The organism is Bacillus sp. LJBS17 (assembly GCF_019334685.1).
Lineage (GTDB): Bacteria > Bacillota > Bacilli > Bacillales > Bacillaceae > Bacillus > Bacillus subtilis.
Genome location: NZ_CP079759.1, coordinates 1262223 through 1375098, shown reverse-complemented (window position 1 = coordinate 1375098; position 112876 = coordinate 1262223). Strand labels below are relative to the sequence as shown.

The 112876-nt window shown below is 45.1% G+C and carries 126 protein-coding genes, 2 pseudogenes and 3 riboswitches (1 of these 131 running past the window's edge); of the genes and pseudogenes, 35 read left to right on the top strand and 93 right to left on the bottom strand.

All coding sequences use genetic code 11. The annotated features are described in order from the left end of the window. Window positions 1-256, bottom strand: the beginning of a protein-coding gene (gene ykoG, locus KXZ66_RS07145) for a two-component system response regulator YkoG (protein WP_003232551.1). 431 nt of this gene lie to the left of the window's left edge; the window shows 256 of its 687 coding nt (coding positions 1-256); the start codon lies at window positions 254-256; its stop codon lies beyond the left edge, outside the window. A gap of 101 nt (window positions 257-357) precedes the next feature. Next, window positions 358-470: riboswitch (TPP riboswitch) on the top strand. Window positions 471-566: 96 nt separating this feature from the next. Here ykoG and thiU point away from each other — a divergent pair. From thiU to thiX, 4 genes are read left to right on the top strand one after another with little or no spacing between them, the layout of a single operon-like run. Next, entirely contained in the window at window positions 567-1169 is a 603-nt protein-coding gene (gene thiU / locus KXZ66_RS07140) for an HMP/thiamine ABC transporter substrate-binding protein ThiU (protein ID WP_151870268.1), read from the top strand. 1 nt (window position 1170) lies between these two features. Next, window positions 1171-1770 (top strand): ECF transporter S component, encoded by a 600-nt coding sequence (locus KXZ66_RS07135; protein ID WP_003232554.1) that lies wholly within the window; start codon window positions 1171-1173, stop codon window positions 1768-1770. Beyond that, complete coding sequence (locus KXZ66_RS07130) at window positions 1757-3400, top strand: ABC transporter ATP-binding protein (RefSeq protein ID WP_003245821.1); 1644 nt, start codon at window positions 1757-1759, stop codon at window positions 3398-3400. The genes KXZ66_RS07135 and KXZ66_RS07130 overlap by 14 nt, the downstream gene beginning before the upstream one ends. Next, on the top strand, window positions 3375-4139 hold the full coding sequence (gene thiX, locus KXZ66_RS07125) for an HMP/thiamine ABC transporter permease ThiX (RefSeq protein WP_219144858.1): 765 nt from the start codon (window positions 3375-3377) through the stop codon (window positions 4137-4139). The genes KXZ66_RS07130 and thiX overlap by 26 nt, the downstream gene beginning before the upstream one ends. A 30-nt stretch (window positions 4140-4169) precedes the next feature. On the opposite strand, the gene rsbRB is transcribed toward thiX, so the two are convergent. Beyond that, window positions 4170-5003, bottom strand: coding sequence for an RsbT co-antagonist RsbRB (rsbRB, locus tag KXZ66_RS07120; RefSeq protein ID WP_003232560.1), 834 nt, complete (start codon window positions 5001-5003; stop codon window positions 4170-4172). Window positions 5004-5225: 222 nt separating this feature from the next. Between rsbRB and isp the strand changes: the two genes are divergently transcribed. The 3 genes from isp (at window position 5226) to guaD (ending at window position 9532) form a co-directional block, all read left to right on the top strand. Beyond that, window positions 5226-6185 (top strand): serine protease Isp, encoded by a 960-nt coding sequence (gene isp, locus KXZ66_RS07115; protein WP_003232562.1) that lies wholly within the window; start codon window positions 5226-5228, stop codon window positions 6183-6185. A gap of 132 nt (window positions 6186-6317) precedes the next feature. Next, window positions 6318-6473, top strand: a riboswitch (SAM riboswitch). A gap of 127 nt (window positions 6474-6600) precedes the next feature. Beyond that, window positions 6601-8889, top strand: a complete 2289-nt coding sequence (metE, locus tag KXZ66_RS07110; RefSeq protein WP_003232565.1) for a 5-methyltetrahydropteroyltriglutamate--homocysteine S-methyltransferase — start codon at window positions 6601-6603, stop codon at window positions 8887-8889. Between the two features lie 172 nt (window positions 8890-9061). After that, window positions 9062-9532, top strand: a complete 471-nt coding sequence (guaD, locus tag KXZ66_RS07105; RefSeq protein WP_038829040.1) for a guanine deaminase — start codon at window positions 9062-9064, stop codon at window positions 9530-9532. A gap of 48 nt (window positions 9533-9580) precedes the next feature. Here guaD and KXZ66_RS07100 read toward each other — a convergent pair. Both KXZ66_RS07100 and KXZ66_RS07095 read right to left on the bottom strand, forming a co-directional pair. Further along, window positions 9581-9757 (bottom strand): annotated as a pseudogene (locus tag KXZ66_RS07100) (hypothetical protein). 26 nt (window positions 9758-9783) lie between these two features. After that, the gene (locus KXZ66_RS07095) at window positions 9784-10194 is read right to left on the bottom strand and encodes an organic hydroperoxide resistance protein OhrB (protein WP_003232570.1); all 411 of its coding nucleotides are present in this window, start codon (window positions 10192-10194) and stop codon (window positions 9784-9786) included. Between the two features lie 142 nt (window positions 10195-10336). Between KXZ66_RS07095 and ohrR the strand changes: the two genes are divergently transcribed. Further along, the gene (gene ohrR, locus KXZ66_RS07090) at window positions 10337-10780 is read left to right on the top strand and encodes an organic hydroperoxide resistance transcriptional regulator OhrR (protein ID WP_141949430.1); all 444 of its coding nucleotides are present in this window, start codon (window positions 10337-10339) and stop codon (window positions 10778-10780) included. 30 nt (window positions 10781-10810) lie between these two features. Here ohrR and KXZ66_RS07085 read toward each other — a convergent pair whose 3' ends face one another. From KXZ66_RS07085 to KXZ66_RS07045, 9 genes are all read right to left on the bottom strand, one after another. After that, complete coding sequence (locus KXZ66_RS07085) at window positions 10811-11236, bottom strand: organic hydroperoxide resistance protein (protein ID WP_003232574.1); 426 nt, start codon at window positions 11234-11236, stop codon at window positions 10811-10813. Between the two features lie 125 nt (window positions 11237-11361). Beyond that, the gene (gene proA / locus KXZ66_RS07080) at window positions 11362-12609 is read right to left on the bottom strand and encodes a glutamate-5-semialdehyde dehydrogenase (protein WP_014476586.1); all 1248 of its coding nucleotides are present in this window, start codon (window positions 12607-12609) and stop codon (window positions 11362-11364) included. Window positions 12610-12620: 11 nt separating this feature from the next. Beyond that, entirely contained in the window at window positions 12621-13718 is a 1098-nt protein-coding gene (proB, locus tag KXZ66_RS07075; protein ID WP_017695098.1) for a glutamate 5-kinase, read from the bottom strand. A gap of 350 nt (window positions 13719-14068) precedes the next feature. After that, the gene (gene purU, locus KXZ66_RS07070; protein WP_021479442.1) at window positions 14069-14971 is read right to left on the bottom strand and encodes a formyltetrahydrofolate deformylase; all 903 of its coding nucleotides are present in this window, start codon (window positions 14969-14971) and stop codon (window positions 14069-14071) included. A gap of 70 nt (window positions 14972-15041) precedes the next feature. Further along, entirely contained in the window at window positions 15042-15359 is a 318-nt protein-coding gene (gene ykkD / locus KXZ66_RS07065) for a multidrug efflux SMR transporter subunit YkkD (protein WP_015252242.1), read from the bottom strand. Then, the gene (gene ykkC, locus KXZ66_RS07060; protein WP_151870270.1) at window positions 15359-15697 is read right to left on the bottom strand and encodes a multidrug efflux SMR transporter subunit YkkC; all 339 of its coding nucleotides are present in this window, start codon (window positions 15695-15697) and stop codon (window positions 15359-15361) included. The genes ykkD and ykkC overlap by 1 nt, the downstream gene beginning before the upstream one ends. Window positions 15698-15774: 77 nt before the next feature. Continuing rightward, a riboswitch (guanidine-I (ykkC/yxkD leader) is annotated at window positions 15775-15886 on the bottom strand. Between the two features lie 32 nt (window positions 15887-15918). After that, on the bottom strand, window positions 15919-16437 hold the full coding sequence (locus KXZ66_RS07055; RefSeq protein WP_021479443.1) for a GNAT family N-acetyltransferase: 519 nt from the start codon (window positions 16435-16437) through the stop codon (window positions 15919-15921). Next, complete coding sequence (locus KXZ66_RS07050; RefSeq protein ID WP_049139777.1) at window positions 16427-16954, bottom strand: DinB family protein; 528 nt, start codon at window positions 16952-16954, stop codon at window positions 16427-16429. The genes KXZ66_RS07055 and KXZ66_RS07050 overlap by 11 nt, the downstream gene beginning before the upstream one ends. A gap of 91 nt (window positions 16955-17045) precedes the next feature. Then, window positions 17046-17777, bottom strand: a complete 732-nt coding sequence (locus KXZ66_RS07045; RefSeq protein ID WP_015715759.1) for a DUF421 domain-containing protein — start codon at window positions 17775-17777, stop codon at window positions 17046-17048. Window positions 17778-17925: 148 nt separating this feature from the next. Here KXZ66_RS07045 and KXZ66_RS07040 point away from each other — a divergent pair, with 148 nt between their 5' ends. Next, a complete protein-coding gene (locus tag KXZ66_RS07040; protein WP_032725555.1) occupies window positions 17926-18150 on the top strand; it encodes a hypothetical protein in 225 nt (74 codons plus the stop codon). Between the two features lie 76 nt (window positions 18151-18226). On the opposite strand, the gene hmpA is transcribed toward KXZ66_RS07040, so the two are convergent. Both hmpA and KXZ66_RS07030 read right to left on the bottom strand, forming a co-directional pair. Beyond that, window positions 18227-19426, bottom strand: coding sequence for an NO-inducible flavohemoprotein (gene hmpA, locus KXZ66_RS07035; protein WP_072175406.1), 1200 nt, complete (start codon window positions 19424-19426; stop codon window positions 18227-18229). A gap of 241 nt (window positions 19427-19667) precedes the next feature. Continuing rightward, window positions 19668-20186, bottom strand: a complete 519-nt coding sequence (locus tag KXZ66_RS07030; RefSeq protein WP_003232595.1) for an acyl-CoA thioesterase — start codon at window positions 20184-20186, stop codon at window positions 19668-19670. Window positions 20187-20345: 159 nt separating this feature from the next. Here KXZ66_RS07030 and KXZ66_RS07025 point away from each other — a divergent pair, with 159 nt between their 5' ends. Both KXZ66_RS07025 and pgl read left to right on the top strand, forming a co-directional pair. Beyond that, entirely contained in the window at window positions 20346-21206 is an 861-nt protein-coding gene (locus tag KXZ66_RS07025; RefSeq protein WP_032725552.1) for a dimethylarginine dimethylaminohydrolase family protein, read from the top strand. A gap of 89 nt (window positions 21207-21295) precedes the next feature. After that, window positions 21296-22345, top strand: coding sequence for a 6-phosphogluconolactonase (gene pgl / locus KXZ66_RS07020; RefSeq protein WP_070548863.1), 1050 nt, complete (start codon window positions 21296-21298; stop codon window positions 22343-22345). 43 nt (window positions 22346-22388) lie between these two features. Here the strand turns inward: pgl and KXZ66_RS07015 are convergent, their stop codons facing one another. From KXZ66_RS07015 to proG, 10 genes are all read right to left on the bottom strand, one after another. Further along, the gene (locus tag KXZ66_RS07015; RefSeq protein WP_003232600.1) at window positions 22389-23378 is read right to left on the bottom strand and encodes an ABC transporter ATP-binding protein; all 990 of its coding nucleotides are present in this window, start codon (window positions 23376-23378) and stop codon (window positions 22389-22391) included. Window positions 23379-23390: 12 nt separating this feature from the next. Further along, window positions 23391-24281 (bottom strand): gamma-D-glutamyl-L-lysine dipeptidyl-peptidase, encoded by an 891-nt coding sequence (gene eepC, locus KXZ66_RS07010; protein ID WP_128747082.1) that lies wholly within the window; start codon window positions 24279-24281, stop codon window positions 23391-23393. Next, window positions 24278-25378, bottom strand: a complete 1101-nt coding sequence (gene ykfB / locus KXZ66_RS07005; protein ID WP_038829053.1) for an L-Ala-D/L-Glu epimerase — start codon at window positions 25376-25378, stop codon at window positions 24278-24280. Before ykfB ends, eepC begins: the two co-directional genes overlap by 4 nt. Further along, complete coding sequence (locus tag KXZ66_RS07000; RefSeq protein ID WP_041850921.1) at window positions 25375-26334, bottom strand: S66 peptidase family protein; 960 nt, start codon at window positions 26332-26334, stop codon at window positions 25375-25377. Before KXZ66_RS07000 ends, ykfB begins: the two co-directional genes overlap by 4 nt. Window positions 26335-26421: 87 nt before the next feature. Beyond that, the gene (gene dppE / locus KXZ66_RS06995; RefSeq protein ID WP_076457954.1) at window positions 26422-28071 is read right to left on the bottom strand and encodes a dipeptide ABC transporter substrate-binding protein DppE; all 1650 of its coding nucleotides are present in this window, start codon (window positions 28069-28071) and stop codon (window positions 26422-26424) included. A 2-nt stretch (window positions 28072-28073) separates the two neighbouring features. Next, window positions 28074-29081 carry a dipeptide ABC transporter ATP-binding subunit DppD gene (gene dppD, locus KXZ66_RS06990; RefSeq protein WP_015715751.1) on the bottom strand — a complete coding sequence of 336 codons (1008 nt, stop codon included), beginning with the start codon at window positions 29079-29081 and terminating at the stop codon, window positions 28074-28076. A gap of 4 nt (window positions 29082-29085) precedes the next feature. After that, entirely contained in the window at window positions 29086-30048 is a 963-nt protein-coding gene (dppC, locus tag KXZ66_RS06985; RefSeq protein ID WP_128441570.1) for a dipeptide ABC transporter permease DppC, read from the bottom strand. Window positions 30049-30053: 5 nt separating this feature from the next. Continuing rightward, entirely contained in the window at window positions 30054-30980 is a 927-nt protein-coding gene (gene dppB, locus KXZ66_RS06980; RefSeq protein WP_003245446.1) for a dipeptide ABC transporter permease DppB, read from the bottom strand. Window positions 30981-30996: 16 nt separating this feature from the next. After that, the gene (dppA, locus tag KXZ66_RS06975; protein ID WP_014479576.1) at window positions 30997-31821 is read right to left on the bottom strand and encodes a D-aminopeptidase DppA; all 825 of its coding nucleotides are present in this window, start codon (window positions 31819-31821) and stop codon (window positions 30997-30999) included. Window positions 31822-31949: 128 nt separating this feature from the next. Then, the gene (gene proG, locus KXZ66_RS06970) at window positions 31950-32768 is read right to left on the bottom strand and encodes a pyrroline-5-carboxylate reductase ProG (RefSeq protein WP_015715750.1); all 819 of its coding nucleotides are present in this window, start codon (window positions 32766-32768) and stop codon (window positions 31950-31952) included. Between the two features lie 168 nt (window positions 32769-32936). Here proG and htrA point away from each other — a divergent pair, with 168 nt between their 5' ends. Beyond that, on the top strand, window positions 32937-34295 hold the full coding sequence (htrA, locus tag KXZ66_RS06965) for a serine protease HtrA (protein ID WP_015715749.1): 1359 nt from the start codon (window positions 32937-32939) through the stop codon (window positions 34293-34295). 157 nt (window positions 34296-34452) lie between these two features. Next, window positions 34453-34605 (top strand): hypothetical protein, encoded by a 153-nt coding sequence (locus KXZ66_RS06960; protein WP_015715748.1) that lies wholly within the window; start codon window positions 34453-34455, stop codon window positions 34603-34605. A gap of 207 nt (window positions 34606-34812) precedes the next feature. Here the strand turns inward: KXZ66_RS06960 and KXZ66_RS06955 are convergent, their stop codons facing one another. The 4 genes from KXZ66_RS06955 to KXZ66_RS06940 form a co-directional block, all read right to left on the bottom strand. Beyond that, window positions 34813-35784, bottom strand: a complete 972-nt coding sequence (locus KXZ66_RS06955) for a glycosyltransferase family 2 protein (protein WP_015715747.1) — start codon at window positions 35782-35784, stop codon at window positions 34813-34815. Window positions 35785-35795: 11 nt separating this feature from the next. Further along, a complete protein-coding gene (locus KXZ66_RS06950; protein WP_041850923.1) occupies window positions 35796-37964 on the bottom strand; it encodes a glycosyltransferase family 39 protein in 2169 nt (722 codons plus the stop codon). Window positions 37965-37971: 7 nt separating this feature from the next. Next, complete coding sequence (locus KXZ66_RS06945; RefSeq protein ID WP_120363335.1) at window positions 37972-38118, bottom strand: hypothetical protein; 147 nt, start codon at window positions 38116-38118, stop codon at window positions 37972-37974. 100 nt (window positions 38119-38218) lie between these two features. Beyond that, entirely contained in the window at window positions 38219-39169 is a 951-nt protein-coding gene (locus KXZ66_RS06940; protein WP_041344800.1) for a ring-cleaving dioxygenase, read from the bottom strand. A gap of 387 nt (window positions 39170-39556) precedes the next feature. Here KXZ66_RS06940 and steT point away from each other — a divergent pair, with 387 nt between their 5' ends. The 6 genes from steT (at window position 39557) to spoIISC (ending at window position 44029) form a co-directional block, all read left to right on the top strand. Then, window positions 39557-40873: a serine/threonine exchanger gene (steT, locus tag KXZ66_RS06935; protein WP_041850924.1), complete on the top strand. Its 1317-nt coding sequence runs from the start codon at window positions 39557-39559 to the stop codon at window positions 40871-40873. A gap of 275 nt (window positions 40874-41148) precedes the next feature. Further along, window positions 41149-41766: a DUF47 domain-containing protein gene (locus KXZ66_RS06930; protein WP_003218470.1), complete on the top strand. Its 618-nt coding sequence runs from the start codon at window positions 41149-41151 to the stop codon at window positions 41764-41766. Between the two features lie 12 nt (window positions 41767-41778). Continuing rightward, window positions 41779-42780 (top strand): inorganic phosphate transporter, encoded by a 1002-nt coding sequence (locus KXZ66_RS06925; RefSeq protein ID WP_003232642.1) that lies wholly within the window; start codon window positions 41779-41781, stop codon window positions 42778-42780. A 109-nt stretch (window positions 42781-42889) separates the two neighbouring features. Further along, window positions 42890-43636, top strand: coding sequence for a toxin-antitoxin-antitoxin system toxin SpoIISA (gene spoIISA, locus KXZ66_RS06920; RefSeq protein ID WP_003244695.1), 747 nt, complete (start codon window positions 42890-42892; stop codon window positions 43634-43636). Next, the gene (gene spoIISB / locus KXZ66_RS06915; protein WP_003232646.1) at window positions 43636-43806 is read left to right on the top strand and encodes a three component toxin-antitoxin-antitoxin system antitoxin SpoIISB; all 171 of its coding nucleotides are present in this window, start codon (window positions 43636-43638) and stop codon (window positions 43804-43806) included. Before spoIISA ends, spoIISB begins: the two co-directional genes overlap by 1 nt. A gap of 85 nt (window positions 43807-43891) precedes the next feature. Continuing rightward, a complete protein-coding gene (gene spoIISC / locus KXZ66_RS06910) occupies window positions 43892-44029 on the top strand; it encodes a three component toxin-antitoxin-antitoxin system antitoxin SpoIISC (protein WP_003232648.1) in 138 nt (45 codons plus the stop codon). A gap of 37 nt (window positions 44030-44066) precedes the next feature. Here spoIISC and KXZ66_RS06905 read toward each other — a convergent pair whose 3' ends face one another. The 36 genes from KXZ66_RS06905 to KXZ66_RS06730 form a co-directional block, all read right to left on the bottom strand. Then, window positions 44067-44960 carry an N-acetylmuramoyl-L-alanine amidase gene (locus tag KXZ66_RS06905; RefSeq protein WP_151870277.1) on the bottom strand — a complete coding sequence of 298 codons (894 nt, stop codon included), beginning with the start codon at window positions 44958-44960 and terminating at the stop codon, window positions 44067-44069. Between the two features lie 12 nt (window positions 44961-44972). Further along, window positions 44973-45236, bottom strand: coding sequence for a phage holin (locus tag KXZ66_RS06900; protein ID WP_003232653.1), 264 nt, complete (start codon window positions 45234-45236; stop codon window positions 44973-44975). 12 nt (window positions 45237-45248) lie between these two features. Next, window positions 45249-45518: a hemolysin XhlA family protein gene (locus KXZ66_RS06895; RefSeq protein ID WP_015252265.1), complete on the bottom strand. Its 270-nt coding sequence runs from the start codon at window positions 45516-45518 to the stop codon at window positions 45249-45251. A gap of 52 nt (window positions 45519-45570) precedes the next feature. After that, complete coding sequence (gene xepA, locus KXZ66_RS06890) at window positions 45571-46410, bottom strand: phage-like element PBSX protein XepA (protein ID WP_151870278.1); 840 nt, start codon at window positions 46408-46410, stop codon at window positions 45571-45573. Between the two features lie 46 nt (window positions 46411-46456). Continuing rightward, window positions 46457-46621, bottom strand: coding sequence for an XkdX family protein (locus KXZ66_RS06885; protein WP_014479563.1), 165 nt, complete (start codon window positions 46619-46621; stop codon window positions 46457-46459). Further along, on the bottom strand, window positions 46618-46947 hold the full coding sequence (locus tag KXZ66_RS06880; RefSeq protein ID WP_049139760.1) for an XkdW family protein: 330 nt from the start codon (window positions 46945-46947) through the stop codon (window positions 46618-46620). Before KXZ66_RS06880 ends, KXZ66_RS06885 begins: the two co-directional genes overlap by 4 nt. 13 nt (window positions 46948-46960) lie before the next feature. Next, window positions 46961-49042, bottom strand: coding sequence for a hypothetical protein (locus KXZ66_RS06875; protein ID WP_049139759.1), 2082 nt, complete (start codon window positions 49040-49042; stop codon window positions 46961-46963). Window positions 49043-49044: 2 nt separating this feature from the next. Then, the gene (locus KXZ66_RS06870; protein WP_003232665.1) at window positions 49045-49317 is read right to left on the bottom strand and encodes a hypothetical protein; all 273 of its coding nucleotides are present in this window, start codon (window positions 49315-49317) and stop codon (window positions 49045-49047) included. After that, entirely contained in the window at window positions 49314-49892 is a 579-nt protein-coding gene (locus tag KXZ66_RS06865; protein WP_015483131.1) for a YmfQ family protein, read from the bottom strand. Before KXZ66_RS06865 ends, KXZ66_RS06870 begins: the two co-directional genes overlap by 4 nt. After that, window positions 49876-50922, bottom strand: a complete 1047-nt coding sequence (locus tag KXZ66_RS06860; protein ID WP_041351213.1) for a baseplate J/gp47 family protein — start codon at window positions 50920-50922, stop codon at window positions 49876-49878. The genes KXZ66_RS06865 and KXZ66_RS06860 overlap by 17 nt, the downstream gene beginning before the upstream one ends. Further along, on the bottom strand, window positions 50915-51340 hold the full coding sequence (locus KXZ66_RS06855; RefSeq protein ID WP_014663657.1) for a DUF2634 domain-containing protein: 426 nt from the start codon (window positions 51338-51340) through the stop codon (window positions 50915-50917). The genes KXZ66_RS06860 and KXZ66_RS06855 overlap by 8 nt, the downstream gene beginning before the upstream one ends. A gap of 57 nt (window positions 51341-51397) precedes the next feature. After that, window positions 51398-51664 (bottom strand): DUF2577 family protein, encoded by a 267-nt coding sequence (locus tag KXZ66_RS06850; RefSeq protein ID WP_072174137.1) that lies wholly within the window; start codon window positions 51662-51664, stop codon window positions 51398-51400. After that, window positions 51664-52641 (bottom strand): phage-like element PBSX protein XkdQ, encoded by a 978-nt coding sequence (locus tag KXZ66_RS06845; RefSeq protein WP_003245730.1) that lies wholly within the window; start codon window positions 52639-52641, stop codon window positions 51664-51666. The genes KXZ66_RS06850 and KXZ66_RS06845 overlap by 1 nt, the downstream gene beginning before the upstream one ends. Window positions 52642-52656: 15 nt before the next feature. Then, a complete protein-coding gene (locus KXZ66_RS06840) occupies window positions 52657-53316 on the bottom strand; it encodes a LysM peptidoglycan-binding domain-containing protein (RefSeq protein WP_038828716.1) in 660 nt (219 codons plus the stop codon). Further along, window positions 53309-58474, bottom strand: coding sequence for a transglycosylase SLT domain-containing protein (locus KXZ66_RS06835; protein ID WP_219144857.1), 5166 nt, complete (start codon window positions 58472-58474; stop codon window positions 53309-53311). Before KXZ66_RS06835 ends, KXZ66_RS06840 begins: the two co-directional genes overlap by 8 nt. After that, complete coding sequence (locus tag KXZ66_RS06830) at window positions 58475-58615, bottom strand: hypothetical protein (RefSeq protein WP_014479557.1); 141 nt, start codon at window positions 58613-58615, stop codon at window positions 58475-58477. A 41-nt stretch (window positions 58616-58656) separates the two neighbouring features. Continuing rightward, window positions 58657-59103: a phage tail assembly chaperone gene (locus KXZ66_RS06825; protein WP_014479556.1), complete on the bottom strand. Its 447-nt coding sequence runs from the start codon at window positions 59101-59103 to the stop codon at window positions 58657-58659. A gap of 91 nt (window positions 59104-59194) precedes the next feature. Beyond that, entirely contained in the window at window positions 59195-59638 is a 444-nt protein-coding gene (locus KXZ66_RS06820) for a phage tail tube protein (protein ID WP_003232677.1), read from the bottom strand. Between the two features lies 1 nt (window position 59639). After that, entirely contained in the window at window positions 59640-61040 is a 1401-nt protein-coding gene (locus KXZ66_RS06815; RefSeq protein ID WP_032725521.1) for a phage tail sheath family protein, read from the bottom strand. Continuing rightward, on the bottom strand, window positions 61037-61255 hold the full coding sequence (locus KXZ66_RS06810) for a YqzN/YkzM domain-containing protein (RefSeq protein WP_032725520.1): 219 nt from the start codon (window positions 61253-61255) through the stop codon (window positions 61037-61039). Before KXZ66_RS06810 ends, KXZ66_RS06815 begins: the two co-directional genes overlap by 4 nt. Before the next feature lie 3 nt (window positions 61256-61258). Continuing rightward, complete coding sequence (locus tag KXZ66_RS06805) at window positions 61259-61699, bottom strand: phage-like element PBSX protein XkdJ (protein ID WP_003232680.1); 441 nt, start codon at window positions 61697-61699, stop codon at window positions 61259-61261. Between the two features lie 12 nt (window positions 61700-61711). Beyond that, window positions 61712-62197: an HK97 gp10 family phage protein gene (locus KXZ66_RS06800; RefSeq protein ID WP_151870279.1), complete on the bottom strand. Its 486-nt coding sequence runs from the start codon at window positions 62195-62197 to the stop codon at window positions 61712-61714. After that, window positions 62194-62550 carry a YqbH/XkdH family protein gene (locus KXZ66_RS06795; protein ID WP_032725516.1) on the bottom strand — a complete coding sequence of 119 codons (357 nt, stop codon included), beginning with the start codon at window positions 62548-62550 and terminating at the stop codon, window positions 62194-62196. The genes KXZ66_RS06800 and KXZ66_RS06795 overlap by 4 nt, the downstream gene beginning before the upstream one ends. After that, the gene (locus KXZ66_RS06790; RefSeq protein ID WP_021479474.1) at window positions 62547-62930 is read right to left on the bottom strand and encodes a protein YqbG; all 384 of its coding nucleotides are present in this window, start codon (window positions 62928-62930) and stop codon (window positions 62547-62549) included. Before KXZ66_RS06790 ends, KXZ66_RS06795 begins: the two co-directional genes overlap by 4 nt. A 21-nt stretch (window positions 62931-62951) precedes the next feature. Further along, complete coding sequence (locus tag KXZ66_RS06785; protein ID WP_003232690.1) at window positions 62952-63887, bottom strand: phage major capsid protein; 936 nt, start codon at window positions 63885-63887, stop codon at window positions 62952-62954. Between the two features lie 25 nt (window positions 63888-63912). Next, complete coding sequence (locus KXZ66_RS06780; RefSeq protein WP_003245836.1) at window positions 63913-64740, bottom strand: XkdF-like putative serine protease domain-containing protein; 828 nt, start codon at window positions 64738-64740, stop codon at window positions 63913-63915. A 19-nt stretch (window positions 64741-64759) separates the two neighbouring features. Beyond that, window positions 64760-66247 (bottom strand): phage portal protein, encoded by a 1488-nt coding sequence (locus KXZ66_RS06775; protein WP_032725514.1) that lies wholly within the window; start codon window positions 66245-66247, stop codon window positions 64760-64762. A gap of 3 nt (window positions 66248-66250) precedes the next feature. Continuing rightward, entirely contained in the window at window positions 66251-67552 is a 1302-nt protein-coding gene (locus tag KXZ66_RS06770) for a PBSX family phage terminase large subunit (RefSeq protein ID WP_038828719.1), read from the bottom strand. Then, window positions 67549-68346 (bottom strand): phage terminase small subunit, encoded by a 798-nt coding sequence (gene xtmA / locus KXZ66_RS06765; RefSeq protein ID WP_072174226.1) that lies wholly within the window; start codon window positions 68344-68346, stop codon window positions 67549-67551. Before xtmA ends, KXZ66_RS06770 begins: the two co-directional genes overlap by 4 nt. Before the next feature lie 117 nt (window positions 68347-68463). After that, window positions 68464-68973: a sigma-70 family RNA polymerase sigma factor gene (locus KXZ66_RS06760; protein WP_014479550.1), complete on the bottom strand. Its 510-nt coding sequence runs from the start codon at window positions 68971-68973 to the stop codon at window positions 68464-68466. A gap of 115 nt (window positions 68974-69088) precedes the next feature. Then, the gene (xtrA, locus tag KXZ66_RS06755) at window positions 69089-69295 is read right to left on the bottom strand and encodes a phage-like element PBSX protein XtrA (protein WP_021479478.1); all 207 of its coding nucleotides are present in this window, start codon (window positions 69293-69295) and stop codon (window positions 69089-69091) included. Beyond that, the gene (gene xkdD / locus KXZ66_RS06750) at window positions 69292-69642 is read right to left on the bottom strand and encodes a phage-like element PBSX protein XkdD (RefSeq protein WP_021479479.1); all 351 of its coding nucleotides are present in this window, start codon (window positions 69640-69642) and stop codon (window positions 69292-69294) included. The genes xtrA and xkdD overlap by 4 nt, the downstream gene beginning before the upstream one ends. 84 nt (window positions 69643-69726) lie before the next feature. Beyond that, on the bottom strand, window positions 69727-69894 hold the full coding sequence (locus KXZ66_RS06745; RefSeq protein WP_003245588.1) for a hypothetical protein: 168 nt from the start codon (window positions 69892-69894) through the stop codon (window positions 69727-69729). Continuing rightward, complete coding sequence (locus tag KXZ66_RS06740) at window positions 69894-70694, bottom strand: ATP-binding protein (RefSeq protein ID WP_015252287.1); 801 nt, start codon at window positions 70692-70694, stop codon at window positions 69894-69896. Before KXZ66_RS06740 ends, KXZ66_RS06745 begins: the two co-directional genes overlap by 1 nt. Next, entirely contained in the window at window positions 70594-71430 is an 837-nt protein-coding gene (locus KXZ66_RS06735) for a phage portal protein (protein ID WP_151870280.1), read from the bottom strand. Before KXZ66_RS06735 ends, KXZ66_RS06740 begins: the two co-directional genes overlap by 101 nt. Then, window positions 71417-71596 carry a hypothetical protein gene (locus KXZ66_RS06730; protein ID WP_003232712.1) on the bottom strand — a complete coding sequence of 60 codons (180 nt, stop codon included), beginning with the start codon at window positions 71594-71596 and terminating at the stop codon, window positions 71417-71419. The genes KXZ66_RS06735 and KXZ66_RS06730 overlap by 14 nt, the downstream gene beginning before the upstream one ends. Before the next feature lie 178 nt (window positions 71597-71774). Between KXZ66_RS06730 and xre the strand changes: the two genes are divergently transcribed. Together xre and KXZ66_RS06720 are read left to right on the top strand one after the other, a co-directional pair. Beyond that, on the top strand, window positions 71775-72116 hold the full coding sequence (gene xre / locus KXZ66_RS06725) for an HTH-type transcriptional regulator Xre (protein WP_003232719.1): 342 nt from the start codon (window positions 71775-71777) through the stop codon (window positions 72114-72116). Window positions 72117-72278: 162 nt separating this feature from the next. Further along, entirely contained in the window at window positions 72279-72875 is a 597-nt protein-coding gene (locus KXZ66_RS06720) for an ImmA/IrrE family metallo-endopeptidase (RefSeq protein WP_015715727.1), read from the top strand. A gap of 43 nt (window positions 72876-72918) precedes the next feature. Here KXZ66_RS06720 and KXZ66_RS06715 read toward each other — a convergent pair whose 3' ends face one another. Continuing rightward, the gene (locus KXZ66_RS06715; protein ID WP_003245071.1) at window positions 72919-73755 is read right to left on the bottom strand and encodes a manganese catalase; all 837 of its coding nucleotides are present in this window, start codon (window positions 73753-73755) and stop codon (window positions 72919-72921) included. 76 nt (window positions 73756-73831) lie between these two features. After that, window positions 73832-74434, bottom strand: coding sequence for a poly-gamma-glutamate hydrolase family protein (locus tag KXZ66_RS06710; RefSeq protein ID WP_038828723.1), 603 nt, complete (start codon window positions 74432-74434; stop codon window positions 73832-73834). 104 nt (window positions 74435-74538) lie between these two features. Here KXZ66_RS06710 and KXZ66_RS06705 point away from each other — a divergent pair, with 104 nt between their 5' ends. Further along, window positions 74539-74916, top strand: coding sequence for a PH domain-containing protein (locus KXZ66_RS06705; protein ID WP_014479546.1), 378 nt, complete (start codon window positions 74539-74541; stop codon window positions 74914-74916). A 39-nt stretch (window positions 74917-74955) separates the two neighbouring features. Here the strand turns inward: KXZ66_RS06705 and KXZ66_RS06700 are convergent, their stop codons facing one another. Continuing rightward, window positions 74956-75909 carry an N-acetylmuramoyl-L-alanine amidase gene (locus KXZ66_RS06700; protein ID WP_041850941.1) on the bottom strand — a complete coding sequence of 318 codons (954 nt, stop codon included), beginning with the start codon at window positions 75907-75909 and terminating at the stop codon, window positions 74956-74958. A gap of 120 nt (window positions 75910-76029) precedes the next feature. Here KXZ66_RS06700 and KXZ66_RS06695 point away from each other — a divergent pair, with 120 nt between their 5' ends. Next, entirely contained in the window at window positions 76030-76287 is a 258-nt protein-coding gene (locus tag KXZ66_RS06695; protein WP_003232731.1) for a YciI family protein, read from the top strand. Window positions 76288-76317: 30 nt separating this feature from the next. Here KXZ66_RS06695 and phrA read toward each other — a convergent pair whose 3' ends face one another. From phrA to yjoB, 3 genes are all read right to left on the bottom strand, one after another. Next, window positions 76318-76452: a phosphatase RapA inhibitor PhrA gene (phrA, locus tag KXZ66_RS06690; protein WP_003245487.1), complete on the bottom strand. Its 135-nt coding sequence runs from the start codon at window positions 76450-76452 to the stop codon at window positions 76318-76320. After that, window positions 76442-77578, bottom strand: a complete 1137-nt coding sequence (gene rapA, locus KXZ66_RS06685; RefSeq protein WP_015252291.1) for a response regulator aspartate phosphatase RapA — start codon at window positions 77576-77578, stop codon at window positions 76442-76444. Before rapA ends, phrA begins: the two co-directional genes overlap by 11 nt. Before the next feature lie 144 nt (window positions 77579-77722). Continuing rightward, window positions 77723-78994, bottom strand: coding sequence for an ATPase YjoB (gene yjoB / locus KXZ66_RS06680; RefSeq protein WP_003232739.1), 1272 nt, complete (start codon window positions 78992-78994; stop codon window positions 77723-77725). 148 nt (window positions 78995-79142) lie between these two features. On the opposite strand from yjoB, the gene KXZ66_RS06675 reads away from it, so the two are divergent. Together KXZ66_RS06675 and KXZ66_RS06670 are read left to right on the top strand one after the other, a co-directional pair. Beyond that, window positions 79143-79607 carry a DinB family protein gene (locus KXZ66_RS06675; RefSeq protein ID WP_014479541.1) on the top strand — a complete coding sequence of 155 codons (465 nt, stop codon included), beginning with the start codon at window positions 79143-79145 and terminating at the stop codon, window positions 79605-79607. A 225-nt stretch (window positions 79608-79832) separates the two neighbouring features. Then, on the top strand, window positions 79833-80597 hold the full coding sequence (locus KXZ66_RS06670) for a sulfite exporter TauE/SafE family protein (RefSeq protein ID WP_014476525.1): 765 nt from the start codon (window positions 79833-79835) through the stop codon (window positions 80595-80597). A gap of 38 nt (window positions 80598-80635) precedes the next feature. On the opposite strand, the gene KXZ66_RS06665 is transcribed toward KXZ66_RS06670, so the two are convergent. The 13 genes from KXZ66_RS06665 to KXZ66_RS06605 form a co-directional block, all read right to left on the bottom strand. Continuing rightward, the gene (locus KXZ66_RS06665; protein WP_049140756.1) at window positions 80636-82129 is read right to left on the bottom strand and encodes a UxaA family hydrolase; all 1494 of its coding nucleotides are present in this window, start codon (window positions 82127-82129) and stop codon (window positions 80636-80638) included. Beyond that, the gene (locus KXZ66_RS06660; protein WP_128740270.1) at window positions 82126-83568 is read right to left on the bottom strand and encodes a tagaturonate reductase; all 1443 of its coding nucleotides are present in this window, start codon (window positions 83566-83568) and stop codon (window positions 82126-82128) included. Before KXZ66_RS06660 ends, KXZ66_RS06665 begins: the two co-directional genes overlap by 4 nt. Window positions 83569-83643: 75 nt before the next feature. Then, window positions 83644-84645 carry a LacI family DNA-binding transcriptional regulator gene (locus KXZ66_RS06655; protein ID WP_128740269.1) on the bottom strand — a complete coding sequence of 334 codons (1002 nt, stop codon included), beginning with the start codon at window positions 84643-84645 and terminating at the stop codon, window positions 83644-83646. A gap of 87 nt (window positions 84646-84732) precedes the next feature. Beyond that, window positions 84733-86001, bottom strand: coding sequence for an MFS transporter (locus KXZ66_RS06650; protein WP_021479487.1), 1269 nt, complete (start codon window positions 85999-86001; stop codon window positions 84733-84735). Between the two features lie 47 nt (window positions 86002-86048). Continuing rightward, the gene (locus tag KXZ66_RS06645) at window positions 86049-86885 is read right to left on the bottom strand and encodes an SDR family oxidoreductase (protein ID WP_128740268.1); all 837 of its coding nucleotides are present in this window, start codon (window positions 86883-86885) and stop codon (window positions 86049-86051) included. Beyond that, window positions 86882-87961 (bottom strand): mannonate dehydratase, encoded by a 1080-nt coding sequence (uxuA, locus tag KXZ66_RS06640; RefSeq protein WP_128740267.1) that lies wholly within the window; start codon window positions 87959-87961, stop codon window positions 86882-86884. Before uxuA ends, KXZ66_RS06645 begins: the two co-directional genes overlap by 4 nt. 24 nt (window positions 87962-87985) lie before the next feature. Continuing rightward, entirely contained in the window at window positions 87986-89005 is a 1020-nt protein-coding gene (locus tag KXZ66_RS06635) for a zinc-binding alcohol dehydrogenase family protein (RefSeq protein WP_128740266.1), read from the bottom strand. 5 nt (window positions 89006-89010) lie between these two features. After that, window positions 89011-90024: an ureidoglycolate dehydrogenase gene (gene allD / locus KXZ66_RS06630; protein WP_151870281.1), complete on the bottom strand. Its 1014-nt coding sequence runs from the start codon at window positions 90022-90024 to the stop codon at window positions 89011-89013. Window positions 90025-90128: 104 nt separating this feature from the next. Next, window positions 90129-91508: an MFS transporter gene (locus tag KXZ66_RS06625; RefSeq protein ID WP_038828740.1), complete on the bottom strand. Its 1380-nt coding sequence runs from the start codon at window positions 91506-91508 to the stop codon at window positions 90129-90131. A gap of 67 nt (window positions 91509-91575) precedes the next feature. After that, window positions 91576-92997, bottom strand: coding sequence for a glucuronate isomerase (gene uxaC, locus KXZ66_RS06620; protein WP_038828741.1), 1422 nt, complete (start codon window positions 92995-92997; stop codon window positions 91576-91578). A gap of 196 nt (window positions 92998-93193) precedes the next feature. Continuing rightward, window positions 93194-94372, bottom strand: a complete 1179-nt coding sequence (locus KXZ66_RS06615) for an NAD(P)/FAD-dependent oxidoreductase (RefSeq protein ID WP_003232765.1) — start codon at window positions 94370-94372, stop codon at window positions 93194-93196. 39 nt (window positions 94373-94411) lie between these two features. After that, window positions 94412-94834, bottom strand: coding sequence for a helical membrane plugin domain-containing protein (locus tag KXZ66_RS06610; RefSeq protein ID WP_003220510.1), 423 nt, complete (start codon window positions 94832-94834; stop codon window positions 94412-94414). Between the two features lie 387 nt (window positions 94835-95221). After that, window positions 95222-95719, bottom strand: coding sequence for a cupin domain-containing protein (locus KXZ66_RS06605; RefSeq protein ID WP_033884358.1), 498 nt, complete (start codon window positions 95717-95719; stop codon window positions 95222-95224). Window positions 95720-95850: 131 nt separating this feature from the next. Here KXZ66_RS06605 and KXZ66_RS06600 point away from each other — a divergent pair, with 131 nt between their 5' ends. From KXZ66_RS06600 to fetB, 3 genes are all read left to right on the top strand, one after another. Then, a complete protein-coding gene (locus KXZ66_RS06600) occupies window positions 95851-96825 on the top strand; it encodes a DMT family transporter (RefSeq protein ID WP_020425117.1) in 975 nt (324 codons plus the stop codon). 119 nt (window positions 96826-96944) lie between these two features. Then, a complete protein-coding gene (locus tag KXZ66_RS06595) occupies window positions 96945-97697 on the top strand; it encodes an ABC transporter ATP-binding protein (RefSeq protein ID WP_003232774.1) in 753 nt (250 codons plus the stop codon). Beyond that, window positions 97697-98449 carry an ABC transporter permease gene (gene fetB, locus KXZ66_RS06590; RefSeq protein WP_101502016.1) on the top strand — a complete coding sequence of 251 codons (753 nt, stop codon included), beginning with the start codon at window positions 97697-97699 and terminating at the stop codon, window positions 98447-98449. Before KXZ66_RS06595 ends, fetB begins: the two co-directional genes overlap by 1 nt. A gap of 45 nt (window positions 98450-98494) precedes the next feature. On the opposite strand, the gene KXZ66_RS06585 is transcribed toward fetB, so the two are convergent. Next, a complete protein-coding gene (locus tag KXZ66_RS06585) occupies window positions 98495-99307 on the bottom strand; it encodes a uroporphyrinogen-III synthase (RefSeq protein WP_101502015.1) in 813 nt (270 codons plus the stop codon). A gap of 173 nt (window positions 99308-99480) precedes the next feature. Between KXZ66_RS06585 and KXZ66_RS06580 the strand changes: the two genes are divergently transcribed. Further along, the gene (locus KXZ66_RS06580) at window positions 99481-99669 is read left to right on the top strand and encodes a DUF8096 family protein (RefSeq protein ID WP_021479499.1); all 189 of its coding nucleotides are present in this window, start codon (window positions 99481-99483) and stop codon (window positions 99667-99669) included. A gap of 40 nt (window positions 99670-99709) precedes the next feature. Here the strand turns inward: KXZ66_RS06580 and KXZ66_RS06575 are convergent, their stop codons facing one another. Both KXZ66_RS06575 and yjiB read right to left on the bottom strand, forming a co-directional pair. Further along, window positions 99710-100888, bottom strand: coding sequence for a glycosyltransferase (locus KXZ66_RS06575; protein WP_128740265.1), 1179 nt, complete (start codon window positions 100886-100888; stop codon window positions 99710-99712). Window positions 100889-100910: 22 nt separating this feature from the next. Next, on the bottom strand, window positions 100911-102101 hold the full coding sequence (gene yjiB, locus KXZ66_RS06570) for a monooxygenase YjiB (protein ID WP_103803751.1): 1191 nt from the start codon (window positions 102099-102101) through the stop codon (window positions 100911-100913). Window positions 102102-102489: 388 nt separating this feature from the next. On the opposite strand from yjiB, the gene KXZ66_RS06565 reads away from it, so the two are divergent. Continuing rightward, window positions 102490-102768, top strand: coding sequence for a hypothetical protein (locus tag KXZ66_RS06565; protein WP_042974212.1), 279 nt, complete (start codon window positions 102490-102492; stop codon window positions 102766-102768). Window positions 102769-102798: 30 nt separating this feature from the next. Here the strand turns inward: KXZ66_RS06565 and KXZ66_RS06560 are convergent, their stop codons facing one another. The 4 genes from KXZ66_RS06560 to fdhF all read right to left on the bottom strand — a co-directional run bounded on the left by KXZ66_RS06560 (window position 102799) and on the right by fdhF (window position 107851). Next, on the bottom strand, window positions 102799-103425 hold the full coding sequence (locus KXZ66_RS06560) for an NUDIX hydrolase (RefSeq protein WP_101502013.1): 627 nt from the start codon (window positions 103423-103425) through the stop codon (window positions 102799-102801). A gap of 74 nt (window positions 103426-103499) precedes the next feature. Further along, window positions 103500-104144 carry a DUF4352 domain-containing protein gene (locus tag KXZ66_RS06555; protein WP_021479503.1) on the bottom strand — a complete coding sequence of 215 codons (645 nt, stop codon included), beginning with the start codon at window positions 104142-104144 and terminating at the stop codon, window positions 103500-103502. A gap of 196 nt (window positions 104145-104340) precedes the next feature. Beyond that, window positions 104341-104901 (bottom strand): helical membrane plugin domain-containing protein, encoded by a 561-nt coding sequence (locus KXZ66_RS06550; RefSeq protein ID WP_003232799.1) that lies wholly within the window; start codon window positions 104899-104901, stop codon window positions 104341-104343. After that, window positions 104894-107851 (bottom strand): formate dehydrogenase subunit alpha, encoded by a 2958-nt coding sequence (gene fdhF / locus KXZ66_RS06545; RefSeq protein ID WP_041850953.1) that lies wholly within the window; start codon window positions 107849-107851, stop codon window positions 104894-104896. The genes KXZ66_RS06550 and fdhF overlap by 8 nt, the downstream gene beginning before the upstream one ends. A 145-nt stretch (window positions 107852-107996) precedes the next feature. Between fdhF and KXZ66_RS06540 the strand changes: the two genes are divergently transcribed. Continuing rightward, on the top strand, window positions 107997-108572 hold the full coding sequence (locus tag KXZ66_RS06540) for a YjgB family protein (RefSeq protein WP_014476503.1): 576 nt from the start codon (window positions 107997-107999) through the stop codon (window positions 108570-108572). 100 nt (window positions 108573-108672) lie between these two features. Next, a complete protein-coding gene (locus KXZ66_RS06535; protein ID WP_064671264.1) occupies window positions 108673-109071 on the top strand; it encodes a ribosomal maturation YjgA family protein in 399 nt (132 codons plus the stop codon). 9 nt (window positions 109072-109080) lie between these two features. Here the strand turns inward: KXZ66_RS06535 and KXZ66_RS06530 are convergent. Next, window positions 109081-109980 (bottom strand): annotated as a pseudogene (locus KXZ66_RS06530) (DUF2268 domain-containing protein). Window positions 109981-110106: 126 nt separating this feature from the next. On the opposite strand from KXZ66_RS06530, the gene KXZ66_RS06525 reads away from it, so the two are divergent. After that, complete coding sequence (locus KXZ66_RS06525; protein ID WP_014476499.1) at window positions 110107-110274, top strand: YjfB family protein; 168 nt, start codon at window positions 110107-110109, stop codon at window positions 110272-110274. A gap of 124 nt (window positions 110275-110398) precedes the next feature. After that, window positions 110399-110872 carry a YjfA family protein gene (locus KXZ66_RS06520; RefSeq protein WP_042974194.1) on the top strand — a complete coding sequence of 158 codons (474 nt, stop codon included), beginning with the start codon at window positions 110399-110401 and terminating at the stop codon, window positions 110870-110872. A gap of 39 nt (window positions 110873-110911) precedes the next feature. Here KXZ66_RS06520 and pdaC read toward each other — a convergent pair whose 3' ends face one another. Beyond that, window positions 110912-112315, bottom strand: coding sequence for a peptidoglycan-N-acetylmuramic acid deacetylase PdaC (gene pdaC, locus KXZ66_RS06515; RefSeq protein WP_128740263.1), 1404 nt, complete (start codon window positions 112313-112315; stop codon window positions 110912-110914). A gap of 254 nt (window positions 112316-112569) precedes the next feature. On the opposite strand from pdaC, the gene cotT reads away from it, so the two are divergent. Then, window positions 112570-112803 carry a spore coat protein CotT gene (gene cotT, locus KXZ66_RS06510; RefSeq protein WP_014479515.1) on the top strand — a complete coding sequence of 78 codons (234 nt, stop codon included), beginning with the start codon at window positions 112570-112572 and terminating at the stop codon, window positions 112801-112803. The last annotated feature ends 73 nt before the right edge of the window (window positions 112804-112876 follow it).

Sequence of the window (112876 nt, the reverse complement as noted above, 5' to 3'; positions counted from 1 at the left end):
TGTCTCGCGCCGTTAATAATATGACCGGTGTCTGCGAATCCGTTTTTCTCAAGCGGCGCAGCACTTCCAGTCCGCTAAGCCCCGGAAGCATGACATCAAGAAGCACCAAGGAATACCCGCCTTCCGCTGCCGCATCAAGACCTTCTGTGCCATTGTGTTTGATCGTGACGCTGTATCCTTCATATTCCAATTCAAGCTGAAGAACCCTGGCGATTTTTTCTTCATCTTCCACAATTAATATGTGTCCTTTTTCCAAATTTGACCATCCTCTCCCGTCCCTATATGAAAAAAATGATTTCGTTGTTTACAAAATGATTCTTATCATCTATTATGATGTCAAAATAAAAAATTGTATACGGAAAGCACTAGGGGTGCTGTTTTGGCTGAGATAAAGCGCGGAAGAAACGCGCTTTGATCCCTTATGACCCGATCTGGATAATACCAGCGTGGGGAAGTGCAGGTTGACCGAATGGTGTATTTTTTTGTGCGCTTAATCGATCTATGACTGCATATTCCCTTAGGATATGCAGTTTTTTATTTTACCAAAAAAACAGGAGGTCGGAGAAATGGAGCATATTTGCGGTACAAGCAAAATCGCCGGTTTTCGCTTCTCTTTATATCCGATGACGGATGATTTTATCAGTGTGATCAAGTCTGCGCTGAAAAAAACAGATACATCCAATGTATGGACGAAAACCGACCATATCAGCACGGTGTTACGCGGATCGATTGATCATGTATTCGATGCTGCAAAAGCCATTTACCTTCATGCAGCAAACAGCGAACAACACATCGTCATGAACGGCACGTTTTCCATTGGATGCCCGGGTGACACACAGGGGGATACATATCTTTCCAAAGGTGATAAGCGTGTCAATGAAGATGCTGTCCGAGGCTTGAAGGCGGAAGCGCCGTGCCAATTTGCCCTTTATCCAATGAATGAGCCGGATTATATGGGATTGATTATGGAGGCTGTCGACATTGCAAAAGCCCAAGGCACTTTCGTACAGGGTGTCCATTACGCGAGCGAGCTTGACGGGGATGCGCATGACGTATTCAGCACATTGGAGGCCGTTTTCCGCATGGCTGAGCAGCAAACAAACCACATCACCATGACTGTGAATCTTTCGGCTAACAGTCCATCAAGAAAAAACAGAAAGCAGGGATAACATGAAAAGCTGGAAAGTAAAAGAAATTGTCATCATGTCCGTTATCAGTATCGTATTTGCCGTTGTTTATTTATTATTTACACATTTCGGAAACGTGCTTGCAGGTATGTTTGGGCCAATCGCCTATGAACCAATTTACGGCATTTGGTTTATCGTTTCTGTGATCGCCGCGTACATGATTCGAAAACCGGGTGCGGCGCTCGTTTCTGAAATCATTGCCGCTCTCGTTGAGTGCCTGCTGGGAAATCCGTCTGGCCCGATGGTCATCGTCATTGGCATTGTTCAAGGGCTCGGGGCTGAGGCTGTATTTCTTGCAACACGCTGGAAAGCATACTCTCTCCCTGTCCTTATGCTGGCCGGTATGGGGTCTTCAGTAGCCAGCTTTATCTATGATCTCTTTGTTTCTGGCTATGCAGCCTATTCACCAGGTTATCTGCTCATTATGCTTGTGATCCGCCTCATTTCCGGCGCGCTTTTGGCGGGGCTTCTCGGAAAAGCTGTCAGCGACTCTCTCGCTTATACAGGTGTGTTAAACGGAATGGCACTCGGAAAGGAACTGAAAAAGAAACGGAAGCGGGCGTCAGAACATGCAAGCCTTTGATGAGCTTCTGACGGTTGAGCAGCTCAGCTTCTCTTATGAAGAAGACGAGAAACCGGTTTTTCAAGACATTTCGTTTGAGCTTCAAAAAGGAGAATGTGTTTTATTATTAGGACCGAGCGGATGCGGTAAAAGCTCGCTCGCCCTTTGTTTAAACGGTCTATATCCGGAGGCTTGCGACGGCATTCAGTCCGGACATGTATTTCTATTTCAAAAGCCGGTCACAGATGCTGAAACCTCCGAAACGATTACTCAGCATGCCGGGGTCGTTTTTCAGGATCCTGATCAGCAGTTCTGCATGCTGACGGTGGAGGACGAAATAGCGTTCGGGCTGGAAAATCTGCAAATTCCAAAAGAAGAAATGACAGAGAAAATCAACGCCGTATTAGAAAAATTACGCATTACCCATTTAAAAGAAAAAATGATCTCAACCCTTTCAGGAGGACAAAAGCAGAAAGTGGCTCTCGCCTGTATTTTGGCGATGGAGCCTGAGCTTATTATTTTAGATGAGCCGACCTCTCTTTTAGACCCTTTCTCAGCTCGGGAGTTCGTTCATCTGATGAAGGATCTTCAGCGGGAAAAAGGTTTCAGCCTCCTCGTCATTGAGCACCAGCTTGATGAATGGGCGCCTTGGATTGAGAGAACGATCGTACTCGACAAATCAGGCAAAAAGGCACTGGATGGCCTGACGAAAAATCTATTTCAGCATGAAGCGGAGACACTAAAGAAATTGGGCATCGCCATTCCAAAGGTCTGTCATCTGCAGGAAAAGCTGAGTATGCCGTTTACTTTATCAAAAGAGATGCTGTTCAAAGAGCCTATTCCTGCCGGGCATGTCAAAAAGAAGAAAGCCCCTTCTGGGGAGAGTGTGCTTGAAGTCAGCAGCCTTTCGTTCGCGAGAGGACAGCAGGCGATTTTCAAAGACATCAGCTTTTCGTTGCGCGAAGGCTCTTTAACGGCGCTTGTCGGTCCGAACGGAACTGGAAAATCGACGCTCCTATCAGTTCTGGCCAGTCTCATGAAACCGCAAAGCGGCAAAATCCTTCTCTATGATCAGCCGCTGCAGAAATATAAAGAAAAAGAATTGCGTAAACGGATGGGATTTGTTTTTCAAAACCCTGAGCATCAATTCGTCACCGATACGGTGTATGACGAGCTTCTGTTCGGCCAGAAAGCAAATGCTGAAACTGAGAAAAAAGCGCAACACCTGCTGCAGCGTTTTGGTCTTGCGCATTTGGCTGATCATCATCCGTTTGCGATCAGCCAAGGGCAAAAACGGCGACTGAGCGTAGCTACTATGCTCATGCATGACGTAAAGGTTTTATTATTAGACGAACCAACCTTTGGCCAGGATGCCCGCACGGCGGCTGAATGCATGGAAATGATTCAACGTATCAAGGCAGAGGGAACTGCTGTCCTTATGATTACACACGATATGGAGCTAGTCTCTTCGTATGCTGACAGCGTGCTTGTGCTTCACGATACAGGCCTGGCCTTTGACGGATCTCCAGCGCAGTTGTTTTCTCAAGAAACAGGGCTTGTTCAAAAAGCAAAGCTCACCCTTCCCCTTCTATATGAATGGATGGCATTTCAAGAGGAGGTGCGTGATGAAGCAACCGTTACATCTCATTAATCCGACTGTGAAAGCGGCGGCGGTTTTTTGTTGTGTCGTCATGCTGTCGTTTATTTACAACCCTTACACTCCGGCATGTTTTTATATCATCATCGTTGCGGGCGTTTTACTGGCGGCCGGAATCCCATTGAAAAAATGGTTGTTGTTTACGATTCCGTTTTTGATTTTAGCATTCGGATGCGTGTGGACAGCCGCAGTTTTTGGAAAAGTGCCGACAACATCGGATAATTTTTTGTTTCAAGCAGGCCCTATCTCAATTAACAGCGATAATGTGTCTGTCGGCATCTCTCTCGGGTTTCGTATTTTATGCTTTTCCGCCTTATCGATGATGTTTGTTTTTACAACCGATCCGATTTTATTTATGCTGAGCCTTGTCCAGCAGTGCAGGCTCTCACCTAAGCTCGCGTACGGTGTCATTGCAGGCTTTCGCTTTCTTCCGCTGTTAAAGGATGAGGTCCAGCTGATTCAGCAGGCTCATAAAATCAGAGGAGGAGCGGCGGAGAGCGGCATCATGAATAAAATCGGTGCGTTAAAACGATATACCATACCGCTATTGGCAAGCGCCATCAGAAAAGCGGAACGGACAGCGCTTGCGATGGAATCGAAAGGATTTACAGGAAGCAGAAACCGGACATACTACAGGACATTGAGCGTGAACCGGCGCGACTGGGTGTTCTTTTGCCTCGTCCTCTTATTATTCGCGGGATCCTTTCTCGTATCTTTATGTTTCGCATCATAAAAAATCCGCTATCACAGATAGCGGATTTTTTTATTGATGATAGTTTAATGCTTGGGCAAGGTTGGTTTTAATAGTAATATTCGAAAAGTCAATCCCCAGCTGTACAGCAGTTTGCGCAATTTCAGGCCTGATTCCTGACAGGGTTGACCGGACACCGATCAGATTAAGCGCCTCAATCAATTTAAAGATCTGGTGCGCCACCATCGTATCCACCACAACAACACCTGACAGATCGATTAACAGATGCTCCACACGTCTTTTCGCACAAGCTTGAAGCGTGTTTTCCAGAATAAACTTCGCCCGTTCGGTATCAATGTCACCGACAAGCGGCAGCAGAGCTGTTGATTTGCTCAGGGTAATGACAGGTGAGCTTAATTCCAATATCATTTCTCTTTGGGCGTTTAATTGCTGCTTGGCATTCATTTCAGCGTGATCAACGAATGTATATATGGTGAAATCAAATACTTTTACAATCAAATCAGCCCATTTTTGCTTCTCTCCCGGTTCAAACGCTGATTCATTTTCTTCTGCGAACTTCTCAAAATACTTCGTATATAATCTCCTGTTTCTCATAAACTCCCGAATGACATACTGAACCGGTGTGTCGAGATGTTTTTGATCGTTGGTCAGCTCAATGACCCACTCTTGAAACTCTTCGAGAAATTGTTTTTCCGGTAAAACATACATGTAATTCAGATGCCGGTAAAATTCTCTGTCCTGCTCTTTCAATTCTTCCGTTACTGTTGCATTATGTAGGGCGTAAAGCGAATTCGGATCACTTTCCTCCATCGTTTCAATCCATTCCTCGGCCATTTGTTCCACATGCTCTGAAAAAAATGCATATAATTTTTCATTCAGTTTCATGACACTGCTCCTTTCCCCAACACTATTATAACTTGACTTACAGTTGAATCCCAGTCATACACGCCGAAGCCATCCAATATTTTGAAAATTACTAATTCTTTGGTGTGTATCCTATTTTTTCAAAATGCTTCAAATGGCTCTGTCCGAGCGCTTGTTTTTTTCATATAATATGAGGCAACACCCTTGAATCCACTTGAAAGCATAAAAAAGGAGGGCTTTTTTATGAATGGTGAAATCCGCTTGATCCCGTATGTGACGAATGAGCAGATCATGGATGTAAACGAGCTTCCTGAGGGCATTAAAGTGATTAAGGCGCCAGAAATGTGGGCAAAAGGGGTAAAAGGCAAAAATATTAAAGTTGCTGTATTAGACACGGGCTGCGACACAAGCCACCCTGATTTAAAAAATCAAATCATCGGCGGAAAGAACTTCACGGATGACGACGGCGGCAAGGAAGATGCGATTTCCGACTACAACGGACACGGCACACACGTCGCCGGAACAATTGCAGCTAATGATTCAAACGGAGGCATTGCCGGAGTCGCGCCTGAGGCAAGCCTATTGATTGTGAAGGTTCTTGGCGGCGAGAACGGCAGCGGACAATACGAATGGATAATTAACGGCATCAACTACGCGGTGGAACAGAAAGTCGACATCATCTCAATGTCCCTTGGAGGGCCAAGCGATGTGCCAGAGCTAAAAGAAGCAGTGAAAAACGCAGTGAAAAACGGAGTGCTTGTCGTTTGTGCAGCGGGAAATGAAGGTGACGGCGACGAACGCACAGAAGAGCTTTCCTACCCCGCAGCTTATAATGAAGTGATTGCAGTTGGATCTGTTTCTGTAGCGCGAGAATTATCAGAATTTTCTAACGCAAATAAAGAGATTGACCTTGTGGCACCAGGAGAAAACATCTTATCCACCCTTCCCAACAAGAAGTACGGTAAGCTGACCGGCACTTCAATGGCTGCCCCTCATGTCAGCGGTGCGCTTGCTTTAATCAAAAGCTATGAAGAAGAATCATTTCAAAGAAAGCTTTCTGAATCTGAGGTTTTCGCACAGCTAATCCGCAGGACACTTCCTCTTGATATTGCAAAAACGCTGGCAGGAAATGGATTCCTGTATTTAACAGCTCCTGATGAGCTCGCAGAAAAAGCAGAGCAATCACATTTGTTGACCCTATAAGATTATTTTTCTTATATAATATACACCACATCATGTAAATAAAAATTTCAAATTCTATGTTGACAATGAATTTGAATTACTGTTAAGATTACCAACAAATGATTCAACTTTTCAAAAAATTAATAACATTTTCTCTTATCGAGAGTTGGGCGAGGGATTGGCCTTTTGACCCCAACAGCAACCGACCGTAATACCATTGTGAAATGGGGCGCACTGCTTTTCGCGCCGAGACTGATGTCTCATAAGGCACGGTGCTAATTCCATCAGATTGTGTCTGAGAGATGAGAGAGGCAGTGTTTTACGTAGAAAAGCCTCTTTCTCTCATGGGAAAGAGGCTTTTTGTTGTGAGAAAACCTCTTAGCAGCCTGTATCCGCGGGTTAAAGAGAGTGTTTTACATATAAAGGAGGAGAAACAATGACAACCATCAAAACATCGAATTTAGGATTTCCGAGAATCGGACTGAACCGGGAATGGAAAAAAGCACTTGAAGCGTATTGGAAAGGCAGTACTGATAAAGATACGTTTTTGAAGCAAATCGACGAACTATTTTTATCCGCAGTAAAAACACAAATTGACCAGCAGATTGATGTTGTGCCTGTTTCTGATTTCACACAGTATGACCATGTACTCGACACAGCAGTCAGCTTCAACTGGATCCCGAAACGTTTCAGACATTTGACTGACGCTACCGATACATACTTCGCTATCGCCCGCGGAATCAAAGACGCCGTATCTAGTGAAATGACAAAATGGTTTAATACAAATTACCATTACATCGTTCCGGAATATGACGAGAGCATTGAGTTCCGTCTGACAAGAAACAAACAACTCGAAGATTATCGCCGGATCAAACAGGAATACGGTGTGGAAACAAAGCCTGTGATTGTCGGCCCTTATACGTTCGTTACGCTTGCTAAAGGCTATGAACCGTCTGAAGCAAAAGCGATCCAAAAACGACTTGTGCCATTATATGTACAGCTTTTGAAAGAGCTTGAAGAAGAAGGCGTAAAATGGGTTCAAATCGATGAGCCGGCGCTCGTTACCGCCTCTAGTGAAGATGTCCGCGGTGCAAAAGAATTATTTGAAAGCATTACAAGTGAGCTTTCATCCTTGAATGTGCTTTTGCAGACGTATTTTGATTCTGTTGATGCTTATGAAGAGCTGATCTCTTACCCGGTTCAGGGAATTGGCCTTGATTTCGTTCACGACAAAGGCAGAAACCTGGAACAGCTTAAAACACATGGCTTTCCGACAGATAAAGTGCTGGCAGCCGGCGTTATCGACGGACGCAACATTTGGAAAGCGGACCTTGAAGAGCGTCTCGATGCCGTTCTTGATATTCTCAGCATTGCAAAAGTTGATGAACTGTGGATTCAGCCTTCCAGCAGCCTGCTGCATGTTCCAGTAGCGAAACACCCTGATGAGCATTTGGAAAAAGACCTATTGAACGGATTATCCTACGCAAAAGAAAAGCTGGCCGAGCTGACAGCTTTGAAAGAAGGCTTAGTATCAGGAAAAGCGGCGATCAGCGAAGAGATTCAGCAGGCTAAGGCTGATATCCAGGCGCTTAAACAGTTTGCAACAGGCGCCAATTCTGAACAAAAGAAAGAGCTTGAGCAATTAACTGATAAAGACTTCAAGCGCCCGATTCCGTTTGAAGAACGTTTAGCCCTGCAAAATGAATCTCTCGGCCTTCCGCTTTTGCCGACGACAACGATCGGCAGCTTCCCGCAGTCTGCTGAAGTGCGGAGCGCACGCCAAAAATGGCGGAAAGCTGAGTGGTCCGATGAACAGTATCAAAACTTTATCAATGCGGAAACAAAAAGATGGATTGATATTCAGGAAGAATTGGAGCTTGATGTCCTTGTTCACGGCGAATTTGAACGGACAGACATGGTCGAATACTTCGGTGAAAAGCTGGCCGGTTTCGCCTTCACTAAATATGCCTGGGTTCAATCATACGGCTCACGCTGTGTCCGCCCGCCAGTCATTTACGGAGATGTTGAATTTATTGAACCGATGACAGTGAAAGACACAGTCTACGCACAGTCATTGACTTCCAAGCATGTAAAAGGAATGCTGACGGGCCCGGTTACAATCTTAAACTGGTCTTTCCCTCGAAACGACATCTCGAGGAAAGAAATCGCCTTCCAAATCGGGCTTGCCCTTCGCAAAGAAGTTAAAGCGCTTGAAGACGCAGGCATTCAAATCATTCAAGTCGATGAACCAGCGCTGCGTGAAGGCCTTCCATTAAAAACCCGCGATTGGGATGAGTATTTGACTTGGGCGGCAGAAGCTTTCAGATTAACCACTTCTTCCGTGAAAAACGAGACACAAATTCATACACATATGTGCTACAGCAACTTCGAAGATATCGTTGATACAATCAATGATCTTGATGCCGATGTGATTACAATCGAACATAGCAGAAGCCACGGAGGATTTTTAGATTACTTAAAAAACCACCCGTATTTGAAAGGGCTTGGCCTTGGTGTATATGACATTCACAGCCCTCGTGTGCCGTCAACTGAAGAAATGTACAATATTATCGTTGATGCGCTTGCCGTCTGTCCGACTGACCGCTTCTGGGTAAATCCAGACTGCGGATTGAAAACAAGACAGCAGGAAGAAACGGTTGCAGCATTGAAAAACATGGTTGAAGCTGCAAAACAGGCAAGAGCACAGCAGACACAGCTAGTATAATTTGAAAAAACCATCTGCATTTGGCAGATGGTTTTTTTCTATAATACAGCCACAATAGTTTCTTATTTTAGCAAATCCCCCAATTACTTTGTTTATTTTGCACTTTTTTAAGAATGTTCTTTGCATTTTTTTCGGCTATACTAATAACACTCTATTGACAGGAGGGATTGGGATGAATCATGAAACGTTCTTAAAACGGGCTGTCACTCTCGCATGTGAAGGAGTGAATGCAGGAATCGGCGGGCCTTTTGGAGCCGTTATCGTGAAAGACGGAGCCATTATTGCAGAGGGACAGAACAACGTCACAACAAGCAATGATCCGACTGCCCACGCGGAAGTCACAGCTATTCGAAAAGCCTGTAAGGTGCTAGGAGCATACCAGCTTGATGACTGCATTTTGTATACGAGCTGTGAACCATGCCCAATGTGCTTGGGCGCCATCTACTGGGCCCGGCCTAAAGCCGTTTTCTATGCAGCTGAGCACACAGACGCTGCCGAAGCCGGGTTTGATGATTCATTCATTTATAAAGAAATTGATAAACCTGCTGAAGAAAGATCGATCCCCTTTTATCAAGTGACACTAACAGAGCATTTATCCCCGTTTCAAGCATGGCGGAACTTCGCCAATAAGAAAGAATATTAAAAGGATCAGGCATGCGCGGCCTGGTCCTTGTTATTTCTCCAAGTAGCGCTATGCCCTGTGCAAATACAAAACAGCAATCATGCGCGCCGGAATTCAGCTTGGCAGACACCGAGCCAGCCGCCCGCTTCACCTGTAACTTTTGGTTTAAAGGCATGCTTCAAACGCTTCTCTGAAGTTTTATCATAAATCTGTGCCCGCCCCGCATGCTCCGACACCAAAAAACATCCTGAGAACACTCAGGATGCCGGTCATTATTTTAATTCTAGTTTTACATCAACATTTCCTCTGGTTGCCTTTGAGTAAGGACAGAATTCATGAGCGGCGTTGACAAGCTCTTGTGCCTTTTCCCGATCTAAATCTTTCGTGTTCACAACAAGTGTGACACCGATTTTAAACCCGCCGTCGCTCTCATCCTTCATGAGGCTGACCTGCCCTTCAATCTCCGAATCAATTTCGATATTCTGCTCTTTGGCTACGTGTTCGAGCGCGCCGCCGAAGCATGCAGCATACCCTGCCGCAAAGAGCTGTTCCGGATTTGTGCCGGTTTGTCCTTCTTTTTTGGCATTTGGCATGACAATATCAAAATCAAGAACACCGTCATCTGATGTAATATGTCCTGCTCGTCCGCCTCGCGCGGTTACTTTTGCTGTAAATAGTGCCATATTTCCCAACCTCCTTATTTGTATCTAGTTGTTATATTTCCCTTTCTGATCTTTTTAAACATGCTATGTTTGCCGAGAATAGGAAAAGTGAGGTTTTTCAGATACAATAGAATCGAATGACAAAAAAGAGTTGGTGAACAAAATGGAAAATAAATTTGATCATATGAAATTGGAGAATCAGCTATGTTTTTTGCTATATGCAAGTTCGCGGGAAATGACAAAGCAATACAAGCCGCTGCTTGATAAGCTGAATATAACATACCCTCAATATTTGGCTTTGCTTTTGTTATGGGAACATGAAACGCTTACTGTCAAAAAAATAGGCGAACAGCTGTATTTAGATTCAGGAACGCTCACTCCGATGCTTAAACGAATGGAACAACAGGGTTTGATTACGAGAAAAAGATCTGAAGAGGATGAGCGGTCCGTGTTGATCAGCCTGACAGAGGACGGAGCGTTATTAAAAGAAAAAGCGGCTGACATTCCAGAGACAATTCTGGGGCTCTCAAAGCAGTCTGGGGAGGATCTCAAACAGTTAAAATCCGCTCTATATACATTGCTGGAAACACTTCATCAAAAAAATTGAGGATGCCTTGTACAGGCATCCTCTTTTTATTTATTCAGCAACTTCAAGTGTCACATCAATATTTCCGGAGGTTGCTTTTGAGTACGGGCAGACGCCGTGCGCTTTTTTCACAAGCGCCTCCAATTCTGATGCACTGACTCCTTCTCCTTTTACTTGCAGCGTCACACCCAGCTTATAGCCCTGGTCCGCTTCATCCTTTAACAGGCTAACATTTGCTGTAACCTCTGTCTCTACTTTTACCCGTTCTGTTCTTGCGACAAGCTGCAGGGCGCTGTCAAAGCAAGCTGCATAACCTGCTGCAAACAGCTGCTCTGGATTTGTCGCTTTTTCTAATTTCTTGGCTCTCGGTGTCCCCGGCATTGCGACATCAAGCTCAAGAACGCGGTCTGATGAAATGACCTTTCCTTCTCTTCCTCCTACCGCTGAAACAGTTGCGGTAAATAATGGCTGACTCATTTTTCATTCCCCCAATATATTTTATACAATTAAATTGTACACAATTAAATTTGAAATGTCAATTTTTCGCGTATAAAAAAGCTTATCTCGTAATGAGATAAGCTTTTTCATTGAACTTTGCCCCGCTATTCACGGATTTGCCCAGTTCCTTTAATGATGTATTTTGTAGAAGTCAGTGCAGGAAGCCCCATCGGTCCTCTTGCATGAAGCTTTTGCGTGCTGATGCCGATTTCGGCTCCGTAGCCGAATTCAAAGCCGTCGGTAAAGCGGGTTGACGCGTTATGATAGACCGCGGCAGCATCGACAGCCGTTTGAAAATATGCCGCGTTTTTGTCATTTTCAGTTAAAATCGCTTCTGAATGATTGGTGCCGTATTGTTGGATATGCTTCACAGCTTCTTGGACGTTTTCAACCGTCTTTACACTGAGGACAGGCGCTAAAAATTCGGTTTCCCAATCTTCTTTTGATGCTTGTTTGCTTGAAGGATGAAGTTCACACACCAATTCATCACCGCGAATTTCAACTCCCGCGTTTTCCAGCTGGTCCAGCAATTCTTTCCCGTGCTGTCTTGCCCAAGCCTTGTGAATCAGCAATGATTCAATCGCGTTGCATACGGAAGGGCGTTGCGTTTTGGCATTTACGACAACCTTTTCTGCCATTTGCGGTTTGGCTGTTTCGTCAATGAATATGTGGCAGTTTCCTGCTCCCGTTTCTAATACAGGAACTGTTGATTCTCTCACAACGAGATCAATCAGTTTCTTGCCTCCGCGCGGAATCAATACGTCTAAGCCATCATTTAACGTAAAGAGCTCTTTTGCTGTCTCTCTGCTTGTATCCTCAATCAGCTGCACAGCGTGAATCGGAAGCGCTGATTGCTCAAGTGCTCTGTGAATGACACTGACGAGCGCTTTGTTGCTGTGGATGGCTGAGGAGCTTCCCCGCAGCACAACCGCGTTCCCTGTCTTCAGGCAAAGGGTAGCCGCATCAACTGTGACGTTTGGCCTCGCCTCATAAATCATTCCTACGACACCGAGCGGCACACGGATTTTTTCAATAAACAGGCCGTTTTCTTTTTCAATCGTTTCAAGAGAGTCGCCGATTGGGTCCGCTAAGTCGATTAAGAGCTCCACCGCGTCCGCGATATCGCGTATCCGTTTCTCATCCAGTGTGAGACGGTCAATGATGTCCGGAGTTAAACCATTCTCTTTTCCGTTCTCAATGTCTTTTGCATTCTCCGCCAAGAGAAAATCAAGTTCTTTGCGGAGTCCGTTTGCAATGAGGCTGAGCGCCTCATCCTTCTCGGCTGTTGTTTTCATGATCATTTCGGCTGCTGCTTCTTTCGCCAGCTTCGCTTTTACAGAAACTTCACTCATTTTTCCGCCTCCTAGTCGTTTACATTGACCCAGTCATTCCTATGAATAACCTCAAACGTTTTCTCAAAATCAAGTTCGTCACTGCGTTTTCCTTTGGCTTCCATAATCTCCTCAGAGGAGTAATGGGTTTGGCCTTTGCCGATCACGCCGCCCGGTCCCCTGACTTCCACGACCGCCCCTTTCGGAAAGCTTCCGTTCACACCCACAACGCCAGCGGGCAAAAGGCTGCTTCCATTATGGATCATCGCCTCCTCGGCACCCGCATCAATGATAATTTCTCCCGATATCGGCGAGTGGAACTGAATCCACTGCCTTGTGTTGTTAACCGAAGATAGTTCTTTGTCTCCGATATAAGTGCCGTCTCCCCTGCCGTCCAAAATGTCCGCAAGTTTTTGCTCTCCGCTGCCAGTTCCAATGAATACTTTCACTCCCAGAGACAGCGCGGTTTGTGCGGCTAACAGCTTTGATTTCATTCCGCCGGTGCCGACCTTTGATCCAGCTGAACCTGCATATCCAAGCAATTCAGGCGTGATCTCCGGCAAATAATCAAATCGTTTCGCCTCAGGATTTTCATTTGGATTGGCATCATACAGTCCGTTAATGTCGGTGAGAATCATGAGCTGGTCCGCGTGAATCAATCCGCTGACTAACGCAGAAAGCATATCATTATCTCCGAATGTCAATTCTTCAACAGACGTAGAATCGTTCTCGTTGATAATCGGAATGACGCCGCGTTCCAATAATTCCATTATCGTAGCATACGCGTTTCGGTACCGTTCTCTTTTCGAAAAATCATTTCTCGTTAAAAGGATTTGTCCCGGAGTCAGTGAGTATTGTTTAAATTGATTCATATATTGCTGCATTAACAGTGTTTGTCCGACCGCGGCCGCCGCCTGTTTTCCTTTGATGGTAACGGGACGGGATGGATAACCGAGGCTGGAAAACCCCGCCGCTACGGCACCTGAGGTAATCAGAATCATTTCATGCCCCGCTTTTTTTAACACGGAAATCGCCTGAACATGCTCTCTGATTTTTGCCTCATCAATGCTTCCTTTGCTATTCGTGAGCGAACTGCTTCCTATTTTCACTACTATTCTTTGTTTTTTCATTTATTCTCCTCCGCGGCTCTTCTACAATAAAAAAACCCATTTCATCCTGATTCATAAGGACGAAATGGGTTTCCGTGGTACCACCTTGATTGAACGCGCTTGTGCACGCTCCGCTCTCCTGTAACGCCAGGTTATGCGCCTAGGTTTTCCCCCTAGGACTCCAAGGCAGGTTCGGCAGGTTTCATGCGGCAAAATGTTTCAGCGATTCATTTTGCTCTCTGTCACAGAAAGGTCTGCTTACTAATCCTCTTCAACGCTCAATGATTTTTTTATATTATGCAAAGAAAAAAGACACTTGTCAAGGTTTTTTGTCATCAAAAATAGCCCGCATTGCGCGGGCCTCTTGCAGTCTAGTTAAAGACGATTGTTTTATTTTCATGAACGATGACACGGTCTTCCAAATGCCATTTCACAGCACGGGCAAGCACGCTGCGTTCAATTGTTCTTCCGATGTTTTTCAGCGCTTCCGCATTATCGCGGTGGTCCACACGCTCAATATCCTGTTCAATGATCGGCCCTTCATCAAGATCGTTTGTCACATAATGAGATGTCGCACCGATCAGTTTCACGCCGCGCTCGTAGGCCCGTTTGTACGGATTCGCACCGATAAAAGCTGGCAGGAATGAATGGTGGATATTGATGATGCGATTCGGATGAGCCGAAACAAAATCAGGAGTTAGAATCTGCATATAGCGTGCGAGAACGATGACATCAACATCGTACTGCTCCAGCAGTTCAAGCTGCTTCTTTTCGACTTCCGCTCTGATGTCTTTGTTCGCTTTCATATAGTGGAATGGAATGTTCAGGCGCTCAACCAGCTCTCTCGCTTCCTCATGGTTACTGATGACAACAGCGATCTCCGCCATCAGGTTGCCGGTTTGCCATTCCCAAATCAGCTCATGCAGGCAGTGGAGCTCCTTTGAAACGAAAATGGCGACACGCTTCAGTTCGCTCGCCAAAGTTAAGCTCCATGTCATGTCGAATTTTTCCGCAACAGAGGCAAACGCTGCCTGAAGTGATGTTTTTTTCTCACGAATGCCTGCGCAGTCGAATTCGATTCTCAGGAAGAACCGGCCGCCTTCAGGGTCTGTCGTATATTGATTTGATTCTATAATATTGGCACCGTGTTCAAATAAAAACGCGGAAACTGCAGAGACGATACCCGGCTGATCGGGGCAGCTGACCAAGAGCCGCCCTTTATCCTCATTTCCGTCACGGTATTCGTCCAACCGCTGAGTCATATATGATTTCATGAATAATCCCTCTTATCTTTGTAAGTCTAAACTATTTATCCATTATACTGAAGATTTGATAAAAATCAATTTATGACAGAATTTTTAAACCAACTGCTGAGCATAAAATCAACGCGATAAAGAAGATCCGTTTGGCGTCTTTCTGCTCCTTGTAAAAGAGGATGCCGATAAGCGCCCCGCCGGCGGTGCCAATTCCTGTCCAGACCGCGTAAGCCGTTCCCATCGGAATGGTTTCCATTGCGTACGACAGCAAGGAAAATGAAGCGGCAAAACCAACAATGATCAACAGCACCCATTTCACGCTTTTTTCTTTCGCATATTGATTCATAAGGGCCACGCCGGCCATTTCTAAACAGCCCGCGCACAATAAACTGATCCAGTGCAGCATTATGCCTCGCCTCCTTTTTCCTCTGTCTCATCCTGTGTCACAAGCTTCAACCCGATTACACCGATTAAGAGCACGCCAATTAACAATAGCTTCGGCCATCCAACCGGTTCATGAAAGAGAACGATTTCACTAAGTACTGTTCCCGCTGTGCCGAGCCCGGTAAAGACGGCATACACGGTACCAACAGGCAGACTGTGAGTCGCCTTCATTAGAAGGTAAAAGCTGAATATGATGCCGATGGCAGTGCTGCTCCATGTTAAGGCTGAGTCAGCGTGCTTTAAGCCTATCACCCAAACAACCTCGAAAACAGCGGCAAGCACGACCAATCCCCATTTCATTTTGAGTCATTCCTTTCTATCTATTAGGATTCTCCGAAAACAAAAAAACCCCGGACAGTCGTCTCACATGAGATTGACTCTCCCGGGCTTTTTTCCCTCCGTGTGCATACGCGCTTCTATTTACGCGTATGTGTTTTCTCTCGGACCAGTCCATGTCAATTGACATGCGGAACCCTAGAAAACTTTACATGATATCATGATACTAAACTCAGCTCTATCTTTCAATTGTAAGATTTTCTTTCATATACCGCGATCGGTTTATTCCATTTTCTGATCGTTTTGCTGTAATGCATGCCGATTTTCTCCGCTACCCGTATGGACGCTTTGTTACCTGGATCAATCAAAGCCGTCATTTTGCCGAACTGCCGCTCGTTAAAGCCATAGTCCAGACAGGCCCGAGCCGCTTCTTGCGCATAGCCGTTCCCCCAGTGGCGGCGGGCAAACATATAGCCAATTTCCATTACGGTTTGATTTTCAATCTGCTGGGGAACGATGCCGCATTGCCCCAAAAACTCCCCTGTCCGCTTATCTTCGGCGATCCACAGACTAACGCCGTACCCTTTTTCATTTCGTTGGTTCCAATTGACCCACTCGCGGGTTTGCCTCTTATCTTTTAAACCGGAATAATATTTCATGACGTCAGGATCATTAAAAAGCAGCCCAAACAAAGTGGCTTGATCCCGATCTTCCATACAGCGCAAACGAATTCGATCAGTCACAAGCTTCGTTTTAGCGTTCATATTTCGCCACATCCTGCTTCCATTCTTTTTTGAGAGCTTCAATATGTGCCTGATGATAGCGGTTATGATCTGCCATATGCCAAATTCCCCATCGTATCGTCGCGGTGTCACCTTCAAAAGAAAGCGGCTGGTTCAAAGCATTTTCAGTTAAAGTGAAGCATACCGATTTCAACTCCTCAACTACATGCTGATGTCTTTTCAGGAGTTCATCTAAGTCTGGCTGATTCACCGGTTCAGGCAGCCGTCCGCTTTCATCTGTCATCGGGCCGTATGCCTGTTCAATATGGTCCGGTATCCGATTTTCCTTGATACGCCAGACCCATCTGATATCAACATTTGTGATATGGTGCAAAAGCTGAGCCGTGCTGTTTTTTGTTTGGCAGCGCCCCTTATAGTAAAGTTCACTGTGTGTCATATGGCTTACGATGGAAGCCAGACGGAGACTGTTTTCTTCCACTGCGGAATACAGCAAACTGACCGTTGGCGCCATGTCGTTTCTTATGGATAAGTCCTTCATGTTCAGTTCCCCTCCTAACTAGGTACATTTGACACCAAACAAAAATTCCCTTTAAAAAAGAAAAAAGCTCTCATTACAAGAGAGAGCCATCTTAATTGTTATTTCCCGGTTTATATAAGTAAGGATCATGCTGCGGTTCATTAGCGGTATTTAAATCAAGGGATATATCACCGCGTGCATTCATCGTGCCAAGGGTAATCGAAGACAGCAGTTTGGGGCTGTACCCTTTTTCCTCAAGCTTCTCAAACAGCCAGGATCGGTTTTTTTGGAGATATTTCAAATTATGATCAAGGATTTCGCCATCCAGTATGAGCGGAATCGGGATAAAATTCCGTTCAGCTTCCATATTCAAATCCCGCACCTGCACCGCTCTCGCTTCCTCTTTCGGGATGACGCTTACTTCTCCCGTTTCTTCAATGATAGCAAGATCAATGTCAGCCGGGTCGGCATAGCCCTTTTCCCTCAGCTTTCCAAGCAGCTCATTAACAGTCAGCCTTTCTTTACGAAGGCCGCGTTCATCAATATCCCCGTTTCGGATTAGGACAGTCGGGCTCACGACTAGGAGCCATCGCCATTTATTAGATAAAGAGAGCTTGCTCATGATAAGATAAAGCACCAAAAAAGCACCCGCATAATAAATTGACATCGGCAGCTTGGATGTAAGGATCGGCTCACTGATAATGGTTCCGATTGCGAAGGTCAAAAGCAGATCAAAATTGTTCATTTGTGACACAGCTTTTTTACCGGCAAGCCGAAACAAAATATATGCAATCGAAAATACGATAACTGGCTTCAGTAAAAATACCCATACCATCCATAACACCGATCTTTACCTCCATCCGCTGGTCATATTGAGCCTATTGTGCCCCGTGGCAGGCCCGCTATGCATCAGTGTCTAAATAGGCGAACGTGCACATCGCCTGAACATAACATAATAGAAAGTGACACCGATTGGAGGCGCAATACGCAATATGAAAAATCAGAAGTCGAATACCCATTGGCCCTTTGATCTGCCATTGGCTCCCCAACCCGCGGGCTACCAGCAGCAAACAATCGACAGGCTGGCCGGTTTGGAGCTAAGGATGGAGCAACTAATTAGAGCGATTGAGGTAAACAATGAATTGCTGAGAACAATGCAAGAACAGCAAAACCGTGTATGCACAAATGGCGGCGGGTCTGTGATTGTCCGGATGTAGAAACCGGCGCTTGTCTACCTTCTTATATCTCAATAAAAAACTCTTCTCTGAAAGGAGAAGAGTTTCATGTATGTGTTCAAACGGACTGCGCCAAACTTAATTGCGGGCCGAATAGCTCGTAATGGATAGATTCCGGCGCTGATCCGAGCTCTGATACAAGCTTATGCATTGCCGTAATAAACGACGGTGAACCGCAAATATAGTAATCCGCATCTGTGTTGGCAATCAGTTCTTTGAGGAATTGCTGATCAATCTGTCCTTCATGAAAATGCAGATCACCTGCACGGTCTTCCTCTGTCGGCTCGCGATACACAAATGCTGTTTTAACAGCAGAATGTTTTGCTGCTTCTTCTACTTCATGGCGCAATGCATGATATTCACTGTTTTTCGCCGCATGAATGAACAGAATTTGCCGTTCAGGCTGTTTGGAAAGAGATGTTTTAAGCATGCTGATCATTGGTGTAATGCCAACTCCGGCACTGATCAAAACGAGATCTTTTTGTGATGCATGATCTAAAACAAAGTCCCCTGCCGGTGCGCTGATCTCTATTGAATCTCCCTCCTGCAGCCCATCGTGTAAGTAAGAAGACACGACACCATCTTTCTTCACTGAAATTCGATAATAGTCTTTTCCCGGCATATCAGACAGGCTGTACTGGCGGATATGCGTATATTCAGAATCAGGAATCCGCACTTTGATGCTGATATATTGCCCTGCTTGGAATTCAGGTAACGGCTTGCCGTCTTCCGGTTTCAAATAGAAGGATGTAATTTCTTTGCTTTCCCGCTCTTTTTTTGCGATAACGAATGGCTTATACTCCTTCCAGCCGCCGGCTTGCTCTTCAGCCTGTTCATACATGTCTTTTTCAATTCCGATGAACGCGTCAGCAATGACTCCGTACGCTTTTTCCCATGCCTGCATAATGTCAGGAGTTGCAGCGTCTCCCAATACATCTTTAATCGCAATCAGCAAATATTTACCGACGATTGGGTAGTGCTCAGGCTTAATTCCGATACTGCGGTGCTTGTGGCCGATTTGTTTGACAACCGGAATGATGTTTCCTAATTGGTCAATGTTTGCCGCAGCTGCAATAACGGCATTTGCCAGAGCAGTTCGCTGTGTTTTTTTCTTTTGGTTTGTTTGATTAAAAATGTTCAAAAGCTCTGGATGGTCTTGAAACATCCGATCGTAAAAACGGCCAGTGATTGTTTCTCCATGCTGTTGCAATACGGGTACAGTGCTTTTAATAATTTCGATTGTTTTGTTATCTAACATTTTATAAACAATCCTTTCGAAAAGATGTATTCATAATATATCTTTAAAATACATGATCTTACGAATAAAAGATATATCTAAAATGAATCTTTAATAAAGTTGTCACAAAATTATCAATTTAACATGACATTTGTTGCTTTTTTATAGAATCCCCTAGCAAAAACGGACTAACCATTGCAATAATCACCATTGAAAAGTACAAAAAAAAAACCCAAAACAACTTATGTTTTGGGTTTAACGTTCACCAAGGCTTATCAGTTCCGAGCGCATTTGCAAGCGCCTGGCTGTGTTTCTTGCGGTTCTTACGTTCATTAGCACGCTGTACAGCTGTATTATGCAGCATGATTTCTTCTTCTGTTTCCGGTACAACCCTCGGTACAGGCACCGGCTTGCCATTTGAATCTAATGCGACAAATGTCAAAAAGGATGTGGCAGCGAGTTCCCGTTCGCCAGTCATCAAATGCTCCTTAATAACTTTCACAAATACTTCCATGGAAGATGTGCCGACCCATGTCACATATGACTCTAGGCAGACAGAATCCTTTTGCCCGATCGGCTTTAAAAAATCTACAGAATCCATTGAAGCTGTTACCGTTTCACGTCTGCAATGGCGCGCCGCTGAAATAGAGGCAATGTCGTCTATGTAGCTCATTAATTTTCCGCCAAACAGCGTATTATGGTTGTTCGTGTCAAGCGGGAACACCCTGCTGGTTTTCACAACCTTTGACTCTTTACAAAATCTTGTTTCCGGTGTTTCCATACCTTTCTCCCCTTTGATGTCTGATCTTTTAGCTAAATGCACTTATATTCTCCTATTAAACAATATTCTCTTCCATTTGTCTAAAATTTAAAATGGTTTAATGATTTTCATGATGAGGGAATAATAAATGTATTCTTCACACTTTAGGAGGAAAAACAAATGGACGTATCCATCCCGAAATCTCAGCACAAAACGGTATGCCGAACGGAATACGGTACACTTCAGAAAGTGATCTTATGCAAACCTGAGCACATGACCATAAAAGATGTTATAAACGAAACACAAAAACATTTTGAAGATGACAATATTCATGTAAAAACCGCAAACGACCAGCACAGCCGCTTAGTGGAAGCACTTAGGTCACACAACGTTGAGGTCATCCTTTTACCCGTTCGCGACGGGCTCCCAGAACAGGTTTTCACTAGGGATATAGGGTTTGTCATCGGAGAAAAAGCCTTTCTGTCAAGCATGACTGAACCGATTCGCCAAGGAGAAGAAGCCGTTATAAAAGATTTTTTTCACAGCCAAGGTATCTCTTATACCCGCATGCTTGATACGAGTATTGAAGGCGGAGACGTCATTATCGATGATGACATTGTCTATGTCGGAATCAGCCAGCGCACCGACATTTCAGCTATCGGCCAGCTGGAAGAGGCACTTCCTGAATATACGATCGTTCCAGTGAAGCTTCATGAAAAATTTTTGCATTTGGACTGCGTATTTAACATTGTATCTGAAAGCGAAGCGTTAATTTATCCACAGGCCATTGAGCCAGATGCAGCCGATATGCTAGCAAAACGTTATGATCTTATTGAGGTGCCCGAGGACGAACAATTTACGCTTGGCACCAACGTCCTTTCAATCGGAAAAAAAACGATCATCAGTCTCCCTGGCAACCGCCATGTCAATCAACAGCTATCGAAAAGAGGCTATCACATTATCGAAATTGACCTGTCAGAAATTATTAAATCAGGCGGCTCCTTCAGGTGCTGCACAATGCCGCTGATTCGAGGCGAATGAAGAATCTTCCCCTTTTTCATGTTTTGAACAGCTTATTTTATCAAGATACGTTAATATAGAGGTGACATCATTTTTAAGGGGGAAATCGCATGACAAAATACATAGGATATGTCGGGACGTATACAAAAGGCGGAAGCGAAGGAATTTATTCATTTGAGCTTGATACTGAGAAAAAAGCACTCAGCGAGCCAAAGCTGGCCGCTAAGCTGGGCAACCCGACATATGTGGCGCCGAATAAAAACAACACCATCCTTTATTCCATCGAAAAAGCAGACGGCCAAGGCGGAGTTGCTGCCTATCAAATAGATAAAAACAGCGGCGAGTTGACATTTCTGAATCATCAGTTAATTGATGGCCCTTCGCCATGTCACGTAAGCATTGATGATCAAAATCAATTCGTCCTGACTGCCAATTATCACAGCGGGAAGGTACACGTTTTTCCGGTTCAGGAAGACGGCAGCTTGCAATCACCTGTTTCAGAGGCCGCTCACACAGGAAAAGGGCCGCACGAAAGACAAGAAAAACCGCATACACACTACGCGGGGTTCACACCTGAACACAATTATGTGGTAGCGGTTGATTTAGGTATAGATAAGCTGTACACCTATAAGCTGAATGACGGCGTGTTGACTGAATCCGGAAGCCATTCCTTCGCTCCCGGTGCAGGACCTCGCCATATCGCTTTTCATCCGAAAGAAAAATACGCTTATGTCATGACAGAATTAAGCAATGAAGTGATTGCGCTTGAATACAACCCGACAGCCGGCGAATTTAGAGAAATCCAAGTCGTTTCTGCCATCCCTGATGATTTTACAGATAACAGCCAGGGAAGCGCAATTCATGTCACGCAGGATGGACGTTTTGTTTATGTCGCAAACCGCGGCCATGACAGTATCGCCGTATTTGAAGTGAATCAATATTCAGGAGAGCTGGCTTTCGTAGAAAGAGTGTCGACAGAAGGAAACTGGCCTCGTGACTTTGTACTTGACCCAACGGAAGGGTTCCTCGTTGCTTCAAATGAAGAAACAGGCAACCTTGTCTTGTTTGAAAGAGACAAAGAAACCGGCCGATTGACACTCCTCCCATCAACGGTTTCTGTCCCTTACCCGGTTTGTGTAAAGTTTTTACATCAAGTATAAAACAAATGGAGTGGCTCTAGTAAAAAGGAGCCACTCTTTTTATTTATCTCACTTTTTCCTTCGTTTCAGCATTTCGATACAAATGGCAAGCGACAAAACGGCCGGGTTCGATTTCTTGAAGCTGGGGACGAGATTCTCCACATTCAGGCATCGCCTCCGGACAGCGGGTACGAAACACGCAGCCGCTTGGCGGATTGACCGGGCTCGGCAGCTCTCCTTTTAAGAGAATACGCTCACGCTTGTCCTCCAATTCAGGATCTGGAATCGGAATCGAGGACAAAAGCGCCTTTGTATAGGGATGGAGCGGTTCACGATACAAGGTGCCGCTCTCTGTAATTTCCATCATGTGCCCTAAGTACATAACACCGATCCTGTCACTGATATGCTTCACCATCGAAAGATCATGGGCAATGAATAAAAACGTAAGCCCTTTCTCTTTTTGAAGCCGCTTCAGCAGGTTGACCACCTGCGCTTGAACAGAGACATCAAGTGCAGAAATCGGTTCGTCTGCCACGATAAATTCAGGATTCAGCGACAGTGCTCTCGCAATCCCGATTCTTTGCCTTTGCCCGCCGCTGAATTCATGCGGATAACGGCTGCCAAAATCGGGGTGAAGCCCAACTGCCTCAAGCAGCTCGTCCACGACGAGAAGCCGCGCTTTATGGGTATTGTAGAGATTGTGAATCTCCATCGGCTCCAAAATAATTTCTCGAACGGTCATGCGCGGGTTAAGTGAAGCATAAGGGTCCTGAAAAATCATCTGCAGTTTGCGGTTGAAGGCAAACTGCTCTTTTTCACTCAGTGCATGAAGATTTGTGCCGCGGTATGTCACGCTTCCTTCTGTCGGCTGATAAAGGCGCATCAGCACTCTCCCCAAGGTTGATTTCCCGCACCCTGATTCCCCGACTAGCCCGAACGTTTCTCCTTCACGAATCTGAAAGGTGACCCCGTCGACGGCTTTGACTGTCCGCTTTTTCCCTGCGTCAAAATGCATTTTCAGCTGGCTGACCTCTAACAAAGGCAGTGGCGTCATTTGTCTCCCTCCTTATTCTGAAAAACAGCGGCGCACCGCACAAAGTTCTTTTTCATAGATTGTCTCTTTTAATGTAATGATTTCGATTGATTTTCCTGTCTTTGGAGAATGAAGCATTTTCCCGCCGCCAACGGAGAGACCGACGTGATGAATCGCTCCTTTTCCTTCCTCATAAGCAAAAAACAGCAGGTCACCTGCTTTCATATCATCAAGCGGGACACCCTTCCCCGCCTTAGCCTGATCTCCCGCATCACGGGGGATGCTATATCCATTCGCCTTAAATATACTGTACATAAATCCGGAGCAATCAAACCCAAACCCGCTGATCCCTCCCCATAGGTAGGGAAGGCCAAGGAAAAACGCACCCGTTTGAATGATGTCTTCAGCAGTCCCTTTCTGTTTGCTGACAGGCACTGCATCACTTTGCTTCACAAACCTTTCTCCCAAAACAGTCGAAACCTTAAAATATCCGTTTTCTTTTGCAATAAAGGGGAGAACCGTCAAAAAGCTTAATTCGATCTCCTTTTCCCCATTGCTTCTGTACAAAAAGGCAGCAGGTTTGCTGATCATCACATCGTGTTGTGTATCGATGGGCATAGATTTTTCCAGCTGGTTCTTTTTCATCCAACCTGGGTATCCGCGCGGATCCTTTCGGGATGGCTGGCTAGGCACGATCACAGAAACCCATTCCCCCTGTTCCGCCGTCACAAGTACCTTTTCGCCAAAGAGAACCTGAGTTTGGATTACATTGTCTGTACATAATCCAAGCCGTTCATCATACGTCATGCGCTCCAGCCAGTCTCTGATCCTTACAGTCGGTTGAAGCATGAATTGATCAGACGGACGCGGTGAATCAGGCGCTGTCCAGATGTTGGCCACTGCTGATATGACAGTGTGCATCATTGCTCTTTTCCCCCTTTCAAAAGCGCAGTCCCGGTGATTCCGAGGCCCGGTTTGCCAGGCATCGAAATCGTGCTGCCGCTATATGTTATGCCGCCTTTGAATACATCTGTTTTCAGCATCAGCGGCGCGTCAAAATCAAAGCGTGTGATGTTTCTCTTGCTTGCCGCAAAATGCGCCGCGGCCGTAATGCCCAGCTTCGTTTCGATCATGCTGCCGACCATACACTCCACCCCGCAGGCCTCCGCCATGGCATTAATTTTCTCTGCTCCGCTGATGCCGCCCGCTTTCATCAATTTAATATTGATCAAGTCTGCGCTCCGGGTTTGCAGAACTTCGAACGCCTGGCGCGGTGTAAAAACACTTTCATCAGCCATAATCGGCGTATCTGTTGCATCTGTCACCTTTTTAAGCCCAGCGAGATCATCTTTATGGACAGGCTGCTCGACAAGCTCAATGCCTAGACCCGCATCCTCCATTTTCCGAATGGCAGTTACCGCTTCCTTCGGCGTCCACCCCTGATTAGCGTCTAAACGCAGTTTCACAGCTGATCCGACACGTTTTCTGATTTCCTGGATACGGGCAATATCTGTTGCAATATCATCTTTTCCGACCTTTATTTTCAGCGTTTGAAAGCCTTGTTTGAGATAATTCTCGGCATCAGCTGCCATCTCTTCAGGTGAGTTGACACTGACGGTATAATCTGTTTCCAGCGTATCTCGATATCCGCCAAGCATTTGATAAAGCGGCAGCCCGCACATCTGCGCCCAGCCGTCGTATAGCGCCATTTCTACAGCAGCCTTCGCGCTCATATTTCCTGTAAGAAGATGCTGGATGTCGTGCAGAATGGCCTCACAGCCGGACAGGCTTTTTCCAAGCAATGCCGGCTTCAACACATGGTGGATGGCACTTTCAATGCTATCCATGCTGTCTCCTGTAATCACTAACGTCGGGGGTGCTTCTCCCCATCCGACTGCACCGCTGTCATAAGTAATCCTTACTATGACTGATTCAGCCGTATACACAGTGCGAAGCGCGGTTTTAAACGGCTTTGTCAGCGGGACAGCGATTCGGCTTGTTTCGATTCGAATGATTTTCATGTCTTCAGCGCCCCTTCTGAAACGCCTGCCTCTATTACGACTGTTTTTTCTGCTGTATTCATAGCAGCTTTCGCACCGATCGGAACGGCAATACTTGGCGAGCAGTGGCCGATTTTAAATCCTCTCAGAGCAGGCCTGCCCGCAGAAATAATATAGTCTTCCAGCACCTGCTCAAGCGAGAGAGACTTCTCTCGCTTCATCGGGACACAATTGTGAAAATCACAAACTAGAATTCCCGCAGCGTCCGTCAGCTTCCCCGCCATTTTCAGCTGATTCAGCATCCGGTCGATTTGATAAGGCTCCTCGTCAATATCTTCAATAAACAGAAGCTTTCCTCTCGTATCAATTTCAAATGGCGTGCCCAGTGTAGACGTCAGCAAAGACAGATTTCCCCCGACAAGCTCGCCTTCCGCTTTTCCAGGAACAAGCGTGGTCAGCGGAGAAAGCTCTTCTGTATAGGTGAATTCCGTCTCCTGGAAGAGCTGCTTATATGACGCTTTTGTCAGCGGGTGAACGTCGTCAAGGCCAATATCCGAGCTGAGCATTGGGCCATGGAAGGTGACAAGACCTGTGTTTTGATGAATGGCAGTATGTAAAAACGTAATATCGCTGTATCCCCAAAAGATTTTAGGGTGTTTGCGGATCAAGCTGAAATCAATGCTCGCGGCGATACGTCCTGTCCCAAAACCCCCGCATGCGCACAACACTGCTTTTACCTCCTCGTCTCTGAACATCTCATGGAGATCCGCCAGCCGCTCATCATCCTGTCCCGCTAAATAGCCGTGCTGGTTTTTCAGCGCCTTGCCCAGCTTTACCTGAAGACCGAGCTCTTCTAAAAATAAAAGCGCGGTGTCAAGCTTTTTTGGATCCGGCGGACTTGCGGGCGCGATCACTCCGACTGTATCACCCTTTTTCAGCGCTTTCGGCTTGTAATTCAACGAAAACACTCCTTTCATTTGCTCTGCACCCTACGTATACGTGCAAGAAAGAGAAAAAATACCGCTCCTTCGCATAAAGAAGCAGTATTTCCTCAATCACCGCCATCAGTTTTTATCTGCCCATTTTAAATCGATATAGCCGACAGGGTGACGGACAATTCCTTTTACTTGTTCATTTTGCAGGTGAACCTGATTATAAAAATAAACCGGAATGATCGGCGCTTCATTGATGAGCAGCTCTTCAGCTTGATGCATAAGAGAGTACCGTGTTTTTTCATCGGCTTCATTTTTCGCCTGTTTGATCAGCTGATCGTATTCTTTATTGGCCCAGCCTGTGCGGTTCATCGAATTTCCCGTTTGAAAGGCTTCCAGAAAACTGATAGGGTCCGCGTAATCAGGCAAAAATGAGCTTTGAGAGAATTGGAATTTCAGCGCTTTTTGATCCTCTAAAAATACGTTCCATTCCATATTGGCCAGCTTTACATCGACTCCAAGGCTATTTTTCAATTTTTGCTGAATAGCTTCGGCAATCTTTTTATGCTCCGGCTTTGTGCTGTAAGTAAGCGTGATCGCAGGAAGCTTATTATAGTTTTCTTCCTTCATGCCCTTTTCGAGCAGCTGCTTCGCTTTGCTTTCGTTAGGCTTGATCAGGTCTCCGCCTGCTTCACGGAAATCTTTGCCGTCAGGCTGCGTAAACCCAGGCGATACAAAGGCGCGCGCCGGTTTTTCATTATTTTTCGTGACATACTTTACAATTTCCTCTTGATCCACAGCCATCGCAAAGGCTTTTCTGATGTTTTCATTTTGAAACGGCTCCATGTTGACATTAAATCGATAGAAATAGAGACCCGCCTGGTCAACAATATTGACGTTATCCTGATCAAGCAGCTGATCACTCAGCTCAGCAGGGACATAAGCGGTATCAAGTTCCCCTGATTGAAACATCTGGTAATCTGTATTTCTGTCACTGACCATCGCCCATTTCACCTTATCAAGTTTCACTGTATCTTTATCCCAATACGTGTCGCTTTTCTCCATTGTGATGCTGTCATCATGCTTCCATTCCGTCAGCTTAAACGGGCCGTTTCCGACAAATGTATCCGCCTCAGCAAACCACTTTGGATTGTCTTTATCGACCTTTTCATTTACCGGAAAATACGCAGGATTGGACACAACGCTCAGAAAATATTTTTGCGGTGCTTCCAGTGTAACTTCAAGGGTTCGATCATCCTTTGCCGTCACCTTCACATCATCTTTTTTCCCTTTCCCGCTGTTATATGCTTCGCCGCCTTCAATAAAATAACCTAGGAATGCCGATGAAGCGCCTTTTTTCGGATCAAGCATCCGCTTCCACGCGTATTCGAAGTCTCCGGCTGTTACAGGATCTCCGTTTGTCCATTTCGCATTTTCCCGAATCGTAAATGTGTAGGTTTTATTATCTTTCGAAACAGACCATTTCTCCGCCATTGCCGGCTCGGGCTCATGATCTTTGCCAAGACGCGTCAGCCCCTCCATGATGTTATTTAACGGCTGCCATGACACATTATTAAAGCCGATCGGCGGATCGAATGAAGTCGGTTCATTTTCATTATTTACATACAGCACCTTTTCTCCGCTGGTTTTTGCCTTATCATGACTGCCTTCTTTTCCGGCCTGTTCATTTGCTGTGCACCCCATCAGCGCAAACGAAAGTCCTAATGCAAGACCCATGCCCCATAGCTTTTTCACTCGTTTCATCCTCTTCCCCCTTTTCATGTTCAATCCTTCGCATCCCCTGACAGCACCGCATGCTCTGCTCGTTGATCCTGCAGCCAGCAGTTGACGGTGTGCGAGTCAGATCTGATCGTCTGGCCCGGGTACACCCTGTCACACACAACCATCCTGTTCGGACAGCGGGCGGCAAACGGGCAGCCCGGCGGAGGCGAAAATAAATCCGGCGGCGTTCCGTCGATTGGGATCAGCTCAGCGCCATCTAAATCCAGCCGCGGAACAGAAGCCAGCAGTCCTTTTGTATAAGGGTGCTGCGGCTGATAAAAAATATCTTTTCTCGTGCCGATTTCCGCGATTTTCCCCGCATACATGACTGCGACTCTGTCAGCTACCTGGGCAACGACCCCTAAATCATGTGTAATCAGAATGACAGACACATTCGTTTTTCTCTGAATCTCTTTAAACAGCTCTAAAATCTGTGCCTGAATGGTTACATCCAGGGCGGTGGTCGGTTCATCCGCAATTAAGATGTCAGGCTCGCAAATCAGCGCCATCGCAATGACAATCCGCTGTCTCATGCCGCCGCTGAATTGGTGGGGATATTGCTTTAGGCGCTCTTCGGGATCTGGAATACCAACCAATGACAGCATGGAAAGCACCTCTTTCCGTGCCGCTTTTTTGCTCATTTTTTTGTGGCGCAATAGCGCTTCCCCCAGCTGGTCGCCGACAGTCAGCGTAGGGTTTAACGCCGTCATCGGGTCTTGAAAAATCATAGAAATGTCGGCTCCCCTGATACCTCTCATTTCTTTGTCAGAGAGACGGCAAAGGTCTTTGTTTTTAAATAGAATGCTGCCGTCTGTCACCTTCGCCGAATAAGGCGGAAGCAGGCCCATGATGCTTTGGGAGGTAACGCTTTTGCCGCAGCCGGATTCGCCGACGATCGCAAAGGTTTCTCCTTGATACAAATCAAAGCTCACCCCTCTGACCGCCTGAACCGTCCCGCCGTAAGTCGTAAAAGACACGTGCAGATTTTGGACTGACAGAACTTTTTCCATACAGCTACCTCCTCAGCTTAGGGTCAAGCGCATCCTGCAATCCGTCCCCCAGCACATTAAACGCGTACATCGTCAGAGATATGAAAAAGGCCGGAAAAAACAGGCGCCACCAATGCCCAGATAAAATCGTAGGCAGGCCGTCATTCGCCATCACGCCCCAACTTGCAAACGGAGCCTGTATGCCGAGGCCGAGAAAGCTTAAAAATGATTCTGCGAATATGGCGGCAGGTACGGTTAATGTCATTTGTACGATGATCGCCCCCATAGTATTCGGCAGCAAATTCTTTCGGATGATGCGAAAGGTTTTCGCGCCAAAGGTTTTCGAGGCGAGTACATATTCATAATTTTTAATCTGAAGCACCTGGCCTCTTACAATTCTCGCCATGCCGACCCACCCGGTCACAGTCAGCGCCACAATAATAGTGCCCAGTCCCGGTCCCATGAGCACCATCAGCAAAATGACAACAAGCAGGTACGGCAGGCCGTACAGCACTTCGATAATCCGCATCATAATGCTGTCAATCCTGCCGCCTTTATAGCCGGCAACGCCTCCGTAAATGACACCGATCAAAAAATCAATCAGTGCTGCCATCACGCCGACAAACAACGAGATTCTCGCGCCATACCATGTTCGGGTAAACACATCCCGGCCGAGTTCATCGGTGCCGAACCAATGATCGGCTGAGGGCGGAAGATTTTGTTCTGTCAGCGATTGGCGTACGACACTATGGGGCGATAAAAAGGGCCCGATAACTGCCATGACAAAAAGAAATAAAAGAATAAAGAGTCCGGCCATCGCTAATTTATTTTTTTTCAGCCTCCTCCAGGCATCCTGCGTGTATGATAAACTCGGCCACTTGACCGAATCGGCTTCCCGATTTTTTTCCTGATTCGAGACAAACCACTCATCAGGCACCTGATTGTGCTGTTCTGGCTGGCGTTCATCCGTTTGTACAGGGAGATTCACACGCTTCACCCTTTCTTATGCAGTTTAATGCGCGGGTCTAAGAGACCGTAGGCCAAATCGACCAAAAACAGCATGATAATCAGAATGACGCTGTAAAAAACGGTCGTTCCCATAATCACGGGATAGTCCCGCTGATTAATGCTTTCAACAAAATATTTTCCCATTCCCGGAATGGCAAAGATTTTTTCAATGACAAAGCTTCCTGTTAAGATGCTGGCGACGAGTGTGCCCAGGACGGTAATGACGGGCATGAGTGCATTTCTGAGTGCGTGTTTTACGATAATTTTGAACGGAGAAAGCCCTTTTGCTTTTGCTGTGCGGATATAATCCTGTGTCAGAACTTCAACCATGCTCGAGCGTGTCAGCCTGGCAATGATCGCCATTGGCCCTACAGCAAGCGCTGCGGTCGGAAGCACCATATGAATCGGGCTCGTCCATGTCGCAGCGGGAAATAGTTTGAGATTGACAGCAAATTGCTGAATGAGCAATGTTGCCAGAATAAAATTCGGGATGGAGATGCCGAGTACTGCAAGACTCATCGCAGCGTAGTCCAAAAAGCCATTGCGGCGGAGTGCAGCGATTACGCCCAGCACCAGCCCAGAAATCACAGCAATGACAATCGCTGTCATCCCAAGCTCAAAGGAAACGGGAAATCCGCGTTCCAGCATATCATTTACACTGTCCGACGGTTTTTTAATTGAAGGTCCGAAATCGAATGTAATGATGGATTTTAAGTAGAAAATGTATTGGAAAATGAGAGGATCGTCTAAGTGATAGTAGGCTTCAAGATTTTTTTGAACGGCTTCATTTGTGCCTCTCTCCTCGTTAAAAGGAGATCCGGGAATGACCTTCATGAGAACAAAAGTCAGGGTGGTAATCACCAAAATCGTAGCTGCCATTGCCCAAAAACGCTTTATCATGTATCGCGCCAAAGCCTAAAACACCCCTTTAGCAGAATGATGTCCGCATCGCAAGCTCAGTCATGACAAGCATCGCCTGATAGGCTTCAAGCATGTCCTTCGCCTGAAATTGAACGGTTGTAGTTCCCGTCTTGATTTCCGTTCCCGGCATCAGATTCGCCCATTCTGCTTGGCCATAATTGGCGAATTCAATGCTCAGAACTGGCCTGTCAGGCGGGGTGAGCGGCTTGACTTTGTCCTTGTTTTGCAGGGCAAACGCGGTTTTTTCTGTCAACAGCCGTCCGGCTTTCGCAGGGGACAAGCACTTCACTGCGGATCTTGAAATGGTTTGTTTGACTGCGGCTGTCGTCACGTTCGGGATAAGCTCTTCCGCTTCCTTCGCCGCCCGGTCATCCCCGGCTACCATTAATACCGGGACATCATAATAACCGGCAACGTATGCATTTAATCCAAGCTCACCGACAGGCCGATCGTTTATGTAAAAATGACGGACGCCGAAAATCATGCTGTGTGACATGACACCGGGAGTCGAGGCTCTCGCATGATAACCGAGAAACAAAGCGCCTGTAAACGTATCATCCAGTCCCTCCACCATTGAAAATGGTTTGACGTCACCAGAAATCAAGTCTGCTTCAGGGTGAAGCTTTTCAACCATCAGATTATTCATCTTCGAATGGCTGTCATTGACCAGCACCTCGGTACACCCGCTGTTAAACGCTTCAGCAATACAGTAGTTTGCTTCTTCAGTCATGATAAGCCGTCCGCGTTCATAATTCCGCTTGCCGGAATCCACAAAGGTATCGTCCGGAAGACCCGAAATACCTTCCATATCTACTGACATGTACAATTTCATAACGCTCCTCCTTTTTTACTAAATTATGAATATTCTAACAAATTATATTAAAAAAAGAGGAAAAATGCAATATAACTGGGGAAAATCTCAACCACTCAGTGATAAAAAAAGAATCCTCTTTCAAGGATTCATATCTGTTTACCAACCTGTTCTGTAAGCAGTTCATATTTTTTCAGGGTTCTTTCAAACACCTCATCAAAAACGTCCGGCACAGAGGCGCGTATCACCTCAGCTCCCTCTCCCGTTATTCCGCCTTTGGTTGCGACACGTTCCAGCGTCTCCTCGAAAGACATATTTTTTTCGATCAGCATCTTGCCAGTTCCGTATAGCGAATGAATCAGAAAATCAAAGGCTTCTTCTTTGGACAGACTGCTGTTTCTGACGGCAGACAGTGCCAGTTCTTCGAAGATTGCAGCTATGAATCCCGGTGCCGAGCTCGTTAAATTGCTGGCCGCATCAACATTCGATTCTTTGATTTCTCGTACACGGCTGAAAACCGATAACAATTCATTCAGATGCTCTTTCTTCTCCGCAGCCAGTGCTTCACTGTGAACGACAAGTGAGATGCCAGCTTCTGCTTCGGACGTAATGGCAGGAATAACACGTGAGATACCCGCTTCTGTTTCTGCCTCCAAAAGACGCAGCGGCACACCGGCAGCTATGGATACGATGTGAGTATTTCTGTTCACATACGGGTGCAGACGGCGCATTGTTTCGATGACATGGAGCGGCGGGACGCATATCAAAATCAATTGGCACGTATTTGCCCAATTCTCCAACGGATCAGCCGATACGTTTGGATAATCTGACATGAGTGCCCGCAGCCGCTCCCCCTTCGTTCTCGTCTCAATAAATAGCTCATTCTCTTTTATTTGTTCATGTTTCAACAGCTGTCTGGCGATCATATCCGCCATGCTGCCATATCCAATCAATCCAATCTGTTCCATCGACTCAGTCCTTTCATATACAATATGAAGTGTACCGTTTTCCGCACTTTTTCACAATTTCCCATAATCTTTTCATTTTTATCCCACAGTTTTTGTTTATGATAAACTCAAGTCATAAACCTATCAATATAAATAGACATGTGAAAATAGAGAAACGGAGTGAACATGATGGATAACTATCGTGATGAAAACAGAACGAAAGGTAATGAGAATGAGGTCTTTTTAACGAAAGAGAACGATCAGAGCACCTCCTACTCGGCCCGCAATGTCATTCATGATCAGGAGAAGAAAAAACGAGGATTCGGATGGTTCAGACCGTTGCTTGGCGGAGTGATCGGCGGCAGTCTTGCCCTTGGCATTTACACGTTTACACCGCTTGGCGACCATGATTCTCAGGACACTGCAAAACAATCATCCAGCCAGCAGCAAACGCAATCTGTTACAGCAACAAGCACCTCCTCTGAATCTAAAAAAAGCTCATCAAGCTCAAGCAGCTCATCTGCATTCAAGAGCGAGGACTCTTCTAAAATCTCAGATATGGTAGAAGACCTTTCACCAGCGATTGTCGGCATTACAAATCTTCAGGCACAATCAAACAGCTCTTTGTTCGGCTCTAGTTCTTCTAATTCCAGCGAAGATACAGAAAGCGGTTCAGGGTCAGGTGTCATTTTCAAAAAAGAGAATGGCAAGGCTTATATCATTACAAATAACCATGTCGTAGAAGGGGCATCATCACTGAAGGTATCTTTATATGACGGCACTGAGGTTACTGCAAAGCTGGTAGGCAGTGACTCGTTAACTGATTTAGCCGTCCTCCAAATCAGTGATGACCACGTCACAAAAGTGGCAAACTTCGGTGATTCATCTGATCTCAGAACAGGCGAGACCGTTATTGCGATTGGGGATCCGCTTGGAAAAGATCTGTCCCGCACAGTAACACAAGGAATTGTTAGCGGCGTGGACAGAACGGTTTCAATGTCTACATCAGCCGGCGAAACGAGCATTAACGTCATTCAGACAGACGCAGCAATTAATCCAGGTAACAGCGGCGGTCCTTTGTTAAATACAGACGGCAAAATTGTCGGCATTAACAGTATGAAAATCAGTGAGGATGATGTTGAGGGTATCGGATTTGCCATTCCAAGCAATGACGTAAAACCGATTGCTGAAGAACTGCTTTCTAAAGGACAAATTGAACGTCCATATATCGGTGTCAGCATGCTTGATCTGGAACAAGTGCCGCAAAATTACCAAGAAGGCACACTCGGCCTGTTCGGCAGCCAGCTGAATAAAGGTGTTTACATCCGTGAGGTCGCTTCAGGCTCTCCTGCTGAAAAGGCCGGATTAAAAGCGGAGGATATTATCATCGGCCTAAAAGGTAAAGAAATTGATACAGGCAGTGAATTGCGCAATATCTTATATAAAGACGCAAAGATCGGTGATACCGTTGAAGTGAAAATTCTCCGAAACGGCAAAGAAATGACGAAAAAAATTAAACTGGATCAAAAAGAAGAGAAAACTTCGTAAGACATAATGCCTCAGGCCGCAAAAGCGGTCTGAGGCTTTTTATTAGATAAAAGACCTAATTGTTCTATGAAACTTTCTGACGAGATATCCGTATATCATACAGATTGACATCATTCTCATCAGATGCTAGAAACATCGTTTGCTAGGAGGCATGAACATGAAAACCGTGGGACTGAGTATGATCTGCGCAGGATTGGCTTTTCTTTTGCTGAGCTTTCTTCTATCTGAATCGACGTTGACGTGGGGAATTGTATTGGGTACCAGTATTCTATTAAACATAACTGGTACGGCTCTAATCATGCGTTTCTGAAAAGCCCCCCAATATAACAGCTGACTTGCAGCAAAGCCGATGACGAAATCTTTAAGTTTTGCTGTTTTTATTTCGGCATGACTGAACCGCAGTACAAGCTCACAATCTCTTCTTTACCCAATCTCCATATATCTATCTGCATCTTTTGCTTTAGATCGTGCGCAGTGCATAAAAACCCCCTGTCCGTAACGGACAGGGGGTTTAAGGTTATGACATATGCTGGTCTCTATAGAGTCTTTTATTTTCAATTCCATACGATTTTTGGACGATGTAAAGCGGCCTGTCTTTGGCTTCATCGTAGATTCTGCCGATATATTCGCCGATCACGCCCAAAATCAGAAGGACAATGCCGCTGAACAGGAGCTGGATCACAATAAGTGATGACCAGCCGGTAATCGTGCTGTCTGTGAATAGCTTCAGATACAGCACGATAAACATATACAGAAATCCAGCACCTGACATTAAAATCCCCGCATAGCTTGCCAGCTTCAGCGGTTTATGTGAAAATGTCGTGATGCCGTCCATTGACAGCTTCAGCATTTTCTTGAGCGGGTACTTTGTTTCTCCGGCGAGCCTTTCATCACGTACATACTCGACCGCTGTCTGTTTAAAGCCCACCCAGCTGACTAGCCCTCTGACAAATGGATTTTTTTCTTTTAATCTCTTCATTTCATCACAGACTTTTCTGTCCATGAGACGAAAATCCCCCGTATCAATCGGGATATCAATATCTGTCATACCGCTGAGAAGCCGGTAAAACATAGCCGCGGTTTGTTTTTTGAAAAAGGTTTCCCCTTTTCGTTTAGTCCGCACGGCGTACACGACCTCATAGCCTTCCTTCCACTTTTCAATCATATCTAAAATCAGTTCAGGAGGGTCCTGCAAATCGGCGTCAATGACGACGATTGCATTCCCCTGTGCATAATCCATACCCGCCGTAATGGCGATCTGATGTCCAAAATTCCTTGAAAAATCAATAATTTTCACTCTCGGATCGATCAGGCTGTGCTCTCTTAAAATCTCAATACTGCGGTCTTTGCTGCCATCGTTGACAAAAAGCAGCTCGTAGTTTTCCTTCGTTTGATCCATGACCTCTTTTAAGCGCTGATAGGTTTCATGAATGACAAGCTCTTCATTATACACAGGTACAACAATTGAATATTGAATATGTCTGCTCATGTTTTTGCCTCCTATTCATCAGCATGTAGTTCGTATAATGTTGCTGACTGATTCATTCCGCCAGGTCCGCCCATTTTTCCGTTTTTACCTGAAGCCTTGCTGCTTGATGTATCAGCTGAATCAGTATTTTCTGTTTTTTGATCAGAACTTGATTGCCATTTTTCTGATGCTACTTCTTTTCCATTTTTCTCAACCCATTCAACAATGTCATTGTTTCCGCCTCTTCCCATTCCAGAAGCCAAGAAGTATTTCACTTTTCCTTCTTTTACAAGCTTTTTGAATTGAGTCAGCGTGATCGCCGGGTCAGAACCGCTGAATCCGCCAATAGCCATGACAGCTTTTTTCGTTTTAATGATATATGGTGCCGCTGTGTTCGAATCGGTTGTGGCGAATAGGTATTCAGCTCCGGAGTTATTCTCCTCTAGATATTTGATCAGTTTTTCATTTACAGTCGCATCAGACATTCCCATGCCTTTTCCGCTCATTGATGCGAGCTGAGGGCCTGTTTCAGGCAGTGAGCTGTTGCCTCCGTACAGAAGTGGTGTACTTGCCCAATAAATCGGCATCACCAACAATGCGAGGAGAGCTGCAAGTGAAATATAATAACTGAACGGTTTTTGGCGCTGTTTAAACAGCAGCAAAGCAATCGCTGACAACACGCCGATAACACCTACACCGATGCTCCAGCCTGCACCGATTTGATCGTTGTAGTTTCTGAGAATAAACAATTCAAATCCAGTTGTCGCAATAATTGCTCCTGGCAAAAGCCATGCTTTCCAGCCTGTCTGATTGCGATACAGATGAACAAGGGCGACCCATCCCGCACCGACAAGAGCAGCAATCGGAGGCGCCAGCATAATGAGATAATAATGGTGGAAAAATTCTGCGACACTGAAGAATCCGGCAATCGGTACAAGCCACGCAACCCAGAACACCGTTTCCTTCTGCTCTATAGATAATCTTCTTCTTTCTCTCGCGCCTGCGATCAGTAAGCCTGCGATTCCAAATATCGCAAATGGCAGAAGCCAGCTGATTTGATCAGATAACTCTGTTTGGAAAAGCCGCAGTGGACCAGGTGTTCCCGTTCCAAACATCCCTGAACCTGATTGCATTTTCGAACCGGTTCCTGTACCGCCTTTCCCTCCGTCTCCGCCAGGTCCGCCTTGGCCGCCATCTCCGCCGCTTGGAGGGCCTCCTTGACCGCCGCTTGGCATTTCTCCTCCGCTTGGCATTTGGCCATTGGATGGAGGTGCCGTCATATTGCCATTTGAGGATTTACCATCATTTGATGAGCTGCTGCTTGATGACTGATTAGGCGGTGCTTGAGTGTTATCAGAAGAAGACATTTCTTTTGAAGCGTCTTTGTTTGGCGCACCCTGGACGCCGCCTGAATTTTGGCCTGTCAGCCGCTGGATTCCGTTATAGCCGAAAGCCAATTCCAAAACAGAGTTGGTTTGGCTGCTTCCGATATAAGGCCGCTTGCTTGCAGGGATATTGTCGACAATGAGCGGCCACGATAACGAAACGGCTGCTAATACGGCTAACGCACTTACCAGCGAAATGATTTTTTTCTTCACCGCGGCATTTGCCGCAATCAAATAGAACAATAGGAAGGCCGGTAAAATCATGTAAGCCTGCAGCATTTTTGTATTAAAACCTACTCCAACAACGAAAAATGCTGCTAACAGCCAGATCAGCTTTCCTTTTCTGATCGCTTTAAAGAGAAGCCATGTAGCAAGCAATAAGAAAAATACCAGTAATGCATCAACATTGTTTGTACGTGCTACAGCTACAGCAATCGGTGTACATGCCATGATGAAAGAGGCAATTCTTGCTGCTGTCTTACCGAATGTCGGTTTTATTAACAGATACATTAAAAGGACAGAACCTACACCAGCAAGTGCCTGAGGCAGGATGACGCTCCAGCCGTGCATACCGAATATAAGTGCGCTGATGGTTTGTATCTGGAACGTAATAGGCGGTTTATCAACCGTTATAAACCCCGCCGCGTCGAATGAGGCATAGAAAAAATTATGAAAGCTTTGCATCATACTTGTGACTGCAGCGGTGTAATAAGGATTCACCGTATCATCATTCCAGATGTTATAGATATTTAAGAATGCAGATGCGAGCAAAATGAGGATGAGGAAAATATCCAGCTCGCGTTTTTTCTTTTCCACGTGTTTTTCACTCCTTTTTGTCTAACTTGGGAATAGTGTAACAAGCAAATATGAATAAACTATTAATAAACAAAGACAATATTTTTGCCGAGGTCATTCCATACCAATCACCCATATTTGCAAAGGGTTTTAAGCCATTTCTCCCAATCAGCATCTGATATTTCCTCCCTAATAAGGCATGCTGTTTAGGTCAAAATTAATTATGGTAATAAAAAAAGCCCTCCGGCGGCGCCGGAAGGCAAATGAATCACAATTTATTGGATCGGTTTCAATTTCGCTTCAATTTCTGCTCTTCGATGCTCTAGATATGGCGGAAGAGCAATCGTTTGGCCAAGCTCGTCAAGATTTTCATCTACCATAAAGCCCGGTCCGTCCGTTGATAACTCGAACAAAATGCCGTTCGGTTCTCTGAAATACAGCGCCTTGAAATAGTAGCGCTCCACAATGCCGGAATTGCTAAAGCCTTCGCGGCTGATGATCCGGTGCCACCCGGCAAGTTCTTCTTCATCTCTTACCCGAAATGCGACATGGTGAACACTCCCTTTGCCTTGACGCTCGCGCGGAAGATCGTTTCTTTCTATTAAATGGATTTCCGTTGCAGCACCGCCTTCTCCTGATTCCAGAATAACGGCGGTTCCTTGCCCTTCGACTGGTTCACGGCTGATTTCTGTAAATCCAAGAATATTCGTCAATACGTGTAAGGTTGGTTCAGCATATGGCACAGTCAGTTCAATCGGCCCTAACCCGCGAAACGAAAATTCTTCCGGAATGCCGCTCTGTTTAACAGGCAGGCCATATCCTTTTCCTTCCTCATCAGCAGTCAGCACAAGTCGCTGCCCTTCATGATCTTGAAATGCCAATATGTCACGTCCAGCTCTTTTGGATATACCGCTGTGCGTTACTTGCTGCTCTTCAAAACGTTCTTTCCAGTAATGCAGGGCTTCTGTGCTTGGAACGCGCAATCCAATAGAAGAAATACTGTTTGTTCCCGCATGAAACGGTGCAATGCGGGGAATCTCGAAAAACGTCAGCTCAGTTCCCGGGTTTGCCACTTCATCTCCGTAGAACAGATGGTACATTGTCGGTTCATCCTGATTGACGGATTTTTTCACGAGCTTTAATCCTAATACTTTCTTATAGAAATCCAAGTTTTTTTGTGCGTCGGCCGTTAATGCCGATACGTGGTGAATGCCGTTAACTTTCATATGCTGTCCCTCCAGGTTATTTTATCTCGATTTCGAGATATCATATCATAATTGTATATTTATTGTTCTAATAACAAAGTATTTTATTCGCATGAGAAAGTCAACATATCAGCTTCACCGAAGGTTCGTTCATTTTCTGAATTCTCATCTCCCCTCTGTACCGGCTAAAATCCAAAACATAAAACACGAACTTTACAAATTAAAATCATGAAGTTTATTCGTTTATAGATCGTTAAAACAGGTGTTTCCACAGTTTTATCTGCTGTACACAAAGCAAATTTCGAAAATCAGAAAATTTATTTTATTTCACTTTTCTAAAATAGGGTTTACAATATGAAAAAATAGATTCTTCAACATGAAGCTTCAACATCATAGGAGGTTAAGGACATGCATACTGAAGACAACGGTTTGAAAAAAGAGATAGGCCTCTTGTTTGCCCTTACTCTTGTCATCGGAACCATTATCGGTTCTGGTGTTTTTATGAAGCCCGGCGCTGTGCTTGCTTATTCAGGTGATTCAAAAACGGCGCTTTTCGCCTGGCTGTTAGGCGGTATTTTAACACTGGCGGGCGGTTTGACAATCGCGGAAATCGGAACGCAGATTCCAAAAACCGGCGGGCTTTATACGTACCTTGAAGAAGTGTACGGCGAGTTTTGGGGATTTTTGTGCGGCTGGGTGCAGATTATCATTTACGGTCCGGCGATTATCGGCGCGCTGGGTTTATATTTTGGATCTTTAATGGCGAATCTTTTCGGCTGGGGATCTGGACTATCAAAAGTCATTGGAATCATAGCAGTTCTCTTTTTATGCGTCATTAATATTATTGGTACAAAATATGGCGGTTTTGTCCAAACGCTGACAACGATCGGAAAACTGATTCCGATTGCCTGCATCATCATCTTTGGCCTTTGGAAAGGCGATCAGCACATCTTCACAGCAGTAAACGAAAGCATTTCCGATATGAACTTCGGGGCGGCTATTTTAGCTACGTTGTTTGCTTATGACGGATGGATTCTCCTTGCCGCTCTCGGCGGAGAAATGAAAAATCCCGAAAAGCTGCTTCCACGCGCTATGACGGGCGGATTATTAATTGTAACGGCGATCTATATTTTCATTAATTTTGCATTGCTTCACATCCTGTCAGCGAACGAAATTGTCACGCTTGGTGAAAATGCGACAAGCACCGCTGCAACCATGCTGTTCGGTTCAATTGGCGGAAAGCTGATCAGTGTAGGGATTATCGTCAGCATCTTTGGGTGCTTAAATGGAAAGGTGCTTTCTTTCCCGCGTGTTTCATTTGCAATGGCGGAACGCAAACAGCTTCCATTTGCTGAAAAACTGTCACATGTACACCCGTCGTTCCGCACACCATGGATTGCGATTTCTTTTCAAATTGCTTTGGCTTTGATTATGATGCTGATCAGCAACCCTGATAAGCTCTCAGAAATCTCCATTTTCATGATCTACATTTTTTATGTGATGGCCTTTTTTGCAGTGTTTATTCTCCGTAAGCGAGCAAAGGGAGAAAAGCGCGCCTACAGTGTTCCGCTTTATCCATTTATGCCAATTCTGGCAATCGCGGGCTCCTTCTTTGTGTTAGGCAGCACACTCATTACAGATACAATGAGCTGCGGATTATCCATCCTCATCGGCCTTGCCGGACTGCCTGTCTATTACGGGATGAAAAAACGAAAAGCAAGCTGATAAAACGGTTCCCTTGTTTAGGGAACCGTTTTTTGGTGAAACAGAAGATAAAAGTTGACAGGAAAAACACAACTTTTGATATACTTTTTACGTTAAGCAGAAAGTTTTTGCAAACTTGGGTCGTTTTTTTAAAGCGAAGTAGGTCAAAATAAGGAGACACGATTTATCAAAAAAGTCAAGATACGTTTTTTTCGACTTTACCTGTTTTTTTTCGACAAAAGGCTATATAATAATTTGATGTGTGCATTGTTCATTCAAACTATGGAGGGTTTTTAATGATAAGAAGAAAAAAAGATAAGTTCTCACTCCTTTTAACAGAAATTGCAAAGAACATAGACGAAACTGCAGAATATTTTGTGAATTTTAAGGTCACTAACCAAACGACTCTTAAAGAATTTGCAGATACGTTAAAGGAATATGAAACAAAAGGTGACAATCATGTTCATGTCATGATTAAAGAGCTTAACAAAGCGTTCATCACTCCTATTGAGCGCGAAGATATCCTTCAGCTGACAAACAGCTTGGATGATGTGCTTGACGGAATCGAACATTTCTCTGCCATGATGGAGATTTTCTCAATTACTTCATCAGACGAGCATATTGATAAATTCAGCGGATATATCAGAGAATGCGCGAAAGAGATTTTGATTACGATCGAGCTGCTGGCAGAAAATCGCTTAAAGGATATTCAGCCTCACGCAATCAAAATTAAAGAGTATGAGCACAGTTGTGACAACTTGCACAGAAAATCATTAAAGAATCTTTTCGGAAATGAAACAGATCCAATCAAAGTCATTCAATATCGTGAAATATACGAAACGCTTGAAGAAATCGCCGACTCTTGTCAAAGTGTTGCCAATAATCTTGAAACCATCATTATGAAAAACGCGTAACGAGGGGTAAAAATGGATATTCTATTAATATTAACGATACTAATAGTCATTTGTGCTCTGGCGTTTGATTTCATCAACGGGTTTCATGATACGGCAAACGCAATTGCGACTTCGGTATCAACAAAAGCGTTAAAACCACGCCATGCCATTATATTGGCTGCTGTGATGAACTTTGTCGGAGCAATGACGTTTACAGGTGTTGCCAAAACCATTACGAAAGACATCGTAGATCCTTATACGCTGGAAAATGGCTCTGTTGTCATTTTGGCTGCGCTACTCGCTGCAATTGCCTGGAACCTTATCACATGGTACTACGGTATCCCAAGCAGCTCATCCCATGCCATCATCGGCGCTATTGCCGGTGCAGCCATTGCGGCAGCCGGATTTGCAGCGTTAAACTATAAGGGCTTCATTAAAATCATTGAAGCACTGATTCTATCACCAATTATTGCCTTTGTCCTTGGTTTTATTCTTTATAGCATCGTTAAGCTGATTTTCAAAGACAGCAACTTGGCGAAAACGAATAAGCAATTCCGCAGAGTGCAGATTGTAACAGCTGCCCTGCAATCGTATACACACGGAACAAACGATGCGCAAAAAGCAATGGGAATTATCACAATGGCTCTCATCACAGCGAATTTACATACTTCTGCTAATGATATTCCTACCTGGGTGCAATTCGCCTGCGCGACAGCCATGGGTCTCGGAACATCAATCGGCGGCTGGAAAATCATCAAAACCGTTGGCGGAAAGATCATGAAAATCCGCCCGGTAAACGGTGTTTCCGCTGACTTAACCGGAGCAGCCATTATTTTCGGCGCCACATTTATTCATTTGCCGGTCAGTACAACCCACGTCATTTCTTCATCAATTCTTGGCGTCGGTGCGTCACACCGGGTAAAAGGCGTAAACTGGGGTACGGCCAAGCGAATGCTCATTACATGGGTCATCACGCTTCCGATTTCAGCGACACTTGGTGCCATCGCCTACTTTATTTTAAATATGATATTTTAATGTCACACCGCTTCTGTCAAAGGAGCGGTTTTTTTGATGGAACAGGAAAACCATCCGGATCTCTCGAATACAATAAGCAGAACCTATTTCAGATGTGAGGGATTCGAATATGGTTTTATTCTTTCAGATCATGGTCTGGTGCATCGTGGCCGGACTGGGGTTATACGTGTATGCCACGTGGCGTTTCGAAGCGAAGGTCAAAGAAAAAATGTCCGCCATCCGGAAAACTTGGTATTTGCTGTTTGTTCTGGGTGCTATGGTATACTGGACATATGAGCCCACTTCCCTATTTACCCACTGGGAACGGTATCTCATTGTCGCAGTCAGTTTTGCTTTGATTGATGCTTTTATCTTCTTAAGTGCATACGTCAAAAAACTGGCCGGCAGCGAGCTTGAAACAGACACAAGAGAAATTCTTGAAGAAAACAACGAAATGCTCCACATGTATCTCAATCGGCTGAAAACATACCAATACCTATTGAAAAACGAACCGATCCATGTTTATTATGGAAGTATAGATGCTTATGCTGAAGGTATTGATAAGCTGCTGAAAACCTATGCTGATAAAATGAACTTAACGGCCTCTCTTTGCCACTATTCGACACAGGCTGATAAAGACCGGTTAACCGAGCATATGGATGATCCGGCAGATGTACAAACACGGCTCGATCGAAAGGATGTTTATTACGACCAATACGGAAAAGTGGTTCTCATCCCTTTTACCATCGAGACACAGAACTATGTCATCAAGCTGACGTCTGACAGCATTGTCACGGAATTTGATTATTTGCTATTTACGTCATTAACGAGCATATATGATTTGGTGCTGCCAATTGAGGAGGAAGGTGAAGGATAATGGAACGTGCGTTTCAAAACAGATGCGAGCCCAGAGCGGCGAAGCCGTTTAAAATCCTGAAAAAACGTTCAACCACCAGTGTCGCAAGCTATCAAGTCAGCCCGCATACAGCAAGAATCTTCAAAGAAAACGAACGGCTGATTGACGAGTATAAACGAAAAAAAGCATGATCACACTAAAAGGACAAGGGAAAACAGCTCTTGTCCTTATTCCTTTTCTTAAAGGGTTACATATAATAAATACAAACAGAGGATAATGTCAGGTGATACAGTGAAAAAATTGGTGAGACGTGTGAAGTTTGTTGATTACGGAAGGTTTGGGCTTTCCGGGTACTCGCTTCGGGTGAGGGAGCGCAGTGCTGGAATTATTAAAAAGTTGAAGAAGAAAAAATAAATCCCGGAACCAGCTCCGGGATTTTTGTGGTCTGTGATCAGCTTAATTGCGCTGCGATCTTCGCTTTCGTCGCAGGTCCGTAAATACCGTCGGGAGTCAGGCCGTTAACAGACTGAAAACGCGCGACTGCGTCAGCAGTTTTCGGGCCGTAAATGCCGTCAATTCCGTTGTTGACAGCGCCTTTATCAGGGTAAAAATACAGAGCCGCAAGTGCTCGTTGCACCTGAAAGACGTGTTCTCCTGAGGTATAAGGTGTTGTCAATTGAATGATACCATCAGGGAGCGGATAGAGCTCGGGTTCTTCAGTGGATGATGGAGCACTTACAATTAATACTTGTCCAACGCGAATAAGATTCGGGTCTTCGATATTGTTCCACTCTTGCAGCTGAGCAACCGTAACACCAAATGCTCTCGCTATGGATGTAAGCGTGTCGCCCTGTTTCACGACGTAAGTTTGGCTGCCGCCTCCCCCAATTCCTGCTTTGAACGAATCCCACGTATCTAACAATTTTCGCGGACATTCCTTCCCTGACCAATACTTATGAGGGACGACATTGGCGAGACTGATATTTTGTTCAGCCATTAATGTTTTGATGAGCCACTGGGCATTTGCTGTTGCTTTTGCAAAATCGCCATCGGCATTTTCGCAAATTTCAATTCCAATAGAAGCCCGGTTGCCGCTGCCATTTCCGTCTCCCGCATGCCAGCCGTTTTCATTTAAAGGCAAATGCTGATAAATTTCTGTATCATCAACTGTAAAATGCCAGCTTGTCGTCGTATCAGGATTTTTCAAATAGCGGGCATGCGCTGCAGCATCTGCTCCTACTGCGGTATTCGCTGTATTGTGCACCGTAATGTAGAGCGGCGTCATTGCGTAGCCTGGACGGTTATTTGCGCCAACCGGAATAAAGTCTTGAATAATGTTAACCATTTTCATCTCTCCTTATTTCGTCAGATTATTGTCCCTTAACAAGTCGCGCTGTTTTTTCCCTTTTTCTGTTACATAGTTGTTTTTAAACCAAGCGGCAAGTGTCGTTCCAATTGTAAATGCGATGGAACCGGCTGAATAAAGAGCGTCAGCGAGCTGATTGACCTGCTCCTCCTGAATGTCCAATGGTGATTTGCCGAGCATCAACATGGTCTGGTTGATTAAAGCAATTAAAAGAAGCACCGTCCTGATGACCGTGCCCTTGTCAAACGTGTTCATGAAAATCCCCCTTTAATGCTGCAGCAGGCTGTACATAATGGCGATGGCTCCGCCAATGATGCCTGTAGACACTGCTGTAATGATGGCACCTGTGATGGTGCGTTTAATCCACGTGGTGTTTTCTTCAATTTTGTTTAATTTTTCGTTCAGCGTCATGATTTGCTGGTCTTGACGGTCAGACACGCGTTCTAATGCGGAAACCCTCTGCTCAAGTGCTTTGTGCTCGCCTTTTATGTCTGCTAAGTCCTGCTGAAACACATTCACATCTGCCTCTTGCTGCATCTCTCACTCCTCCTTCACATGCAGATCACCTCCCTTCCGAGGGCCGAGACTGTTATGAAACCGCGGTCCCTTTTACCGAAAGAGTACCGCCGGTGATACTGATAATCTCCATGATAATCTCCTTAAACCCTTTAATATCAAAGGCCCATGCCTCGGCTTTTCCTAATGTACTGGAGGCAGTGGTAGCATCATCAGTTTTCACGCCTCTGATCGGCAGTTTCTGTCCTGACACCGATTTGCCCCAAAATTTGACTTCGCTCATTTCCGCTGTGCCAAATACTTCAACGAGTAAATGCGCGGCACCGTCAACAGGTAAGGCAGTCCCCTCGCCGGCGGACTCTGCATTTTCATGAAAGACAAAGTCAAATGTTTTGCGAGCCTCGACTTTCAGCCGTCCATCGTGTGTTTGATTCTCCGCAAAGTCAATCTGTAAAGGCGTTTTTCCATTGACACGCACATCCATCTCACCCGCACCGACTGATTGGTATAATACAAACTCAGATTGCTGAAGATTCCCGTTCACATAGCGGAAACGGTAATAGCGTTTAGAAAGATATACCCAGTCCGTCGCTGTCAGGACACCTGCTGCGACATTAACTGCTTCTGTCGTTGTCCAAACATTGTTGTTGTCGCTTTCTTCTATAAAGAGCGTACCTTCACGATCTGCATACGCCCAGCCCTTCACTTTCGAAATCAGAACTGCGCCAAGCCTGTCCTGCCCGAGTTGACTATATGCCTCAGTCGCCTTTAAGGAAGCATTTGTTAAAATCTCCGCTACGCCTGACAAATTCGAAACAGGTGTCACAAAATCATTTTTTCCTCCTCGATAGGGCTTTACAGCGCCAGCTTTTCCAGTCCTATCGAGAGGAAATTCATATTGATACTTCACCATCTTCATCCTCCTTTGATCTAAAAACAGGCAAAATAAAAAAGCCTTACTACATGGCTTTACCGGTAATTTCTTTATACTGGTCAGCTGTGATCAGCTTTTTGTTCACACCCTCTGCCAGATCCTCAATTGAACAGTCTTTATATGCTAATGCTTGCTTTACCATATCTGCTGTCGCCCACTCATAATAGAGGGCAAGCACCCAATAATTCATTCAGAGTAATCTCCTTTCAAAGAAAGTAGTGAAAGCTTAATACCTGCCAGCTCGCTTCCCAAAGTTTTGTTCAGCTCTTCAAGCTGCTTGCGTGCCAACTTTTCCTGCGACAACTCCTGAGCGAGAAGCTCTACCTGATCGGGCGGCTCATACGGCGGGTTTTTTTGCAGCTCCTCCCACCAGATTTCGAGTTCTTTTTGGGTTGGGATGGGGGCGCGCAGGTTCCACTCGGCTATATAAGACCCTTCCCCGTCATTCTGAACGATAAAATCTCTTGTTGGGTCTGCACTGGGGTATTTAAACATGATTGCTTCTGCGATCATCATTTTGCCTCCTATCTTATACTGTAGGATAGTTAAGTCCGCCAAGTTCTTGGATGTCTATATAGTTGTATAGCTCGTTAAAATCGGATACACCTCTTCTATCATCACCGCTATAATTGCAATAACAATAGATCTCTATATAGTCACCTTTGTTCATAGGAACAGTTACATTACCATTTAATCCAAGGTACATTTCATTTTGCTTATCAACAAAGTCCCCTCTCTTATGGTCAATTGGTTTATACAATGATCCATTGAGATAGAGTTTCAGATGAAAATTGATGTAAGCCGGTGTATTTATCATATACAGCCCAACTCCCACTAAAAACATTCCATCATTAGGAGCAACGAATCTACTATTATTTGTGTCAAAAGCATTATGACTATCTTTTATTTTGCGTTTAAACTGAATTTTTGTATGGTTAGCTTTATTTAAATATTGTATGCTGTTGGCCCGAATATTGGCATGTGCAAATCCAGAAATTTTATGCCAAGCTGTCCAGCCTGACCCACTCCACCAGTGCCGTATCCATGTACCAGTATTATCAAAATAACTACTTGATTCATTTCCAGTACCATAAAAATATTGAGTGAATCTATAATCATGATATTTCTCATTTTTGACGATTCCATAACCTAGTGGATAACCAGTTGTATTACCTTGCCCAATATCCATTAAAGTTAACCCCGGAGGATATTCATTCCCTCCAGTTCTTGCGTCTTGAATTGCACTAGACCCTGTAAGTACAGTTAACTTTTGATTTGTATAATTTGTGTCAACATAGTTTTTTGCATCAGCTAGCGCTTTATCTGCTATGGTTTGAGCACTTGCCTCAGTCTCGATCTTATTCCAGCCTTTAAACACGCCGTCTGTATGGATTGTTGCTGTCCAAAAGGCTCCGTCATAACTTCTAGAGGCCAAAATTGTTTTTCGCCCGCCACTCCCTGTTTCGATTACATCATAGTTATACCATGATCCATCTCCTGAAACAGGGTTGTTTGTTATGACATTCCCTAATGCATAATAAAAGCCAGATGGCAGCGTTAATAAGTCAGTCCCATCTGGGATTTTAGTCCGGCAGCCTTGAGTATCAGTTAATTTATATAGTTGTGCATTATTCCATTTGTCCTTATCGTATTGTGTTACATGGATATCTGTTCTATTGGCATGTGCATCTATCTTTGACTGCGCCCCCGTTATAGACTCAATTTGATACCAATTGATCGCGCTGTCGTTAGCGTTATAGTAAAACCACCAAGCGTTACCTCTCACATCCACAGCATATCCAATGCCTATTCCTAGCTGACCGACCAATTGCATACCTCGAAGACTTGTGTTTGACGGGTTATCTGTGACCGCGTTTGTTCCATAGAAAGTGACAGTCCCGACATCTTTAAGCGAATCATAAAAAGATCCAGATGACAGGTTAATCTTTTGTGTCCCGTTATCGGCAGTTATTTTAAATAACTGTCCAGAATTCCATTTGTCTTTATCGCTTTTATTTACATGTATTTCAGTTTTTTCTTCATGGCTCCTCACCTTAACTTGAGCGCCTTCTGAAGTTTCTAATTGAACCCAATCAGTCCAGCCGGAATCATTCAGGGTTTTTCGCCATGTACCTCCTTCATAATCCATTGCCAAAGCTTCTCCATAAGATTTGCAGCCAATATACAATCCTCTAGTGGCAAACGGTGGGGTATTGATTCCAGTCTTATCAGTATAAAAGAAAAAGGTTTGATCCAATTCTTCCACAATTTTGTGAAAATCCAGACCATTTTGGATGCTTGCTAGATATTTTCCGTTTTCATCAGTTAGCTTAGTTAATTGTGCGTTGTTCCACTTTGTCCTCTCGCTAGATGAAATGTGTATGGTTTCATCTGAAATATGCTTGTCAAAATCCTTCTTCGACGCCTGCTGCACATTATCCACATTCCCCAGCCCGATTTGCGCCTTTGTTGTGTTGTGGGGGTTGTTCATGTCGTTTTTGTGGTCGGCCAGGTCGGTGTGGGCGTCTTTTATGCCTTTTTCCCAGCGGTTGACGTCATCTTCGTTGATTGGGTCGTCCGGAAGCCAGTCTGTTTTTTCTTCGTATGCCATGTTTACACCACCTCAAAAGTAAATCTGAAATCGAGTGTTCTGTTTTCGCTGACGTCCAGGTCAGTCTTTCTCTCTGTAATGACGTTGCCCAGCTCGTCAAAAATTTGTACCGTTTCGATATGCTTGATGTCTTCCTCACGTTTTGTCAGAACGGTGACGGTCGCACCGTCAATGGCAAGCTCTACTATTTCTGTTTTTTGGCCGTTGAGCAGCACGTGATCGATTCTGCTTTTTAGATCAGCCGCTGTGCGTTCTCTGTATATGGTTGAAATCAAGTTAAAACCACCTCATTGTTGTTAAGAGTGACAGAATAACCGACCTTGAGCTCACTGGCTGTTCGGTATCTGCGGTGATTCAGGATGACTGTATCTTTGATTTGCAGCGTCTCGTTCAATCCGCCTCTGAGAGTATACGCCAAATGAGCAGGCTTCATGTTTTCTATCGCTTCGATCAGCTCATTCATGTGCTGGAGGTCATCAACATTGATATCGACGTTAAATCGGTATTCGCCGGGAAGCAGGCGGACCTGTGCAGACGGGTTTTTCAGGAAACGGTTTACCGCCTGCTCAATGGCCCTGTATGTGATTGGCGGGATGTTCGACATTTTGGAAATGAGCCTCAATCGTCTGATCTCATCAGTGTCACCTGATTCCCGCGGTACGTTTAAAATCTTTTCCCAGCGGCTGAGCCCCCATGTCGCCGTCGGTACGAATAACTGATCCGTCAGATCAAATATGCTGTCATTTTGTTTATCAAACTCAGGCGCTTCCGCTTTCAGCAGCTCAGCCATTTCTTTAAGGCTGGTAAGAAACGGCGGCAGATACGCTGTCATGTCATCTTGTTTGCTCAATGATCTTCACCTGCCCAAGCTTAGGAATTTCCACGTCGCTCAGCACCAGATTTTCAGACGTGCCGTTGATTTGAATATTGGAGTAGTCACTGACTGATGGTGAATTATAGACGATATTGTTAATTTGAGAAAGGCGGATGACGTTATCTTCAAAAGCCATTTTCTTAAAGAGATTTAAAACGCCTTCCTCAATTTCTGACTTCACTTCATCAATTGAGTGATTGATCTCAGGCAGCACTTCGGCAGAAATCTCAACTTCTTTCCAGACCGCGCTCTCCACTGTGACAACGGCTCCGATTGGCGCCTGTCCCTCTCCCTGTCCTGGTTCAGGGTCGATATAATCTTTCACTTTTTGAATTAAAATATGAGAAGCGGGCTCAAGATTCGCATTGGTGACGACAATTTTGACCGTGCCTTCACCGTTCCAAAGCGGGAAGATCTTTGCCTTTCCCACACCGTCCACTTCCTCAGCCCACTCTTTATAATGCATTTTATTGGCACTGACGGCCTCACGCCGAACCCTTGTAAAATACCGTTCTCGCAAGCTGTCATCTCCCTCTTCCTCGCGCCCCGGAATCAGGATTTCTTTGACAATGGCCGTTTCTAAACCGGGAATGGTATCCAATGACAGTAAATTGCGTCCGGTCAGATTGGCGTTTCCCGCTTCACCAGGTGTTTCACAGATGAGCGTCCCGTCTGCCGTATATTGAAAATAAAGATTATCCACGTAAAAGCGGGAGCCGACAGGAATAGTAACTCCAGATGTAAACTCTCCCGCTCTGACCGCCTTTGTCGCGGCTGTCCGTTCAATTCCCGCTTCCGCTGCACGCCTGTCTAAAAATTCGCCTTGTGCGGTATCAGAAAAAACTAGCTCAAGCACAGTATCCAGCCATATATAAGACTTCGCAAGCTCGGCCGCCGCCGGGGCTAACGCATTATAAATGACGCTGCCTTCTCTTGTGTCAATATCTGCGGAAATGCTGTTCAGCATACGCTCCATAATCGCTTCAAAAGTCTGATCTTCAAACATCTTCGCCAATCACCTCCTCAATCTCAAGCGTTCCTTCATCCGTCTCCACCACGAAGGACACATGAAACGCATCGCCTTGTTTTTCAATCTCAAAATCTGTTACAGCAGATATCCGGTCATCATAAACCAGCGCCTCTTCTATCAGCCTCGGAATCTCCATCTTTTTATAGGCATCCGTCGTCTCATGATCTGTCAGCACGTCCTGAAGCTCATTACCGACATTATGGCTATATACGGAATACGCATAGCGTTCTGTCTGTAAGGCGATATACACGAACTGCCTGATCGCTTCAAGCCCTGTAATCAGCTCATTCGTAATTCTTCCGTTTTCAAAATCTATTTTATACGTTTGCGAGGTTTCAATGACTTCGCTCTCATCTTCAAAATCCTCAAACTCCACTTCTGGTGTCAGGGCCATGATGCCCACTCCTTTTACATGCTAAATAAAAACCCCTTCGTACTGAAGCGGTTTTGTCTATACCTTATCTAAAATAAAAAACGATTGCCCGCCAGTCAGAGCCGCGGCCATGACGCGATCCCCCGGTTCGAGTGCATCGTCTCCTCCGGACTGCATCCGTTTTGGGATAATGATGGCGTCTGCCGGTATGATCAGTTTGCTGTTTTCTTTTAATTTGATTTCCACAGGAGAAACCGAAACGACTTCAGCCGGGAGCAGTTCTACCGGAGACTCAGCGTCAATTGCGCCGACTGCCAAATGTTTTATAGCCTCACTTAATCTCATCAGGATACTCCTTCCGGCATCGTATTCTTTTCGACAACATCGATCGTCATCGTATGTTTCGTTCCTTTAAATTCATGCCGGTCCGTATCTACCCAATAGGTTTTCTTGATGCCGGCCTCTGGAATCGAAATATAGACGGGCAAGCCGCTCTGCACTTCCGGGATGCCCACTGCCTGAATATTTTTCAGTTCTTTTTTCACGCCCTTTTTTTCAGCAAGGCGTACATCTGCCCGCTGCTGAAGCTGTGCCTGGTTGATGTCATCCGTGACCGTTTCCGTATATTGAAGCACACCGTATTTATTTAAGCCTGAACTGTCCTTAGCAGAGGCTTTATATGTCTTATTGTCCTTTTGCCGGCGAAGCACCACCCGAGTAGCAGTGTCGTTTATAGAAGTGCTGTATTGGTAGCCTGTGATATTGACGCCCGTTTCAAGCACCCATACCTCTGACGGATCTGGCCAAGCGCGCAGACCGAGCTTTCCTTTTTCCGAATACAGCTGGTAATGTCGTCCTGTCTGGCTTTTCGTCTGTTTCAGCGCTTTTAATATGATGTCATACAATGTCGTATCATTTTTAATGACAAGACTTTTGATCGTATGGCCTGTGTTCGCGATCGAGGTTGTCGGTATCTGGAAGTCACTAGCAATCCTTCTGATGATCTGGTCGGCCCGCTGATTGGAAAACACGTACATATCCTGGTTTTTGACCAGGTACTGCAGCATGTCATAAGCGCTGAAGGCAAGCGTATGCTCGTCCGGGGTTCTTGCAAAAACAATGCCCCGAAAAAGCTCTTTTCCCTTCCATTTAAACAAGACCGTATCTCCTTCTGAGACACTGTAATACGTCTGGTCGCCCTGTTTGGTGACGATGGTCGCTTCAATGGAGCGCGGCGCCTGATAACGATGGCCTTCAAGCGATACGCTTTCAGCAACCAGCTCAAGCCACTCTGTGTCTTTAATGACGAACAGTTCTATCATCATACATCACCTGTTTCATTGCGGTATCTTTAATTTTTGGCCGGGAAAAATCCAGTGGCCCGGCTGCCTGATGTTCCGTTTGCTTCGTTTGATCATTGCTGTTTTATTGGCGTTCCAAATTTTGCGCCATTGAGTGCTGTTCCCGTAAAATCTGCCTGCAATGTCCCATAGCGTGTCTCCCTTTTTCACTGTGTACGTCTTCGGCGCAGCCTTCGACGGACGTTTTGCCTTTGTTTTTTTCTTCTGCTTGATTTTCCGCGGGGAAGCGGTTTTGTATTCTTTTAATACAATATCAAAATCCCGATCTCCTATTTCATTGTCTCCCTCACTATATTTAAGGCTTTCAATACTGCATGTCATATTGATTTTTGTTCCCGTAATTAAAAATTGAACAGGCTTTTTTGCCTTCATCCATTTTTCAATTTTCGCAATGGCATTTTCCGGAGACGGGAGATTTTGATATTCAGCTATCGGCGTATACTTTTTTGGAAAAAAAGAAGAAAATGAAATTTCTTTTGCTCCGGGTTCTTCAATAAAAGTTAGTTCACCCAATCCCGTTATCTTTACTGAGTCATTTTGTACACTATTCGCTATATCAATCGCTTCAGGAAGAACAGGGAATCGCAGCTTTTCTTTCCCCTGTGATATCCAAAATTCATAGATAGACTTAGTCAAAAGCCACGACCCCCTTTGTTCCGGTGTTAATGTCATTTTGTAATTCATCAAGTAATGCCTGCTTGATTTTCGCAACCAGGCCATCAGCATCCTGTCCATTATGGAAATGCTGATCGCCGTTAAACTCAATCTTTATTTCTTTCGTTCCGGCTGTTTGTATCGTTTGCCGTGTACCGGATGTAACTGCTGAAACTTGTCCTGAAGAAAGCTCAGACTGCTGGGATTGAGACGGATCTGTCACTTCCATACCAAGAGCTTGCGCAGCTCTCTGAAGGAGGTAGCGGCCGCGGATGCCTCGCTCCTCCGGAATGATCCATTCCCGCTTGTTTCCTTCTCCGACACGTGCAATTTGTTCTTTTGTAATCAGCCCGCCGTTTGCGTAACCGACATACGGTCCGCCATGATTCAGGCTTTTAATACCCGGCACATTGTTGATTGATCCATATCTGCTTTTAATGTAGCCGATCGCAGCAGCTGCGTTGTGAATCGGGTTTTTAATGTTACCCATACCCGGTGCTTTATGGTCATTAAAGGTGCTTGGGATCGTCTGCATCAGCCCTTGTGATGGATGCCCCGCTTTTGCGTTGCTGTCCCACAAGTTAATTGCATTCGGATTGCCTCCGGATTCATGCTGCGCAATCGTCATGAGTCCCGGTAGCCAGCTCATCGGTGTCTTGGTGGCCATGAGAGCAGCCATAATCCATTGTTTTACGTTCCCGCCCATGGCTCCCATTCCGGAATAGGCAGCCGCCAGTGATCCGGCTTGTTTTTCAGCAAATTTCTTTACATCTACTGAGCCAAGGCCTTTGACAACACCAATTGAAGCAAAACGCCCCAAGCTCATCATGACACGGGAAGGTGAATGAATATCTAGCTCCTCACGGAAAGCCTGCTCCACTCTCTTGGCCATATCCTTTGCTGCTTGTTTTACTTCACTGGATTTAGAATTCATGCCTGTCACAAAGTTTCCGATCAAACCGGAGCCCCAGCTGTTCGATGTGTCTTTTGAACGCAGGAACGGTTTGTCAACATGTGTACTCACATACTGTGCAGTCCCTGTTTGGGTTGAGTTTTGTCCTTGCGCAAAGCCTTTGACCGTTCCTGTGCCCCATGAAGACGATTTGTTCACAGTGGCTTGATACGGCGTTTTAACTTTTGATTGCAAAAAGCCGTCCGTTCCGGTTGCTGTACCGTTTTGGCCCTTGGCATACCCGCTTACCATTTGTTTACCGTAATTTGGTGAAGCAGAAATCATTTGTGTAAATGGCGTATTGATGTTTTTCTTTTTCCAGTCTTCCATTTTGACCGGCTGATCGCTGATGCCTTTACCAAAGCCTTCTGAAAATTGCTGTCCGAGTGTGGACGCTTGGCCTGTAAGATTTGCAGTGTTCATTGCTGGGGAGGCTGAGCCTGATAGAGGACTGACAGCTGCTCCTCCTGAAACAGATGCTGGACTTCCGCCAGAAGACGAAGCTGCTCCCATGTCGTCTACAACTTGCATACCCAGCTTAGACGCCGCTTGTGAAAGAAGCATCTTCCCCCGGCCTCGGTTGTTATCAACCGGGATAACGAATTCCTTGCCGGCTTCACCGATCCACGAGATGGTTGGTTTGGTGATGTAGCCGCCTGTGGCATTTTTATCCGGATCCTTACCTTTATTCGGATCACCGCCGCCGGTTACAAAATTAATTACTTTACTAGCTACGCCGCCAGCTTTATCCCAGATTTGCTTCACCCAGCCGAACGCTTTAGAAAAAGCATCTGAAATCGCTTCTCCCACCTTTGTAAGAGGTTCTTGAATATTCTTTTTAAACCAGCCGCTCAGGCCTTTCCAAATGTTCTTAACGGTGTCTATCGCTTTTTTGAAAGCATCTGAGATTCCCTTGCCCACATCTGAGACTGTATTTTTGACCGGGTTCCAAACTGTATCCATGAACCATCCCGATACCGTACTGAAAACACTCTTAATCTTATTCCAAGCACCGGTCATTTTATCCCAGATTGTAGTTGCCGCTCCTATTACAGCAGATTTGACTGGCCCCCACACATTACTCATAAACCATGAAGCAACTGTACTGAACACATTTTTAATCGTCGTCCATGCATTTACGATTTTAGACCATATTGCTGTTGCTACACCCACAACTGCTGATGAAACCGGCGTCCAGACATTGTCCATAAACCATGTTGCCACCGTGCTGAATATCGTTTGAATCGTTGTCCATGCATTTACGATGTTGGACCATATGCTTGTTGCTACACCCACAACTGCAGTTGATACTGGCGTCCAGACATTGTCCATAAACCATGTTGATACAGTTCCCCAAGTATCCTGAATGGCTGACCAGGCATTTTGCGCACCCTCTGTAATGCTGTTCCATGTATCTTCTAGAGCGCCAGCATCAATTGCCTTGCCTAAACTTTCACCGCCGAAAGTACCGGCAATTCCTCCTACAACACCGCCAATAGCGGTCCCGACTCCCGGCACAACGCTTCCAATAGCCGCTCCTGCAGCGGCTCCTGCTAAACCTCCGCCGGCTGAACCTACTTTTTCACCAGCATTATCCTTATTGATACCGGCTAAGTCAGTAAGGGACAGTATTTCGCCTAATCCTGGTATTCCTTTTGCCGCTCCTTTTAAGCCCTTCAGTCCGCCTTTTAAGCCTTTTGATTCACCCAATGTTTTCAGAAGGCCTGAAAAACCTTTGCCTGATGCTCCTTTAGCAGATTTAGGTGTATTCACAGGATTTGTTTTATTCCCTTTTGTTGATGAACCGTTTCTATTTTTGACTTTTTTGCTTTTGCCTGTACTGATTCCGGCACAGCAGCAACCACAAGCCCCGCCCCATTTGCCGCCTGACTTTTTCGATTTTGAACCTGAAGATTTTTGGTTCATAGAAGGTTTTTTAGTGCGGTTTGAATTGTTAGAAGTTGAGTTCTTTGTATTGGCTTTTGAAGCTTTTTGTTTGCCTTTGCTTCCGCTGGATTTGCCGCCAAGCAACCCGCCAATATCCAGATTCCCCAGCTTCTCAGCAATGCCTTTTATAATTTTTTCAAAAAACTCTCCCACTTTTTCAATAATTTTATCAGGGCTGAATTTCTCGAATTTCTTGGCGATTTTTGAAACAATGTTATCAACAAACTTTTCTGCTTTATTAGCGATTTTATCCGGATTCAGGAAATTAAATTTCTCTGAAATTTTGTCAACAATATTTGTTACAAAGTCTTCCGCTTTAGTAATAATGGCGTCTGGACTGAATTTGCTGGCGACATCATCTACTTTTTTCATAAAGGAATCTGTAAACTTGTCAAGCTCGTTAAAAATGGTTTCCGGGCTGAATTTACTTACGACATCGTCCACTTTTTTCATGAAGGAATCTGTAAACTTGTCAAGCTCATTAAAGATTGTTTCCGGGCTGAATTTACTTACGATATCATCCACTTTTTTCATGAAGGAATCTGTAAACTTATCAAGCTGCTTAAAAATCGCTTCTGGACTGAATTTGCTTGCGATATCATCCACTTTTTTCATAAAGGAATCTGTAAACTTGTCAAGCTGCTTAAAAATCGTTTCTGGACTGAATTTACTTGCGATTGCATCCACTTTACTCATAAACGATGTTGTGAATTTATCCAGCTGTGACAGAATCGTTTCTGGACTGAACTTCGTTGCAATTGCGTCCACTTTATTCATGAACGATGTTGTGAATTTATCCAGCTGCGACAAAATCGTTTCTGGACTGAATTTCGTCGCAATTCCGTCCACTTTACTCATGAACGATGTTGTAAACTTATCCAACTGTGCCAGAATCGTTTCTGGACTGAACTTCGTTGCAATTGCGTCCACTTTATTCATGAACGATGTTGTGAATTTATCCAGCTGCGACAAAATCGTTTCTGGACTGAATTTCGTCGCAATTCCGTCCACTTTACTCATGAACGATGTTGTGAATTTATCCAGCTGCGACAAAATCGTTTCTGGACTGAATTTCGTCGCAATTCCGTCCACTTTACTCATGAACGATGTTGTGAATTTATCCAGCTGCGACAAAATCGTTTCTGGACTGAATTTCGTCGCAATTCCGTCCACTTTACTCATGAACGAAGTTGTAAACTTATCCAGCTGCGACAAAATCGTTTCTGGACTGAATTTCGTCGCAATTCCGTCCACTTTACTCATGAACGAAGTTGTAAACTTATCCAACTGTGCCAGAATCGTTTCTGGACTGAACTTCGTTGCAATTGCGTCCACTTTACTCATGAACGATGTTGTGAATTTATCCAGCTCTGTTAAGATTGTTTCCGGGCTGAATTTTGTGGCGATCTCATCCACCTTATTCATGAACGATGTTGTAAACTTATCCAGTTCTGTTAAGATTGTTTCCGGGCTGAACTTTGTAGCGATTTCATCCACCTTTTCCATGAATGAAGCAGCAAATTTGTCCAGTGCTGTCAAAATCGTTTCTGGATCAAACATGCTCGCAATATCTCCTGTATTTCCTCCTGCTGAAGGCGCTCCTTTCTCGGAGGGACCTGAGCTTCCCATGCTGTCAATTCTTTTCTGCAATGAATCCAGCTTATTTGACACCTTGTCATTAATAGCGAGCTCAAGTTTGTTGTCTTTTCCTGTTAAGGCATCAATACCAGCAGAAATACGACCGACTGTTTTCATGACGTGATCAATCACGCGTATCGTAACAGAGTAACCATTTTTAAGTGCAGTTTCCATATAGCGCTGTATTTTTTGCACAGCCGGCAACACTTGATCTTCTGCACTCAGCATAATCGTAAAGCCTTTAAAACCTGCCACGAGCTCTCTTAATCGTTCAAACTTTTCGGTTGCTTGGTCACTAGCATCTATTTTAATAGATACAGATGACGGCAATCCCTGCAATTGAACATTAACCTGCTGAATGATACTGCTGGCTTTATCCTCAGTTGAAATGGAGATCATTTGGGCGCCAAGCTTTTTCTTTAATGATTTTTGTATGCGATCAATTGTCCTTAATACAGTTTTGCTTTCTTTTCGTACATCAATAGCGCTTTTTCGCTGCACCATTTTTCTATATTTTTCAAGTGCTCTAAACCCATTCTGGATCTTTCTTAACTTTTTACTTACACGGTCTTCCATTTCAAACCTTGCTGTCAGCTTTGCCAATTACGATGCCCCTCCTTTCTTTGCTTGTTTTTCAAGGAGATCGAGCTTATATCCGATCAGTCCATACAACAGCGCTTTATAGTTTCTGGGCGCTTCGTAGAGCGCCAATAAATCTGATGGGGAATAGTGAAGCTCGTGCATCGCATAGTAGAGATACACGGCTTCTTTATGCCCATCCTTGATTAGTTTTTTGCTTCGTCTTCCAGATCCTCTAATTCATCTTCAAATCCATTAATCTCAATCGCTTTGTTTAACCAGTTCGCATACTCGCCTCCAACTGAGAGCACGCGTTTCGCAACTTCTACCGGGTCAGCCGTTTTGTAAGCTTCTCGAAGCTCTTTTGAACGGAAGTCCGGATAAACGGTTGATTCAACTGCGATTCGGGCATAAAAGCGTTGGCTGTCTAAATCTTTTACACGGCCTCTGCCTTTGACATTTTTATACGTTGTTGTTTCTTTCTCCAATTCATCAATGCGCTCCGTCGTGATCGCTTTAAAAATAAATGGCACGATGTTCCCTTTTTTATCAACAAAACGCTTTGAGATCGGCACTTTGATTTCCTCAGCTTCAATTGTTTTTCCCGGCATAAAAAAGGAAAGATCATATACGTTTTCGTTCTTCTCGCTCATGTAAAAAACTCCCTTGTCTATTGTTTGGTTTCATCTTTTAAAAACAGACCTTTCTGAGAAAGGTCTGCGTATGGGCTTGATTCAGCTTTGATTAAAACGTGTCAGATAGCTTTTCAGGGACGTCGAAGTCTTCGAATGTAAATGGAACTTCTTCCTCTAACGCTTCTGAATCGACATCAAGGCTTGCGATTTTCGCAGAGTCAAAGTTGACGTCGTACAGTGTGACTCGCTCTGTGCCCCGGCCGGAGGATTGATCATCCAGCACAGCTTGGAGCGTGAAGTAAGGGTCGCTGCCTTTTTTGACATAGTCCATCATCAATAGCACGAATTTTGATGTAACTTTATAGAACGTTGCGGTCCCTGTTCCATTTGCCCCTGTTGTCTTATGGCCTGTCATGCGGCGGCCCATAATGTTGACTTCAGATTTGTTTTTCTCAACGTTTGCTTCGAATGTTTTGATGTGCGCCATTTCCTCACCATCGAGAAATAAGCGGCCTTCTTTTCCTGAGATTGTGTTTTGTGCTTTTAATGCCATATTAGTTTACCTCCACATTAAAGTAGAATTTTTCTGCTGCGTCGACAGGCTGAACAGCCAGGTCAATCAAGAAGCCGTCACGATCTTCATTCATTGAAATTGTGATATCTTCATCGGAATCAAAGCCAGTGATGCCGCCTGCATCCTGAAGCGTTGTCATGTATTGCGTGATCATCGTTTTTACATACTGCAGTCCGTCTTCAGATGCCGGGATATCGCTTCCGCTGCCTTTTCTTGATTTAATTAAGGCTTTCAGCTCGCGTGTTAAATCATTATTCACAGCATCCAGGACACGAACGATTTTGTTCTTCGCAAATTTCTTGTTTTTCTCAGCTGTGAACGTCACGAGTGAGTTAATGTCCTTTTCTACGCTGACGGATTTATCACGGGCGTCGAATGTGAATAAAAATTCACCTTTGCCCAGACGTTCAACAATCGTATCGTGGTCGAGGCGGTGTAACACATCAACTGCGCCTTCGTACTCTACAAATGTAAGTGATTGGTTAAAGGTTGCTCCTGCACTCGCTCCAGCTACCCAAGCTGTTGCTTTGTCGGGTGTAACTTCCGTGCCATCTTCAAGCAGCACACCCTCGGTTACGTTGATGATGCCTTCATAATCACCGGCATAATTGGCTGTGACGCCTTGCACTTTTTGTCCTTGGCCGTCGCGCAGGCGTTTAATGAAAGCAGCAAACGTCGCCTTCAACTGGTCACCTTCTGCAACAGGCAGCGCAATCACATCAAAGCTCTCCGTTTCAGCCGCGGCTAAGAAATCTGTATAGTCGGAGTTGACAGGGTCTTTATCCGTACCGCCGGATAAACGGATGCCCGCGGATGCATTCAGCGTCTCAGCTGCAGTGTCTCCTTCTGATCCAGTGAGAGGAATCGTTGAAGAAAGATCGCCTGTTCCGGTAAAAGTGACATAGCCGTTAGCTGTTAATTCTTCAGCCTTTTTGACAGTCTGTTTATCAACCTCTGATTCGTCCATATATGTTGTCACATCGAAAGAATCAGCATCCAGCACATTTTGATTGATGCGGATGATAATGTCATTTCCTTTTGTTCCGCCATATACTGCAGTTGCTTTGACGCCTTCAGCAATATCAGCAGACGCTCGGACGCCTTCGGTTAGTCGGTACATCAATACCGTTTTCGCATTTTTCTTCGCTTCACGCAGCAGCAATAAAGACGGGTCATCAATGCTGAGGCCCACTTTTTTGTTTAGGTCTTCAACACTGGAAATGGAGACGAACGTTTTCGCTTCGCCCCAGCTTGATGCGACCGGAAGTGCGACTGTTCCCCGTTCACTGAGTGATACCCGCTCCTGCGCCGTCGTTTTAAAGTTAAAATAAATGCCTGCACGTTCTTTTTCTTTGCCTGTTGTAAATGTTCCGCCATTCATGATGACATGACCTCCTTGGTTAGAAATGTTTGAATCAATTGACTGGCTTCTGATTTCGTCATACGTGTTTGATCCACGCCAAATAAAGCCCCCTGAAGAATATCCGGCTTAACGCCGAACAGCTCCTTCGCGTGCTTAATCAAATCCGCTGTATCAAAAAGAGCTTCCCGGCTCTTTGTATGTACAGCCTTCTTCTGTTGTTTGTTCTTTGCCACCGCTTATTTCACCCCGCTGTTCATGTCGATATCCTGTAAGACAGGCTGTTCTGTTTTGTGATAATAATATCGGCTGCTCCACCTGATCACCATGGCCGCCTCGCCCCTGTCTCCTACCCTTGTCTCGATTTGGGAGATGCGAACCATATCCCCCGTCTTCTCGCCGGATTCACTCAGCAGCGGAATCATATTTCTCGCTTCTCTGATGGCATCCGCGAGCCTGTCCGCTTCATCCAGCGCCTGAACGGAGTCCAGATGAAACAGTTTTACATTGAGACTGTAGGTTTTTTTAAATGTGGAGACCGTATCTGTTTCCTCGAAAACAGATGGTGGCGGGACGTATAACGACGGCACCTGAAAGTGATCAGGAAGCTCGCGTTCATAAATGGGAACAGACCACCGGCTGTACAAAAACGCCATGATCGATCCTGTTTCACTGTTCATCCTGCTCCTCCTTTACAGCTTCTTCAGCCACTGGCGCAGTTTGCTTTCCAGCGATTTTTCAAACAGCTGTTCATATAAAAGCAGTGCATGATCCCAGTAGCTCGTGCCCGGTATCCATTTTCTCTTGAGCGCCATTCCCGTTGAAGCCGCTGGATCATAAATAAACCGTGAGCCTTGAAAACGCCCCGGCACCCATCTCACATCTTGTTTTGACGTCCAATGGCCGTCATTAAGAAATGAGGCGTAATCAAGCTGTGTCCCCACCTCAAGCGAAAGCCCGCCGCTTTGCACAATCCAGAGATTGTCCTCTGCGCCTTTCTCAAAGGAACTGAGCAGTTTTTCTGTATCAATCGTTTGTGTGCTGATGAGTTCAGATTGGACGATGTCCAGAAAATCTTGCCCGCACTCCTCAAGCCACCGGGACGCCTGTATGGAAAAACCGCCTGAAGCCGCTTCTTTTAATGCCGTGTTCAGCTGTTTCAATCCCGCTATTTTCATAGGCTTTCATCCCTGACTGCGACGACCTCCCAATGATGATGTCTGATCCTTTTCGGCAGCTTTAGTATATATTTATGATTCTCCCAAATGATTTTATCGTTCACGCGGATATCCGCTGACAACGGAAAATGGACGAGAAAGCTGTGATATACAGTTTGATCCGGCTCCTCCTGAACCAGCTGCTGTGTTTTTTCGGTAAAATAACAAGGGACATCTTGTTCATCGGGTGTATCGGGATATGAAATCACCGGCTGCAGCCTGTCTGCCGGAATCCCAAATCGGCCTGCAGACGGCGCTTGGGCTGCTTCATGATAAATGTCGCAACGGTGAATGAGCATCTGCTTGTAGCTCATAAAGATCTCACCTTCAGTCTGGAGGATTCAGGGACGTAGCCCGGCTTGATAAACTCTTCGAGCAAATGATACACCTCAGGCCGCTGAATCCCGCCTTCTCCGGAAACCGTGTAGGAATAATCCCCCATTTTCTCAGACTGATAGCTTGATGAGGCAGATTCATCGCTGTTGACAAGCGCAAAATACTGGGCAAGCTTTACTAAAGCGAGCTTCACCTTACCGGGCAGCGGATCATACAAGCTGTCTTCAAAGCGGTGGCCCGTGATGAGAGCCGCTTCTGCTTCCGCCTCGATGATATCCTGCGCCAGCAGCTCTTCCGGCCTGTTTTTCACCCGATCATAGACCGAATAGGAGGCTACGTCAGTCGGTTCAATGAGCATGAGCTGACCACCTCGTTTCTATTATTCTTTTACGTTAATTAATTTCGCGCAGGCATCCTCTTCCTCGAACTTGCTGTCCAGCTTGGCCGTTAAGACAATAATGAATTTACGGGAGCGGATGTCTTTGTCGACTTCAATTCGGATATTGCGGGAGAAGCCGAGAATGATATTTTTCGGATGTGTGAGAATGATATCAGAAGCGTCATATTGCGCGTCTCCCTCACCGACTGTGTACGGCTGAATATTGGATACTCCTTTGACCGGTACGCCGAATGCTGTTGACAAGCCGCCCTGAACAGCCTGGTCCCCAAGGTTTGTCTGGCGGTCTGCCACGCGGTCCTTCCATTCAACTTCTAAGCCGTGAGACGTATAGAATCTGAATTCCTGAGGGATGCGCAAATATTTTGGCGGAACTGCCTTTAAGCCTTTCTTGAATGTCGCTCTGGACAGTTCTTCACCGTTCATGTCAACGATATGGGAAACCGCCTGTTTACGGATGCCGTCCAGCTGTGCCAGATACGGATCAGCTGATGCTGTATCACCGTTAACGATCAGCTCTTCAATATCAACTGCTGCGCGCTCTGCTAAAATTTGCATGATTGTCTGCTGCAGGCCGTCTTTTTCAATATTGTTTTCAAGTGTGTCATACGTAATGTTAATTTCCGCAATGACTTCCTTCGTGTTCAGCTGAACAGTGCTTGTCGTTGGAACTGTCAGCTCGTCGTTTGACAGTGCTTTTCCTTCTTGCGCAGCCCGCAGAATACGCTGGCCGAAGCCGATTTTCTCAAATTTTTGCGAGTCATTTTCCATTTGAATCACGCGGGATTCACTGAAAATGGTCGGCGTGTTTTGCACCATGCGGATAAAAGCCGATGCTTGCGCAGGGTTCATAAGCCCGCCGCTTTTTAAAGCAGAAAGCGACATTTCCGCTTTCCGAATGATCTCTTGATTTCTCAATTGATTTCCTCCTCCTTGACTGGTTTTACAGCAGTCCGCTCCAGATTGATTTTTTGACTTGCTCTGTATTGCCGCCCGTATCGTCCGCTGTCTGCTTAGAGGCGCCTCGCGCTTTTTCCAAAGCCTCGATGCGTTCGATCAGCGGGGCAAGCATGTCTTCAACGAGCTTTTTCAGACGCTCGTCATCACCCGTCTGCTCCGGCTTTTCCTCCGTGTCTGTGTTTTTTTCAATCCGCTCAAGCCGTTTGAGCAGAGGGTAAAGCGCATGCTCGAATGATTCTTTCATGTCTTCTTTTCTCATTTCTTCAGTCTCCTTCCCTGTTTTGTCAGCAAGCATTTGCTTGAATACACTAAAGAACCCTGCTTTTTCGACCGGTTCTTCTTCATACACATCTGCAGTGCCAGCCATGCTGTAGCCGGTGATAATTCCAGCCTTAATCTGTTCCCACACCTCGTCAGACGCTCTTGTCACGAGTACCCATGAGCCCTTTGTAATCCGCTTTGACCCGATCATAAAATCATCGGGCGCCACATAGGACTCGACCACGACGCCGGTTCCGCCCTCAAAGCTGTGATTGATATCAATCTCCCGTGCCTCCGCGAGAAAACCGTGCGCCGCTTTTTCAATTTCCTCGGCGGTCATAAAATCGCCGTGGGCATCAGGAACATCAGGCTCATACACGATTCCGTACACGAGCTTTTGTTCATCCTGCTCACTTTTTGTAAACAGCCGAACCTTTTTTTCAAATGACGGAGGTTCGGCTGACTTCGTAAAGAAAAATTCTGTCTGGTTAGCCGCCTTGTCCACATAACTGACAAAGCTGATTTTGGCATTTCTTAATTCTCGCGCCACCTGCTTGATTCACCTCCCTTCAGGACGTTTTGATATCTTCGATGCTTTCTTTCAACTCCTGCATGAGCGCAGTCAGGTTTGTCTTTTCCGCATCCTGTCCTGCAGGCCGTTTATAAATGTCCTCCGGCCACTCCTCCAGTGTTTTGCCAAGCACCCGTCCGGCAAGGTCGCGTAAATCATTCGGCGAGACTGCTCCTGCTGTAATAAAAGGACCGAGCACCTTTGCAATCTCAAGCGGATCACGAAAGTCTGGTCCTTTTAATGTCAGCCTGACGTCATGGATATTCAGCTCCGGCAAAAGCAGCGTATTCAGTTTATTCACGAGCGTTTTTCGCTCCGGCTGAAAAACCTGCTCCTCCGTAATTTTTCTAGCAGTATCAGCTGTCGCCCGGTTGTATTCCTGGGCCTCGCCTGTATACAGCGGCGGGAGACGGAACGCGGAACGCAGCTTATTTCTGCTTTTTTCATCGTATTCAAGAAACAAGGCGTCGTTTTGGAGAATTTCAGCCAAGGATTTGATTTCCACGGAAACCGGCGTAATATCCTCGCCTCCGTGGAGATCCTTTTCTTTTGCGATTCCTTCCGCTTCGATCAGGAGAAATTTATGGGCGTTTTCAACACCTTCAAGATCATTCATGTATTCCTGCAGCTCCCGGTAAGAAGCTTCAGACAGCATCCCGTTTTCCACTGTAATCGCAGCGGGGACGTGACGTCCCTGCTTAAAATACATAAAATTGAGCTCTTCTGCTTTTCGGGCCCCGTATAAATTGACAATATTGCCGATCCAGCGGGGTACACCGTATACGCCGCTTCCGATTTTGAGGTGAATGGCTTCATTTGCTTGATACTTCTCTGCCAATGTGTTTACATATTCACCTGTGCGAATATCCATTTTTCGCGGATCGCCGTATTCTTTAAAAAATACTTTCTTTCCATTGATCATCTGCACATATTTTCGGAAGCGTTTTTGCCTTTTGATCCTTTTCATTTTCCCGTTTTCTTCATATACGAATGAAACCTCTACAGGCTCGCCTGCTCCGCATACACGCATATATTTCACATCTAAATATTCGATGCCGGCAGGTTTTCCCGCCCCGTCGCGAAGCACTTCCATAAATCCGTTGCCTGTTTTTTCTCTGTCTTCGATGGCATAGCCTAAAATCATTTCAGCTGATTCATCAAAGTGAAGACATTTATAAAAGGCTTCGAGTCTGGCCCAGTCTTTTTCCGCTCTTTTCTTTTTTGCCTGATCGACATCACTTGCGTTGACATCAAATGTGTACTCAACATCGAATCCAAAGCCTGTAATATTCACTCTGTACGCATCAATGCATTGCTGAAGAATGGTCGAGTATTCGGCAATGGTTTTGAGCTCGATGATATTGTAGGGCGGAGCGATAATGTCCTCTCCGTACAGCTCAGAAAAGTCATCTTCATAGATTTGCTTTGTCTGAGGAGCCGCGGCATTGGCTTTAAATACAGTTGCTCTGACTGTTTGATTGTGCATGATTTATGACCTCCTCCTTTCTCTGTTCGGCCGGATTCGTTTGTGTGCTGTCTCTTTCATATCAGCAACCTCATAATCATCAATCGCATACCAAATGGCAGAAAGCGTATGCGGGTCAATCGTGAATTCATCCTCAATCAGAGCTCCGTTTTTATCTTTGGCATACGTAAGTGTCTTGAGCTCATAGATGACATTTTCACAGCGATCCGAACAGAAGATTTTTTTGAACCGTTTTACCTTTTTGGTATATTGAAGCCTGGAGCCGGGAAACTTTCTGGCTCCAACCATCCGAAAGCCCTGCTGGCGGAAATATTGAATGCTTTTCGGCTCAGCCGAGTCGGCTTTGATCAATTCCTGTGTCTCAATAAACTCACGCAGCTCCTCAGCCGTCCTGTCATCTGTCATTTTGTTTTGATAATACTCCCAATAAATGTAGAGGTATTTTTTCTCAGGATCTACAGCAAGCCGGACGACGGCATTATAGGATTCCTCGAATCCAAAATCCATGCCTGTACGAAAGATTGGCTTGCTGATGTCTGCGATACATTTTTTCACTTGATCATGCGGGAGTACCTCGAACTGCGGCAGCACCCTGATCCCGTTGACGCCGAATCGTCCTTTGCGGGCAATCCGGTACAGGTCAGGATCATACTCTTTGAGTCCGTCAAGCTGTTTCAGATAGCTTTCCGGGAGAAAAAGATTGTCGTTAGCGGTGGAATGATGGTAATACGTATCTCCCTTCACAATTGTCCGCTTTTCGTAAAGTTCGCTGTCATCCAGCACAAACCGTTTCTTGCGTTCATCCCGAAAAAAATGCCTATACGTCCAATTGGAGGTGCCGACGGGATTGGTGGTACAGATCATATGAAGCTTCAGCTCAGGATGGCGAAGACGTCCGATTAATTCCTTGAACCCCTCATACTTCACCTCTGAGCACTCTTCAATCCATATTAATGAAATGTTATGAACCGATTTTAATTTTGCCGGATTGTCCATTCCTTTGAACATGATCCGGCTGCCATTGTGAAATCGCAGCTGCAGCGGGGAAGAAAGAGATGCCACAGCCTTTGTGAGACCGAGCTCTTCGATCACCTCTTGAAACAAGGCGAAGGTCGAATCCCGATGGGTATCGAACACCTCCCGGATCACAAGGGCCGTCCGTTTTTCCTTCAGCAGCTTTAGCACGATTTTCAATGCAGTATGATAGCTTTTGGAGGAGCCGTAGCCGCCGACGAGAAATTGGTACGTCTGCTCCCAATTGAACACGTAATCTTCGAAATGAGGATTGATTTCTTTTACAATCATGACTTGCCCTCTTTTCGTTTGATCATAATTTCAATCGGCTCCTGGCTGTCATCTGTTTTCTCCGCTTTTTGTTTGGCAAGCTTCAATTTCTCATTTTCAATTTTTTGTTTAAATTGATCTGGAAACAAATCAAAATATAAGGACAGCTTCTCAAGCGCCTTCATTTTATCTGCAAGCTTGATGGCAATGCCTTCTTTGCCAAGCTTTGCTTCCGTTACAATGGTGCCGTCAACGAGCCCCGAGTCTTTGACATCGACAAAGCTGATTTCCTTCATAATCGGGTTATCATCTTCATCAAACAGCGGACCCGATTTCCCGACAGCCTGGACCTCTTTTTTTCCAAAGGTCACATAGTCCGTAATATCCGCAAACGCGATCTTGATATAAACCTGCAGCACATCCATCGCTTCAATAAACATCTCATTGACCATTTCTTTTTTTATGCGTCTGATTTCAGCAGCGACCTTTTCGTTTTTTAAGAGCCGGCTGCCCGTCACATGAGCGCTGTCCGGAGAATAGCCCGCTTTGATTGCTGACTGTGTGGCATTGAAGTTTTTGACGTAATACAGGCAAAACAGCCGCTGGCGTTCATTTAATTCATCGTTGTCTATAGGGCTCTGTTTTTGTTCGTTTTTGGATGCAGAAAACAGCGCCTCTTTCCATTTGTCTTGTTTTTTCCAGATGCCGATTGTTTTCGCGGAAACACCGATTGTGTCCGCAATCGCCCGATTTGTGATCTTTCCTTGATGTTGTTGATAGATTGCTAATGCTTGTTCGCGCTGTTGTGTTTTCATGCTACGGCATCACCGCCACCTCCAGCATGGTTGTTTATTCATAAAAGCGGCTGATCATGCCAGCCGCTTATGTGTCATGCTCTATTCACTTATAGGTGGCAAACGTATGACAAGCTTTCAGGCAAGTGATCGATTCATTTCTTCCTGCTGTCTTTGCATCTTTAAACTCGCCCGTTTAATCGTCGTTTGCACTGTCGATTTTTTTACGCCGAGAAGATCGGCGATCCGTTCATAAGAAAAACATTCTACCTTATGCAGCAAAAACATTTCCTTTTCTCTGTCTGTTAACAGGGCTAATGCTTCTCGAATTCTCTCTCTGTCTTCTTCTGATACCTGTCCGTCCGGCTCAAACATCATAGCGCTGGAAAATGATTCGATGATTCTCGGGTCTTTGATCATCAGCCGCTGGTAGGCATCACGCCGGTCAATCGCCCGTCTGATGCCGGGCTGCCTTCCTTTTTCAAGCCATTCTGTTACATATTCAAGATCAGTAATCATATTTCTGATGATTTTTTTATCCTTCAGCTCTTCAGCTGAGAGCACGGATTCATCTGCCTCAGCGAGCGGTTTATATTGTATTCTTGTTTGTTTGAGCGTGCGTTTATATTCAAATAGTAAGTCTTGCATTCTATGATCCTCCTTATTTTTGGCAAATAAAAAACGGACACCAATCAACGCACAAATGCTGTGCAGTTGATCAGTGTCCGCAGGCTTTCCGTCTTGGACGTATTCTGTTTTCGCTTTAATTTAATTTGTAGCCGATTTCAAATTCCACACGGGCAAGATCGCCCTTTCTTGTTTCGACGAGCGTTTTTCCATGCTCGGGCGCTTCTGTGATCCATGCTTCTTGCTTGATGCCATCCACAATAATGACACGGATTTTCCCGTCCTCCAGCTGGCTCTTAAGCGTGACGGAATCAATATGCTGCAGTTTTTTAGGATGAATCATGTTTTATTTCCTCCCCTTTTCGGTGCAGCGCTTGCTTCAGCTTTTTCTAATAACTGAATGATGCGCTCCTTTGAATGAACAGAATTTCCCTTCAGAAAATCAAGAGCTGCTTTAGACGCTTCCAGCAATTCAGGCGCAGCGGCCATCAAAGCGGCATTGCTTTTTTGCGAATAAGAGCTGAGGTCAAATACAGCGGCAATCAGCCGTCCGTTTGAATATGGGAATCTTTCTTTTTCTTCTTCACTGTAAGCTGAATAAATATAGATCGGTTTCGTATCCCCGCACGGGACAGCACGCCACGGCGCAGGGCTTTTCTCTGCCTGTTTTGTCTTTGCCAACACTTTCACTTCCCGTCGTCCTTATACCATTGTTCAATGTTTTTTTCTGTTCGCTTTGCCCGAAACAGCAAAGCGATTAGTGCAGTCAGCTGTTTAATCATAGATATTCAGCCTCGCTTTTCCCGCTGTCAGCATTTGCTCCAGCTTTTGAATGACAGGCGTTAAGTCAGTGCCGGACCGGCAGTTCGGACATGGATGAAAAACGACTCCAATACCGGTATGTTCCACAATGACTTTCTTTGTTTGACAAAGCTTACACATTATCTGACGCCCTCCAATCTATGGTTAAGCTCGTAGGCTGCTCCTTTGATAATCACTAAATAGTCACTGCACATCTCATAGATTCTCGTGCCGAGCGCTTCATCGACCCGTACAAGTGCTTCAATTGTCAGCTCGCTAGAAAGCAAAATCGGTTTATGATTTAAGTAGCGATAATTGAGTACCGAATACATTTGCTCTAATTGCCAATCTGTAGCGCGGGGTTTGCCGTTAACCGGTTTAAACAGGTCATCTATGAACAGCACATCCGCCTGCTTCATCCGGTTCAGCTTCGCTTCTAATAGGGCAAAATCATTTTTCAGATCAGTAAAGCCTTCCACGAACGGAAAATAAATGACAGGCACATAGCATGTTCTCATTAATTCGTTGGCAGCGGCAGTCAAAAGGTGTGTTTTCCCTGATCCGGGCTGTCCTAAAAGGGCAATGCTGTTTTTTCGGCAATCCTTGATTTGTTCATAATCGGCAACATACTCTTTTGTACACTCAAATGCGTCTTTTATGGCCTGCGGCTTTCCCTCCGTGCGGAATTCCTTGAAGCCGAGCTGTCTGAAAGCGTGGGTAATCTCACTTGCACCCAGCAGCCGCTTCACTTTCCGTTCTGCCATGCAGCTGCACATCGTCCAGACTTCCAGGCCATTCTGCCTGACGAGATAACCTCCCTGATCCTTGCAGCGCAGGCAATCATACCTGCTTGCGTCTGATTCGGCCGGTTTGTCCGCCAGTAATGGACGTCTCCCTCTTCTCAGCTCGTCCAAAATCTGTTCGATTGTTCGTTTTGTCATGTTTTTTCATCCTCTCATGCTGAATTGCGGCATTCTTTTTGGCTTGCTGCGCGAAAAATCTGTCTTCAATGAATTTCGAGCAGTAGCGAAAAGCCTTGATTGTTTCAGAAGCGGCGGTCCGCCGGTTTTCAAAAGCCTGAAAGCATTCTTCAAGCCATTTGATTGTTTGCGTGACAGGAACGCCGATGGCAACAATGCGGGCGATGGCTTGATAATCTCTTGAGGAAGGATACACGGTGCGTCCTTCTTGAGCCGACCGTAATTGTGTAAACCGCTTCGCAATGTGATCCACTGCATCATCAGCAGCAGTATATTTGTTTGTTTTATCTATATCTGTACGGTCGTTTGTGTCCGGTGTCTGCGGCGAAAATGGCCGTTCTTTTAGACTCCCGTGTACAGTATTGTCCGATCTGAAGCTGAATTTTTTGGAATGCTTGACCGAAATCATCAGTCCGTATGGCGCACGGACGGCCTTTATGTAATCATGGTTTTCGAGAAGCTCCAGCCATCTTCTGACGGTTTTTTCACTTACGCCGAAGACTGCCGCCATTTCTCTCGCTTTTAACGGCTTATGGCCGAGTACGATGCCCCAGCTTACGCCGTCTTTTTCGATTTCTTTTGTTGTTGAGCTGATAAACCAGAGAAACAGCCATAGCGCCGGGCCAATTTTGTCATAATGTTCTGAATTCAATAACCCTGAATACGTCAGAAAAGGATAGCTTTTATCGTTTTTCATTGTACGCCGCTTCTCCCTTTAACATCATGTATGCTTGAAACTGCTCTTGCGTTTCAAAGTGGAACACCGGAAGGCCGCATGCCGTAAACGAAATGGTGCCGCCGGATTGTCCGAGATGGCGCTGATCTATGGGATTTTCACTAAAAACAATTTGGATTGGATACATGTGATCACTCTCCTGGTTTGTTTTCGATACATTTCGTATCAACTGTTACCAAGTATAAACGATACGAACTGTATCATCAAGTTATTTTTGATACTTTTTTTATCATAACTTTATTTTGATACATATTGTATCTATAATCATAAGTAACGTAGGGAGTTTAAAAAAGAGAGGTCATAGTATGATAGGCGGCAGATTGAAGAGTCTCAGAGGGAAAAGGACACAGGAAGAAATCGCATCACACATCGGTGTGTCACGGGCACGATATTCCCACTATGAAAATGGGCGAAGCGAACCTGATTACGACACACTCCAAAAGCTGGCTGATTACTTTCAAGTAACGACTGATTACTTATTAACGGGAAAAGACAAAAAATCCGATGACGATATGTTCTCAGATCCGGACCTGCAGCTTGCATACCGCGATATGCAGGATTTTTCCCCAGAAAGCAAACAGCAGGCCATCGAATTTATCAACTATTTAAAAGAAAAAGAGAAAAACCGCAAACCGAAAAATAAATAAATCGTTCTCTGTTCTCTAAAACATATAAAAAGTAGACCGATATAAAGAAAAAAGTGTTTATTTTTTAAAGAAAAGGGAAAGATTTCTACACTACTTTCCAGTCCTATACGGGCTTTTCTTTCTCGCTAAAAACAGAACAAATGTTCGAAAGGGAGTATTCAATTGGGCGATTACTTATCACATCTGGAAGAATACGTTAAAAATTTATACGGCCGGCTGGGCATCACATCCCCTCATCACATTGACATGCTGAAAATCGCAAAGGATCTGGATATTTGGGTGCATTTTGAGGATATGGGGAGCATGATGGTGAAATACGACGGCATGTACAGTATCGTATTGAACCAAAAAAAGTCACGGGAAGAGCAATGGGAGGATTTTGGCCATGAGCTGTGCCACGTGTTAAAGCATGCAGGCAATCATTTTCAGATGAACAAGCTCTTCAGAGAGCTTCAAGAATTCCAGGCAAATCAATTTATGTACCACTTCTGTGTGCCAACCTTTATGCTGTTGCAGATGGAACTGCCGCAATGGAGAAGCCAGGCACTCGCCACAATTGCGGCGGTATTCCGGGTAACAAAGGAATTTGCTGATAAAAGGCTTGACATGTTTGAACGGCGTAAAGCAGGTATTCAATTTCAGAAGCGGCTCGCTTATTTATTATCTCACAAGCGGCCACATGCGTACGAGGAAGGCGATCAGCAGCACTTGCAGGTGGCTGAGGAAAAAGCGTTATATCATATTGGCAAAAACATCTGATCAAATACGGGCTAAGGATATATTCCTCAGCCCAGAAGAGAACCTAACATTTCGACATTGGGGGAACTGTATTATGCAGCCACATGGGCGCCGGTTTAAGATGAGGCGCAGATGCGAACGCAATCGGAGCCGGGATATACCTGAATTCACCCCGGCCGTCAAAGGCTTCCCCATGTGCCCATCTTCCTTGCGAGCTTTCATCCCCCCTGGAAAAGTTAAACAAATCATAGGAGACTTCTTGCTTTTCGAGCTCACGCGGGAACGTCGTCGGGACGACAATATCCCGTTCTCTTTCCTCCAGCTCTTTAATGGCCGCGTACCACATATTTTGATGATAGGTATCCCTTGCAATCAAAAATGACAGCATATCTCTTACCCCTGGATCATCGGTCATGGCATAAAGCCGTGTCACCTGAAGGCGTCCTTGGGCCTCCGCATTTAAGTTAGCGCGAAAATCGGCCAGCAGGTTTCCGCTTGAGATAATGTATTTTGCATTCCACGGATAGCCCTCACTATCTGATGCCATCGCCCCCAATCCGGACACAATCGCGTGCTGAGGATTCATCCCTGACATGACTGCTGCGATAGCTGGATTGCTTTTATAAGCATCCTCCTGTACATCCGCGGGTGCATTGTCCAGAAGCCTGGAAATCATCGTTGCCAGCATTTCTACGTGCCCGATCTCTTCGGTCCCCACATCATATAACAAATCTTTATACTTAGCATCCGCCCTGCAGTTAAACCCTTGAAACAAATACTGCATCATGACGCTAATTTCACCGAATTGGCCGCCGAGCACCTCTTGAAGTTTTTTCGCATAAACCGGATCGGGATGAGCTGGCTTTGCTTGATATTGAAGCTCTTTTATATGATAAAACATGAATCATTCCTCCCTACACTTTCGCACAATCCCAGCGTATGAAGGAATAGGCTGACAGTGCAGGTCCCGTTTCGTTTTATGTATAAAAGCCAAGCTTGACAGCTTCCACATATCGATCAAACAAATCGTTTTGTATGTAGCTTTTATCACGGCACCCAAAATTGCAGAACAGCGCGTTTCTTTGTGCCGTGCTCACCTCCAATTGCAGCCCCATTTCTCTTTTCGTCCGATTGACAATATTGTTTGGGTGTACACCTGCCAGGCGGTCTTTCTCATTAGTGAGCTCGGCGCTAAAACCCGCTTCATTCAGACGCTCACAAATGAGCTTGGCTTTTTTACGATCCGCCCCGCCGACCAATGTATGCGGGATTTTCGGATCATAATACCCGTGAAACGCTAATGCGTAATGGTGGTCATTCACTTTTTCTAAAGCCAGCGGCTCATCAAAACGAATGCTGGTGAGATGCAAGGAACGGTTGTTTCGCGGCTTTAGACCCTCAAACAAATAGATGGAACATCGATCCGAAAATGCCCGTACCAATTCACTGACCCCAGGCTCAATTCTGCCGCCGTGGGGACCGAGGACGATAAATTCACTTCCGTTTTTTTCCTCATAAATAATCCGGTATTCCGACTCAGAAGCAGAAAGGGCTGCAAAGCTGTCATACCTATCTGTCATTTTGAACGCCCCCTTTACCAGTCAGCACAAGTTTACTCTACTCATCCATGAATGAAAACCTTTTTTATAGTATGATTTGATAGAATACGCAGAGGAGGTATATGATGGGGTTTATTGATGGATTACTCGGCAATGCGTCAACACTGTCAACGGCTGCTGTAAAAGAAGAGCTTGCTCATATTTTACTTGAGGGTGAGAAGGTTGAAGCCGCGTTTAAGCTGGTTCGCGATTTGATTGTCTTCACTGACAAGCGGCTTATTCTTGTGGACAAGCAGGGAATCACAGGCAAGAAAACGGAGTTTCAATCGATTCCGTACAAAAGCATTTCCAGATTCAGCGTGGAAACGGCCGGCCGCTTTGACCTCGATTCAGAGCTGAAAATTTGGATTTCCGGCGCAGAACTTCCTGCCGTCTCAAAGCAGTTTAAAAAAGATGAGAGCATTTATGATATTCAAAAGGTGCTTGCCGCAGTTTGTATGTAAGATAAAAAGACGGAAGCTTCACAGCTTCCGTCTTTTTATTTACAGCTTTTCCTCCATCTTCGCTTTCGTTTTCGGACCGTAAATCCCATCAGCCGTTAAACCGCTGACAGACTGAAAACGTTTCACTGCATTTGCTGTTTTCGGGCCATAAACGCCGTCAACGCCGTGATTTTTCGCTCCTTTATCAGGATAAAAATAAAGAGCGGCTAAAGCGGTCTGCACCTGCTTTACTTTTGTCCCTTTCGTCAGCGGGCTTGTCACTTTGATCACGCCGGATGGGAGCGGATATGAGGATGCGGCATGGCTTTTAGAAGCAGATGCCGTCTGAGGCAGTTTGATCACTTGTCCGACTTTAATGTAATTCGGGTCAGTAATATGATTGATGCTTTGCAGCGTTTTCACACTGACTCCGTGTGATGCGGCAATCCCTGACAATGTGTCGCCTTTTTTCACATGATATACAGACGCTGAAGAAGAGACTGCAGCTTTTTTAGCTGATAAGCCCCCGTTTAATTCCTTTTCAATTGCCGCCTTCACTTGATCCCAGCGCCCCTCTGATAAAATGCGGTGCGGGCAATACTTTCCGTTCCAGTCCTGGTGCTTTCTCACACGATCGATGCCCCAGCCGCGCTCCTTCAAAAGCTGTGCAACAAATGAAATCGCCAAGGCTTCAGCTGCCTCATACTTCGGGCCTCCCGATTTGCTGTAGCAAATCTCAACACCGATTGATTTGCGGTTTCCCGGACCGTTTGTGCCGTCACCAGTGTGCCAAGCGTTTCGGTTAAGCGGCAGACCTTGAATCACCTCTTGATCATCGACCGCAAAATGAAAGCTTGTCGAGCTTGTGTTCCCGATCATATAGCTGATTTCATTGGCCGCTGATGCATCGTTTGCCGTGTTGTGAATGGTAATGTATTCAGCGGACATTGCATTAGGACACTTCAACGCGTATTTCGCCTCAGAAACCAAATTTTTCTTTACTGGAATGCTCACCTATCATCTCTCCTTTTCTTTTTTCATAAATAGGTGGCATTCGTAGGACGAAAAGCTCATATCATCTATCACCGTAATATGGATAAATGTGTTAAAATGAAGTTCACGGAGGGTCTGAATATGTATACATATTTGATGCTGACAATGAGAACGGAGAAATTTAATCAGGAGCATGTGGCTGGGCACTATGAATTTCTGGATCGTTTACAAGCAGAAAAACGTTTAAAAATGTTTGGGCCATTTAGCGACGCCACAGGCGGAGCGTATGTCATCGAAGCAGATTCACTGGAAGAGGCAGCGGAAATCGGCCATGCGGATCCGCTGGTGGCAAGTGGATCTTCTGAGCTGACGATAAAAGAATGGAAGCTGAAGAAATAAAAAAGACCCCTAAGGGTCTTTTTTTATGCATCATGTTTGATTGCGTGCCGCAATATGAAATGTTTTCCCTTCTGTGTTTGCTGTTTCACCTGCATGAACCATCACCTGAGTAAAGCTGAACCCGACCGCAACGAGCAACAAACCTGACATCCATTTAGATTTCATATAAACAATCTCCTCTCTGGATTTGTTTTTGTGCGTGCACCATTTTCTCATAAAATGAAAGTGCTTTTTCGGGCTGTCCGTTTTCTATATAGAATTGGGCAGCATCATGCGCCAGCTCTTCAATATAAGGATACAGCATATGTTCTTCAAGAAATTGAAAGGTGTGTGAGACCGATTCTGTGTCAATGTTTTTTCCGTATAACGCATGTAAAAATTGAAAAAGCTCCACAAATAATTCATCACTGTATTGACGGGCGATTTCCAATCCTTCACGATACTTTTTTTGCGCTTCGGCGTCATTTTTTTGTTTATACAGAACTTGTGTTAAAGAGTAGATAGAATGCGGAAGATTATCGAACTTTTCCGACTTGCAAATAGAAACAGATTTCTCAAAGTATTCGGCTGCCTTTTGCAGTTCACCCATTTTCTCATAGCAGTTTCCGAGATTATACAGGGCGGAACTGATCAGGCGGGGATTGCCTTCTTTCTTTGCAAGATCTAAAGCCAGTTCTAAGTGGGGCAATGCTCTTTCTGGATACTGCATATCATCATAATTACCTGCAATAACGAATTCACATTGGATTCTGCGGACGGTGTACGTTTCATACATTTGGTATGTTTCTAATGCCTGAACGGCGTAGCTCATCGAAACATAGGTTTGTTTTAAATTATAAAAAATCTCAGCCATTTTAAAAGCAAACTCGGCTTTCTCAATATCATCCGAGACGAGGGCAAGATTCTTTTCTGCCCGTTTATAGTACATCATGGCACTGACAAACATCTTCTGCTTAAATTCATACATTCCTCGAAAAAAATTAAAGTAATATTCGAGAAGCCCTGTCAGCTTGTACTGATTCCCTTCGATGTCTTCTAATAATTCTGAAAACTCTAGCTGCGACGTGTCCTCTCCAAAAGGCTTAATGTAATCCAGCATGACACGATGCCTGAACTCCATTAAAGAATAATACAGCAGCAAATCTTGGTCTTCTTCCATATCCTCAATTTCTCTTTCTACTTCGAGCTTGACCCGTTCGGCTTCAGCGACGTGGAACTGCCGGATATGAGTATACCATTCATTAATTTTAAGCCCGACATAAGAGGACGGAATCGTCTGCTTCATCCTCAATTAATCCCCCCTTTTGAATTACCCGAGATATGTCATATTTTATCATATTTACAAGAAAAAGAAGAACGCAAAATAACCGCAATTGTCGAATTTCGGCTAACCGCAACAAAAAAGCACGGGTTTTTCAAACACCCGTGCTTTCTTTTAGTGAAAACCGACTTTGTTTCTTTCCATCCAGCTTCCCCGCTGGCTTTTTCTTTGCTCTCCTGTCATGTCTTTCACCATGGTTTCAATATGGTGATTCCCTTCTTGGTGCCATTGAAGGGCTGAAGATACATATAATTCTCCCAGCTGTGCAAAGGAAAAGCCTTCTGTAAGTTTTGCGGCGTTTTTTATTTCTCCTTCACTCAAAAAGATGCCAAAGCCTCTCATTTTCATATATTCCAGCCGCAGCTCTTCATCCGGAAGCCCGATTTCATAGGCACGGTCAAATCGCCCTGCACGATTCATCAAACCTGGATCGATCTCTTCGGGATAGTTTGTCGTACCGATGAGAAATAGCCCCTCTTTTGATGTCGCGCCGTCCAGCGTATTGAGAAAAAAGGACCGCACATCTTCCGGCATCGAATCTATATCCTCGATGACCAGAACTGCAGGAGCGAGGCGTCTCGCTGCCTGAAAGACTTCTTCTATTGTCTCGCTCGACGTAAATTCAGTAATTTGCCAATAAGCAACAGGTGCATCGATACTGCCTGCGATCGACTTCACTAACGTCGTCTTTCCGTTTCCAGGAGGTCCATATAACAGAATGCCGCGCTTGTAAGGGATGTCATATGTTTGATAAAACGATTTATCACTATGAAAAAACTGATCAATTGATCTGTATATCTCCTTTTTCAATAGCGGATTCATGATGACTTGACTCCGCTGAACCTCTCTGACAATGGCTTCCTGCTCTCTTGAAGTCCCTCCATCTCCATCCGTAAACACGGTCACTTTCCGCTTGCTTTTTTCCCAAAGACGCGGTCTGACTCCCTCCAGAAATGCACGCATCCTTTCATCGTTAACCGCAAACAGACAATCAAAACTCATAATGCTCCCATCTTGAAAATATGGAATTCTGGCAAAAGCAACTCCCTTTTCAGGATACGCGTATACACTGTTTCTTATAGACTTATGGACGGTATAATCCGGTTCTTTCTCATCTTCATCGTAAGCAAAGGTTTTCTTTTCAAGCTTTTCAAATATATATGCCACATGCTCAGGCTCCAATGAACCGCTGCGGACATCTTCTACAAGAAGCTCCCAGTATTCCGTATTTGGATCATCACTGGCATAGAGCTCATAGAATACACCGTATTGATCATAAAGCGTTTCTTCAATCCGTGTGATAAGGTAACCGAAAGTGCCGTAGCCCGCCGCAGCTCTTTCATTCTCTTTTTCTTCGTACTGATAAATGAAAGGTATGTTAGTCATGTTTATACTCCATTTCATGTTTTGTGAACGTTATATATACGATTGACATAGCATTTTGTTTCATCCCACAGCATATTACTTGTGAATTCGTAACCATTGATATAGGATTTCATTGCACCATTTATTTTTACATATGGAGGAGATCATAATGAGCCAATCCAATCAAATTGTCAGCCATTTTTTATCCCATCGAAACGTGACCAATGAGCTTGCCGAAAAAATCAGCAAAGACCATTACAGCTACAAACCGGCAGAAACATCAATGTCAGCAGAAGAGCTGGTCAAACACATTCTTACGTCTTTCCACTTGTTCGCAAATGTCATTAAGGAAGGCAATGCCTCACCATTTCAAAACAAGCAGGAAGAAACAGAAACAGATCTCAATGTTCTGGCAAAAACATATACAGAAAAAACGGCCGCTATCCTTGAACAGCTGACTGAAGAGCAGCTGGACAGAGAAATTGATCTGACATCCGCTTTCGGCAGAAAAGTCACAGGCCGCGCGTTACTTCAGCTTGCAATGGAGCATGAAATTCACCATAAAGGCAACCTGTTCGTTTATGTGCGTGAAATGGGCCACACTGAGCTTCCTTTCTATCAGCAGCGCATGTAGCGTAAACAAGAAAAAAGATACCTGTTAAGAGGTATCTTTTTTTTTGCGTCTTTAGTACTTCTCGATTTCGTCCAGACACTCATTATAGGGCAAATGAATAGAGATATTGAGCATACCAAAATTTCAAGCAGCTAACGTGCAAAAATTCAAAAAATTCAATTGATTAACGCGTCCTAATCATATATAATCTGATAAAAATAGTCGGGTTTTCAGGAGGCCTTTATCATGAGTGTAAGCATCATATTGATGGGTTTGTTTGTCGGAGCCTTAGTCGGATTGACGGGAGTGGGTGGAGCGGCCTTATTAACTCCCCTTTTAATTGTGCTTGGAATTAATCCTTCCATCGCGGTCGGTACAGATCTTGTATATAACTCGATCACAAAGCTGTTTGGCGTTGCCTCCCATTGGCGGCAGAAAACGATTAACTTTAAATTGGTAAAATACTTAGCCATCGGCAGTATTCCGAGTGCTTCGCTAGCCATTGGCATCTTGCATTTGTTCCCCGCCTTTCACCAGCATCAGGAAGAAATTATTAAGCACGCTCTAGGATATGTGTTAACGCTGGTTGCCATTTCAATCATCGTTCGTTTGTTTTTGGATAGAAAACTTCGTCCCAACCGCTGGCAGCTGATGCCGCTTGAAAATAAGCGGGCGCTGACGATTCTTATTGGTGTTGTGTTTGGGTTTATCGTCGGCTTAACATCAATCGGTTCTGGCTCATTATTTGCAATTGCCATGATTTACTTATTTAACATGAAAGCGTCACAGATTGTCGGAACCGATATCGCGCATGCATTTCTTCTTGTTACGGCAGCAGGCATTTTGAACGCTAGCTTCGGAAGCGTGGATTACATGCTGGCAGCTAATCTGCTCATTGGTTCAATTCCCGGCGTGCTGATCGGAAGCCATCTTTCGCCTCGATTCTCCCCGCGTCCGCTGCAATTTATTATGGCGTCCATTATTTTAGTCAGCGGTTTAAAATTGATTTAATGAAGAAGGCTATCCGCTTGAAGGATAGCCTTTTCTTATTATAGCGTCACACCCGATTTAAAAATGGCGAGTTCTCTGAAATCATTTTTTTCATGGTTCACAAGCTGGCCGCTTGCCACCTCAACCATATAGTGGATAAACTCACGCAGCACATATTCCTCATGAACATCATCCTCTGCTAAAAGGCCTGCGTTAAAATCAATCCAATGCGGCTTCGCTTCATACAGCTCGGTGTTTGTCGCTACTTTCACCGTCGGGACAAAGGTGCCAAACGGCGTGCCTCTCCCCGTTGTAAAGAGGACAATTTGGCAGCCGGCCGCCGCCAATGCGGAGGAGGCGATCAAATCATTGCCTGGCGCGCTCAAAAGCGTCAGCCCTCTTGTCTTGAGCACTTCCCCGTATTTCAAGACATCCGTGACAGGAGAAATCCCCGCTTTTTGCGTACAGCCCAGCGATTTATCCTCAAGTGTAGAAATGCCGCCTGCTTTGTTGCCCGGTGAAGGATTTTCGTACACCGGCTGATCATGTTTGATAAAATATTGTTTAAAATCATTGATTAATTGGACTATCTTATGAAACACTTCTTCATTGGCAGCCCGCTGCATCAGGATGGTTTCTGCGCCGAACATTTCCGGTACTTCCGTCAGCACCGTGCTCCCTCCCTGTGCAATGAGATAATCTGAAAAACGTCCAAGCAGCGGGTTTGCGGTTATGCCGGAAAAACCGTCCGAACCTCCGCATTTCAGCCCGATCTTCAGTTCAGACAGCGGAATGTCTTCTCTCTTATCTCCTTTGGCCGCTTCATGAATTTCCTTCAGCAAAGCAACGCCTGCCTCCATTTCGTCGGTCACCGACTGGGATTCCAGAAACTTCACCCGCTTCAAGTTCACATCTTGCAGTGCTTCCTTCATTCTTGCCAGCTCATTGTTTTCACAGCCAAGCCCTAACACCAAGACGCCGCCGGCATTTGGATGGCGAATGGCATTCAGCAGGATTTGCTTCGTATTTTCATGATCGTCGCCAAGCTGCGAGCATCCGTATTGATGCTTTAACACCAGTACGTTATCAAATGGAGCGATATCCCCTGTTTCTCTGACAAAACGCTGCAGCATTTTTTCTGCTATTCCATTGACACAGCCGACAGTTGGGACAATCCACAATTCATTCCGTACACCCGCATCTCCGTTTTCTCTTCTAAAACCTTTAAACGTCCGGTTCTCATTAGAATACGGATTTTCATCAAATCTCGGTGTATAGCTGTATGATTGGATATCAGACAGGTTTGTTTTCGTATTATGGACATGAATATGCTCTCCGATCGAGATATCTTGTGATGCATGACCGATTGGAAACCCGTACTTGATGATGCTGTCGTTTTCTTTGATAGACTGCAATGCAATCTTATGGCCTCTTTTTATATCATCCTTTACTTCAATCGACACGCCGTCCGCATGCAGCCTCTCTCCCTTTTGGATATCCCGCAGAGCAAGAAGGACATTATCTTGCTTATGAATCTTTATAAACGACTTCAACGTACCTCTCCCCCTTGTATGCAGTATTGTTCAAGAGCCCGCTGCATGCCCAGCTCATGAATATGATTCAAGTAAACAGCGACTCTATCAGTCAGCTTCGGTATCTCATTGAGATCTGCCCCCCACAGCCGCTGTTCGCCTAACACTCTTGATGCAATCCGAAGCATGTCGCCATCCTCCTGACACCAAACCTCTTTGAAAAATTGAAGAACTGCCGGATCATCCTGCAATGTCTCGTTATCATGATAAAAATACAGAAGAGCGCTGAAAGAAAACACCAAGCGTTCAGGAAGCTGTCCCTTTTGTTCAGCATATTCCTTAAGAGTCGGCAGGTTTCTCGTTTTGAATTTGGAAACGGAGTTCAATGCAATGCTTTCCAGGTAATGCTTAATATACGGGTTTTTAAAACGGTTCAGCACATCGTCAGCATACTGAGAAAGACCTTCCATTTTTAAAACAGGAAGAATTTCGTCGTCAATCAGCTTTCTTATAAATCGCCCAACTTCCGGATGCTCGACAGCATCCCTAACAGTTTTTAAGCCGTATAATAAAGCCACTGGCGTCATTGCTGTATGAGCGCCATTTAAAATTCTTACTTTTTTAGTCCGGTATGGGGTGAGGTCGCTGACGATCTTTGTATGGAGCCCTGCAGCCGCAAAGGGAAGTTCTTTTCCAATCCAATCAGGCCCCTCGATAACCCATAAATAATATTGCTCTCCCACAACTATCAAATCATCCTGATAGCCAAGATCCGCCGTGATCTCATCAATGCTGTCGACGGGAAAACCCGGAACAATCCGGTCTACTAAACTATTACAAAATGTATTGGCCTCATGAATCCACTGTGTAAATCCTTCCTCCAGCTTCCACAGACCTGCATAATGAAGAACCGTTTCCTTCAGCTTTTCGCCGTTGTTCTCAATCAGTTCACATGGGATTAGGACACACCCTTTTGTCTGATCTCCTTTAAAAGCCTGATAGCGGAAGTAGAGAAATGCAGTTAATTTCCCAGGGAATGTTTTTTGCGGCCTATCCTCTAAACGATCTTTTTCATCACATACAATCCCAGCCTCAGTGGTGTTGGAGATAATAAACCGAAGCCTTTCGCTTGATGCCAATTCTTTGTATGCTTCATAATCAGAAAACAGGTCAATTCCCCGGCTGATTGAGTTGATAATCATATGCTCGTTTACCGCTTCTCCGTCTTTCATTCCTTGTAAAAAAAGCGTATATAATCCATCTTGCTGATTTAATCGTTTGATTTTTTCTGAGCCTCTTGGCTGGACAACTGCCACGCTCCCATTAAAATCAGCGTGTTGATTCAATTGATCAATCTGCCAATCAACAAATCCCCGAAGAAAGTTTCCTTCTCCGAATTGGAGAATTTTTTCTGGATACCGAGTATAGTGATCGTACACATTTTTATTCAGTTTCTGCATCCTTATTGCCTCCCTCTTTTTATGCACACGTTAACATTTTTCTTTATAAAAGAATGCCCGCTGAAAAACGGGGCATCACGTCGTCAATCGTCTGACTGAATCACGCACCATGAATTCTGTGTTTTCCAAGATTTTTTCTGCTTTTGTTTCGGGCTCGTTAATCAGAGACAAGAGTTTTTGCGCACCGAGCACGCTGATTTTCTCCACTGGGCGCTTTACTGTTGTAAGTCTTGGCGTGATGTACTGTGAAAACCCAATATCATCAAACCCGATCACCGAAATATCATCAGGAACGCGCAGGCCCTTTGCGAATATCGCATTCATCGCTCCGATTGCCATGTCATCATTCGAACAAAAAACAGCGGTTGGAGGATTCGGCAGTGCCAGCAGCCTCTCCATCGCTTGAAAGCCGCTTTCCATATCGTACTGTCCTTTGACACTGTATTCATGCTTGATCGGAATATGATGTTGAATCAGTGCAGATAAGTAGCCTTCCTTTCGCTGCTGGGAGGATTTAAAGCCTTCGATCCCCTCGATGATGGCGATGTCTTGATGGCCGGACTGAATGAAGTATTCTACAGCTTCTTGAGAGCCTTCCTTGTCATTGGACAAAATATTCGTGATGGTGCGATCATCAATATCACGATTCAGCACGACAAGCGGAATGTTTTTTTCGCGAATATGGTAAATGAAAGAATTATCAATGTCACTTTGGCTCATTAAAATGATGCCGTCATACCTCATCGGTGTAACGGAGTCATAGTTTTTCAGATCATCAATGCCGCGCACATACAGATTGTAATCCTCACTTATGGCTTGATTGACGCCTTTGATTGTGTCTGCAAAGAAGCTGTGTGAGGTTCCGTTTGTAATGCTTGTAAAGAATAGCCCGATCGTATGCGACTTTTGCATCGCCAGGCTTTTCGCATTTACATTTGGTGTATAGTTGAGCTGCTCTGCTAGCTCTAATATCTTTTTCTTCGTATGTTCTTTGATGTAAGGACTGTTGTTGAGTGCTCTGGAAACGGTTGTGTGGGATACGTTTGCGAGTTTTGCGATATCTTTTATGGTTACCATCTAATTCCCTTCCTTATCATACCGGCTGCGATTATTTACTGTATATTGTATCATCAAACATACCGCCTCTCCCACTATATTTCCAGATTAATAAGACACAGGATTCTCAGCTTCTGTTCCTGCTGGCTTGCCAATGATTGGACGGACAAAACGAATCACAGCAAGTGAAGCGAAGACAGCCAGCCCTCCGGCAAGCAAAAATGCTCCAGAAAACGTGCCTGTTTGGTCAACAATAAATCCGGTTAGAGCCGGGCCGATAATTCCTGCCGTGTTGGCGAGGAAATGCATGAAGCCGCCAACAGAACCGACATTGTTTTGATCAACCACATCTTGAATGACAGCCCAATAGATAGCACCGGTCAAATAAAGAAAGAACACTGACAGAGCGACAAGAGTGACAGCCCCCGCAGTCGTTGCCACAAGCCCGGCAAAACCAATCAGGACAGCTGATGAAAACAAACACGTGACAAGCACAACCTTGCGCGAGAACAGCACACCTTTTCGGGCCGTTTTTTTGTACACATAGTCAGAAACAAATCCCCCCGCAGCCAGCCCGATAAAGCCTAAAATCCACGGGATGACCGTGATGACACTCATCGATTCAACACTTAATCCCCGTTCGTCGACAAGATAGCTCGGAAACCACGTCAAAAAGAAGAAGAGGATGTAGTTGTAAGCGAAAAAAGCGAACGCCGTGAACAGGACCGTTTTTTGCTTCAGGTAAAAGGTGAGCGGAATTTTTTCTCCGGGAGACGTTTCTGCTTTTATTGCCGGTGCTTCCTTCATCGTCTCTTGCGGCTTTTCTTTGACAAACTTGAACCAGAGCACTGCCCATATCAATCCAATAATCATAATGAGAACGAAGGATACCTTCCAGCTGAACGCCACTGCGATCATGCCGACTATCGGGCCAGAAATGGCTCCCCCGAGCGGCGTGCCGCTGTTGGTTACACCGATAACAGACGCCCGCTGGGTCGGCGGGAACCAGTTGTTCACCATCTTGTTGATGGTCGCCGAAAGCGGGCCTTCTCCCATTCCGAAGAGAATGCGTATAATCAGCAGGCTGACAAAGCCAAAAGCGAGGGCGACTGCTCCGCTAAACAGCGACCAAACAACCATCGCGACAAACAAGGTCAGCTTTGCCCCATAGCGGTCGGATGCCACGCCCCCAAGAAAGTTAAAAATGGCATAACCAATCGAAAAACTGCTGAAAATCAAGCCCATTTGCGTGGCAGACAATGTGAGATCATCCTGAATAAAAGGAGCTGCAATGGAAAGCGCCGAGCGATCCAGGTAATTAATCACCCCTGCCAGGAACAAAAAAAGGATAACGGGAAGCTTATCTTTTGAAAACATCTCAACCTCACCCCTATGTTGGTTCAGTTTCTGTTGCATCGCTTTCGTTACACACCTGAATAAGCCATAAATCCTCCATCGACAGGAACGGTGATCCCAGTGACAAAACCGGAATAGGATTCATCCGCCAGCCAAAGAAGCGTACCGAGCAAATCCTCGGGTTTTCCGAAGCGCTTCATCGGTGTTCCCGCAATAATTTTGTGAGATCGGCTGGTGAACGTTCCGTCTTGGTTGATCAGCAGATCATGATTTTGTTTTGTCAGAAAGAAGCCTGGGGCAATCGCATTGACCCGCAGCCCGGTTTCGGCAAAATGAACAGCCATCCACATCGTAAAATTATTGATCGATGCTTTGGCGGCACTGTATGCCGGAACCTTCGTCATAGGTGAATAAGCACTCATCGAAGAAAGATTGATAATCGCCGGTGAATCGGCTTTCAGCAGCTCTTTTCCAAACACTTGCGAGGCCAGAAACGCACCGGTGAAATTGGTGGAGAATACAGTTAGAAAGCCCCTCTCATCCATATCAAAAAAGGATTGGCCTTCTCCCGCTTCTTCATATGTCTCCACATCGGTTATCGCGGCAGGATGATTGCCGCCAGCCCCGTTAATTAACAGATCAACAGCGCCAAATTGGCCAAGGATGTCTTCCTTTGCCCGCTCCAGTGACATCCTGTCCAGCACATCCGCAGCAACAGCGCACGCTGTGCCGCCAGCCGCCGTTATCTCCTTCACGACCGCTTGGCCTTTTTCAGCCGTCCGATTCAATATCGCCACCTTCATGCCATGACGGGCTAGCTCCCGTGCCATCGCAGAGCAAAGCACGCCGCTGCCGCCAGTGATGACAGCCGTTTTACCAGCCAGGTTCTCATGCAGCAATCTCATACGTCCACCTCTTTTTTTGCCATTGCTTCATAGGCGTCCCACAGCCCGTTCAAATACATGATGCCAAGTGCCCGATCGTATAAGCCATATCCCGGGCGGCATTGCTCGCCCCAAAGATGGCGCCCATGATCCGGTCTGACATATCCTTCGTAATCCTGCTTATGCAGTTCTTCCATCACGCCTTGAATGTTGATTGAACCATCCTTTGTTAAATGAGATGTTTCAATAAAATCGCCATTCTCATAAATTTTCACATTGCGAATATGTGAAAATGGAGCGATGCCGACATACGTTTTAGCGATCTCCACCATGTCGTTAGCGGGATTGGCTCCCATTGAACCTGTACAAAGGGTGATACAATTAGACGGTGAATCTGATATCGCCCGCAGTTTCTTATAGCTTGCCTCTCCTGTGATAATGCGCGGCAGTCCGAAAATCGGCCACGGCGGGTCATCCGGATGAATGGCCATTTGAACACCATAGGCCTCAGCAACAGGAAGAATTTCCTGCAAAAAGAATGATAAATTGTCCCATAGCTTTTCTTCATCGACCGTTCTGTAGGCAGCAAAAAGCTCTTTGATCCGAGCCAATTTTTCGGGCTCCCACCCCGGCAGTGTCATGTCAGATGCTTCCTCCACCGTCCGAATCAGCTCTTGAGGATCAAGGCTTTCCACCTTGGCCTTTTCAAAAAACAGAGCGGTCGATCCATCTTCTAGCGGCCGGAACATGTCCGTGCGTGTCCAGTCAAAAACCGGCATAAAATTATAGCAGATCACTTTCACGCCAAATCCGGCAAGGTTGCGGATCGTTTGCTTGTAGTTTTCAATATACCGGCTGCGTTCTTCGTTCCCAAGTTTAATCGCTTCGTGAACATTCACGCTTTCTACAACTTCAGCATGAAAACCATAGGATTGAATATATTCGGTCTCGGCTCTGATTTCTTCTTTTTCCCACACGTCGCCGACAGGCTTTTGATGGAGAGCCCAAACGATGCCTTTGACTCCGGGAATTTGCTTCACGTGTTCAAGTGTGACTGTATCGTTGCCTCGTCCATACCATCGGAATGTCATATTCATGCTCGCACCTCCGGATTCAGTCATTTAATCAAACGTGATGACGGCTTTCCGCACCTGATCTGGATGCTCCTTAATAAACTGAAATGCGTGATGAACGTCATCAACTGAAAATGTATGGGTCACCAGCCCGTTATGCACTAACCGGCCTCCATTCAAAAGCTCTACTACTTTTGGAAACTGATTGGTCTGCAATCGCGATCCGGTTATCGTGACTTCTTTTTTTGTAATCGGCAGCTGTGAAATCTGAGCCGCTCTTTCATCAAATCCAAGCACAACCACATGTCCCGCCGGTGACACAGCCTCAATTGAAAGTGCAAAAGTCTCCGGCAGGCAAACAGCATCAATGACCACGTTTGCTCCTTCATTCCCAGTCCATTCAAGGACACGCTCGGCAACATGTTCTGCTTGGACATTTACAACAGCATCGGCGCCGTTTTCTTTCGCAAATGCCAGCCGCTCGTTGTTCAAGTCAGTCATCATGACAGCAGCGCCCGCCAGCTTTGCCATTTTCAACACACAGATCCCGATGGGCCCCGCTCCCTGGATCAGGACGGTATCACCTTTTTTCACCTGGCCTCTCCACACTGCCTGGGCGCCTATCGTATAAGGCTCGGCCATGACCGCTTCCTCCCAAGGCAAGTCCTTTGAGACCGCGTGAAGCTGCCTTTCCGGAAGCACAATATATTCCCGCAAGCCTCCGTCCTCATGTACGCCAAATACAGAAAGCTTGGCGCAAACATTCGGCCGCCCTTTGCGGCAGGCGTAACATGTGCCGCAATAAGAAATCGGCTCAATCACCACATGGTCACCGGGTTTTAGGCTCTGAACTTTCGCACCAACTTCCTCCACTAGTCCCGTTACCTCGTGTCCGATAACTCTCGGGAGGGTAGCAAGCGGATTCGTTCCATGATAAATGTGCATGTCTGAACCGCAAATGCCGACTCGCTTGACTTTCACGAGCACTTCATCTTCCTTTGAAAGAACTGGCTTCTTCACCTCCGCTGTCACCAGATCATACGCTTTTCGCACTTGAACCGCTTTCATTTTACTCACCTGCTTTTTAAGAATTCATACACGCTCCGGGCGATAGAAATTCCGTTTTTCTTATTTCTTTCTTCATGCAGCTGCTCGATCTCGCCGGGCACATACACTCTTTCGAATCCAACAGCCGGCGGTGATTGCTGCAGTTCATCAATCATGGCATCCATCTGCTCTAAAAACGTATCCCAGTCAGTAAAAAAGGCTGGATTGATCGCACAAACGTAATGCCCCAGCTTTCTTTTTTGATCAAGGCCGCTGTACATTTTGGCAATATGAGGGCCAAAAGCCGCGCCCGCCAGCAATCCTGAAAATACATCCACCACAATCGATAGTCCATAGCCTTTCGGGCCCCCGAATGTTGAAAGTGAGACGACCTTGTCAGGATCAGTTACTGCTTCTCCGCTTTCATCGACTCCCCATCCTTCAGGAATTTCTTTGCCCTCTTCACGGGCCTGCAGAATCTTCCCAAAAGCCACTTTGGATGTCGCCATATCTAGGATAAACGGTTTTTTATGCTTAGCCGGAACACCGTAAGCAATCGGATTTGTCCCTAAAAAAGGAGTCATCCCCCCAAACGGGACAACGATACTGTCTGTATGCGTCATTGCTATTCCGATCAGCTTTTCGTCAGCCGCTTTTTGCACAAAATAGCTTAGCGCTCCGCAATGGCTGCTGTTTACGGCCGTGACCATGCCGACTCCTTTTTTCTTCGCCATGTCAATTGCATGGTCCATCGCCATGTCGCAATTCACATGACCGAAACCATCGTCTCCGTCAAGCACCCCGGTCACAGGCCCCGTTTCTTTAAAAACAGGCTGTGCCCCAGGATTGATCCCTCCCGCTAAAAGCCTGTTCACATAGTGTTCTGTGCGCAGCACGCCATGCGAATGTACATTGCGCAAATCAGCGTGCACGAGAACATCTGCTACTTTTTCAGCATCTCGTTCATTCAAACCGGCACCGGCCAGCTTTTGCCGAACGAGTTCCTTTGCTTCTTTAGCTGCAATTGTTATCGTTTTCAAGCAAGTGCCTCCTTCCTTTTCAGTTTTTTGGGCACTCTCCTAGCGAACCCCCTACAAACACATTTTATTTACAAATTATTTTAAAAATTCTATATATTATATTGTCAGATCTTTTGCTGAAGATCCTGAACGATCTGAGCATGCTGCTGGTCTGTGAGTTTATAAAGAAAGCCGATAATGATCATCGCTAATGCCAAAGCAATGGCCGGATACAGAAGCAGAAGCGCTTTGATGCCAATCAGCGCCTGTGCTGTCTGGACTGCATTCGGGACATAGCCGATAATCCCCAAACCGATCCCCGAGAGAAAGCCAGACAAAGATTGAGCAAGCTTTCTTGAGAAATTGAAAAGTGAATATGTCGTTGCTTCCTTCCGTTCACCGGATTTCCATTCGCCATAGTCGATAATATCGGAGACAAGAGCCCACGTGATGCCATTTGGGATACTGATTCCGATAAAGGCGATACTGGCAAGAATTGTAAACACATATACGTTAGATGGGAGCATAAAGTTGATCAGATCCGCGGCCACACTGATGCCGAAGCCGATCATTGCCGTTCGTTTCTTTCCAAACATCTTGACGAGCTTTGGAAGGAATACGACGCCCAAAAAGGAAGAACCAATAATGATGAAGTTCATATAAGCCATTAATTCAACATTGCCCAAGTTATATTGTGCGAAATAGACGAGCATGGCGGATTTAATGTTGTATGCGGAAATTGAAAAAATCGTCATCAGGACAAGGGTTAACAGCGGTTTATTTGTAATAAATGTTTTGACGACAGATGAGAGTGTTAATTTTTCTTTTGGTGCTTCCGATATGACAATGCGCTCTTTGCAGTTGCGGTAGCAAATATAAAACCAAAACACACCGAGCGCGGCGAATAAGCCCATGACCACCGGGTAGCCGACCTTCGGATTATCAAACTTGACGAGCAGCGGCATCACGGCCACACTTGTGATAAACAAGGCGCCAAGTGATCCGATTTGGCGGAACGTCGAAATGGAGGTCCGGTCCTCAGAATTTTGAGTCATCGCTGCCCCTAATGAGCCGTACGGAATATTCACAAACGAATAGCCGATGCCCCAAATCATATAGGATGCATATGCATAAATCAGTTTTCCGGTCGTTGATACATTGGGAGACAGAAAAATAAGAACAGTAAGCACCGCAAGCACGATGCTGCCGATTAATAGATAAGGCCTGAATTTCCCCCGTTTGCCAATGTTTTTGCGATAATCGATTGATGAGCCGACAATTGGATCTGTTATCGCTGCAAACAGCTTACTGACTAAAAAAATGCCGCCGGCCATCGCAGCGGGGATTCCCGCTACATCAGTGAAATACTTCAATAAATAAATCTGGCCGAGATCAAACATAAAACCGTTGCCAAAATCACCAAAACCATAGGACATTTTCTCTTTCAATGAAAGCCTTTTTTCCGTTTCGACCGACACAACCTTATTTGCCAGTTCAGTTCGCATGTTCCACCTCTGTGTCTTAAGAATTTTCGGATAGTGATCCGCTCAGCGATGCTGAGCGGACACTTTGTTACACGTTTGCTTTCTCTTCTTGAAATTGGAAGTAGTGTTTCGCATTGTCATAGCAAATCCCCTGAACGATGCTTCCCAGAAGCTCCATATCGCGCGGCACTTCGCCGTTTTCCACCCATTCTCCAATCAAATTGCAGACGATCCGCCTGAAATATTCGTGACGCGTATACGAAAGAAAGCTTCTGGAATCGGTGAGCATGCCGATAAAACGGCTGAAAAGGCCAACATTTGATAACGCTTTCATTTGATCGAGCATCCCGTCTTTAGTATCGTTAAACCACCAGGCTGTGCCGAATTGTATTTTTCCTGGGGTAATACCGTCCTGAAAACTGTTGATCATGCTGGCGATGACATAGTTATCATTTGGATTCAGTGAATATAAAATCGTTTTCGGCAGTTGGTTCTTCATCTCAACTGAGTTCAGCAGCTTGTATAAAGGCTTAGCAATTTCTTCATCGTTCATTGAATCATAGCCTGTATCAGGTCCGAGTCTTTTCATCATTTTTGTATTCGTGTTTCTTAAAGCGTTGATATGAAACTGCATCGCCCAATCGAGCTCCGCATACAAACCGCAAAGAAACTGAAGCGTATGTGTCTTAAATTTCTTCTCATCTTCATAAGAAACCTCTGTTCCTTGTAATCTGTCAGAAAAAATCCGTCCAGCTTCTTCTTTTGTTGTTTCGGCAAATACCATTGAATCTATCGCGTGATCAGAAACTCTGCCGCCGGCTGAGTGGAAGAATCGCACTCGTTTTTCCAACGCATTTAAAAACTCATCATAGGTTGTAATCGATATGGCGGCGGCATCTTCAAGCGCCTGCACCCACTCAGGAAAGCCTTCACGATTGATCTCAAGTCCTTTATCCGGCCGAAATCCAGGCAGCACGCTGACAGGAAAGTCTTTGTCTTCTCTTAATAATAGATGGTATTCAAGAGAATCAACAGGGTCATCTGTGGTGCACACAACTTTTACATTTGATTTCACAATTAAATCCCTTGCCCCGAAGCCTTCCCCTTTGAGCAGTTCATTTGTCCGTTTCCATATAGCCGGCCCAGACTTCTCGTTTAAAATCTCATAAATGCCAAAAAAACGCTGCAATTCTAAGTGAGTCCAGTTATAGAGCGGATTGCCGATCGCCATCGGCACGGTTTTCGCCCAAGCCATAAATTTCTCCTCATCAGGCGCATCTCCGGTGATGTATGTCTCCTCAATTCCATTGGCTCTCATGATGCGCCATTTATAATGGTCACCATACAGCCAGGCTTCCGTGATGTTTTGAAATGTCTTATTTTCATAGATTTCTTTCGGACTTAAGTGGCAGTGGTAATCAATAATTGGCATGTCTTTCGCATAATTATGATAGAGGCTGACAGCGGTTTCATTTTTCAATAAAAAGTTTTCGCCCATGAAGGGTTCCATGTCCTCACCGTCTTTCATTCTATTTCAAAATGTTAACGTTAACATTTTGATTTGTTTTTATTTTACCTTTATATTCCTCTGGGATCAATCTCTTTTTTGAAAATGAAATGTTAACGCTGTCATAAACATAAAAAAGACATTGCCAGAAAGCACTCGGTAAGGAACGCTTTTGGCAATGTCAGATTCATTAAAAGGATTAGTAAGCCAGGCTGAAAAGTCCTTTAATGTGAGTTAAGTAGCGTACGTTACTTGCTTCTTTCATCAAGGAAGCAGGAAGACCTTTAAGCGGTGTAGAATTAGCACCAATGATGGCAACCGCGTCTTTGCGTCCAAGGCTTGCAAGTGTACCAGAGTTTACTGGCTTGAATGTTTCAAGCGTTTTGCCTTCCAGGTAAGCGAATAGGTTGTAACCGATCAGCTCACCCATTTGCCATGCGATTTGTGCAGTTGGCGGGTATGGACGGCCGTCTGGACCGAAGTAAACTGCGCTGTCTCCAGCAACGAATACATCTTCATGAGATGTAGATTGCAGGAAGTCATTTACAGTCGCGCGTCCGCGGTTCACTTCTAGACCTGATTCACCGACTAATGGGTTACCTTGTACGCCGCCAGTCCAAACAAATGTGTTGGCAACAACTTTAGATCCGTCTTTCAGATCAATTACGTTTCCTTCTACATTTGTAACAGGAAGACCTGTTAAGAACTCAACGCCGCGTTTTTCAAGGCTTGCAGTCGCACGTTCGATAAGATCATCCGGAAGAACAGGAAGGATTTTCGGACCTGCTTCAACAAGTTTCAATTTGATTTCTTTATGGTCTACGCCGTATTTTTTCGCAAGGTTCGGCATAATGTCAGCAAGCTCACCAACAAGCTCAACACCTGTTAAGCCGCCGCCGCCGATAAGGATTGTTGCATCTGCTTCGTTTTTCGTTTTAGAGTACTCGCGCACACGATCTTCAACATGTTGGAAGACTTTGTTCGCATCAGCAGCAGATTTCAATACCATGCTGTTTTCTTCAAGACCTGGGATGCCGAAGTAAGCCGTTACAGAACCAAGACCTACAACAAGCGCATCGTAAGTTAATGTAGAACCGTCAGCAAGCGCAACTTCTTTTTTATCAACAGAGAAAGAGCTTACTTCCGCAATTTTAAGATCAATGTCTTTGCCTTTGAAAAGTTTTTCTAATGGCATTGCAACCGCTTTTTCAGACACGTTGCCTGCAGCAAGGCGGTGTAATTCCGTAATGATTTGGTGAGTAGGGTATTTGTTTACCACTGTCACGCGTGCTTGTTCTTTTGTGTAATGTTTGCGAACTGTTAGAGCAGAAAGAACTCCGCCATAACCAGCGCCTAGAATGACAATATGTTTTGACATCGTATATCCTCCGTCCTTTATATCAATTTGAATCTGAGATTATTTTTGGTTTTCGCGTTCGTTCATGACTTCAAGGTAGCTGTTAGCAAAACGGAACAGCTTTTGAGCTTGAGGATCTTTCAGCATACGCAATAGGCCGAAAAGTCCAATTGTTTCGTTGCTTGCTTCCGCGCGGTCTTTTGCTTCAATCGCAGTCGCAGCTACTTCTTTCGCTGTTTCTTTTACAGGCTCGAGAATTTCAGTGATCGCACCGACTGTGTCGCTCTTTAACACTTCGTCAGTCGCTACAGACTGAGCGAAATCATAAGACTTCGTTAAAATATTCACTAACTCAGTCAGCTTCGGAAGCTGGTCAACTAAAACAGTCAATGATTCTTGAACTTCTGGCTTTAATAGCTGATCAATAAGATCTTGCTGGCTTTGGCTGACAGACGCATTTGTTTGATCGATTGTTTCTGGCATATCCAATTCTCCTTTACTATAAGCAGTTTGCTGATTTTTTTGGAAAGGGTAGTGCCTCTCCCTGTCTCACGCTTTTAAGGCATAAGAATAAGGATTGTGAATTCGTGCACAATCATTTACAAAAATAAATGTTTACTACCCAGTTTTTCATCTTGCCATATTCAGTATTATTTTTATCTAAAAATAAACAATTGAATAAGTCAAAATCCTTTACTCTCTCTGAAAATAGCAAACACAAAAAACTCCAATTCGATTACCTTCTATATGATAACACTTTTTGAACAAAATTTGAACGTGAATTGCTTCGATTATGAAATTAATTTATATGGAGCTCATGTCATATCGTTTCTGCGGCACTAGTTATTGACAATCCAGCAATTTCTCCCTTCACTTTACCCATATTTCCAATAGAGGCTCTCTTTTTCCTGTGATCGGATCATTCGCCGGCAACGCCGCCTGCTTAATCTGTTTGAGCGCTTCCTCCCGCTCATTCGGTTTCCCCGTCTTCATATCATACTGAACGCCACCGGGATAGGCGCCAAGGACAGTAAAATCGGGACTTGAGCTGAGCTTTTTATGTCCGACTCCGGCTGGAATCACGACTGCGTCGCCTGATTTGAAAGGGATGGCAGCCCCTTTTTCTCCCCCAAACTGAATCACAGCCTCTCCCCTAAGGGCAATCAGGACTTCATGCGTATTGCTGTGATAATGATGGTATGGAAAAACACTCCCTGACCAGCTGTTTGACCAGCCATGCCGGATGACGATCCGCTCTGCCAGTCCGGTGTCCTTAAGCGCGTTTTGATACACCACGAGCGGAAAATCAGGGTGATTCGGAATCCTGCCGTCATCCGGAAAGAAGTATGTCTGTGTCTCTTTTTCCATCAATTTCACCTCCCTTTTTTGTCTTCCACACATAGCGGTTCGCAAAACATGATGTTTTTCTCATGATTCCATTGATCTGCATGATACCGAATAGTATAGTATAAAAAAATAATGCCAGAATGAGGGATATCATGAAAGCTATCGTTATCGGAATATTGGCTTCACTCTTTTTCGCCGTTACCTTTATATTAAACAGAGCGATGGAGTTATCAGGAGGCAGCTGGCTTTGGAGCTCTTCGCTGCGCTTTATTTTTATGGTGCCGTTTTTATGTTTGATTGTCATCATGAGAGGGACATTCACGCCTCTCTTACTAGAGATGAGGAAAAAGCCGTTTTATTGGATCAAATGGAGCTTCGTCGGCTTCGTGCTTTTTTACGCGCCGATTACATTTGCGGCTGCATACGGTCCGGGGTGGCTCATAGCCGGAACCTGGCAAATTACAATTGTAGCCGGGGTGCTCTTATCTCCTTTGTTTTATGTCAAACAAGATATGCCGGGCGGTCCGCAGCTCGTTCGCCAAAAGATTCCCCTGGTTTCACTTGGCACTTCCATGATCATCCTGATTGGAGCGGCTCTGATTCAGCTTCAGCATGCAGAATCGCTTTCTGGGAGGATGCTGCTTTTCAGTGTGCTGCCGGTTGTCATTGCGGCTTTTGCCTATCCGTTAGGAAACAGGAGAATGCTCGAAGAATACGGAGGCCGGCTTGATACATTTCAGCGCGTGCTTGGAATGACATTGGCAAGCCTTCCATTCTGGCTTATATTAGCAGCTTACGGCTGGTGGTCAGATGGCCTTCCAACAGCAAGCCAAACCGTTCAATCCTTTATCGTTGCCGTCAGCTCAGGCATCATCGCGACGGTTTTATTTTTCTGGGCCACTGATATGGTAAGAGACAATCCGCAAAAACTCGCAGCTGTTGAAGCCACTCAATCCGGTGAAGTGATTTTCGCGCTGCTTGGTGAAATTGTTCTGCTGTCAGGCGTTTTCCCATCTCTTTTATCATTTGCCGGTTTATTCATTATAATAGCGGGGATGATGTTACATACCTTCGCTTCACAGCCGAGAAAACCGAAAAAGAAAGCACAGTCAAATCTGACTGCGTAGCATCTGCAGGAGAATGGGTGAAAGCCTGTTCTCCTTTATTTGTGCTACCAAAAGGGGTCTGTTTCACGTTATAGTTAAATATAATGTCAGCCTACTTATATTGAAAGGTGATTATTGTAATGGAAGCAAACGATCAAACACAAAACATACCAGCCATCTCCTTCAGATCAGTCAGAAAAAGCTATAAACAAGATGGACAAACCTATGATGTGCTGCAGGATGTCACCGGAGACATTCAACAGGGTGCAATCGTAGCCGTTTTAGGTCCTTCCGGCTCAGGCAAAAGCACCCTCCTTTCTATGTGTAATTTAATGAGAACGCCTGACAGCGGCGAAGTCAACATATACGGAAAGGAAGTCAGAGAATGGAATGTCAATGAACTGAGGAGAACAGCAGCCCTCGCGTTTCAATCGGCTCCCGTGCTCGACGGGACAGTGCGTGACAATTTAAGTCTTGTACAAAGGCTGCATCAATCCCAGCTGTACTCTCCTGAAAAGCTGGCTTCTCTTGCAGGGCTGCCGCCAGAGCTGTTAGACAGAAGCGCCAGAGACTTATCGGGCGGGCAGCGGCAAAGACTGTCACTGGCCAGAACGCTCTCAAATCCTTCCTCCATTCTATTGTTGGACGAAATCACGTCGGCCTTGGACCCGGTTTCTGCTCTTGAGATTGAAGAACTGATCAAACGTCAGCATCAAGAGAAAAAATGGACAGTCATGTGGGTCACTCATAATATGGAGCAGGCAAAACGAATAGCCGATACCATTTGGTTTATGGCAGATGGCCGGCTGCTTGAAATCGCTGAAACCGACACATTTTTCTCCGCTCCGCAGCATGAAGCAGCGAAAGAATTTTTGAAGGGAGGCACTCGGTAATGGATTACCTTTCTCTCTCTTTAACGATGATCTTTGTTTTGATCGCCTTGTTTTTATCAAAATCCTTTAAAGCCGGTGTAGAAAAAGACATGATCATCGCCACCATCCGGGCCGCGGTGCAGCTGCTTATCATCGGTTATGTTTTGTCGCTGATTTTTCGCGGAGACCACCCTGTTTTTATCCTGCTGATGGTGCTGTTAATGCTCGCGGTGGCGGCGCAAAATGTCATCAAGCGAAAGAAAAATACTATCGGTTCGTTTTGGAGGGTGTTTGCCGCGTTAGCAATCGTAGAAATTGTGACGCAGGGAATTCTGCTGTCCCTTCATATCATTCCGCTTACGGCACGATATGTCATTCCGATCAGCGGGATGGTCATCGGAAATTCGATGGTGCTCTCAAGTTTGTTTCTAAACCGGCTTAACTCAGAAGTCGGCGTTCGCAAAGAAGAAATTCAATTAATATTGTCACTTGGCGGCACACCGAAGCAATCCATACAGCGCATTCTTACCTCAGCGATGAAAATGAGTATGATCCCGACGCTCGAAAGCCAGAAAACACTGGGTCTTGTCCAGCTTCCCGGCATGATGACTGGCCAGATTCTAGCCGGCGCGGACCCGATTCAGGCAGTACGCTTTCAACTCTTAATCGTGTTTACAACGATGGCCTCAGCCGCGCTGACTTGTGTAATCTTAAGCGTGCTGACATACCCATCATTATTCACCGTTCATCATCAGCTGAAGCAGAATGAATGACAGACAAAAGCCGCTTTCCGAGGGAAAAGCGGCTTTTTGTACTTGTTATTCCTTTTCTTCATAATACTTGGCCAGCTCAACAATCATTGCACCCATCCGCTCAATCTCTGGCGTAAGCAGTCTCGTAATGCCCTCTTCCCGCAGTGCTTCAGCAGTCACTTTTCCGACAGCAGCTGCGATGGCGCGTTCTTCGAATACCTTCTTCACTTCATTGATATAACCTCGCCCCTTAGCAAAATCAAACAGGGAACGAACCTGAATGGCCGTTGTAAAACAAACGGCATCGACCTCACCGTTCATCAGCTCTCGGCATAACCGCTCCACCGTTTCCTCCTCCGGCGGGATGTGCTGATAAGGCAGAATCGGCAGGACAGACGCGCCTTTTTCTTCAAGAAATGCCATGAGAGCCGGCGCTTTTTCGCCATGAAGCTGCACCATGACTGTTTTTCCTGAAAAGTCGTGAGGCTCCAAAGAACGGATTAAGCCTCTTGTTGTCCCGTCTTCATCCGAAGCTTCCGGTGTGATTCCAAGCTTTTTCAGCGCAGACAGCGTTTTGTATCCCCGGCATGCCGCTTTCGCTTGGCGAATGGCCTGCAGAAACTCATCTTTCAGTCCAATTTTCTCTGCCATATCGACAAGAGTCTCCAACCCGATGCCTGTCGTGAAAATGACCCAGTCAGCTTTTTCTTCCGCAAACGTCCGCAAATCCGGCTCCACCTGCTTCTCTGCTAAGTAAACTGTACCTTGGAGAGGCCGGATGACAGGGATTCCGCCCTGTTTTTCAATGATTGTACTGATTTCTTCCGTTTTTCGTGAGCCACCGATTGCCACACGTTTTCCAAGTAACCCTTTTCCCATACCCGTTTCCTCTCCTCTTTGCATAGGCTTTTTATGTATACAAGCTTAATAAAGCTATTGTGGCGCAAACCAAGGGAGAAATCAAGATAAACCCAACCTCCTAAAATCCATTGAATACGCCGGAAGCTTGCTGTAAGATAAACAGCAGACACGTCTTGTAACGGAGGATCGACATGGATACAAAAAAAGAAGAATATGAAACAAAAGGCTACGATACATCGATTGTTTACGAATTCAATGAATATCCGGATGCCCGCAGCGGGCGCTGCGACAACTGTGATTACACACTGTTCAAAAGCTCTGTAAAAGGAGGAAAATTTCTTAGAGAATGCCGGAGATGCGGGATGAAAAAAAATATTTAAACAGAAAACCGAAATCAAATTGATTTCGGTTTTTATGTTTTTACTGCGGGACAGCGGATTTTTTCATAAACGCTTCAATCTCAGCTGCCGCACGCTCTGCTCCGCCAGCTTCTTTTACATCCTTTTGCATATTCTTGACGCGGCTGAGCAGCTCTTGATCACTGGATACAGCCTGAACCGCTTCCTGCAGGCTGGAAACAGTCACTTCCTCTTTCGGCAAATAAACGCCAAGGCCTAATTCATCAACCCGATTTGCAGTGAGCTCTTGCTCATACATTTGCGGAATGACGACAAGCGGCACACCTGCGTTCATCGCTTCCATCGTACTGTTCATCCCGCCATGAGAGATGAACAAATCAGCTTTCTCTAACACCTCAAGCTGCGGCACACTTTGGCGAATGGTAAAGTTAGCAGGAATATCCTCCAAGCTTTCTGGATCAATCGTTTTCCCAACCGACATGATCACTTGCCATGAAGAATCCCGAAATGCCTTGATGCACATCTTGTAAAATTCCGGCCATGCGTTAAACGCCGTACCCAAAGAAATCAGCATAAGCGGGCGATCATCCTTGTCAATCAACAGGCTTTCTTTCTCCGTCCGTTCTCCGAGAGAGGGGCCGACAAAACAGAAACGGTCATCGAACGTCTCATGCTGAATCTGAAAAGACTTCGGCATAAAGACAATATTTAATGCTTCCGGCACAGCTAACTGTTCAAATGAAACAGCCGGCAACTTCTCTTGCTCCAAGTAGGCTTTAAATTCAGCCTCTGCTTCTCTTATTTTTTTCAGCATGTCTTCATTTCCTAACTGAAAGGATTCATTTTGGGCATATGACGAACAGAGCTTAATGACCGGAACATTAAGCTTTTCAGCAAACAATTTACCAGCCAGCGCAACAAAGTCATAGATGATCAGATCAGGCTGATCATCCTTATATAACTCCTCAAGCTGCGGCAGAATGCTGAGTGATTCTTTCAAAAGGCTGAGGGGCGCGTCATTCTTTTCCATCATCTCCCTGATTTGCTTAGGATCAATATTCAAGGATGTATGATAGAGCAATGCTTCTCCACCGGCTTGCTGAACAGCGGGCGCAAACTCCTCAGTCGTCGCGTACGTGACACGGTGCCCTTTCTCACAAAGCTTCTCTACTAAAGCAAGCGTAGGATTGACATGTCCGTACGCCGGGATATTGATCATTGAAATATGGTACTTTTTCATGAATCTCCAGTCTCCTTATCTATTACATTTTCACACGGAAGCTCTTTAATCCGTATATCACACTGTTTTCAATCGGAGTGATACTGACGCACTCCATATGAGGAAAAGCAGAAATCAAAGACGTTAACGCGATATTTGCTTCAAGACGGGCAAGCGGAGCCCCAAGGCAAAAATGGATGCCATGGCCAAACGCAATATGCGGATTGGGATGGCGGCGGATATCAAACATGTGCGGCCTGTCAAACTTTGCTTCATCACGATTTGCCGATGCCACAAACGCCAAAACCATATCACCTTCTTTAATCAGATGCCCACCGATCTCCGTATCCCGCTTGGCAATGCGCCTCAAAACCGGGGCCGGCGCTCTGAAACGCAAGGCTTCCTCCACTGCCTGAGGCATCAGTTCAGGATGGCTGCGCAGTTCCTCATAAACGCCTGGCGTTTCTAATATGCTGTACATCGCATTTGAAATCAGGTTTGTAGTGGTTTCATTTCCGGCCACCAGCAGCAGCGTGCAAAACGGAATCAGCTCTTCACCGGACAGCTTCTCGCCTGTTTCTTCCGCTTCCACTAAAATAGAAATAATATCCTGCGCCGGTTTGTTTCGCTTTTCTTCTATGATGCCGGCAAAAAACGCAGCCAGTTCTTCCTCACACTTATCTCGTTCTTCCAAAAAGGCTTTTTCAGCTTCTTCACTTTTATCCCTCGGTGTACTGACCAGAAGATCAGACCATGCTTTAAACTGATCCATATGCGCTGAAGGCACTCCCAGTAGCTCAGATATCACAATAACCGGAAGCGGGTATGAAAAATCGTGAACAAGGTCAAACTCACTGCGCCCCTGAAATTTTTGAATCAGTTCATCTGTGATTTCTTGAATTCTCGGTTCCCATTGCTTCATCACGCGCGGAGTAAAGGCTTTATTCACGACTGAACGGATTTTTGTATGCTTCGGCGGGTCCATGTTAATGATGGAATTTCCAATAGAGCTTGTCTGCTGCGGCATGTAACTGGAAAACAGCTCTTTATCCCCAACAACTTTTTTGACATCATCATAAAGAAAAACGCTCCACACTTGGTTTTCTTCATCAAAGGAAACAGGCGCATCCTTTCTCATCGATTCGTACCATGGAAACGGATGATACGCATCCTGTTTGTTTTTCCCATTGAGCAGCGCTCGCTGCAAAGCTTGCCGGCGGTTTAACACACTCATTATGGTCACTCCCTTAAAAAAATTCAGCAATGAATGTTCCACTTCACCTCCCGCTTTCGAAAAAGAGAGGGACTACCACAAATAATTAAATTGATAACAGCAGGCAGGCGATCACGATGTTCGATGCAGGCATCATATATTCCCCCTCGAATTTCGTTCATCTTACCATAATCTTTCAATTTTTTTCTATTCTGCACTGCTGTTTTGGCTCACAACGTGACCTTAGGCATAAGCACGCAAATCCAATATGGATTCAATTGCACCGCTCCGCTCAAAAAACGTCTCTGTTTTCAACCAAATGCACTAACTCCAAAAATGACTTTCCCATTATGTAAAATAAGCTGATTCTATGATTAAATAGAAGGTAAAAGGTGAAGGAGAGAACAACGTGGCAGCACAGACTAATTACAAAAAACAAGTTGTCGGCATCCTACTTTCACTTGCATTCGTACTGTTTGTGTTCTCTTTTTCTGAGAGACATGAAAAACCGCTTGTTGAGGGAAAAAAACAGGAAAACTGGCATACTGTCGTCGACAAAGCCTCTGTCAAAATTTATGGCAGCCGATTAGTAGAAGAAAACAAATTAAAGCAAAAACTCGGCCATAAACAAGCCGATTCTATTTTGACCCTTCTGAAACTCGCCAACGAAAAACACATTACATTATAAAAAAGAAAGAGCCCACAGGCTCTTTCTTTTTTAGTCAAATATCGTTTTCTTGTCCGGATGGCGCAAAAAGTCAAACAGCATGCTAAGCTGTGAGGGTGTGTTTCGTTTTGGAGAAAGCGGCGGGAGGCTGTCTTCCGGAAAAAAAGCGGCATGATTCGTCTCGATCCCTGTTTCCCCCTGCCCGCCCGTCATGCTGCATGCGATGAAGATTTTATAATAGTGATAAGGCTGAGGGGGATGAGAGTGTTTATGGCTGTCTAGCACGGCCAGCAATCGAGACGGCTCTGTATCGTACCCCGACTCTTCTTTGATTTCCTTGACGACGTTTTCAGCTGGCGATAAACCAATCTCGCAAAATCCACCCGGCAGCGACCACAGCTCATCATGCTTCTCCCGGACAAGCAAAATCTGATTCTCTCGGAATACTGCGCCGCGAACATCCGCTTTCGGTGTTGGATAGCCGCTCTCCCCACTCCATAAATCAGTGATAACTTCAATGTTCGTCTGTGAGTAATCCGCCATCATTTCCGCGCTAAGCTTCATTAGCTCTTCGTACCTCTCCCTGTCGTACACATCCTTGGAAAAAGCAAGCCCCGCCTGTGCGATCGCCCGAATCCGCTGTACCCGATCCAGCCATTTGGTTTGCACTTTTATCACTCTCCCCTTCACATTATTTGTCACTATAAAAAAAGCACGCTTCTTCCCTGATGAAAACGTGCTTTTTTTTAATGCTATTTTTCTAATTTTATCAAATAATCTATATTGTATTTTGCGCTTTCTTCAATTCTATCACTTCCAGTATCTATTAAAAAAGGGTTATACACTAATGTGTAATTTTTTTGTTCCCCTTTGGGTATTACATAACTAACTACTCCTGTCACCTTTTTTCCTGACGCCAGATTCCCCCCCAAAAACATTTTTCCTTTATCCTCCAATGAAATGACTGAGCGAACTGATTTATTCTTCTTGTCTTTCAGATCTAATCCTAATCGGTTGTATTCCATTGAACCTTTTCCAACGTATTCTAGGGTCACTTCTATAATTAACCGCTCTTCATTATCTTTTACTGTTTTTGTTTTATCATAGTCTTTTCCACCCAAATCTCCATATTGGCCATTCTGTTCACGATCCACTTTATTCACCGTGAAATTAATATCATTTACTTTAATTGTTTCTCCTATTTTATGTATTTGATCATCTTTTTTGGTCTTCGGCTCACCGCCTTTTTTCAATTCCTTATCAAGTTCCTTTTCAAGCTCTTCTTGCGATTTTTTCTCTTTCGGTTTTTCCTTCTCTGACGCATCGCTCGATTGGCTGCACGCAGAAAGCGCTAACCCGATCGTCAAAACAAATAATAGTAATAAGACTTTTTTCATGATTGTTCCCCCATCTAAAGTAATCGATTTCTATTATAATCAGATTTTTCCTTTTCCTAACAGGTAAGAAAGTAACGATTATTTCTATCTCATTCAACACAATCTTACTTCTTCCTAGTATTTGAATATTTTTTACTAGTCCAATAGACCTTTTCATCAAAAAACCCGAGCTGGCTGAAGCCGCTCGGGTGGGAGGTCAATCTCGCTTATTCATTCCTCTTTTCTCTCGAGGTTCCTGATGATGTTTTTGGTGTTCCGGAGGCTGCGTCGTGCGTTCCAGCTCCTTTGTATCTTGTCCCATTCCTTTTAAAAAGGAAAAGAGCAGTGTAATTGATTTGTTGATTTCCGGGTCTTTTAGCGAGCGGATAATATCAAAATAACCTGTCTTTTCTTCGCTGTTTTTCTGCTCTACGGCGCTTGCTACACCCGCATTCACTTTCAAAATGAGAGGCTCGAGCTGCTTCACGTCCAGCATGCCGAGTGTCCCAAACAGAAGAAGCAGATTTTTCAGCGTATTGGCTGTTTCCTCTGTATCTGCCTTTTTCACCAGGATATCAAGAACTTTATCCCCTTGGCCAAAAAGGCCGCGGAGCAACGGCAGGACACCGCGCTCGTTCATATGGCCCAGCATATGCAAGGTTTCGAGAATCGCTTCTTTGTGGTCAATTAGAGCATCTTCAATTTCCCGCAAATCACGCTTTCGCTGATCCTCTTCTGTTACCTCGATTTTTTGGATTCGTTTAATCGCTTTAGCCATTATGGCCCATCCCCCTTTTCACAGCGTCACCAGGGAAAATATAATCCTTCCGCGCCCATTTCTTATGAACCTGCACACCGATTTGCGGCTGCGGATTGCCGTTGCGGTGGTTGATCTTAGGCAGCGGGCTGATTCCGTCGTGCTTCAAAATTTCCATCTTGGCCGATGTTTCTTTGTAAGCAGGCGTATCGGTATCCTTATCGGCATGGCTGCCTGTTAACAGGTTGATCGCCGCTTCCCCTGAATCGTTCATTGGCAGATATACTTCCTTCCCTTTGACTCGATCAGTAATCAGGCACTTCACTTTGACATTTCCGAAAGGCGATGTGAGCCTGACGAGGGTTCCGTCCTGAATCCCTCGTTCTGCCGCAAGCTCAGGAGAAATTTCTAAGAACACTTCCGGTGTTTTCTCGGAAATCCCTTTTGATTTGTAAGTCAGATTCCCTTCGTGGAAATGCTCCAAGAGCCGCCCATTGTTGACATGGATATCATATTCCTCACCGAATTCCTCAGGCTCTGTCCACTGGACAGGGTAGAGAATGGCCTTGCCGTCCGGGAAAGGGAAGCGCTCTGTAAAGAGTAAAGGTGAATCCTTTCCATCAGCGTTTACAGGCCATTGCAGGGAATTATAGCCCTCAAGACGTTCATAGGTGACACCGGCATAAATCGGCGACAGCTTGGCTGCTTCCTCCATAATGTCTGCAGGATGCTTATAGTGCCAGCCGGCGCCAAGCTTATTGGCAACCTCCATAATAATCTGCCAATCCGGCTTTGATTCGCCCAGCGGTTCAAACACCTGATACAAACGCTGAATCCGGCGTTCTGTGTTTGTAAACGTTCCTTCTTTTTCAAGGCTTGGGCTCGCAGGAAGAACCACATCAGCAAACTCCGCTGTACGTGAAAGGAAAATGTCCTGCACCACAAAGAAATCAAGCTTTTCATATGCGGCATGTACATGATTGATGTTGGAATCCACCAAGCCCATTTCTTCACCTTTTACATACATCGCTTTCAGCTGTCCGGAATGGATTTTTTCAATCATTTCGTGGTTGGTCATACCCGGCTCCTTCGGCAGCGGCACACCCCACACACGCTCGTATTTTTGGCGGACTTGTTCATCCGTCACTTTTTCATAGCCTGGCATTCTGTCAGGCATGCTTCCGAAGTCACTTGCTCCCTGCACGTTATTATGACCGCGCAATGGGTAAGAACCTGCTCCCGGTTTTCCGTAATTTCCTGTCACAAGCAGCAGATTAGAGATTGCCGTGCTCGTGTCGCTTCCTCCAATGTGCTGTGTCACGCCCATCGCCCACAATGCGCACACACTGTCAGCTTGCCCGATCATCTCTGCCATTTGGATAAGGGTTTCTTGATCAATCCCGGTTTTCTCCTCAGCATATTCAAGTGTGTACGGCGCGAGGCTTTTTACATATTCATCCCGTCCGTTCACTCTTTCTCTCAAAAATCGTTCATCGGCCTTGCCGTTTTCTATTAAATATTTGGCGATCGCATTCAGCCAGACGATATCCGATCCGGCACGCGGCTGGACAAATAAATCTGAGCGCTCTGCCATTTCGTGTTTTCTGATATCGGCGACAATCACTTTCTGCCCTCTCAGCTTATGAGCCCGTTTAATGCGAGTGGATAAGACTGGATGCGACTCAGACGTGTTCGAACCGATAATCAAAACAAGGTCCGCTTGCGCGATATCTGTAATTGATCCTGAATCACCGCCATAGCCGACTGTCCGGAACAGGCCGGCAGTCGCAGGAGATTGGCAATAGCGAGAGCAGTTGTCCACATTATTTGTGCCAATGACCCCTCTGGCCAGCTTTTGCATAAGATAGGATTCTTCATTTGTACATTTAGAAGATGTAATAAAAGCGAGAGAATCCGGGCCAAACGCCTCTTTTAATTCAGTGAACTTGCTGGCGATCAGCGATAACGCCTCCTCCCACTCTGCTTCACGGAAATGGTCACCTTCACGGATCAGCGGCTTTGTCAGGCGTTCTTCGCTGTTAACGAAATCCCAGCCGAACTTGCCTTTCACACAAGTAGAAATGCCGTTGGCAGGCGCTTCCTCCTGCGGCTCTACTTTCAGAATGTCTCTGCCCTTTGTCCAGACATCAAAGCTGCAGCCGACGCCGCAATACGTGCAGACGGTTTTCGTTTTTTTGATTCGTTCATCGCGCATAGCGGATTCCATATCAGAAATCGCGAGAATCGAGCCGTAGCCTGTCTCTACGCCTTTCGTGATCTCGATCATCGGTCGCAGCGTTTCGTTATTGATGCCTGTTAAATATCCGGCTTTCCCTTCCATTCCTTTTTCCATCATCGCGTTGCATGGACAGACCGTTGAACAATGGCCGCATGACACACATGACGACTCATTGATCGGCACGTCGTTATCCCAAATGACGCGCGGGCGTTTCCGCTCCCAGTCAATGGTCAGCGTTTCAGTTACCTGAACGTCCTGGCATGCTTCAACACAGCGTCCGCACAAAATACATTGATCTGGATCATACCGATAAAACGGATGGGATTCATCCTTATGGTATGGCTTGTGATCAAACGGAATGCTTTGGTGATTGATTTTCATTTCCTTCACCGTATTATGTATTTCGCATCCCCCATTGTTGTAATCGCAAACTGTACAATAAAGCTCATGATTATATAAAATCTTGTCCATCCCGATGACCTGCGCTTTTTTCACGTCAGGTGAGAGCGTATCAATGATATCCCCATCCTTTAATTCAGCGGAGCACGACCTCTTCAGCTCACCATTGATGCTGACGATGCACGTATCACATGTTTCAATCGGTCCTAAGCTTGGATGATAGCAAACTTGCGGCACTTCAATCGAGCTGTTATTCAAAAGCTGCAGCACCGTCTGTTCCTCGGACGCTTCCATTTCAACGCCGTTTATTGTGATTTTTTTCTTGCCAGCCATCTCCATTCCCCTTTCTTGCTTTATATACCGAATTACCTATTTCAGTTCCCTTACAACAACTCAATAAAACATACAAAGCGCACTCACATGTTTTATTGCACTAACACCGGGAAACGGGATGGTAGATCAATAAGGAGGGATCAACATGAAAAAGACAATGTCTGCTATTACCGCTGCGGCAGCAGTAACAAGCTGTTTTACCGGCTTTGGGGCTGCGTCCTTTTCAGCACCGGCAAAGGCCGCAGCTCAAACAAACACGCTCTCAGAAAACACGAATCAATCAGCCGCCGAGCTTGTCAAAAACCTCTATAACACCGCCTATAAAGGGGAAATGCCTCAGCAGGCGCAAGGCCTTACCATTAACAAAAGCACAAAAGGGGATGTCCACGCTGCGTTTGGAGAACCGGAAAGACCAGTCGGGGGAGACAATCGATTTGATTTATATCACTGGAATATGGGACAGCCGGGCTACGGATTTTCCTATCATAAAGACATGACAATTTCAGAAATCCGCTACTTTGGAACCGGTGTGGAACGGCAGCTGAATTTAGGCGGAGTTACGCCGGAAGTGCTGCAGAAGCAATTAGGACCAGCAAATCGGGTGTTAACCGTCCCGTTTACCGATGAAATCGATTATGTATATGATACAGGCCGCTATGAACTCCATTTTGTAATAGGCACGGATCAGACAGCCGACCATGTAAACCTAAAAGCAAAATAAACACCCTACGCGGCTATTCAGCCGCTTTTTTAGTGGACAAATAAAAGCTATATTCCTTACAATACAGGGAGATGAAGCAGAGACGGGGTATCAATTCGCAATGAAGCGAAATCGTTGGATATATGCAGTTTTCACCGTACTGATCATTGGGCTAGGGCTTGGATCCAGAGCATTCTCCAGTGTTCTTCCTGATACCCTCAATACTTATCTGGGAGACTCGTTGTGGGCCGCCATGATCTTTACGGGATGCGGATTTCTATTTCGGAAGCTGAAGACAATGATAACGGGCATTATCAGTCTTTCTTTCTGTTTTGTCATTGAATTCAGCCAGCTCTATCATGCCGAATGGATCGACCAGATTAGGGATACTTCTCTTGGCGGACTTGTACTGGGGTACGGTTTTTTATGGAGCGATATCGAAGCATATACAATCGGAATTGCCGCCTGTGCCGCCTTAGAACTGCTGGTTTTGGGAATCAAAAAGCGCCGCTGTATGTGACGCTTTTTTTCATTTGGAAAACAATCCGCACTGAGAAAGAATGGTCTTCGCATCCAAACGCGTGGCCTCGCTTATCGTGATATGATGTTGATTCATAAATGACTGAACGGCATGATAGCCAACTGCATAACCCGCAAAAGCCGATAAACCTGCAGGCTTAAAGCCTTGGTCGTTAGCAATTGGATCACCAAACATATAACGGCTGACTTCCGAAAATCCTTTCACATCCAGCACCTCATTGATCACATCAATGGAATATTGCAAATCTTCATGATCAAAACGAGTTACTCAAGGGCCCAATCGTTCCGTACCAAACAGCTCTCTGGCGAATGATTCCGCCAATCCTTCAATCACAAGATAATCCCCGACACTTACAGAGCCATGATGAAAATCTATATACGAAAACCGCACATGATGATGAAACTCATGAGCAATAATTGAAGGAATCCTTGGCAGGTTATAACGGTTCGGATCAATCCATACATGAATAAAGCCCGGTATCCCGCCAAACCCGCAGTAGCCTTTTTGCAGCTGAAGTTTATTTGGATCAGCGATATAAAGGCCGAATTTGATCTCCTCTGCATTCACCCGCAGCTGTTCGCGCTCAGCAAAAAATATGCATTGCCGAAGTGCAGATTCAGCAGTCTCTGAAACATGTGATTCTTTCAGTATTTGCAGTGCTTTCTGGCCGCTTTCAGCATCACGGACATCCAAATAGCCCAGCATTTTCGCAGCCATGATCACATCATAGCCGTTTGGCTCCTTCGCTTTCAGCGGAACTTGGATGGCGGTCCACATCTTTTCAAACGGCCTCATCATCGTATACCGAAATACATCTTCTCTTTTCTGTTCTTCCATTGAAAACAGCTTTTCGTATTGCTCAAAGGTCTTTTCCATTACAAGATTCATCCTGATTCCCTCCTTGTCAAAAACATACGATATGCCGCAGCGTAAGGGTCAACAGCGAAAATTAAGCCATTTTACACTGTAAAATCATACAAACCCGCCGATAGGTAAGGCATAGGAGGTGGAACGATGGATATTCCTGCTTTATCAGTTGCAATGCATCAAGCATCCCTTGCCCAGAATGTTAATATCGCTTTAACGAAAAAAATGCTGGACACCGCCCAGCAAAATGCCGATCAAACCTTAAAGATGATTCAGCATCCGACTCTCGGACAAACCATTGATGTAAAAGCTTAACCTCACACCAAAGGCGGCCAATAACTCCATCCTCCCGGCCGCCTTTATTGTTCACAAAAAAGCATGCATGTTTTGATTGTTCCTCCATATGATTTATTGTTTGCCATATTAAGGAGGTCATAAATTGAAAAGACTGTTTATGAAGGCTTCATTGGTGTTATTCGCAGTAGTATTTGTTTTTGCCGTCAAAGGTGCACCCGCCAAGGCGGAAACCCATGCCTACGATGGAAAAAGCCCTTATTACAATGATTGTGCGTCCAGCGGCTCTACAAAAAAATCCTCAAACTTAGTGAATGCCAGCAATCAAGTCATCGGAGTAGTCGAGCTTAAATTCAGCAGTACATGTAAAACGGCTTGGGCAAAAATCACGATGAATAATACATTGACGTCTGGCTTTGAAGCAAATGCGGAGATTACCCGAAACACGGACGGAAAGAGATATAATTGTGATTCTGCAGGCGGCAATGGAAAAGCGGTGGCCGGCCAAAAGTCTTGCTATACACCGATGGTATATGATTTAGATCCAAGGACTTCTTACGCTTTCGGCAAGTATTCAGGACCAAACTTAAATGTTTGGGCGACCACAGGCTCTTATTAAATAGAAAAAAGGCTGTCCGTACGGACAGCCTTTTGTAATTTATTTCGCTTCTCTTTGTTTTTTAACCTCTTCAAGCTGAGAAACCGTCACCAATTGATATCCTTGATCGGTGAGCTTTTTCATAATTTCATCGGCCGCATCAGCAGAGGTGCGGTAAATATCGTGAATTAAAATGGTTCTTCCATCTCCCGCCTGACTCATGACACGGTCAACGATTGTTTTTTTGTTACGGTCTTTCCAATCTTCCGGGTCAACATCCCATAACGCAACATCCATTTTCATTTGACTCCGCAGTTCATCATTAATGCCGCCGTATGGGGGTCTTACAAGCGTCGGGCGGTATCCGCTTATTTTTTCAATGATGTCTTGCGTGTCATTGATCTGCTTTAACGCTTCTTTCACTGAAAGCCTTGTGAGAAGTGGATGGCTCCATGAATGGTTCCCCACCTCATTTCCTTCTTTCAGCATTCTTATTAGCGTTTCCGGATAATATTGAACCCTGCTCCCCAAAACAAAAAACGTGGCATGACCCTTATATTTCTTCAAGGAGTCTAGAATCTGATTTGTTGTCGCAGGATTCGGGCCGTCGTCGAAAGTAAGTGCAATGACTTTTTGATTTGGATCAACCGTTTCCTCTTTGGGTAAAGAAATCACTTCATGCTTCGGCTTTTGTTCTTTGATTTTATTTTTATTTTTTGCTTTATCAATATATTGTTCTTTCAGAATGTCTTTCAAAAGACTTTTCTTAATGGCAATCGATTGCTCTCCAAGATAGCCTGCTGCAACCTGATATGTGTCAAAGTAAAGTTCGATATAATCCTCCTTGATGGCAAAGCGGCTGAAATTTTCTTTTTTCGGAGCCGTCCCTTCCTTTAACAGTGCATCGTCCGCGGCAATGTCCTTATTCTTTTTCAGCTCGTGATAAGCGATTAACGAAAGCTTATGTAAGTAGTCAGCGTCCTCTTTGAAAATATCATCAATGGAAAGAAACGCTTGTTTACTAAAATCATAGTTAAACGTTTTTTTCACGGTTTGCCCGTGTGCCCCGCCGATGTATTTATATTCATTAAATACAATCGCCACTGTCTGTTTGGCATAATGGACAATTTTATAATCAACATTTAATTCGTTGCGTTTTGTCGTATGCTCTTGGTCAACGTCTTTTGTTTCCTTTTGAAATTGACGAACCTCTTTTTCTGCGAATCTTTTTAATGCCGAATCCATTTTTTCATTTTTGAAAACGGGATAGTTAACGGCGTAATTAAAAGTTTTCCCGTCATTCACAAGCGTTGCGATCTCAACATTCCCATATTGAGAATCAGTTCTTACTTTATTCATGACCGTTTCTTTTTTCAATGAATGATTATGGAAAAAGCCGATAAGGCCCACCACACATACAACTGCTATTAATACATGAAACCATTTAATTCTATTTGCTAACAACAAAAACTCCTTCTTTCGTAGCCATTTCGATTTACTCTTCATCAGTTGGAACTGTATCTATTTAGAAATGTTTTTGTAACATTGTAGTAACATTTATTTCACATTTGTAATACTATGAGATTTAGAAGTTCATGTCAATCCTTTTTAAGGAATTTCATCATAAAAAAAAACCGAGTTTCATGAATGTACATACACCCAACTTAAGCATCAAGAATATGGTAAAAGGAATAAAAAAAGCTAGGGAGGTTTTCCTCTTGGATTACCCTTTGAATGAACAGCCATTTGAACAAATTACCCCTTATGATGAAAGACAGCCTTATTATTATCCGCGTCCGAGACGGCCATTTTATCCGCCTTATTATTATCCGTTCTACCCGTTTTATCCGCGACCGCCTTATTACTACCCGCGACCGCGACCGCCTTACTACCCTTGGTACGGTTACGGCGGCGGTTATGGCGGAGGATATGGCGGAGGTTACGGTTACTAGTCGCCGCATATCAAAATGGGGGCAGTCCAGCTCCCCATTTTTTTATTTTAAAAATGACAATATCATGACAAAT

Excerpts from the sequence above, each read along its gene's own strand:
- KXZ66_RS06605 (WP_033884358.1), bottom strand. The coding sequence starts at position 95,719 with ATGGAAAAAGAGACACAGACATACTTCTTTCCGGATGACGGCAGGATT.
- thiX (WP_219144858.1), top strand. The coding sequence starts at position 3,375 with ATGAAGCAACCGTTACATCTCATTAATCCGACTGTGAAAGCGGCGGCG.
- KXZ66_RS07050 (WP_049139777.1), bottom strand. The coding sequence starts at position 16,954 with ATGAAGGACTTATCCATAAGAAACGACATGGCGCCAACGGTCAGTTTG.
- spoIISB (WP_003232646.1), top strand. The coding sequence starts at position 43,636 with ATGGAACGTGCGTTTCAAAACAGATGCGAGCCCAGAGCGGCGAAGCCG.
- proB (WP_017695098.1), bottom strand. The coding sequence starts at position 13,718 with ATGAAAAAACAAAGAATAGTAGTGAAAATAGGAAGCAGTTCGCTCACG.
- KXZ66_RS06930 (WP_003218470.1), top strand. The coding sequence starts at position 41,149 with ATGATAAGAAGAAAAAAAGATAAGTTCTCACTCCTTTTAACAGAAATT.
- steT (WP_041850924.1), top strand. The coding sequence starts at position 39,557 with ATGCATACTGAAGACAACGGTTTGAAAAAAGAGATAGGCCTCTTGTTT.
- KXZ66_RS06880 (WP_049139760.1), bottom strand. The coding sequence starts at position 46,947 with ATGATGATCGCAGAAGCAATCATGTTTAAATACCCCAGTGCAGACCCA.
- KXZ66_RS07055 (WP_021479443.1), bottom strand. The coding sequence starts at position 16,437 with ATGAACGCTAAAACGAAGCTTGTGACTGATCGAATTCGTTTGCGCTGT.
- KXZ66_RS06655 (WP_128740269.1), bottom strand. The coding sequence starts at position 84,645 with ATGGTAACCATAAAAGATATCGCAAAACTCGCAAACGTATCCCACACA.
- metE (WP_003232565.1), top strand. The coding sequence starts at position 6,601 with ATGACAACCATCAAAACATCGAATTTAGGATTTCCGAGAATCGGACTG.
- KXZ66_RS06790 (WP_021479474.1), bottom strand. The coding sequence starts at position 62,930 with ATGCTCATTGAACCGACTGACGTAGCCTCCTATTCGGTCTATGATCGG.
- KXZ66_RS06805 (WP_003232680.1), bottom strand. The coding sequence starts at position 61,699 with ATGAACAGTGAAACAGGATCGATCATGGCGTTTTTGTACAGCCGGTGG.
- KXZ66_RS06940 (WP_041344800.1), bottom strand. The coding sequence starts at position 39,169 with ATGAAAGTTAACGGCATTCACCACGTATCGGCATTAACGGCCGACGCA.
- spoIISA (WP_003244695.1), top strand. The coding sequence starts at position 42,890 with ATGGTTTTATTCTTTCAGATCATGGTCTGGTGCATCGTGGCCGGACTG.
- KXZ66_RS06860 (WP_041351213.1), bottom strand. The coding sequence starts at position 50,922 with ATGTTTGAAGATCAGACTTTTGAAGCGATTATGGAGCGTATGCTGAAC.
- proG (WP_015715750.1), bottom strand. The coding sequence starts at position 32,768 with ATGGAACAGATTGGATTGATTGGATATGGCAGCATGGCGGATATGATC.
- KXZ66_RS06925 (WP_003232642.1), top strand. The coding sequence starts at position 41,779 with ATGGATATTCTATTAATATTAACGATACTAATAGTCATTTGTGCTCTG.
- KXZ66_RS07085 (WP_003232574.1), bottom strand. The coding sequence starts at position 11,236 with ATGAGTCAGCCATTATTTACCGCAACTGTTTCAGCGGTAGGAGGAAGA.
- KXZ66_RS07025 (WP_032725552.1), top strand. The coding sequence starts at position 20,346 with ATGGACGTATCCATCCCGAAATCTCAGCACAAAACGGTATGCCGAACG.
- KXZ66_RS07040 (WP_032725555.1), top strand. The coding sequence starts at position 17,926 with ATGAAAAATCAGAAGTCGAATACCCATTGGCCCTTTGATCTGCCATTG.
- KXZ66_RS06905 (WP_151870277.1), bottom strand. The coding sequence starts at position 44,960 with ATGGTTAACATTATTCAAGACTTTATTCCGGTTGGCGCAAATAACCGT.
- KXZ66_RS06670 (WP_014476525.1), top strand. The coding sequence starts at position 79,833 with ATGAGTGTAAGCATCATATTGATGGGTTTGTTTGTCGGAGCCTTAGTC.
- KXZ66_RS06710 (WP_038828723.1), bottom strand. The coding sequence starts at position 74,434 with ATGACAGATAGGTATGACAGCTTTGCAGCCCTTTCTGCTTCTGAGTCG.
- uxuA (WP_128740267.1), bottom strand. The coding sequence starts at position 87,961 with ATGAATATGACATTCCGATGGTATGGACGAGGCAACGATACAGTCACA.
- pgl (WP_070548863.1), top strand. The coding sequence starts at position 21,296 with ATGACAAAATACATAGGATATGTCGGGACGTATACAAAAGGCGGAAGC.
- xtrA (WP_021479478.1), bottom strand. The coding sequence starts at position 69,295 with ATGATTCATCCTAAAAAACTGCAGCATATTGATTCCGTCACGCTTAAG.
- KXZ66_RS06900 (WP_003232653.1), bottom strand. The coding sequence starts at position 45,236 with ATGAACACGTTTGACAAGGGCACGGTCATCAGGACGGTGCTTCTTTTA.
- uxaC (WP_038828741.1), bottom strand. The coding sequence starts at position 92,997 with ATGGAACCCTTCATGGGCGAAAACTTTTTATTGAAAAATGAAACCGCT.
- dppA (WP_014479576.1), bottom strand. The coding sequence starts at position 31,821 with ATGAAATTGTACATGTCAGTAGATATGGAAGGTATTTCGGGTCTTCCG.
- xepA (WP_151870278.1), bottom strand. The coding sequence starts at position 46,410 with ATGGTGAAGTATCAATATGAATTTCCTCTCGATAGGACTGGAAAAGCT.
- dppE (WP_076457954.1), bottom strand. The coding sequence starts at position 28,071 with ATGAAAAGGGGGAAGAGGATGAAACGAGTGAAAAAGCTATGGGGCATG.
- KXZ66_RS06650 (WP_021479487.1), bottom strand. The coding sequence starts at position 86,001 with ATGTTTTCAAAAGATAAGCTTCCCGTTATCCTTTTTTTGTTCCTGGCA.
- ykkD (WP_015252242.1), bottom strand. The coding sequence starts at position 15,359 with ATGCTGCACTGGATCAGTTTATTGTGCGCGGGCTGTTTAGAAATGGCC.
- KXZ66_RS06600 (WP_020425117.1), top strand. The coding sequence starts at position 95,851 with ATGAAAGCTATCGTTATCGGAATATTGGCTTCACTCTTTTTCGCCGTT.
- KXZ66_RS06555 (WP_021479503.1), bottom strand. The coding sequence starts at position 104,144 with ATGAAAAAAGTCTTATTACTATTATTTGTTTTGACGATCGGGTTAGCG.
- KXZ66_RS06525 (WP_014476499.1), top strand. The coding sequence starts at position 110,107 with ATGGATATTCCTGCTTTATCAGTTGCAATGCATCAAGCATCCCTTGCC.
- KXZ66_RS07130 (WP_003245821.1), top strand. The coding sequence starts at position 1,757 with ATGCAAGCCTTTGATGAGCTTCTGACGGTTGAGCAGCTCAGCTTCTCT.
- KXZ66_RS06535 (WP_064671264.1), top strand. The coding sequence starts at position 108,673 with ATGAAGCGAAATCGTTGGATATATGCAGTTTTCACCGTACTGATCATT.
- xre (WP_003232719.1), top strand. The coding sequence starts at position 71,775 with ATGATAGGCGGCAGATTGAAGAGTCTCAGAGGGAAAAGGACACAGGAA.
- KXZ66_RS06540 (WP_014476503.1), top strand. The coding sequence starts at position 107,997 with ATGAAAAAGACAATGTCTGCTATTACCGCTGCGGCAGCAGTAACAAGC.
- KXZ66_RS06660 (WP_128740270.1), bottom strand. The coding sequence starts at position 83,568 with ATGCAGAAACTGAATAAAAATGTGTACGATCACTATACTCGGTATCCA.
- KXZ66_RS06675 (WP_014479541.1), top strand. The coding sequence starts at position 79,143 with ATGAGCCAATCCAATCAAATTGTCAGCCATTTTTTATCCCATCGAAAC.
- htrA (WP_015715749.1), top strand. The coding sequence starts at position 32,937 with ATGGATAACTATCGTGATGAAAACAGAACGAAAGGTAATGAGAATGAG.
- KXZ66_RS06585 (WP_101502015.1), bottom strand. The coding sequence starts at position 99,307 with ATGGGAAAAGGGTTACTTGGAAAACGTGTGGCAATCGGTGGCTCACGA.
- KXZ66_RS06875 (WP_049139759.1), bottom strand. The coding sequence starts at position 49,042 with ATGGCATACGAAGAAAAAACAGACTGGCTTCCGGACGACCCAATCAAC.
- KXZ66_RS06820 (WP_003232677.1), bottom strand. The coding sequence starts at position 59,638 with ATGGCATTAAAAGCACAAAACACAATCTCAGGAAAAGAAGGCCGCTTA.
- thiU (WP_151870268.1), top strand. The coding sequence starts at position 567 with ATGGAGCATATTTGCGGTACAAGCAAAATCGCCGGTTTTCGCTTCTCT.
- ykkC (WP_151870270.1), bottom strand. The coding sequence starts at position 15,697 with ATGAAATGGGGATTGGTCGTGCTTGCCGCTGTTTTCGAGGTTGTTTGG.
- KXZ66_RS06815 (WP_032725521.1), bottom strand. The coding sequence starts at position 61,040 with ATGAATGGCGGAACATTTACAACAGGCAAAGAAAAAGAACGTGCAGGC.
- KXZ66_RS06775 (WP_032725514.1), bottom strand. The coding sequence starts at position 66,247 with ATGCACAATCAAACAGTCAGAGCAACTGTATTTAAAGCCAATGCCGCG.
- KXZ66_RS06615 (WP_003232765.1), bottom strand. The coding sequence starts at position 94,372 with ATGTCAAAACATATTGTCATTCTAGGCGCTGGTTATGGCGGAGTTCTT.
- KXZ66_RS06635 (WP_128740266.1), bottom strand. The coding sequence starts at position 89,005 with ATGAAAGCGGTTCAAGTGCGAAAAGCGTATGATCTGGTGACAGCGGAG.
- KXZ66_RS06955 (WP_015715747.1), bottom strand. The coding sequence starts at position 35,784 with ATGAGCAGACATATTCAATATTCAATTGTTGTACCTGTGTATAATGAA.
- ykfB (WP_038829053.1), bottom strand. The coding sequence starts at position 25,378 with ATGAAAATCATTCGAATCGAAACAAGCCGAATCGCTGTCCCGCTGACA.
- KXZ66_RS06625 (WP_038828740.1), bottom strand. The coding sequence starts at position 91,508 with ATGCGAACTGAACTGGCAAATAAGGTTGTGTCGGTCGAAACGGAAAAA.
- KXZ66_RS06770 (WP_038828719.1), bottom strand. The coding sequence starts at position 67,552 with ATGATTGTAAAAGAAATCAATCCTCATTTCGAAGATTACGTGTTCAAT.
- KXZ66_RS06705 (WP_014479546.1), top strand. The coding sequence starts at position 74,539 with ATGGGGTTTATTGATGGATTACTCGGCAATGCGTCAACACTGTCAACG.
- hmpA (WP_072175406.1), bottom strand. The coding sequence starts at position 19,426 with ATGTTAGATAACAAAACAATCGAAATTATTAAAAGCACTGTACCCGTA.
- phrA (WP_003245487.1), bottom strand. The coding sequence starts at position 76,452 with ATGAAATCTAAATGGATGTCAGGTTTGTTGCTCGTTGCGGTCGGGTTC.
- dppD (WP_015715751.1), bottom strand. The coding sequence starts at position 29,081 with ATGGAAAAAGTTCTGTCAGTCCAAAATCTGCACGTGTCTTTTACGACT.
- ohrR (WP_141949430.1), top strand. The coding sequence starts at position 10,337 with ATGGAAAATAAATTTGATCATATGAAATTGGAGAATCAGCTATGTTTT.
- KXZ66_RS06610 (WP_003220510.1), bottom strand. The coding sequence starts at position 94,834 with ATGCCAGAAACAATCGATCAAACAAATGCGTCTGTCAGCCAAAGCCAG.
- purU (WP_021479442.1), bottom strand. The coding sequence starts at position 14,971 with ATGAAATCATATATGACTCAGCGGTTGGACGAATACCGTGACGGAAAT.
- KXZ66_RS06735 (WP_151870280.1), bottom strand. The coding sequence starts at position 71,430 with ATGAAAAACGATAAAAGCTATCCTTTTCTGACGTATTCAGGGTTATTG.
- KXZ66_RS06645 (WP_128740268.1), bottom strand. The coding sequence starts at position 86,885 with ATGAGATTGCTGCATGAGAACCTGGCTGGTAAAACGGCTGTCATCACT.
- isp (WP_003232562.1), top strand. The coding sequence starts at position 5,226 with ATGAATGGTGAAATCCGCTTGATCCCGTATGTGACGAATGAGCAGATC.
- KXZ66_RS06830 (WP_014479557.1), bottom strand. The coding sequence starts at position 58,615 with ATGCACGAGCTTCACTATTCCCCATCAGATTTATTGGCGCTCTACGAA.
- KXZ66_RS06850 (WP_072174137.1), bottom strand. The coding sequence starts at position 51,664 with ATGAGATTAAGTGAGGCTATAAAACATTTGGCAGTCGGCGCAATTGAC.
- KXZ66_RS06580 (WP_021479499.1), top strand. The coding sequence starts at position 99,481 with ATGGATACAAAAAAAGAAGAATATGAAACAAAAGGCTACGATACATCG.
- KXZ66_RS06595 (WP_003232774.1), top strand. The coding sequence starts at position 96,945 with ATGGAAGCAAACGATCAAACACAAAACATACCAGCCATCTCCTTCAGA.
- KXZ66_RS06845 (WP_003245730.1), bottom strand. The coding sequence starts at position 52,641 with ATGATAGAACTGTTCGTCATTAAAGACACAGAGTGGCTTGAGCTGGTT.
- yjoB (WP_003232739.1), bottom strand. The coding sequence starts at position 78,994 with ATGACTAACATACCTTTCATTTATCAGTACGAAGAAAAAGAGAATGAA.
- KXZ66_RS06825 (WP_014479556.1), bottom strand. The coding sequence starts at position 59,103 with ATGAGCGAGAAGAACGAAAACGTATATGATCTTTCCTTTTTTATGCCG.
- proA (WP_014476586.1), bottom strand. The coding sequence starts at position 12,609 with ATGAGTGAAGTTTCTGTAAAAGCGAAGCTGGCGAAAGAAGCAGCAGCC.
- KXZ66_RS07030 (WP_003232595.1), bottom strand. The coding sequence starts at position 20,186 with ATGGAAACACCGGAAACAAGATTTTGTAAAGAGTCAAAGGTTGTGAAA.
- fdhF (WP_041850953.1), bottom strand. The coding sequence starts at position 107,851 with ATGGCTGGCAAGAAAAAAATCACAATAAACGGCGTTGAAATGGAAGCG.
- KXZ66_RS06740 (WP_015252287.1), bottom strand. The coding sequence starts at position 70,694 with ATGACAAAACGAACAATCGAACAGATTTTGGACGAGCTGAGAAGAGGG.
- KXZ66_RS06795 (WP_032725516.1), bottom strand. The coding sequence starts at position 62,550 with ATGAGCTACAAGCAGATGCTCATTCACCGTTGCGACATTTATCATGAA.
- spoIISC (WP_003232648.1), top strand. The coding sequence starts at position 43,892 with ATGTCAGGTGATACAGTGAAAAAATTGGTGAGACGTGTGAAGTTTGTT.
- KXZ66_RS07095 (WP_003232570.1), bottom strand. The coding sequence starts at position 10,194 with ATGGCACTATTTACAGCAAAAGTAACCGCGCGAGGCGGACGAGCAGGA.
- KXZ66_RS06715 (WP_003245071.1), bottom strand. The coding sequence starts at position 73,755 with ATGTTTTATCATATAAAAGAGCTTCAATATCAAGCAAAGCCAGCTCAT.
- KXZ66_RS07135 (WP_003232554.1), top strand. The coding sequence starts at position 1,171 with ATGAAAAGCTGGAAAGTAAAAGAAATTGTCATCATGTCCGTTATCAGT.
- eepC (WP_128747082.1), bottom strand. The coding sequence starts at position 24,281 with ATGATGCACACTGTCATATCAGCAGTGGCCAACATCTGGACAGCGCCT.
- KXZ66_RS06695 (WP_003232731.1), top strand. The coding sequence starts at position 76,030 with ATGTATACATATTTGATGCTGACAATGAGAACGGAGAAATTTAATCAG.
- guaD (WP_038829040.1), top strand. The coding sequence starts at position 9,062 with ATGAATCATGAAACGTTCTTAAAACGGGCTGTCACTCTCGCATGTGAA.
- KXZ66_RS06730 (WP_003232712.1), bottom strand. The coding sequence starts at position 71,596 with ATGTATCCAATCCAAATTGTTTTTAGTGAAAATCCCATAGATCAGCGC.
- KXZ66_RS07015 (WP_003232600.1), bottom strand. The coding sequence starts at position 23,378 with ATGACGCCACTGCCTTTGTTAGAGGTCAGCCAGCTGAAAATGCATTTT.
- KXZ66_RS06550 (WP_003232799.1), bottom strand. The coding sequence starts at position 104,901 with ATGGCTAAAGCGATTAAACGAATCCAAAAAATCGAGGTAACAGAAGAG.
- KXZ66_RS06575 (WP_128740265.1), bottom strand. The coding sequence starts at position 100,888 with ATGAAAAAGTACCATATTTCAATGATCAATATCCCGGCGTACGGACAT.
- xtmA (WP_072174226.1), bottom strand. The coding sequence starts at position 68,346 with ATGAAAACACAACAGCGCGAACAAGCATTAGCAATCTATCAACAACAT.
- rsbRB (WP_003232560.1), bottom strand. The coding sequence starts at position 5,003 with ATGAAACTGAATGAAAAATTATATGCATTTTTTTCAGAGCATGTGGAA.
- KXZ66_RS07000 (WP_041850921.1), bottom strand. The coding sequence starts at position 26,334 with ATGAAAGGAGTGTTTTCGTTGAATTACAAGCCGAAAGCGCTGAAAAAG.
- KXZ66_RS06745 (WP_003245588.1), bottom strand. The coding sequence starts at position 69,894 with ATGTGTAAGCTTTGTCAAACAAAGAAAGTCATTGTGGAACATACCGGT.
- KXZ66_RS06945 (WP_120363335.1), bottom strand. The coding sequence starts at position 38,118 with ATGCTGATTGGGAGAAATGGCTTAAAACCCTTTGCAAATATGGGTGAT.
- KXZ66_RS06960 (WP_015715748.1), top strand. The coding sequence starts at position 34,453 with ATGAAAACCGTGGGACTGAGTATGATCTGCGCAGGATTGGCTTTTCTT.
- yjiB (WP_103803751.1), bottom strand. The coding sequence starts at position 102,101 with ATGAGTGTGTTAAACCGCCGGCAAGCTTTGCAGCGAGCGCTGCTCAAT.
- KXZ66_RS06895 (WP_015252265.1), bottom strand. The coding sequence starts at position 45,518 with ATGCAGCAAGAGGCAGATGTGAATGTGTTTCAGCAGGACTTAGCAGAC.
- KXZ66_RS06855 (WP_014663657.1), bottom strand. The coding sequence starts at position 51,340 with ATGGCCCTGACACCAGAAGTGGAGTTTGAGGATTTTGAAGATGAGAGC.
- KXZ66_RS06800 (WP_151870279.1), bottom strand. The coding sequence starts at position 62,197 with ATGAAAATAGCGGGATTGAAACAGCTGAACACGGCATTAAAAGAAGCG.
- KXZ66_RS06760 (WP_014479550.1), bottom strand. The coding sequence starts at position 68,973 with ATGCAAGACTTACTATTTGAATATAAACGCACGCTCAAACAAACAAGA.
- KXZ66_RS06885 (WP_014479563.1), bottom strand. The coding sequence starts at position 46,621 with ATGAATTATTGGGTGCTTGCCCTCTATTATGAGTGGGCGACAGCAGAT.
- fetB (WP_101502016.1), top strand. The coding sequence starts at position 97,697 with ATGGATTACCTTTCTCTCTCTTTAACGATGATCTTTGTTTTGATCGCC.